97 protein-coding genes, 4 tRNA genes, 1 other RNA gene and 1 pseudogene (1 of these 103 only partly in view) are annotated in these 115,343 nt (G+C 60.5%); 74 read left to right on the forward strand and 29 right to left on the reverse strand.

Annotated elements, in window-relative coordinates; genetic code table 11:
* Positions 1-306 precede the first annotated feature (306 nt).
* The 6 genes from ACJ8HA_RS15620 to dppF all read left to right on the forward strand — a co-directional run bounded on the left by ACJ8HA_RS15620 (position 307) and on the right by dppF (position 8,293).
* Complete coding sequence (locus ACJ8HA_RS15620) at positions 307-1,998, forward strand: glycosyl hydrolase family 18 protein (protein WP_442515396.1); 1,692 nt, start codon at positions 307-309, stop codon at positions 1,996-1,998.
* Positions 1,999-2,599: 601 nt separating this feature from the next.
* Entirely contained in the window at positions 2,600-4,207 is a 1,608-nt protein-coding gene (gene dppA, locus ACJ8HA_RS15625; protein ID WP_025304836.1) for a dipeptide ABC transporter periplasmic-binding protein DppA, read from the forward strand.
* 170 nt (positions 4,208-4,377) lie between these two features.
* Entirely contained in the window at positions 4,378-5,397 is a 1,020-nt protein-coding gene (gene dppB / locus ACJ8HA_RS15630) for a dipeptide ABC transporter permease DppB (RefSeq protein WP_038630050.1), read from the forward strand.
* Between the two features lie 11 nt (positions 5,398-5,408).
* On the forward strand, positions 5,409-6,311 hold the full coding sequence (dppC, locus tag ACJ8HA_RS15635) for a dipeptide ABC transporter permease DppC (RefSeq protein WP_049295049.1): 903 nt from the start codon (positions 5,409-5,411) through the stop codon (positions 6,309-6,311).
* 15 nt (positions 6,312-6,326) lie between these two features.
* Positions 6,327-7,307 carry a dipeptide ABC transporter ATP-binding protein gene (gene dppD / locus ACJ8HA_RS15640; protein WP_004934132.1) on the forward strand — a complete coding sequence of 327 codons (981 nt, stop codon included), beginning with the start codon at positions 6,327-6,329 and terminating at the stop codon, positions 7,305-7,307.
* Positions 7,304-8,293, forward strand: a complete 990-nt coding sequence (dppF, locus tag ACJ8HA_RS15645; protein WP_015376237.1) for a dipeptide ABC transporter ATP-binding subunit DppF — start codon at positions 7,304-7,306, stop codon at positions 8,291-8,293. Before dppD ends, dppF begins: the two co-directional genes overlap by 4 nt.
* Positions 8,294-8,591: 298 nt before the next feature.
* On the opposite strand, the gene bcsG is transcribed toward dppF, so the two are convergent.
* From bcsG to bcsE, 3 genes and pseudogenes are all read right to left on the reverse strand, one after another.
* Positions 8,592-10,247: a cellulose biosynthesis protein BcsG gene (bcsG, locus tag ACJ8HA_RS15650; RefSeq protein ID WP_060434825.1), complete on the reverse strand. Its 1,656-nt coding sequence runs from the start codon at positions 10,245-10,247 to the stop codon at positions 8,592-8,594.
* Positions 10,244-10,447: a cellulose biosynthesis protein BcsF gene (bcsF, locus tag ACJ8HA_RS15655; RefSeq protein WP_004934139.1), complete on the reverse strand. Its 204-nt coding sequence runs from the start codon at positions 10,445-10,447 to the stop codon at positions 10,244-10,246. The genes bcsG and bcsF overlap by 4 nt, the downstream gene beginning before the upstream one ends.
* Positions 10,434-12,002 (reverse strand): annotated as a pseudogene (bcsE, locus tag ACJ8HA_RS15660) (cellulose biosynthesis protein BcsE). Before bcsE ends, bcsF begins: the two are co-directional and overlap by 14 nt.
* A 189-nt stretch (positions 12,003-12,191) precedes the next feature.
* Between bcsE and bcsR the strand changes: the two are divergent.
* The 9 genes from bcsR to ACJ8HA_RS15705 all read left to right on the forward strand — a co-directional run bounded on the left by bcsR (position 12,192) and on the right by ACJ8HA_RS15705 (position 28,227).
* Complete coding sequence (bcsR, locus tag ACJ8HA_RS15665; RefSeq protein ID WP_043142275.1) at positions 12,192-12,383, forward strand: cellulose biosynthesis protein BcsR; 192 nt, start codon at positions 12,192-12,194, stop codon at positions 12,381-12,383.
* Between the two features lie 3 nt (positions 12,384-12,386).
* Complete coding sequence (gene bcsQ, locus ACJ8HA_RS15670) at positions 12,387-13,127, forward strand: cellulose biosynthesis protein BcsQ (RefSeq protein WP_025304844.1); 741 nt, start codon at positions 12,387-12,389, stop codon at positions 13,125-13,127.
* Positions 13,124-15,727, forward strand: a complete 2,604-nt coding sequence (gene bcsA, locus ACJ8HA_RS15675) for a UDP-forming cellulose synthase catalytic subunit (RefSeq protein ID WP_060434820.1) — start codon at positions 13,124-13,126, stop codon at positions 15,725-15,727. The genes bcsQ and bcsA overlap by 4 nt, the downstream gene beginning before the upstream one ends.
* A 62-nt stretch (positions 15,728-15,789) precedes the next feature.
* The gene (gene bcsB / locus ACJ8HA_RS15680; RefSeq protein ID WP_089181522.1) at positions 15,790-18,096 is read left to right on the forward strand and encodes a cellulose biosynthesis cyclic di-GMP-binding regulatory protein BcsB; all 2,307 of its coding nucleotides are present in this window, start codon (positions 15,790-15,792) and stop codon (positions 18,094-18,096) included.
* Between the two features lie 5 nt (positions 18,097-18,101).
* Positions 18,102-19,214, forward strand: a complete 1,113-nt coding sequence (bcsZ, locus tag ACJ8HA_RS15685) for a cellulose synthase complex periplasmic endoglucanase BcsZ (RefSeq protein ID WP_043142331.1) — start codon at positions 18,102-18,104, stop codon at positions 19,212-19,214.
* Entirely contained in the window at positions 19,196-22,669 is a 3,474-nt protein-coding gene (bcsC, locus tag ACJ8HA_RS15690) for a cellulose synthase complex outer membrane protein BcsC (protein ID WP_346419739.1), read from the forward strand. The genes bcsZ and bcsC overlap by 19 nt, the downstream gene beginning before the upstream one ends.
* A gap of 228 nt (positions 22,670-22,897) precedes the next feature.
* On the forward strand, positions 22,898-24,904 hold the full coding sequence (gene hmsP, locus ACJ8HA_RS15695; protein WP_025304849.1) for a biofilm formation regulator HmsP: 2,007 nt from the start codon (positions 22,898-22,900) through the stop codon (positions 24,902-24,904).
* Between the two features lie 273 nt (positions 24,905-25,177).
* Positions 25,178-26,464, forward strand: coding sequence for a dicarboxylate/amino acid:cation symporter (locus tag ACJ8HA_RS15700; protein WP_016929514.1), 1,287 nt, complete (start codon positions 25,178-25,180; stop codon positions 26,462-26,464).
* Between the two features lie 260 nt (positions 26,465-26,724).
* Complete coding sequence (locus tag ACJ8HA_RS15705; RefSeq protein WP_025304850.1) at positions 26,725-28,227, forward strand: M16 family metallopeptidase; 1,503 nt, start codon at positions 26,725-26,727, stop codon at positions 28,225-28,227.
* A 26-nt stretch (positions 28,228-28,253) separates the two neighbouring features.
* On the opposite strand, the gene ppiC is transcribed toward ACJ8HA_RS15705, so the two are convergent.
* Positions 28,254-28,535, reverse strand: coding sequence for a peptidylprolyl isomerase PpiC (ppiC, locus tag ACJ8HA_RS15710; RefSeq protein ID WP_004934175.1), 282 nt, complete (start codon positions 28,533-28,535; stop codon positions 28,254-28,256).
* A 109-nt stretch (positions 28,536-28,644) separates the two neighbouring features.
* On the opposite strand from ppiC, the gene rep reads away from it, so the two are divergent.
* Positions 28,645-30,669, forward strand: coding sequence for a DNA helicase Rep (gene rep, locus ACJ8HA_RS15715; RefSeq protein ID WP_043142264.1), 2,025 nt, complete (start codon positions 28,645-28,647; stop codon positions 30,667-30,669).
* A gap of 32 nt (positions 30,670-30,701) precedes the next feature.
* Here rep and ppx read toward each other — a convergent pair whose 3' ends face one another.
* Together ppx and rhlB are read right to left on the reverse strand one after the other, a co-directional pair.
* Positions 30,702-32,198 carry an exopolyphosphatase gene (gene ppx / locus ACJ8HA_RS15720; RefSeq protein WP_043142260.1) on the reverse strand — a complete coding sequence of 499 codons (1,497 nt, stop codon included), beginning with the start codon at positions 32,196-32,198 and terminating at the stop codon, positions 30,702-30,704.
* A 5-nt stretch (positions 32,199-32,203) separates the two neighbouring features.
* On the reverse strand, positions 32,204-33,490 hold the full coding sequence (rhlB, locus tag ACJ8HA_RS15725; RefSeq protein ID WP_025304853.1) for an ATP-dependent RNA helicase RhlB: 1,287 nt from the start codon (positions 33,488-33,490) through the stop codon (positions 32,204-32,206).
* A gap of 131 nt (positions 33,491-33,621) precedes the next feature.
* Between rhlB and trxA the strand changes: the two genes are divergently transcribed.
* The 20 genes from trxA to ACJ8HA_RS15825 all read left to right on the forward strand — a co-directional run bounded on the left by trxA (position 33,622) and on the right by ACJ8HA_RS15825 (position 51,393).
* Positions 33,622-33,948: a thioredoxin TrxA gene (gene trxA / locus ACJ8HA_RS15730; RefSeq protein WP_025304854.1), complete on the forward strand. Its 327-nt coding sequence runs from the start codon at positions 33,622-33,624 to the stop codon at positions 33,946-33,948.
* 400 nt (positions 33,949-34,348) lie between these two features.
* Positions 34,349-35,608 (forward strand): transcription termination factor Rho, encoded by a 1,260-nt coding sequence (gene rho, locus ACJ8HA_RS15735; protein ID WP_004934188.1) that lies wholly within the window; start codon positions 34,349-34,351, stop codon positions 35,606-35,608.
* Positions 35,609-35,904: 296 nt separating this feature from the next.
* The gene (gene wecA, locus ACJ8HA_RS15740) at positions 35,905-37,002 is read left to right on the forward strand and encodes a UDP-N-acetylglucosamine--undecaprenyl-phosphate N-acetylglucosaminephosphotransferase (RefSeq protein ID WP_025304855.1); all 1,098 of its coding nucleotides are present in this window, start codon (positions 35,905-35,907) and stop codon (positions 37,000-37,002) included.
* Positions 37,003-37,029: 27 nt separating this feature from the next.
* Entirely contained in the window at positions 37,030-38,082 is a 1,053-nt protein-coding gene (gene wzzE, locus ACJ8HA_RS15745) for an ECA polysaccharide chain length modulation protein (protein ID WP_033631474.1), read from the forward strand.
* Between the two features lie 86 nt (positions 38,083-38,168).
* Entirely contained in the window at positions 38,169-39,299 is a 1,131-nt protein-coding gene (wecB, locus tag ACJ8HA_RS15750; RefSeq protein ID WP_049295053.1) for a non-hydrolyzing UDP-N-acetylglucosamine 2-epimerase, read from the forward strand.
* Entirely contained in the window at positions 39,296-40,558 is a 1,263-nt protein-coding gene (wecC, locus tag ACJ8HA_RS15755; protein ID WP_197813059.1) for a UDP-N-acetyl-D-mannosamine dehydrogenase, read from the forward strand. Before wecB ends, wecC begins: the two co-directional genes overlap by 4 nt.
* Positions 40,555-41,622, forward strand: a complete 1,068-nt coding sequence (gene rffG / locus ACJ8HA_RS15760) for a dTDP-glucose 4,6-dehydratase (RefSeq protein ID WP_197813058.1) — start codon at positions 40,555-40,557, stop codon at positions 41,620-41,622. Before wecC ends, rffG begins: the two co-directional genes overlap by 4 nt.
* Before the next feature lie 49 nt (positions 41,623-41,671).
* Positions 41,672-42,553 carry a glucose-1-phosphate thymidylyltransferase RfbA gene (rfbA, locus tag ACJ8HA_RS15765; RefSeq protein WP_049295055.1) on the forward strand — a complete coding sequence of 294 codons (882 nt, stop codon included), beginning with the start codon at positions 41,672-41,674 and terminating at the stop codon, positions 42,551-42,553.
* Positions 42,531-43,262 carry a dTDP-4-amino-4,6-dideoxy-D-galactose acyltransferase gene (gene rffC, locus ACJ8HA_RS15770; RefSeq protein ID WP_197813057.1) on the forward strand — a complete coding sequence of 244 codons (732 nt, stop codon included), beginning with the start codon at positions 42,531-42,533 and terminating at the stop codon, positions 43,260-43,262. The genes rfbA and rffC overlap by 23 nt, the downstream gene beginning before the upstream one ends.
* Entirely contained in the window at positions 43,249-44,379 is a 1,131-nt protein-coding gene (gene rffA, locus ACJ8HA_RS15775; protein WP_049203642.1) for a dTDP-4-amino-4,6-dideoxygalactose transaminase, read from the forward strand. The genes rffC and rffA overlap by 14 nt, the downstream gene beginning before the upstream one ends.
* Before the next feature lies 1 nt (position 44,380).
* Positions 44,381-45,631 (forward strand): lipid III flippase WzxE, encoded by a 1,251-nt coding sequence (gene wzxE, locus ACJ8HA_RS15780; protein WP_197813056.1) that lies wholly within the window; start codon positions 44,381-44,383, stop codon positions 45,629-45,631.
* Positions 45,628-46,713 carry a TDP-N-acetylfucosamine:lipid II N-acetylfucosaminyltransferase gene (locus ACJ8HA_RS15785; protein ID WP_099816935.1) on the forward strand — a complete coding sequence of 362 codons (1,086 nt, stop codon included), beginning with the start codon at positions 45,628-45,630 and terminating at the stop codon, positions 46,711-46,713. The genes wzxE and ACJ8HA_RS15785 overlap by 4 nt, the downstream gene beginning before the upstream one ends.
* Complete coding sequence (gene wzyE, locus ACJ8HA_RS15790) at positions 46,710-48,077, forward strand: ECA oligosaccharide polymerase (RefSeq protein WP_043142238.1); 1,368 nt, start codon at positions 46,710-46,712, stop codon at positions 48,075-48,077. The genes ACJ8HA_RS15785 and wzyE overlap by 4 nt, the downstream gene beginning before the upstream one ends.
* Before the next feature lie 14 nt (positions 48,078-48,091).
* Entirely contained in the window at positions 48,092-48,832 is a 741-nt protein-coding gene (gene wecG / locus ACJ8HA_RS15795) for a lipopolysaccharide N-acetylmannosaminouronosyltransferase (RefSeq protein WP_025304866.1), read from the forward strand.
* 366 nt (positions 48,833-49,198) lie between these two features.
* On the forward strand, positions 49,199-50,602 hold the full coding sequence (thrP, locus tag ACJ8HA_RS15800) for a bifunctional threonine/serine APC transporter ThrP (RefSeq protein WP_025304867.1): 1,404 nt from the start codon (positions 49,199-49,201) through the stop codon (positions 50,600-50,602).
* Positions 50,603-50,737: 135 nt separating this feature from the next.
* Positions 50,738-50,814, forward strand: a tRNA-Arg gene (locus tag ACJ8HA_RS15805).
* A gap of 63 nt (positions 50,815-50,877) precedes the next feature.
* Positions 50,878-50,953: transfer RNA gene (locus tag ACJ8HA_RS15810), tRNA-His, on the forward strand.
* Positions 50,954-50,994: 41 nt separating this feature from the next.
* Positions 50,995-51,081, forward strand: a tRNA-Leu gene (locus ACJ8HA_RS15815).
* A 74-nt stretch (positions 51,082-51,155) separates the two neighbouring features.
* Positions 51,156-51,232: transfer RNA gene (locus ACJ8HA_RS15820), tRNA-Pro, on the forward strand.
* A gap of 32 nt (positions 51,233-51,264) precedes the next feature.
* Positions 51,265-51,393, forward strand: a non-coding RNA gene (locus ACJ8HA_RS15825) — RtT sRNA.
* Positions 51,394-52,098: 705 nt separating this feature from the next.
* Here ACJ8HA_RS15825 and hemY read toward each other — a convergent pair.
* From hemY to hemC, 4 genes are read right to left on the reverse strand one after another with little or no spacing between them, the layout of a single operon-like run.
* The gene (gene hemY / locus ACJ8HA_RS15830; protein WP_004934228.1) at positions 52,099-53,295 is read right to left on the reverse strand and encodes a protoheme IX biogenesis protein HemY; all 1,197 of its coding nucleotides are present in this window, start codon (positions 53,293-53,295) and stop codon (positions 52,099-52,101) included.
* A gap of 3 nt (positions 53,296-53,298) precedes the next feature.
* Positions 53,299-54,423: a uroporphyrinogen-III C-methyltransferase gene (gene hemX / locus ACJ8HA_RS15835; protein WP_016929498.1), complete on the reverse strand. Its 1,125-nt coding sequence runs from the start codon at positions 54,421-54,423 to the stop codon at positions 53,299-53,301.
* A gap of 22 nt (positions 54,424-54,445) precedes the next feature.
* On the reverse strand, positions 54,446-55,186 hold the full coding sequence (gene hemD, locus ACJ8HA_RS15840) for a uroporphyrinogen-III synthase (RefSeq protein ID WP_025304868.1): 741 nt from the start codon (positions 55,184-55,186) through the stop codon (positions 54,446-54,448).
* Entirely contained in the window at positions 55,183-56,124 is a 942-nt protein-coding gene (gene hemC / locus ACJ8HA_RS15845) for a hydroxymethylbilane synthase (protein WP_041037210.1), read from the reverse strand. Before hemC ends, hemD begins: the two co-directional genes overlap by 4 nt.
* A 316-nt stretch (positions 56,125-56,440) precedes the next feature.
* Here hemC and ACJ8HA_RS15850 point away from each other — a divergent pair, with 316 nt between their 5' ends.
* Positions 56,441-58,993, forward strand: coding sequence for a class I adenylate cyclase (locus tag ACJ8HA_RS15850; RefSeq protein WP_019452546.1), 2,553 nt, complete (start codon positions 56,441-56,443; stop codon positions 58,991-58,993).
* A gap of 36 nt (positions 58,994-59,029) precedes the next feature.
* Here ACJ8HA_RS15850 and cyaY read toward each other — a convergent pair whose 3' ends face one another.
* Complete coding sequence (gene cyaY / locus ACJ8HA_RS15855) at positions 59,030-59,350, reverse strand: iron donor protein CyaY (RefSeq protein ID WP_004934237.1); 321 nt, start codon at positions 59,348-59,350, stop codon at positions 59,030-59,032.
* Positions 59,351-59,428: 78 nt separating this feature from the next.
* Here cyaY and lptM point away from each other — a divergent pair, with 78 nt between their 5' ends.
* The 6 genes from lptM to uvrD all read left to right on the forward strand — a co-directional run bounded on the left by lptM (position 59,429) and on the right by uvrD (position 65,106).
* Positions 59,429-59,635, forward strand: a complete 207-nt coding sequence (gene lptM, locus ACJ8HA_RS15860; protein WP_004934241.1) for an LPS translocon maturation chaperone LptM — start codon at positions 59,429-59,431, stop codon at positions 59,633-59,635.
* Positions 59,636-59,706: 71 nt separating this feature from the next.
* The gene (gene dapF, locus ACJ8HA_RS15865) at positions 59,707-60,531 is read left to right on the forward strand and encodes a diaminopimelate epimerase (RefSeq protein WP_025304871.1); all 825 of its coding nucleotides are present in this window, start codon (positions 59,707-59,709) and stop codon (positions 60,529-60,531) included.
* Positions 60,528-61,241, forward strand: coding sequence for a DUF484 domain-containing protein (locus ACJ8HA_RS15870; RefSeq protein WP_025304872.1), 714 nt, complete (start codon positions 60,528-60,530; stop codon positions 61,239-61,241). The genes dapF and ACJ8HA_RS15870 overlap by 4 nt, the downstream gene beginning before the upstream one ends.
* On the forward strand, positions 61,238-62,149 hold the full coding sequence (xerC, locus tag ACJ8HA_RS15875) for a tyrosine recombinase XerC (protein WP_021504817.1): 912 nt from the start codon (positions 61,238-61,240) through the stop codon (positions 62,147-62,149). Before ACJ8HA_RS15870 ends, xerC begins: the two co-directional genes overlap by 4 nt.
* A complete protein-coding gene (gene yigB / locus ACJ8HA_RS15880; RefSeq protein WP_025304873.1) occupies positions 62,149-62,865 on the forward strand; it encodes a 5-amino-6-(5-phospho-D-ribitylamino)uracil phosphatase YigB in 717 nt (238 codons plus the stop codon). Before xerC ends, yigB begins: the two co-directional genes overlap by 1 nt.
* A gap of 78 nt (positions 62,866-62,943) precedes the next feature.
* Positions 62,944-65,106: a DNA helicase II gene (gene uvrD / locus ACJ8HA_RS15885; RefSeq protein WP_025304874.1), complete on the forward strand. Its 2,163-nt coding sequence runs from the start codon at positions 62,944-62,946 to the stop codon at positions 65,104-65,106.
* Positions 65,107-65,151: 45 nt separating this feature from the next.
* On the opposite strand, the gene ACJ8HA_RS15890 is transcribed toward uvrD, so the two are convergent.
* Positions 65,152-65,625, reverse strand: coding sequence for a WbuC family cupin fold metalloprotein (locus tag ACJ8HA_RS15890; RefSeq protein ID WP_025304875.1), 474 nt, complete (start codon positions 65,623-65,625; stop codon positions 65,152-65,154).
* Between the two features lie 444 nt (positions 65,626-66,069).
* Between ACJ8HA_RS15890 and corA the strand changes: the two genes are divergently transcribed.
* On the forward strand, positions 66,070-67,020 hold the full coding sequence (gene corA, locus ACJ8HA_RS15895; protein ID WP_004934262.1) for a magnesium/cobalt transporter CorA: 951 nt from the start codon (positions 66,070-66,072) through the stop codon (positions 67,018-67,020).
* 16 nt (positions 67,021-67,036) lie between these two features.
* Here corA and rarD read toward each other — a convergent pair whose 3' ends face one another.
* A complete protein-coding gene (gene rarD / locus ACJ8HA_RS15900; protein ID WP_025304876.1) occupies positions 67,037-67,924 on the reverse strand; it encodes an EamA family transporter RarD in 888 nt (295 codons plus the stop codon).
* Between the two features lie 66 nt (positions 67,925-67,990).
* Positions 67,991-68,461 (reverse strand): thioesterase family protein, encoded by a 471-nt coding sequence (locus ACJ8HA_RS15905; protein ID WP_016929489.1) that lies wholly within the window; start codon positions 68,459-68,461, stop codon positions 67,991-67,993.
* A gap of 203 nt (positions 68,462-68,664) precedes the next feature.
* Here ACJ8HA_RS15905 and pldA point away from each other — a divergent pair, with 203 nt between their 5' ends.
* From pldA to rhtC, 3 genes are read left to right on the forward strand one after another with little or no spacing between them, the layout of a single operon-like run.
* Positions 68,665-69,543 carry a phospholipase A gene (pldA, locus tag ACJ8HA_RS15910; protein WP_025304877.1) on the forward strand — a complete coding sequence of 293 codons (879 nt, stop codon included), beginning with the start codon at positions 68,665-68,667 and terminating at the stop codon, positions 69,541-69,543.
* Positions 69,544-69,586: 43 nt separating this feature from the next.
* On the forward strand, positions 69,587-71,422 hold the full coding sequence (gene recQ, locus ACJ8HA_RS15915; protein ID WP_089196406.1) for an ATP-dependent DNA helicase RecQ: 1,836 nt from the start codon (positions 69,587-69,589) through the stop codon (positions 71,420-71,422).
* Positions 71,423-71,434: 12 nt separating this feature from the next.
* On the forward strand, positions 71,435-72,055 hold the full coding sequence (gene rhtC / locus ACJ8HA_RS15920) for a threonine export protein RhtC (protein ID WP_197826787.1): 621 nt from the start codon (positions 71,435-71,437) through the stop codon (positions 72,053-72,055).
* A 48-nt stretch (positions 72,056-72,103) separates the two neighbouring features.
* Here the strand turns inward: rhtC and rhtB are convergent, their stop codons facing one another.
* Positions 72,104-72,724, reverse strand: a complete 621-nt coding sequence (gene rhtB / locus ACJ8HA_RS15925; protein ID WP_060434791.1) for a homoserine/homoserine lactone efflux protein — start codon at positions 72,722-72,724, stop codon at positions 72,104-72,106.
* Positions 72,725-72,871: 147 nt separating this feature from the next.
* Here rhtB and pldB point away from each other — a divergent pair, with 147 nt between their 5' ends.
* Both pldB and yigL read left to right on the forward strand, forming a co-directional pair.
* On the forward strand, positions 72,872-73,915 hold the full coding sequence (gene pldB / locus ACJ8HA_RS15930) for a lysophospholipase L2 (protein ID WP_043142212.1): 1,044 nt from the start codon (positions 72,872-72,874) through the stop codon (positions 73,913-73,915).
* Between the two features lie 4 nt (positions 73,916-73,919).
* Positions 73,920-74,717 carry a sugar/pyridoxal phosphate phosphatase YigL gene (gene yigL, locus ACJ8HA_RS15935; protein ID WP_025304881.1) on the forward strand — a complete coding sequence of 266 codons (798 nt, stop codon included), beginning with the start codon at positions 73,920-73,922 and terminating at the stop codon, positions 74,715-74,717.
* 54 nt (positions 74,718-74,771) lie between these two features.
* Here yigL and glpQ read toward each other — a convergent pair whose 3' ends face one another.
* Complete coding sequence (gene glpQ / locus ACJ8HA_RS15940) at positions 74,772-75,851, reverse strand: glycerophosphodiester phosphodiesterase (protein ID WP_073533177.1); 1,080 nt, start codon at positions 75,849-75,851, stop codon at positions 74,772-74,774.
* Between the two features lie 82 nt (positions 75,852-75,933).
* On the reverse strand, positions 75,934-77,289 hold the full coding sequence (glpT, locus tag ACJ8HA_RS15945; RefSeq protein WP_025304883.1) for a glycerol-3-phosphate transporter: 1,356 nt from the start codon (positions 77,287-77,289) through the stop codon (positions 75,934-75,936).
* A 364-nt stretch (positions 77,290-77,653) separates the two neighbouring features.
* On the opposite strand from glpT, the gene glpA reads away from it, so the two are divergent.
* Genes glpA through glpC form a run of 3 tightly spaced genes read left to right on the forward strand, consistent with a single transcriptional unit; the run spans position 77,654 to position 81,757 of the window.
* On the forward strand, positions 77,654-79,303 hold the full coding sequence (gene glpA / locus ACJ8HA_RS15950; protein ID WP_442515397.1) for an anaerobic glycerol-3-phosphate dehydrogenase subunit A: 1,650 nt from the start codon (positions 77,654-77,656) through the stop codon (positions 79,301-79,303).
* Positions 79,293-80,561, forward strand: a complete 1,269-nt coding sequence (gene glpB / locus ACJ8HA_RS15955) for a glycerol-3-phosphate dehydrogenase subunit GlpB (RefSeq protein WP_197832522.1) — start codon at positions 79,293-79,295, stop codon at positions 80,559-80,561. Before glpA ends, glpB begins: the two co-directional genes overlap by 11 nt.
* On the forward strand, positions 80,558-81,757 hold the full coding sequence (glpC, locus tag ACJ8HA_RS15960) for an anaerobic glycerol-3-phosphate dehydrogenase subunit GlpC (protein ID WP_043142203.1): 1,200 nt from the start codon (positions 80,558-80,560) through the stop codon (positions 81,755-81,757). The genes glpB and glpC overlap by 4 nt, the downstream gene beginning before the upstream one ends.
* A 35-nt stretch (positions 81,758-81,792) precedes the next feature.
* Here glpC and ACJ8HA_RS15965 read toward each other — a convergent pair whose 3' ends face one another.
* From ACJ8HA_RS15965 to ACJ8HA_RS15975, 3 genes are all read right to left on the reverse strand, one after another.
* Positions 81,793-82,356, reverse strand: a complete 564-nt coding sequence (locus ACJ8HA_RS15965) for a DcrB family lipoprotein (protein WP_442515398.1) — start codon at positions 82,354-82,356, stop codon at positions 81,793-81,795.
* Between the two features lie 80 nt (positions 82,357-82,436).
* Positions 82,437-82,871 (reverse strand): GNAT family N-acetyltransferase, encoded by a 435-nt coding sequence (locus ACJ8HA_RS15970; RefSeq protein WP_043142199.1) that lies wholly within the window; start codon positions 82,869-82,871, stop codon positions 82,437-82,439.
* Between the two features lie 40 nt (positions 82,872-82,911).
* Positions 82,912-83,571, reverse strand: coding sequence for a 7-cyano-7-deazaguanine/7-aminomethyl-7-deazaguanine transporter (locus tag ACJ8HA_RS15975; RefSeq protein WP_197813051.1), 660 nt, complete (start codon positions 83,569-83,571; stop codon positions 82,912-82,914).
* A gap of 219 nt (positions 83,572-83,790) precedes the next feature.
* Between ACJ8HA_RS15975 and tusA the strand changes: the two genes are divergently transcribed.
* Entirely contained in the window at positions 83,791-84,036 is a 246-nt protein-coding gene (gene tusA, locus ACJ8HA_RS15980; protein WP_025304890.1) for a sulfurtransferase TusA, read from the forward strand.
* A gap of 80 nt (positions 84,037-84,116) precedes the next feature.
* Here tusA and ACJ8HA_RS15985 read toward each other — a convergent pair whose 3' ends face one another.
* The gene (locus ACJ8HA_RS15985; RefSeq protein WP_193402743.1) at positions 84,117-86,435 is read right to left on the reverse strand and encodes a zinc/cadmium/mercury/lead-transporting ATPase; all 2,319 of its coding nucleotides are present in this window, start codon (positions 86,433-86,435) and stop codon (positions 84,117-84,119) included.
* A gap of 682 nt (positions 86,436-87,117) precedes the next feature.
* Here ACJ8HA_RS15985 and ACJ8HA_RS15990 point away from each other — a divergent pair.
* Together ACJ8HA_RS15990 and ACJ8HA_RS15995 are read left to right on the forward strand one after the other, a co-directional pair.
* Positions 87,118-88,581, forward strand: coding sequence for a serralysin family metalloprotease (locus ACJ8HA_RS15990; protein WP_025304892.1), 1,464 nt, complete (start codon positions 87,118-87,120; stop codon positions 88,579-88,581).
* 54 nt (positions 88,582-88,635) lie between these two features.
* A complete protein-coding gene (locus ACJ8HA_RS15995) occupies positions 88,636-89,013 on the forward strand; it encodes an AprI/Inh family metalloprotease inhibitor (protein WP_025304893.1) in 378 nt (125 codons plus the stop codon).
* Positions 89,014-89,053: 40 nt separating this feature from the next.
* Here the strand turns inward: ACJ8HA_RS15995 and ACJ8HA_RS16000 are convergent, their stop codons facing one another.
* A complete protein-coding gene (locus ACJ8HA_RS16000; protein WP_025304894.1) occupies positions 89,054-89,680 on the reverse strand; it encodes a lysoplasmalogenase in 627 nt (208 codons plus the stop codon).
* A gap of 159 nt (positions 89,681-89,839) precedes the next feature.
* Here ACJ8HA_RS16000 and ACJ8HA_RS16005 point away from each other — a divergent pair, with 159 nt between their 5' ends.
* Positions 89,840-90,196 (forward strand): DUF2500 domain-containing protein, encoded by a 357-nt coding sequence (locus ACJ8HA_RS16005; protein WP_025304895.1) that lies wholly within the window; start codon positions 89,840-89,842, stop codon positions 90,194-90,196.
* A gap of 3 nt (positions 90,197-90,199) precedes the next feature.
* On the opposite strand, the gene ACJ8HA_RS16010 is transcribed toward ACJ8HA_RS16005, so the two are convergent.
* Positions 90,200-90,472, reverse strand: a complete 273-nt coding sequence (locus ACJ8HA_RS16010) for a DUF1145 family protein (protein ID WP_004934327.1) — start codon at positions 90,470-90,472, stop codon at positions 90,200-90,202.
* The gene (gene rsmD / locus ACJ8HA_RS16015; RefSeq protein WP_042783457.1) at positions 90,462-91,082 is read right to left on the reverse strand and encodes a 16S rRNA (guanine(966)-N(2))-methyltransferase; all 621 of its coding nucleotides are present in this window, start codon (positions 91,080-91,082) and stop codon (positions 90,462-90,464) included. The genes ACJ8HA_RS16010 and rsmD overlap by 11 nt, the downstream gene beginning before the upstream one ends.
* A gap of 242 nt (positions 91,083-91,324) precedes the next feature.
* Between rsmD and ftsY the strand changes: the two genes are divergently transcribed.
* The 4 genes from ftsY to rpoH all read left to right on the forward strand — a co-directional run bounded on the left by ftsY (position 91,325) and on the right by rpoH (position 95,754).
* A complete protein-coding gene (gene ftsY, locus ACJ8HA_RS16020; protein ID WP_421117570.1) occupies positions 91,325-92,959 on the forward strand; it encodes a signal recognition particle-docking protein FtsY in 1,635 nt (544 codons plus the stop codon).
* 5 nt (positions 92,960-92,964) lie between these two features.
* Positions 92,965-93,636, forward strand: coding sequence for a cell division ATP-binding protein FtsE (gene ftsE, locus ACJ8HA_RS16025; RefSeq protein ID WP_004934337.1), 672 nt, complete (start codon positions 92,965-92,967; stop codon positions 93,634-93,636).
* Entirely contained in the window at positions 93,626-94,579 is a 954-nt protein-coding gene (gene ftsX / locus ACJ8HA_RS16030; RefSeq protein ID WP_025304898.1) for a permease-like cell division protein FtsX, read from the forward strand. Before ftsE ends, ftsX begins: the two co-directional genes overlap by 11 nt.
* Before the next feature lie 317 nt (positions 94,580-94,896).
* A complete protein-coding gene (gene rpoH, locus ACJ8HA_RS16035; RefSeq protein ID WP_004934345.1) occupies positions 94,897-95,754 on the forward strand; it encodes an RNA polymerase sigma factor RpoH in 858 nt (285 codons plus the stop codon).
* A gap of 64 nt (positions 95,755-95,818) precedes the next feature.
* Here rpoH and ACJ8HA_RS16040 read toward each other — a convergent pair whose 3' ends face one another.
* The 3 genes from ACJ8HA_RS16040 to panM are packed head-to-tail and all read right to left on the reverse strand — an operon-like array spanning position 95,819 to position 99,481.
* Positions 95,819-97,831: a hypothetical protein gene (locus ACJ8HA_RS16040; RefSeq protein ID WP_405050767.1), complete on the reverse strand. Its 2,013-nt coding sequence runs from the start codon at positions 97,829-97,831 to the stop codon at positions 95,819-95,821.
* Between the two features lie 43 nt (positions 97,832-97,874).
* On the reverse strand, positions 97,875-99,092 hold the full coding sequence (locus ACJ8HA_RS16045) for a DUF3142 domain-containing protein (RefSeq protein ID WP_442515399.1): 1,218 nt from the start codon (positions 99,090-99,092) through the stop codon (positions 97,875-97,877).
* Entirely contained in the window at positions 99,089-99,481 is a 393-nt protein-coding gene (panM, locus tag ACJ8HA_RS16050; protein WP_025304901.1) for an aspartate 1-decarboxylase autocleavage activator PanM, read from the reverse strand. The genes ACJ8HA_RS16045 and panM overlap by 4 nt, the downstream gene beginning before the upstream one ends.
* A 405-nt stretch (positions 99,482-99,886) precedes the next feature.
* Between panM and ACJ8HA_RS16055 the strand changes: the two genes are divergently transcribed.
* The 12 genes from ACJ8HA_RS16055 to ACJ8HA_RS16110 all read left to right on the forward strand — a co-directional run bounded on the left by ACJ8HA_RS16055 (position 99,887) and on the right by ACJ8HA_RS16110 (position 112,173).
* Positions 99,887-101,002 (forward strand): branched-chain amino acid ABC transporter substrate-binding protein, encoded by a 1,116-nt coding sequence (locus ACJ8HA_RS16055; protein WP_025304902.1) that lies wholly within the window; start codon positions 99,887-99,889, stop codon positions 101,000-101,002.
* Positions 101,003-101,119: 117 nt separating this feature from the next.
* Entirely contained in the window at positions 101,120-102,046 is a 927-nt protein-coding gene (gene livH / locus ACJ8HA_RS16060) for a high-affinity branched-chain amino acid ABC transporter permease LivH (protein WP_015376290.1), read from the forward strand.
* The gene (locus ACJ8HA_RS16065) at positions 102,043-103,326 is read left to right on the forward strand and encodes a high-affinity branched-chain amino acid ABC transporter permease LivM (protein ID WP_025304903.1); all 1,284 of its coding nucleotides are present in this window, start codon (positions 102,043-102,045) and stop codon (positions 103,324-103,326) included. The genes livH and ACJ8HA_RS16065 overlap by 4 nt, the downstream gene beginning before the upstream one ends.
* On the forward strand, positions 103,323-104,093 hold the full coding sequence (gene livG / locus ACJ8HA_RS16070; RefSeq protein ID WP_025304904.1) for a high-affinity branched-chain amino acid ABC transporter ATP-binding protein LivG: 771 nt from the start codon (positions 103,323-103,325) through the stop codon (positions 104,091-104,093). The genes ACJ8HA_RS16065 and livG overlap by 4 nt, the downstream gene beginning before the upstream one ends.
* Position 104,094: 1 nt before the next feature.
* Complete coding sequence (gene livF, locus ACJ8HA_RS16075; protein ID WP_025304905.1) at positions 104,095-104,796, forward strand: high-affinity branched-chain amino acid ABC transporter ATP-binding protein LivF; 702 nt, start codon at positions 104,095-104,097, stop codon at positions 104,794-104,796.
* A 44-nt stretch (positions 104,797-104,840) separates the two neighbouring features.
* Positions 104,841-106,028: an aminotransferase-like domain-containing protein gene (locus ACJ8HA_RS16080; RefSeq protein ID WP_025304906.1), complete on the forward strand. Its 1,188-nt coding sequence runs from the start codon at positions 104,841-104,843 to the stop codon at positions 106,026-106,028.
* Positions 106,029-106,215: 187 nt separating this feature from the next.
* Positions 106,216-107,535: a sn-glycerol-3-phosphate ABC transporter substrate-binding protein UgpB gene (gene ugpB, locus ACJ8HA_RS16085; RefSeq protein ID WP_049209367.1), complete on the forward strand. Its 1,320-nt coding sequence runs from the start codon at positions 106,216-106,218 to the stop codon at positions 107,533-107,535.
* Between the two features lie 78 nt (positions 107,536-107,613).
* The gene (gene ugpA, locus ACJ8HA_RS16090) at positions 107,614-108,501 is read left to right on the forward strand and encodes a sn-glycerol-3-phosphate ABC transporter permease UgpA (RefSeq protein WP_015376293.1); all 888 of its coding nucleotides are present in this window, start codon (positions 107,614-107,616) and stop codon (positions 108,499-108,501) included.
* Positions 108,498-109,343: a sn-glycerol-3-phosphate ABC transporter permease UgpE gene (gene ugpE, locus ACJ8HA_RS16095; RefSeq protein ID WP_197819696.1), complete on the forward strand. Its 846-nt coding sequence runs from the start codon at positions 108,498-108,500 to the stop codon at positions 109,341-109,343. The genes ugpA and ugpE overlap by 4 nt, the downstream gene beginning before the upstream one ends.
* A gap of 5 nt (positions 109,344-109,348) precedes the next feature.
* Positions 109,349-110,419, forward strand: a complete 1,071-nt coding sequence (locus ACJ8HA_RS16100; RefSeq protein WP_043137521.1) for a sn-glycerol-3-phosphate import ATP-binding protein UgpC — start codon at positions 109,349-109,351, stop codon at positions 110,417-110,419.
* Entirely contained in the window at positions 110,419-111,156 is a 738-nt protein-coding gene (gene ugpQ / locus ACJ8HA_RS16105) for a glycerophosphodiester phosphodiesterase (protein ID WP_025304910.1), read from the forward strand. Before ACJ8HA_RS16100 ends, ugpQ begins: the two co-directional genes overlap by 1 nt.
* A gap of 60 nt (positions 111,157-111,216) precedes the next feature.
* Complete coding sequence (locus ACJ8HA_RS16110) at positions 111,217-112,173, forward strand: AEC family transporter (RefSeq protein WP_025304911.1); 957 nt, start codon at positions 111,217-111,219, stop codon at positions 112,171-112,173.
* Here the strand turns inward: ACJ8HA_RS16110 and ACJ8HA_RS16115 are convergent.
* Positions 112,154-112,483: a hypothetical protein gene (locus tag ACJ8HA_RS16115; RefSeq protein ID WP_025304912.1), complete on the reverse strand. Its 330-nt coding sequence runs from the start codon at positions 112,481-112,483 to the stop codon at positions 112,154-112,156. The two genes, ACJ8HA_RS16110 and ACJ8HA_RS16115, sit on opposite strands and share 20 nt — an antisense overlap.
* Before the next feature lie 151 nt (positions 112,484-112,634).
* Here ACJ8HA_RS16115 and ACJ8HA_RS16120 point away from each other — a divergent pair, with 151 nt between their 5' ends.
* On the forward strand, positions 112,635-113,495 hold the full coding sequence (locus ACJ8HA_RS16120) for a carboxylate/amino acid/amine transporter (protein ID WP_025304913.1): 861 nt from the start codon (positions 112,635-112,637) through the stop codon (positions 113,493-113,495).
* A 15-nt stretch (positions 113,496-113,510) separates the two neighbouring features.
* On the opposite strand, the gene metR is transcribed toward ACJ8HA_RS16120, so the two are convergent.
* Positions 113,511-114,455 (reverse strand): HTH-type transcriptional regulator MetR, encoded by a 945-nt coding sequence (gene metR / locus ACJ8HA_RS16125; protein WP_016929455.1) that lies wholly within the window; start codon positions 114,453-114,455, stop codon positions 113,511-113,513.
* A 90-nt stretch (positions 114,456-114,545) separates the two neighbouring features.
* Here metR and metE point away from each other — a divergent pair, with 90 nt between their 5' ends.
* Positions 114,546-115,343: the 5' end (the start) of a 5-methyltetrahydropteroyltriglutamate--homocysteine S-methyltransferase gene (gene metE, locus ACJ8HA_RS16130; RefSeq protein ID WP_080352504.1), read on the forward strand. The gene runs 1,491 nt beyond the window's last position; 798 of the gene's 2,289 nt are visible here — the first part of the coding sequence; the start codon lies at positions 114,546-114,548; the stop codon falls past the right edge of the window.

Genomic DNA, 115,343 nt, shown 5'->3' on the forward strand with positions numbered 1-115,343 from the left:
GAAATATATTTATCCTTTACGCTTAATTAATTCACATTCCTTATTCCCATTAGGTTCTTATTTTCATGTTTAAATAAATTCATGCTTGCCAAATAAAACCCGATTGATAGCGCTCTTGTTTTCACGTTTTTTTTACCTATAGTCTAAATGGACAACGCGGGAACTCTTATTCCCGTCGCGTGGGAAATGCCGTGATTATTTATTAACGTTAATCTTCGTGGATTATTGCGGAATTTTTTCGCTTCGGCAATGCGTAGCGACGATTAACTCTTTTATGTTTATCCTCTCGGAATAAAGGAATCAGTTATGCGCAAATTTAATAAACCGCTGTTGGCGCTGTTGATCGGCAGCACGCTGTGTTCCGCGGCGCAGGCCGCCGCGCCGGGCAAGCCGACCATCGCCTGGGGCAACACCAAGTTCGCCATTGTCGAAGTCGATCAGGCGGCCACCGCTTATAATAATCTGGTGAAGGTAAAAAATGCCGCCGACGTTTCTGTCTCCTGGAATTTATGGAATGGCGACACCGGCACGACGGCAAAAATTTTATTAAATGGCAAAGAGGCGTGGAGCGGCCCTTCAACCGGTTCTTCCGGTACGGCGAATTTTAAAGTGAATAAAGGCGGCCGTTATCAAATGCAGGTGGCACTGTGTAATGCCGACGGCTGCACCGCCAGCGACGCCACCGAAATTGTGATGGCCGACACCGACGGCAGCCATTTGGCGCCGTTGAAAGAGCCGCTGCTGGAAAAGAATAAACCGTATAAACAGAACTCCGGCAAAGTGGTCGGTTCTTATTTCGTCGAGTGGGGCGTTTACGGGCGCAATTTCACCGTCGACAAGATCCCGGCGCAAAACCTGACCCACCTGCTGTACGGCTTTATCCCGATCTGCGGCGGCAATGGCATCAACGACAGCCTGAAAGAGATCGAAGGCAGTTTCCAGGCCTTGCAGCGCTCCTGTCAGGGCCGCGAGGACTTCAAAGTCTCGATCCACGATCCGTTCGCCGCGCTGCAAAAAGCGCAGAAGGGCGTGACCGCCTGGGATGACCCCTACAAGGGCAACTTCGGCCAGCTGATGGCGCTGAAGCAGGCGCATCCTGACCTGAAAATTCTGCCGTCGATCGGCGGCTGGACGCTGTCCGACCCGTTCTTCTTCATGGGCGACAAGGTGAAGCGCGATCGCTTCGTCGGTTCGGTAAAAGAGTTCCTGCAGACCTGGAAGTTCTTCGACGGCGTGGATATCGACTGGGAGTTCCCGGGCGGCAAAGGCGCCAACCCTAACCTGGGCAGCCCGCAAGACGGGGAAACCTATGTGCTGCTGATGAAGGAGCTGCGGGCGATGCTGGATCAGCTGTCGGCGGAAACCGGCCGCAAGTATGAGCTGACCTCCGCCATCAGCGCTGGCAAGGACAAGATCGACAAGGTGGCTTACAACGTTGCGCAGAACTCGATGGATCACATCTTCCTGATGAGCTACGACTTCTATGGCGCCTTCGATCTGAAGAACCTGGGGCATCAGACCGCGCTGAATGCGCCGGCCTGGAAACCGGATACCGCCTACACCACGGTGAACGGCGTGAATGCGCTGCTGACGCAGGGCGTCAAGCCGGGCAAGATCGTCGTCGGCACCGCCATGTATGGCCGCGGCTGGACCGGGGTGAACGGCTACCAGAACAACATTCCGTTCACCGGTACCGCCACCGGGCCGGTTAAAGGCACCTGGGAGAATGGCATCGTGGACTACCGCCAAATCGCCAGCCAGTTCATGAGCGGCGAGTGGCAGTATACCTACGACGCCACGGCGGAAGCGCCTTACGTGTTCAAACCTTCCACCGGCGATCTGATCACCTTCGACGATGCCCGCTCGGTGCAGGCCAAAGGCCAGTACGTGTTGGATAAGCAGTTGGGCGGCCTGTTCTCCTGGGAGATCGACGCGGACAACGGCGATATTCTCAACAGCATGAACGCCAGCCTGGGCAATAGCGCCGGCGTTCAATAATCGGTTGCAGTGCGTTGCCGGGGGATATCCTTTCGCCCCCGGCTTTTTCGCAGCCGAAAGTTTTTTTACGCCGCACAGATTGTGGGCCTGCCCGGTGCAAAACGCGCTCATCGGACTCACCCTTTTGGGTAATCCTTCAGCATTTCCTCCTGTCTTTAACGGCGATCACAAAAATAACCGTTCAGATATTCATCATTCAGCAACAAAGTTTTGGCGTTTTTTAACGGAGTTAAAAACCAGTAACTTTGTTAGGGTCAGACCAATGCGCTAAAAATGGCCGCTTAGCATAAATTTTCATGCTGGAACTGTTAACAAAAGGTTTTTTTTATGTTTGTTTGCTGTTTCTCACAGTCTGCGTAAATCCCCACTGGTTATATTGACGACACCCCAAACAGTTGGCAACTTGATAGCCTCAGGGGTAAGAGCGAGAGTTGTTTGAGTGAATTCCACGCGCTCAGACGTCCCCGCCGCGATGCGTTCCATCCGGCATTCTCTCCTCGTACGCCTTCTGCCTTCGGGCGCCGATCGCACAGGCCACGCAATAAAAAATACAGGTCTGGCGGCAATTACACACATCACATCACACAATGGAGCACTAACGATGACACGTTCCTTGGGTAAATCGGGGATTCTGAAATTCGGTATTGGGCTGATCGCGCTGACCGTGGCGGCCAGCGTACAGGCCAAGACGTTGGTTTACTGTTCTGAAGGTTCCCCGGAAGGGTTCAACCCGCAGCTGTTTACCTCCGGCACCACCTACGACGCCAGCTCGGTACCGATCTACAACCGCCTGGTCGAATTCAAAATCGGCACCACCGAACTGCAGCCGGGCCTGGCTGAGAAGTGGGACGTCAGCGAAGACGGCAAAACCTACACCTTCCACCTGCGCAAAGGCGTGAAGTGGCAGAGCAACAAAGACTTCAAACCGACGCGCGATTTCAACGCCGACGACGTGGTGTTCTCCTTTGAGCGCCAGTTGGATGCGAACAACGCCTACCACAAAGTGTCCGGCGGCAGCTACGAATACTTTGAAGGCATGGACATGCCTAAGCTGATCGCCAAGATTGAAAAAGTGGACGACAACACCGTGCGCTTCGTGCTGAACCGCCCGGAGGCGCCGTTCCTGGCTGACCTGGGCATGGACTTCGCGTCCATCCTGTCCGCCGAATACGCCGACGTGATGATGAAAGCCGGCACGCCGGAGAAAGTCGACCTGAATCCGATCGGCACCGGTCCGTTCCAGCTGCTGCAATACCAGAAAGACTCCAAGATCCTGTACAAGGCATTCGACGGTTTCTGGGGCACCAAGCCGAAGATCGATCGCCTGGTGTTCTCCATCACGCCTGACGCCTCCGTGCGCTACGCCAAACTGCAGAAAAACGAATGTCAGGTGATGCCGTACCCGAACCCGGCCGATATCGCCCGAATGAAGCAAGACAAGTCCATCAACCTGATGGAACAGCCAGGCCTGAACGTGGGTTACCTGTCGTTCAACGTCGAGAAAAAGCCGCTGGATAACCTGAAGGTGCGCCAGGCGTTGACCATGGCGGTCAACAAGCAGGCGATCATCGACGCGGTTTATCAGGGCGCGGGCCAGGCGGCCAAGAACCTGATTCCGCCAACCATGTGGGGCTATAACGACGCGGTGCAGGATTACGCTTACGATCCGGCCAAGGCGAAAGAGTTGCTGAAAGAAGCGGGCATGGCCGACGGTTTCAGCATCGACCTGTGGGCGATGCCGGTACAGCGTCCTTACAACCCGAACGCACGCCGCATGGCGGAAATGATCCAGGCCGACTGGGCCAAGATCGGCGTGAAAGCCAAAATCGTGACCTATGAGTGGGGTGAATACCTCAAGCGCGCCAAAGCGGGCGAGCACCAGACGGTGATGATGGGCTGGACCGGCGACAACGGGGATCCGGATAACTTCTTCGCCACGCTGTTCAGCTGCGCGGCGGCGAAAGACGGCTCCAACTACTCCCGCTGGTGCTACAAGCCGTTTGAAGATCTGATTCAACCGGCGCGCGCCGAATCCAACCACGACAAGCGCATCGAACTGTACAAACAGGCGCAGGTGGTGATGCACGATCAGGCTCCGGCGCTGATTGTCGCACACTCCACCGTGTACGAGCCTGTGCGTAAGGAAGTGAAAGGCTACGTCGTGGATCCGCTCGGTAAGCATCACTTCGAGAATGTCTCTGTAGACTGATTTCGACCGCTTTACCGGAGACGCACGAATGGACTTGCAGGGGCGCAACAGGTTTGCGCCCCTGCTGACCAGTCTCCGGCGTATGGCCGTCGAATCGTTCAAAGGCATGTGAGCGTTAATAAGCCTGGCGGACGATGAGCTGCCGGGCATTGATACAGAGAGTTCGGGATATGTTGCAGTTCATACTCCGACGTTTGGGGTTAGTTATCCCAACGTTTATCGGCATTACATTGCTGACTTTTGCATTCGTCCATATGATCCCCGGCGACCCGGTGACCATCATGGCCGGGGAACGCGGTATCTCCGCCGAGCGCCACGCGCAGCTGATGGCGGAAATGGGGCTGGACAAGCCGCTTTATCAACAATATTTCTCCTACGTGTCCAACGTGCTGCACGGCGATCTGGGCACCTCACTCAAAAGCCGCATCTCCGTCTGGAGCGAGTTCGTTCCGCGCTTTCAGGCTACGCTGGAGCTGGGCTTCTGCGCGATGCTTTTCGCGGTGCTGGTAGGCATCCCGGTCGGGGTGCTGGCGGCGGTCAAACGTGGCTCGGTCTTCGATCATACTGCGGTGGGCATCTCGCTGACCGGCTATTCGATGCCGATTTTCTGGTGGGGCATGATGCTGATCATGCTGGTGTCGGTGCAGCTTAACCTGACGCCGGTGTCGGGGCGCATCAGCGACACGGTATTCCTTGACGACAGCCAGCCGCTGACCGGCTTTATGCTGATAGACACCCTGATCTGGGGCGAGCCGGGCGACTTTATCGACGCGGTGATGCACATGATCCTGCCGGCCATCGTGCTGGGCACCATCCCGCTGGCGGTGATCGTGCGCATGACCCGTTCCTCGATGCTGGAGGTGTTGGGTGAAGACTACATTCGCACCGCCCGCGCCAAGGGCGTGAGCCGTATGCGGGTGATCGTCGTCCACGCGCTGCGCAACGCGCTGCTGCCGGTGGTGACGGTGATCGGGCTGCAAGTCGGCACCATGCTGGCCGGCGCCATTCTGACCGAAACCATCTTCTCCTGGCCGGGGCTGGGCCGCTGGCTGATCGACGCGCTGCAGCGCCGCGATTACCCGGTGGTGCAGGGCGGGGTGTTGCTGGTCGCCTGTATGATCATTCTGGTTAACCTGCTGGTAGACGTGCTCTACGGCGTGGTCAACCCGCGTATTCGCCACAAGAAATAAGGGGCGCTCTCATGTCTCAAATCACTGAGTCTGCAGTTAAAGGTGCGCCGAAGCCAATGACCCCGTTTCAGGAGTTCTGGCACTATTTCAAGCGCAATAAAGGGGCCGTGATCGGCCTGGTGTATATCGTTCTGATGCTGGTGATCGCGCTCGGCGCCGGCGTGCTGGCGCCGCATGCGCCGGCGGACCAGTTCCGCGATGCTCTGCTCAAGCCGCCGGTGTGGCAAGAGGGCGGCAGCTGGCAATATATCCTCGGCACCGACGACGTGGGCCGCGACGTCCTGTCGCGCCTGATGTACGGTGCACGGCTGTCGCTGTTGGTCGGCTGCCTGGTGGTAGTGCTGTCGCTGATCATGGGCGTGATATTCGGCCTGCTGGCCGGTTACTTCGGCGGCGTGGTAGACGCGATTATCATGCGCGTCGTCGACATCATGCTGGCTCTGCCGAGCCTGCTGCTGGCACTGGTACTGGTGGCGGTATTCGGGCCGTCGATCGTTAACGCTTCGCTGGCGCTGACCTTCGTCGCCCTGCCGCACTATGTACGTTTGACGCGCGCGGCGGTGCTGGTGGAGGTCAACCGCGACTACGTCACCGCATCGCGGGTGGCGGGCGCCGGCGCACTGCGCCAGATGTTCGTCAATATTCTGCCTAACTGCCTGGCGCCTTTGATCGTGCAGGCTTCTCTCGGTTTCTCGAACGCCATTCTGGACATGGCCGCGCTCGGCTTTCTGGGCATGGGCGCGCAGCCGCCGACGCCGGAGTGGGGCACCATGCTCTCCGACGTGCTGCAGTTCGCGCAAAGTGCCTGGTGGGTGGTGACCTTCCCCGGCGTGGCGATCCTGCTGACGGTGCTGGCATTCAACCTGATGGGGGACGGTTTGCGTGACGCTCTCGACCCCAAACTCAAGCAGTAACAGAGGACGAGAGAGATGGCGTTATTGAATGTAGACAAGCTTTCGGTGCACTTCGGTGACGAAGGCACCCCGTTCCGCGCGGTAGACCGCATCAGTTACAGCGTGGAGCAAGGTCAGGTGGTCGGCATCGTCGGTGAATCCGGCTCCGGCAAATCCGTCAGTTCGCTGGCGATCATGGGCCTGATCGATTTCCCCGGCAAGGTGATGGCCGACAAGCTGGAGTTCAACGGCCAGGATCTGCGCAAGATCTCCGAAAAAGAGCGCCGCCAGCTGGTGGGCTCCGAAGTGGCGATGATCTTCCAGGATCCGATGACCAGCCTGAACCCGTGCTATACCGTCGGTTATCAGATCATGGAGGCGCTGAAGGTGCATCAGGGCGGCAATCGCCGCACTCGCCGCCAGCGTGCTATCGACCTGCTGACCCAGGTGGGCATTCCGGATCCGGCTTCGCGGCTGGACGTATACCCGCACCAGCTTTCCGGCGGCATGAGCCAGCGCGTAATGATCGCCATGGCCATCGCCTGTCGGCCGAAGCTGCTGATCGCCGATGAGCCGACGACCGCGCTCGACGTGACCATCCAGGCGCAGATCATCGAGCTGTTGCTGGACCTGCAGCAGCGCGAAAACATGGCGCTGCTGCTGATCACCCACGATCTGGCGCTGGTGGCGGAAGCCGCGCATCACATCATCGTGATGTACGCCGGCCAGGTGGTGGAATCCGGCAAGGCGGCGGAGATTTTCCGCGCGCCGCGCCACCCGTACACCCAGGCACTGCTGCGCGCGCTGCCGGAGTTTGCCGCCGACAAGGCGCGGTTGGCTTCGCTGCCGGGCGTGGTGCCGGGCAAATACGATCGCCCGACCGGCTGCCTGCTCAATCCGCGTTGTCCGTACGCCAACGAGCGCTGCCGTAACGAGGAGCCGGAACTGCGCAGCATTCCCGGCCGTCAGGTTAAATGTCACACACCGCTGGATGATGCGGGGAGGCCGACCGTATGAGCCAGAATCAACCTTTACTGCAGGCGATTGACCTGAAGAAGCATTACCCGGTGAAAAAGGGTCTGTTCGCGCCGGAGCGGCTGGTCAAGGCGCTCGACGGTGTGTCCTTCACCCTGGAGCGCGGCAAAACGCTGGCGGTGGTCGGCGAATCGGGCTGCGGCAAATCGACGCTCGGCCGCCTGCTGACGATGATCGAAGTGCCGACCGGCGGCGAGCTGTACTACCAGGGGCAGGATCTGCTGAAGCCGGACGTCTCGGCCGAGAAACTGCGACGCCAGAAGATCCAAATCGTGTTCCAGAATCCTTACGGATCGCTCAACCCGCGCAAGAAGGTCGGGCAGATCCTCGAGGAGCCGCTGTTGATCAACACGTCGCTCAGCGCCGCCGAACGGCGGGAAAAAGCGCTGGAGATGATGGCGAAGGTCGGCCTGAAGACCGAACATTATGACCGCTACCCGCACATGTTCTCCGGCGGCCAGCGCCAGCGTATCGCCATTGCCCGCGGGCTGATGCTGAATCCGGACGTGGTGATCGCCGATGAACCGGTGTCGGCATTGGACGTGTCGGTGCGCGCGCAGGTGCTGAACCTGATGATGGATCTGCAGCAGGAGCTGGGGCTGTCCTATGTGTTTATCTCGCACGATCTGTCGGTGGTGGAACACATCGCCGACGAGGTGATGGTGATGTACCTCGGTCGCTGCGTGGAAAAGGGCAGCAAAGAGGCGATCTTCAACAACCCGCGTCATCCGTACACTCAGGCGCTGCTGTCGGCGACGCCGCGGTTAAACCCGGATATGCGCCGCGAGCGCATCAAATTGACCGGCGAGCTGCCCAGCCCGATGAATCCGCCGCCGGGCTGTGCGTTCAATGCCCGCTGCCGCCGCGCTTTTGGCACCTGCGTACAGCTGCAGCCGCAGCTCAAACAGTACGGTGAGCAGATGGTGGCCTGCTTTGCGGTCGATCAGGACGAACATCCGGGGGCGTAAGGCGTCGAACGTCATCGCTTAAATTCACGCCGGCATCACGCCGGCGTTTTTTATTACTCAATCAAAGGGTTAGTCAGTAAACGATCGCGACAACCCATTTTTTAAATTATTCCCTTAACGTCATTCTGACAAATCGTTATTTTTTTAAGAATCTTCGCATGAAAATAATAATCGAATAATAGAATTCAATGGTTTGTTGTTAATAACATTCTGTCGGTCGAGCTGTTTCGCCATTTCTATTATAAAACCCTAATAAAAAAGCACGCCGGCGGCGTGCTTTAGGTTGATGAGATCGCGCTTATTGCGGATAAGGCACCCAGTCGCCGCCGTTCAGGCGAATGTAAGGCTTGCCCTGATATTGCATCACGATAGCGTTGTCGTTTTCGGAGATGACCGGGGTCTGCGGCAGCCCCTGCGTCAGTGTCTGCCAATCGACGCTGGATTCGCTGAAGACCTTGCCGTCCACCAGGCGCGACACCAGTTCAGACAGCGCCAGATAGCTGCTCGGCGTTTTGATCTGCAGCGGACTGCCCTGATGCGGCGCCTTCATGCCCACCAGTTTGATGCCGACCGGCGTATGGGTGATGTTCGGGCTGGGGATATCGCGCAGGCCGGACATCTGCATCTTGTCACCCACTAACGCCGCCCCGTGTTCCGGCACGATCACCACCACCACTTTGCGGCCGGATTTTTCCAGCTGATCGAGGAAGGTGTTCAGCTGATCGAACAGCTTCTGCGCGCGTGGCTGATAGTCGGCGCTCTTGTTGGCGCCGACGAAGCGGTTGCCGTCGTGCAGCGGGATGACGTTGAAGAAGGTAGCGGTGCGGCCGTCGCCGCCTTTTTGCTGCTGATCCAGCCAGCGGGTCAGCAATTCGAGATCGTTATAAATCGGCTCTCCGTCGAACGACGTCAGCTCGTTGCCGATGCCGGCCTGCGACATTAACGGCGCCTGCATGTCGCCCTGTTCACGCAGCTCTTTCAGGTAGTTGCCGAATACCCCGGAGTGATCGAGCATCAGCTGTTCCTTGAAGCCGAGTTTTGTCAGGTTGTCGAACAGGTAACACTGCTGGTTCACCGGCTGGTACAAATCATGATGCGAAAGCTGGCCGCAGCTGGCGCGCAGCAACCGTATCGAGGCCGGGCCGCTGTAGGCGGTGGCCGAATTGAAGCTGTCGAACATGATATCCATCTTCGACCACAGCGGATGATTCTGTAGGTTGACCGCGTCCATATCGGCCCAGGCCAGCGAACAGATGTTGATCACCAGCAGATCGAACGGCTGGGCGTCGGCGGGCAAGGTGGTCGGGAACGCGGTGGCGCGGCCTTTTTCCCGGTCGTAGAACTGGTTCAGGTAGGCCGTCAGGTTGGCGCTGGTCGGCGGCAGGCTGTCCGCCGGCGCAGCGTTCCCCGCCACCGGCGCGGCCGTGGCCGGCGTATTGGCGCTGCCGGCCGAGGCTGTGGAGGTCGCGGGCAGCAGTGAGACCGCCGGCCCGGCAATGTTGACGATATTGAGCCACACCAGCGCCGCCACGGTGAATACGGTGACGCGCACCCATTGCGCGACGAACAGGTAGGCGATAAACAGTACGAAGGCCGCGCCGATCATCTGCCAGTTGATAAAGCGGTTGACCAGTTCCAGCAGATACTGGGCGCTGAAGCCGGCCAGCTGCGACCCCTGGCTGAGAATGCTGTTGATGCCCGGCAGCCAGGTGTCGTGGTAGAACAAGGCGATGCCGATCGGGATGGCGAGGTAGTGGCGCCAGCGATGCAGGCGTTGCGAAGGGATCGGCATCAGCAGAAACGCCATGAACACCAGGTTCGGCAGCGCGTGGAAATTCAGGTAGCCGAACCACAGCAGGGCGAATTTAGCCAGAAAGTAAAGGTTCCAGCCACCCAGCCCACGCCAGTAGCGCCACAGAGCGTTATCGGATTGCGTATTCGAGTTTCGATTCATGGCTGCTTCTTACGTTTAATCTGAGATGAGGAGCCAGTGCGCACCCACAAACCGGCGGATTTCAAATAGCGCGGCGATAACAACAGGTTTTGCCAGTATTGACGCAAATGCGGAAAACGCCGGTGAAAGGCGTAACCCAGCGGAATGAAGATCAGCGCGCACAGCAGGATCAGTTGCACGATATCGTTAAGGTTCAGCATGCGGTTCCTCCTGCGGGTCAAGCGACAGCGTGAAGGCGACCGGCTGCCGCCGTTCCACGGGTTCCTCGGCCACCGCCACGCTGGGGCGCGGCGCGGCGCCGGCGGTACCGGTAGCCGAAATCTGCCAGTGCCCCTGGGCCATGCGTTTGATTTCCGAAACGATATCGACGTCCTAGTGCCACACCACCCGGTTGCTGAAGGCTTCATCCACCGGCAGCCGGAAGATGAACTTCAGCGCGGTATCCAGATCGTTGATGCGGCAGGTGGACAGGAACAGCACCAGCCGCCCCTGCACCACGGTCATCACATCGCCGAACCGCCGCAGGTGGCACAGGGTCATCGCCTGTTCCGCGCGCAGACCGATGGCCGGGCGCAGCGCCACCATCACGCCTTTGCCATCCTCAGGCAGCAGCGTGTTGCCCATCAGCGAAAGCACCGCCTGGCTGAACGCTTCCGGCCGCATATAGCCTTTGAGCTGCAGCGGGCGCAAACCGGCCAGCAACGCATCGATGTCGGCGGGCACATGGCGTGAGAAACGCTGCCCCTGGATGCCCTCGAGCATGGTGAGAAAACGCGACAGCGGCGCGACGTGCGGCACGATCAGATTGGCGCCGCAGGCCAGCAGCAGCCGTTCGTCACTGTAGCGCAGGCTGGCGCTCATCTCGCGCACCGCGATTTTCAGGCCGCTGCCGCGGCTGCGTCGCAGGGTGTGGATCTGGTGCGCCAGGTGATCGATTTGGTCGCTTTGATACAACGCGAAAATCAACGTTGCCGAGAGTCTCAGCATGCCGTGCTGCGCCAGTTCGTCGTTGCTCTCCAACAGCTGCCAGTTGGCGGACAGCGGCGGCGCGCCCTCCAGAATGCTGCGTTCGGCCAGATACTGACCTTCGTCGCTGCGCAAGGCGGTGGGGGAGGGTTGACTATTTTCATCCTCGCCCTGCCAGCCGCCTTGCGCGGCGTACAACGTCAGCAGTTGATTGGCGTTGATGCCGTTTTCGGTGCTCCACCAGTTCACCAGATATTGCGCGCTGTCCTGCTGCCATTGCAGGCTGGATAGGCCGTTCAGGATACGATGCTGTGCGCTGAGCTGCCCTTTAAGCTTATTGATGCCGCCGCCGTGGCTGAGGATCAACAGCGTGCAGCCCTGCCGCCGCAGCCAGGCGGCGAGGGTACGCGTCCACTCGCGCAGCTCTTCGGTGGTGAAGGTTTGCCACAGGCTGGCGTGGGCCAGCAGGATAAGCAAGCGATTCTGCGGCCGCAGGGCGCGCATCAGATCGTCGCTCAGCTGCGTCAGCGCGGCTTTTTTCTCTGGTAATTGATACAGCGGCAGCTTTTGCAAAGCGGGCGAAGCCAGCTCGGCCAGCAGGCTTTCGGGTTTGTCGCCGCTGCAGATCAGGGCGACTTTGTGAGTGGCCGGCTGGGCGGCGATCACCTGGCGACACAGCAACGCGGCGTCGCTTTGCCTGTCGACATTGATCCAATAGAGCCCCGGAGCCTGCATCACCGAGAGCTCTTCCCAAATCTGCCGAATGCCTAGAGAAAAAGAGTGCGCCATAGGATGTGTTCTACTTTCGTTGAAAGCCGACTAAAGGCGTTTATATTTAAAGATAGCCATTTTTACTCTGGCAATAACAAATATCCGACGCTATTCGGCAATATTTGTTGAGAATCATCTTATTGCCTGTCTCTTTTTGTATCGTTGCTATAGTTAATTAACATAGCCTATTTTCGCCAAGGCGGAAGAATGAATAACGCACCTACCCATTTTCGTGCAGCGGCGCCTGGGGAGAGCCAGGATGACCTGCAGGCGCTCAGCCAGGCTTTTTCATTGCCGAAATTAAGCTATGTCGATATTTCGCGGCAGGAGCGGCTAACGCACATGATGACGCGCTGGTCACTGTTGGCCGAATTGGCGCAGACTGTGGGGAGCCATTGATCTATGCCGGTGATCGCGCTGCAAGGGCTGCGGGGTGGGATGGGGACGACGTCGGTCACGGCGGCGCTCGCCTGGGCGTTGCAGCAGCTGGGTGAGTCGGTGTTGGCGATCGATTTCACGCCGGATAATCTGCTGCGCTTGCATTTCAACACGCCGTTCGAACTGGCACGCGGCTGGGCCCGCGCGGAGCAGGACGGCGGCGGTTGGCAGGAAGGCGCGCTGCGTTATTGTGAAAACCTCGATTTTCTGCCGTTTGGCCGCCTGAATGCGGCGGAACGGCTGGAAGTGCAGCGTCAGTGTCAGCAGCTGCCCGAACGCTGGCGCGACAACCTGCGCCAACTGAGCGCCGGCGATCCGCAGCGCTGGATCCTATTGGATGTTCCGATCGGGGACGGCGCTCTGGCGCAGCAGGCGCTGCAGCTAGCCGACAGCGTGTTCATGCTGTTGAACCCCGACGCCAACTGCCAGGTACGGCTCCATCAGCAGACGCTGCCGAACGACTGCCGGTTCCTGGTCAATCACTACTCCTCCGCCAGCCAGCTGCAGCAGGATTTGCATCAGCTGTGGCTGCAAACCCTGAGCGGTCTGTTGCCGGTGGTGATCCACCGCGATGAAGCGCTGGCGGAAGCGCTGGCGGTCAAACAGCCGCTGGGCGAGTACCGCCCCGAGAGTCTGGCGGCGGATGAAGTGCTGACGCTGGCCAACTGGTGCCTGATCAACCTCAAACGGGGTGTTGCGCCATGAGCCGGGTGCTGAGCCTGCTGCTGGTGCCGCCGGTGCGTCAGGCGGTGCAGGCGCGCTACCGCGGCTATCGCCGCAACGGCGCGTCGGCGCTGACCGCGTTTTTTGCCACGTTGCTGGTGGCGCTGGGGTGGATGCTGCTGCGATTCGAGTCACCGGCCTGGCAGCGTGTGCGTACCGGCCGCGCTTACTGGTTCCCGCACCTGTCCGCCGAACGCCCACGCCCGGCGGATGCGCTGCGCTATCTGCTGCAGGGCCTGTGGCTACTGCTGTTCCGCAGCGGCCGCGCGCCAGTGCAGCGTGACTATTTCGCTGGGTGGCGTCGGCTGCAGCAGCGCTACGCCGATTGGCTGCAGGGCCTGCCGCAGCGGCTGAAAAACGCCGGCGTGGAACAGCGTTCGGTAGAGCGCCTCGGCCGCATGAACCGCGGCATGCGACGCGCGCTGTTTATTCTGGTCGGCGTGCTGGCGGCGATCCTCGCCATGCTGTGCATCTCGCAACCGTTCGATCTGTCGGCGCAATTCGTGTTCGTCGTGCTGCTGTGGGGGATCGCGATGGTGGTGCGCCGGGTGCCGGGGCGCTTGCCTGCGCTGATGCTGATCGTGCTGTCGCTGACCGTCTCCTGCCGTTACCTGTGGTGGCGCTATACCGCCACGCTGAACTGGGACGATCCACTTAGCCTGGTGTGCGGCCTGTTGCTGTTGGTGGCGGAAACCTACGCCTGGGTGGTGCTGGTGCTGGGCTATTTCCAGACTATCTGGCCGCTTAATCGCCAGCCGGTGCCGTTGCCCGCTGACAGCGCGACCTGGCCAACCATCGATTTGATGGTGCCGACTTACAATGAGGACCTCGGGGTGGTGAAGCCGACCGTCTATGCGGCGCTGGGCATCGACTGGCCGAAGGAAAAGGTGAATATCTATATCCTTGATGACGGTAATCGCCCCGAATTCCGTGCGTTCGCCGCCGAAGTGGGGGTGAAATACATCGCCAGGCCGACCCACGAACATGCCAAGGCCGGCAACATCAACAACGCGTTGAAGCAGGCCACCGGCGAGTTCGTGGCGATTTTCGACTGCGACCACGTGCCGACGCGCTCTTTCCTGCAGCTGACCATGGGCTGGTTCTTCAAAGACAAAAAGCTGGCGATGCTGCAGACCCCGCACCACTTCTTCTCGCCGGATCCGTTCGAGCGCAACCTGGGGCGTTTCCGCCAGACGCCCAACGAGGGCACCTTGTTCTACGGGCTGGTGCAGGACGGCAACGACATGTGGGACGCCACCTTCTTCTGCGGCTCTTGTGCCATCTTGCGCCGCAGCGCGCTGGACGAGATCGGCGGCATCGCGGTGGAAACCGTCACCGAAGACGCCCACACCTCGCTGCGTTTGCACCGGCGCGGGCATACCTCGGCCTATATCCGCATTCCGCAGGCTGCCGGGCTGGCGACCGAAAGCCTGTCGGCGCACATCGGCCAGCGCATTCGCTGGGCGCGCGGCATGGTGCAGATCTTCCGGCTCGACAACCCGCTGCTGGGCAAGGGGCTGAAACTGGCGCAGCGCCTGTGCTACGCCAACGCCATGCTGCACTTCCTGTCGGGCATTCCGCGGCTGATCTTCCTCACCGCACCGCTGGCGTTTTTGCTGCTGCATGCCTACATCATCTTCGCGCCGGCGCTGGCGATCGCGCTTTATGTGCTGCCACACATGATCCACGCCAGCCTGACCAACTCGCGTATCCAGGGGAAATACCGCCATTCGTTCTGGAGCGAAATCTATGAAACGGTGCTGGCCTGGTATATCGCGCGGCCGACCACGGTGGCGCTGTTCAATCCGCACAAGGGCAAATTCAACGTCACCGCCAAGGGCGGGCTGGTGGAGGAGGAGCACGTAGACTGGGTGATCACCCGACCTTATATGTTCCTGGTGATCCTTAACCTGGCCGGGCTGGCGTTCGGCGCCTGGCGGCTGGCCTATGGCCCGACGGACGAGGTGATGACGGTGATCATCAGCCTGGTGTGGGTGCTGTACAACATGACCATTCTCGGCGGCGCGGTGGCGGTGGCGGTAGAGGCCAAGCAGGTGCGTCAGGCGCACCGCGTGGAGATCGCCATGCCGGCGGCGATCGCGCGTGCCGACGGCCACCTCTACCCCTGCACGCTGCGCGATTACTCCGACGGCGGCGTGGGCATTGAGATGCGAGTGGAAAACGCGTTGAAAGACGGCGACAAAGCCTCGCTGCTGCTCAAGCGTGGCCAGCAGGAGTACAGCTTCCCCTGCGTGGTGACGCGCGCCTTCGGCAACAAGGTGGGGGTGCGTCTGGTCAGTCTCTCTACCCGTGAACACATCGATTTCATTCAGTGCACCTTCGCCCGCGCCGATACCTGGGCGCTGTGGCAGGACGGGTTCCCTGAAGACCGGCCGATCGAAAGCCTGCGCGACGTGCTGGCGCTGGGCTTCCGGGGCTATGTGCGCATGGCGGACTACGCGCCGCCGCTGGTGCGCGGTTTGCTGGTCGGGGTCACGTCGCTGACCGCCTGGGTCGTGTCGTTTATTCCGCGCGGCGTCGGCAGGGATCCGACCTTGGGTCAACAAGAAACAGTGGGTTAGCTGCGAGTTCAACCGCCCGCTCACTCGCCCGGTGAACAGGCTCCAACATTGATGATGATACGATGACGCGAAAAATAACCTGGTTAACTGCTCTGGCCTTAGGCATCAGTACCCTGTCGCAGGCCGAAACCGCCACCGCGCCGACCGTGGCGGCCCAGCCGCCGATCGCCGCGGCGGCCGATACGGCGACCGCGCCACCGCTGGCCACCGCACCGCAGGATCCGAATGCGCCGGTGCGCGACGTATCGCTGTCGTTTGCGCAGATAGCGCCGCCGCCGGGCACCTTTGTTCTGCGCGGCACCCGGCCGGACGGACAGATCGAATTCGGCGTGCGCAGCGATGAGGTGGTCTCGCAGGCGATGCTCGATATGGAGTTTACGCCGTCACCGGCGCTGATCCCGGTGGAGTCGCACGTCAAGGTCTATCTGAACGACGAACTGATGGGCGTAACTACCCTCGCCAAAGAGCAACTGGGCAAGCCCAATCGCATCCAGATGGTGATCGATCCGCGCTATATCACCGATTTTAACCGCGTCCGGCTGGTGTTCGTCGGTCATTATCAGAACATCTGCGAAAACCCGGCCAGCACCTCGCTGTGGCTCGACGTCAGCAAGTCCAGCGCGCTGAAGCTGCGTTTCCAGACGCTGCCGGTGAAAAACGAGCTGTCGCACTTCCCTGAGCCGTTCTTCGACAGCCGTGACAATCGGCCGCTGACGCTGCCGATGGTGTTCGCCGGCCAGCCTGACCTCACCCAGCAGCGCGCGGCGGGTATTCTGGCCTCCTGGTTCGGCAGCAAGGCGCAGTGGCGCGGGCAATCCTTCCCGACGCTGTACAACGCGCTGCCGACGCAGCACGCGGTGGTGTTCGCCACCAACTCGCAGCGCCCGGATTTCCTGCGCGATTATCCGGCGGTCAACGGCCCGACGGTGGAGATGATCAGCCACCCCGACAATCCGTACGTCAAACTGCTGTTGATTCAGGGGCGTGACGACAACGATTTGATCACCGCGGTGAAGGGCATCGCGCAGGGCAACATTCTGTTCCGCGGCCAGAACGTGACGGTGGACAAGGTGGAACAGCTCGCGCCGCGCCAGCCTTACGACGCGCCGAACTGGGTGCGCACCGATCGGCCGATGACCTTCGCCGAGCTGCAGCAATATGCCGAACAGCTGCAAACCAGCGGCATCGAGCCTGGCCCGATTTCGCTGACCATGAACCTGCCGCCGGACCTGTTCCTGATCCGCAGCACCGGCATCGATATGCACCTGAAATACCGCTATACCGCGCCGCGCATTCAGGACGGTTCGCGGCTGAGCGTCAGCCTGAACAACCAGTTCGTGCAGGCGTACTCGCTGGTGCCGGAACACGAACAGGGCGCGCAGCTGCTGCGCCTGCCGTTGACGCAGGGGCTGCTCGACTCCGACAAGAACGTCAATATCCCGGCGCTGCGGCTGGGGGCTACCAACCAGCTGCGTTTTGACTTTGACTACACCACGCTGCTGGCCAGCGGCGCGGAAGGGCGCTGCGAAACCTATTCCTTCACGCAAAACCATGCGGTGATCGACGGTGCGTCTACCATCGATTTCTCCGGCTACCGCCACTTTATGGCGATGCCGGACCTGCGCGCCTTCGCCAACGCCGGCTTCCCATTCAGCCGCCTGGCGGATCTGTCGCAAACGCTGGTGTTGGTGAACCAGAAACCGCAGCCGGCGCAGGTCAGCGCGCTGCTGAACGCGCTGGGTGTGATCGGCGCGCAAACCGGTTATCCGGCGCTGGCCTTCACGCTGAGCGACGACTGGTCGCAGGCCAAGGATCGCGACGACGACATCCTGATGGTCGGCACCATTCCGCCGGCGCTGCGCGACGACAAGAAAATCAGTCTGCTGGTGGACGCGACCCAAAGCTGGGTGAAACAGCCGACGCGGCAGCCGCCGCTGCCGAGTGCGGAAGTGCTGGCAGAGGACACCAAGCCGGACAGCAAGACCACCGTCAGCTCCGAGGGCGCAATGTCGGCGATCATCGGCGTACAGTCGCCGTTCAACGACCAGCGCAGCATCGTGGCGCTGTTGGCGGACAGCCCGCGCGGCTATGAGCTGCTCAACAATGCCCTGCTGGACAGCGGCAAGCGCGCCGCGGTGTTTGGTTCGGTGGCGGTGATCCGCGAATCAGGGGTCAACAGCCTGCGCGTCGGCGATATTTACTATGTCGGCCACCTGCCGTGGTGGGAGCGGCTGTGGTATGCCCTCTCCACCCATCCGGTCCTGCTGGCGGTGATCGCGGTGGTGCTGGTGGTGATCCTGGGGCTGATGCTGTGGCGCGGCCTGAAGGCCTTCAGCCGGCGTCGTCTGGCGCCTGAAGATCGGGATTGACGGCGGTGAGCGCGATGCTGCAACGCCTGTCGCTCGGCATGCTGCTGCTGTGTGCGTTCAGCGCGGCGGCGGTCTGCGAGTGGCCGGGCTGGCAACAGTACAAGCAATTCTACATCAGCCCGCAGGGGCGGGTGATCGATCCGAGCAGTCCGAACAAGATCACCACCTCCGAGGGACAGAGTTACGGCCTGTTCTTCGCTCTGGTGGCCAACGACCGGCCGACCTTCGATCGGCTGTTGGCCTGGACGGAGAACAACCTGGCGGCGGGCGATCTCAGCGCCCGTTTGCCCGCCTGGCTGTGGGGCGAGAGCGACGACAAGCAGTGGAAGGTGCTGGACGCCAACTCGGCGTCAGATGCCGATCTGTGGATCGCTTATAACCTGCTCGAAGCCGGCCGCCTGTGGAAAAGCCGGCGTTATCAAACCCTGGGAACGCTGCTGCTGCAACGCATCGGCCGCGAGGAAGTGGCCGACATCCCCGGCCTGGGCCTGATGTTGCTGCCGGGCAAAGTCGGGTTTGTGGCGGAAGATCGCTGGCGGCTGAACCCCAGCTACCTGCCGCCGCAGCTGCTGGCGCGTTTTGCGGCGCTGAACGGCCCGTGGCGCGCGATGCGCCAGGTCAATCAGCGGCTGTGGCTGGACAGCGCGCCGCACGGCTTCTCACCGGACTGGGTGGTGTGGCGAGTCGGCACCGGCTGGCAGCCGGATACCGTCAAGCCGAACGTCGGCAGCTACGACGCGATTCGGGTCTATCTGTGGGCCGGCATGCTGGCGGACGACGATGAGCATAAGGCGGCGCTGCTCGCACGCTTCCAGCCGATGGCGCAGCTCACCGCCAAACAGGGTGTGCCGCCGGAGAAAACCGATACCGCCAGCGGCAAAACCACCGGTGACGGCCCGGTCGGCTTTTCCGCCTCAATGCTGCCGATGTTGGCGACGCAGGCCGAGGCGCTGGCGACACAGCGGCAACGCATCAGCGAACATCCGCCGGGTGACGACGCTTATTTCAGCGCCTCGCTGACGCTGTTCGGTCAGGGGTGGGATCAACAACGTTATCGCTTTAATCGTCAGGGTGAATTGCAACCCTCGTGGGACGGCCAATGCACAACTTCAAAATAAACTGGCTGAATTTGATTCCGCTGAGCCTGGCGATGCTGCCGCAGGCGCGCGCCGCGGAGGCCGTGGCCCCGGAGCAGTGGCTGCTGGAGCAGGTGCGCATTGGCGAGGCCGGCAACAAGGACGATCTGGTGCGCCAGTCGCTGTACCGGCTCGAGCTGATGGATCCGAATAACCCGGACGTGATCGCCGCGCGCATGCGTTTGGCGCTGCGGCAGGGCAACATGGCGCTGGCGCAACAGCAGTTGGACAAGCTGAAAACTCTCGCGCCGCAGTCCAGCGCCTATCGCCAGGCGCAAATGAACATGCTGCTGACCCAGCCGGAAACCCGGCAAAAGCTGCAGCAGGCCCGCCTGATGGCGACCGCCGGCCGGCTGCCGGAGGCCAAGGCGCAGTACGATGCGCTGTTCCACGGCGAGCCGCCGACGCTCGATCTGGCGGTGGAGTATTGGCGGCTGGTGGCGCGTTTGCCGGGGCAGGAGGCGAAGGCGTTAAAGCAGTTGCAGGCGCTGGACCAGCAATATTCCGGCAACGTGGCGCTGCGCATGTCGCTGGCGCGCATGCTGTTCAGTCAGAATCAGGACGCGCAGGCCTATGAACTGCTGCAGAAGATCGCCGCCGATCCGGCCGGGCGCGGCGATGCCGCCGATCTGTGGCTGGACAAGGTCAAAGCGATGCCGGTCAACGCGCAAAGCGTGGCGGCGCTCAACCGCTTCCTCGGCGTGTTCGATACCGGCGATCAGGCGACCCGCGCCCGTGAAGAGCTGGCCAGACAACAGAAACTGTTGGCCGATCCGGCTTATCAGGCGCGGGTGCGCGGCCTGGCGCAGGTGGATAAAGGTGGCAGCCGGGCGGCCATTCCGGCGTTGCAAAAGGCGCTGACGGCAGCGCCGAACGACGCCGAGGTGCTGGGCGCGCTCGGCCAGGCCTATTCGCGCGCCGGTAACCGCCCGCAGGCGCTGAAGCTGTTTCGCCAGGCGCTGGCCGCCGACAAGAATGGCTACGGCAGCGGCAAATGGCAAAGCCTGATCAAGAGCACCGGCTACTGGCTGGCGATCGACGAGGGCGACAAAGCGCTCAAGGCAGGCAATCTCGCGCTGGCCCGGCAGAAATATCAGCAGGCGCGCCAGCTCGACGACAGCGACGGCGATGCGTTTATCGGCCTGGGCGATGTGGCGGTGGCGAGCAAGGATGACGCCGCGGCGGAAGGGTTTTATCAGCAGGCGCTGCGACGCGATCCCGGCAACGGCAGCGCGCTGCGCGGCCTGGTGAATATCTATCAACGGCAGTCGCCGGAAAACGCGCTGGCCTACCTCAGCGGCCTGCCGCGCAGCCAACAGGCCAAGCTGCGCAGCACCTTCGACGGGCTGCGGCTCGACATGTTGAAACAGCAGGCGGAGACGCTGGCGCAGCAGCAACAGTGGCAACAGGCGGTGGAAATTTATCGCCGCGCCCAGGCGATGGATCCCGACGATGTCTGGCTGACCTATCGCTACGCGCAGGCGCTGCGTCAGGCTGGGCAGCCGCAGCAGGCGGACGCTCTGTTCCGGCAGCTGGCGCAGCGCCAGCACGCCAATCCGCAGCTGACCTACGCCTATGCGCTCTATCTTTCCGGCAGCGATCGCGACCGGCAGGCGCTGGCGCAGCTCAATACGCTGCCGGCGGCGCAGTGGAACGACAACATGCGCGAACTGGCGCAGCGGCTGAAAATGCAGGCGACGATCGCGCATGCCGAAGGGCTGCGGGCGGCCGGTGACGAACCGGCGGCGGAAGCCTATCTGCGCCGGCAGCCGGCGGACACACGCATCGTTTTGCTGCTCGCCGACTGGGCGCTGGCGCGCGGGGAGTATGCGGCGGCGCTGGACGACTATCAGCGGGTGAAACGCCGTGAACCGAACAATCCGGATGCGCAGCTGGGCGAGATCGAAGCCTATGTGGCGCAGGGAGATCTTGACGCGGCGCGCCAGCGGCTGAAAACCGAACCGCAGCCGCAAGACGCTTCGCTCAACAGCCAACGGCGGGTTGCCAACGCCTGGAGTGCGGTCGGCGATGCGCAGCAGGCCGACGCGCTCTTCGGCCGGCTGAAAACGGCGGCGGCTTCAGAACCCGTCGGGCAGACCAAGGCGCTGATCTACCGTGACGCCGCCCGTCTGGAGCGGGCTCAGCAACAGCCTGAGCGGGCGCAGCAGGATTTCCGGCAGGCGATGGTGGCCGGCGGCATCACGCCGACGCTGCCGCAGGATAATGACAGCTACACTTATTTGACGCGCAATAACGCGGGCGACGACTGGCTGAAACGCGGCATCCGCTCCGACGCCGCGGATCTGTATCGACAGCAAGACGTGAACGTCACGCTCGATCACGATTACTGGCGCTCGAGCGGCACCGGCGGCATTTCCGACTTCAACGCGCACGACACCATGCTGCAGGTGGACATGCCGCTGTATGACGGGCGCGCCTTCTTGCGCACTGACACCGTGCAGCTGGATGCCGGCCGCTTCTCGACCGACGGCAGCGGCCACTATTACGAGACCTTCGGCACTTGCAACACGCAAGGGTGCCGCGGCGATGAACACCAGAAAACCACTGGCACCAGCGTGGCGGCCGGCTGGAAAAACGATCGCTGGGCCGCCGATATCGGCACGACGCCGATGGGCTTTGAGGTGGTCGACTGGACCGGCGGCCTGGCCTACAGCGGCGACTGGAACCACATCGGTTGGACGCTGGCGGCCTCGCGGCGGCCGATCTCCAGCTCGCTGCTGGCGTTCGGCGGTGCCAAAGATCCGAACACCGGTACCACCTGGGGTGGCGTGCGCGCCACCGGCGTCAGCCTGAGCGCCAGCTACGATCGCGGCGAGGCGAACGGCGTGTGGGCAGATCTCAGCGCGCACCAGATTACCGGCAAGAATGTGGCGGACAACCAGCGGCAGCGGTTGATGGCCGGTTACTACTACAAGCTGATCAACGAAGACAATCGCCGCCTGAGCGTCGGGCTCAATACCATGCTGTGGCATTACCAGAAGGATTTGAGTGGTTATTCGCTGGGGCAGGGCGGCTATTACAGCCCGCAGCAATATCTGTCTCTGTCGCTGCCGGTCAACTACCGTCAGCGCACCGAGAACTGGTCGTGGGAGCTGGGCGGTTCGGTTTCGCTGTCCCATTCCAAAACCGACAGCCAGCGCCGTTATCCACTGCAGGGGCTGATCCCGGATTCGTTGCCCGATAAGTTCGCCGTCGAGGACGGCAGCTCCTCAAGCGGCGTCGGTTATACCCTGCGGGCAATCGTCGAACGCCGTCTCAGTTCGCACTGGACGCTCGGCGCTGGCATCGACATTCAACAGGCGAAGGACTATACGCCGAGCCACGCGTTGATTTATCTGCGCTATTCCCTGGCCGGCTGGCAGGGGGATCTCGATTTGCCGCCGCAGCCGCTGACGCCTTACGCCGACTTTAAGTAGTCGGAAGGGGAAAGATTCGGAGTGTCGGACGCCGGGGAGTTTTGTTACCCTGTGTCCGGGTCGTGTTTGTTCGCTTTAGGAAAAGACTGAAACCCGCGATTTTCTTGGTTTTGCCTGCGGCATAGCCAGATAAAAACAGCCGATGATCGAGTATACTCAGCCCGGTTCGAGGGGGCGGGTGAGAGTCAGCCCCCTTTTTGTTTTAGCCCGATTTCACGGAGAGCAGGTTTGCGGGTCAGGCGTTCGTTAACGATTAAGCAGATGGCGACAGTGTCCGGCGTGGCGCTGGTCACGATCTGCATCTTTATCGTGATCCAGTTATTCCACTTTGTGCAGCAGCGCAGGGATGACTACGCCCAGCAACTGGAGAATATCGCTCACTCCGTGCGCCAGCCGCTGGCGGAAGCGGTGCTGCGGATGGACGTACCGGAAGCCAAAAGGGTGCTGAACACCCTGTTGCCGGTCGGCATTCTCAGCCGGGCGGATATCGTCTTGCCGAACGAGTTTCAGGCGCTGCACGCCAATTTCCCGCCGGAGCGGCCGGTGCCGACGCTGATCGCCCGGCTGTTTGAACTGCCTATCCAAATTTCCGTGCCGCTCTATTCGCTGGAACGGGTGCCGGCCAACCAGCAGCCGCTGGCCTATCTGGTGCTGCAGGCCGATTCGTTCCGCATGTACCAGTTTATCCTCAGCATTTTGTCGACCATGCTGTCGACCTACCTGCTGCTGGCGCTGATCCTGTCGGTGGCCATCACCTGGTGCATGAACCGGTTGATGGTGCACCCGCTGCGCGCGATGGCCAAAGAGCTGGAGAACATCTCGCAGGACGAAGCGCCCTATCACCAACTGATGCTGCCGGCGCTGCACCAGGACGACGAGCTCGGCCTGCTGGTGCGCAACTACAACCGCAATCAACAGACGTTGGCCAAGGCGCATGCCGACATGAGCCGCCTGAGCACCCGCCACCCGGTGACCGAATTGCCAAATCCGGCGTTGCTGAACGCGTTGCTGGAACAGCATATCGCCTCCAGCCTGCGCCCCGAGCGTTTTAACCTGTTGGTGATCGGCATCGAGACGCTGCATGAAGCGTCTGGCGTGATGAGCCCGGCGATGCGTGAAGCGTTGCTGCTGGCGTTGGCGAAGAAGCTGCGCGGCTGCATCGACGAAAACGGCGTGCTGGCACAGCTGAGCAATACCGAATTCGCCATTCTGGCCAAGGGTATCGAGCGGCCGTTCCACGCCATGCAGCTGGCGCGGCGTATCATGGCGGAGATCAACGCGCCGTTGACGCTGGAAGGTTTGGCGCTGCGGCCCAACGCCAGTATCGGCATCGCGCACTACCTCAATCAGGGGGAGAGTGCGGAACAGCTGCTGCGCAGCGCCACCTCGGCGATGATGTCCGCACACCGCGAAGGAAAAAATCAGATCCTGTTCTTCGAGCCCAGCCTGACGGAACGCACGCAGAAGCGGTTGACCCAGGAGAGCGAGATCTTGCACGGCATCGAGCAGCGGCATTTCACGCTGTTCCTGCAGCCGCAGATCGACATGCAGTCCAACGAGGTGATCGGCGCCGAAGCGCTGCTGCGTTGGCAGCAGTATGACGGCAGCTATACCCTGCCGGCCGACGTTATCCCGCTGGCGGAAGAGCTGGGTGTGATCGTGCCTCTCGGCAACTGGGTGTTGGAAGAGTCCTGCCGCATCCTGGCAGACTGGCAGCAACGCGGCATTGCGCTGCCGCTGGCGGTCAACGTTTCCGGTATTCAGATGCAACATGAGGCGTTTGTTCCGCATCTGAAAAACCTGCTGGCGCAGTATCGGATCGATCCGCGCAAGCTGCTGCTGGAGATCACCGAGACGGTACGCATCGACGATCTCGACCACGCGCTGGCGCTGCTGCGTGAGCTGCACGATCTGGGATTGTCTATCGCGCTAGATGACTTCGGCATGGGCTACTCCAGCCTGGAGTACCTGAACCGGTTGAAATCCCTGCCGATAGATTTGATCAAAATCGACCGCAGCTTCATTCAGGGGCTGCCGGCCGACGATGCGATGGCGCGTATCGTCAGTTCGATCTCCGAAGTGCTGGCGTTACCGGTGATGGCCGAAGGCGTGGAAAACGCCGGGCAGCGCGACTGGCTGCTGCAGCACGGCATTCGCAGCGGGCAAGGATTCCTGTTCGCCCGGCCGCTGCCGCGCGAAGCGTTCGAAGCCGAGTTTTGCCGCGCGGCGCCGTGAGCGCCGCGTGACCTTTCCGGTACTTTTCCCCGTCCGAAAATCGCTATTCTTTATCTACCTCTTTTGCGTTAGTGCAAACAAAGGCTTACGCAATTTTCAGCTTTGCACCTCGACTGACGCGTTTCAGCTCTTAAATTCACATCAACCCTCAGGGGCGGGTGCAACAAATTATTTCCATGTTGTTAAGTGGGTGTTATTTTCCGCGCAAGCAATGAACAGGCTGGATTTTTAGACTGCTGCCTGGTGCGTGTCTTCCCCCCATAGGATGTTCATATGAAAACAACGATCTTTAAGAGCCTCTATTTTCAGGTACTGACGGCGATCACGCTGGGTATCCTGCTTGGCCATTTCTACCCTGACCTCGGCGCCGAGATGAAACCTCTGGGCGATGGCTTCGTCAAACTGATCAAGATGATCATCGCACCGGTGATCTTCTGCACCGTGGTGACCGGCATCGCCGGCATGGAAAGCATGAAGGCGGTGGGCCGCACCGGCGCCATCGCGCTGCTGTATTTTGAAATCGTCAGCACCATCGCGCTGATTATCGGTCTGGTGATCGTCAACCTGGTGCAACCGGGCGCCGGCATGAACGTCGATCCCGGCACGCTGGACGCCAAGGCGGTGGCGGTCTACGCCGAGCAGGCACAGCAGCAGGGCATCATTCCGTTCCTGCTGGACATCATCCCCGGCAGCGTGATCGGCGCGTTCGCCAGCGGCAACATTCTTCAGGTGCTGCTGTTCGCGGTACTGTTCGGCTTCGCCCTGCATCGTCTGGGCGACAAAGGGCAGCTGATCTACAACGTGATCGACAGCTTCTCGCGGGTGATTTTCGGCATCATCAACATGATCATGCGCCTGGCGCCGCTGGGGGCCTTCGGCGCTATGGCGTTTACCATCGGTAAATACGGTGTCGGCACCCTGGTGCAACTCGGCCAACTGATCGTGTGCTTCTATATCACCTGTATCCTGTTCGTGGTGGTGGTGTTGGGCAGCATCGCCCGCGCCAACGGCTTCAGCATCTTCAAATTCGTCAACTACATCAAAGAAGAGCTGCTGATCGTGCTGGGGACCTCGTCGTCCGAATCCGCGCTGCCGCGCATGCTGGATAAAATGGAGAAGCTGGGCTGCAAGAAATCAGTGGTGGGTCTGGTTATTCCGACCGGGTACTCCTTCAACCTGGACGGCACCTCTATCTACCTGACCATGGCCGCGGTGTTTATCGCGCAGGCGACCAATACCCACATGGACATCATGCATCAGATTACCCTGCTGGTGGTGCTGCTGCTTTCCTCCAAAGGGGCGGCGGGTGTCACCGGCAGCGGCTTTATCGTGTTGGCCGCCACCATCTCCGCCGTCGGCCACCTGCCGCTAGCCGGCCTGGCGCTGATCCTCGGCATCGACCGCTTCATGTCGGAAGCCCGTGCGTTGACCAACTTGGTGGGCAACGGGGTGGCGACCGTGGTGGTGGCAAAATGGTGTAACCAGCTGGATGAAAAACAGCTGAAAGACACGCTGAACAACAAAAACACCGGCGCGGACAAAACGCTGCCTTCCGCCTGATATCGGCGGTAAATCACCGGCCGCATCCGCGGCCGGTGAGGTTCTTCCCCTGCCTCGTAACGATTTTTTGCATTAAAAACCCCGCAATCCATTATTTTTCACTCTAATGAGTGACATCCGCAAAGGCGCGCGGTCTAACACGGTGGTACACTTTCTGCTTTCCGCCCCACCGTGAAACTCAGGGCGTATTTTTATGATTCCATTGAATGGAATACACGCATTTGCATAAGAAATTGGATAGTCATTAAGTAGGGGTTCACATGCAGGGCACCAGAATTCATCTTATAGTTGGTGGGTTGCTATTGGCTGCAGCCAGTAGCAGCGTGCAGGCTGAAGCACTACAACCCGACCCTGCCTGGCAGCAGGGGGCGTTGGCCAACGGGTTTTCATGGCAGATTCTCGATACGCCGCAGCGGCCGAGTGACCGCGTTGAACTGCGGTTGATCGTCAATACCGGCTCTTTGGTGGAGTCTTCGCAGCAGACCGGCTTTGCTCATCTGCTGCCGCGGCTGGCGTTGGCGCGTAGCGAAAGCTTCACGGCCCCGCAGCTGCGCGCCCTGTGGCAGCAGAGCGTGGACAACGAGCGGCCGCTGCCGCCGGCTATCATCTCGTATGATTTCACCATGTATAACCTCAGCCTGCCGAACAACCGGCCCGACCTGCTGAAAGAAGCGCTGGCCTGGCTGGCGGATACCACCGGCAAATTGGCGATCGACGAGCATACGGTGCATGCGGTGATGAATTCCAGCATCAATCCGGTCGGCACTTTCCCGCCTAATACCCAAGACGTCTGGTGGCGTTACCGCCTGAAAGGCTCGACGCTGCTGGCGCACGATCCGGCGCAGCCGGCAAAACGGCCGGTCAACCTCGAGCAGCTGAAGAAATTCTACCAACAGTGGTATACCCCGGATGCCATGACGCTGTTCGTGGTCGGCAAGGTTGACAGCCGCAGCCTGGGCGAGCAGATCAACAAGGCGTTCTCGCCGCTGCAAGGCAAACGTGAAACCCCGGCCCCGATGCCGACGCTGACACCGCTGCCGCAGCAGCCGGTGAGCCTGATCAGCGAGCAGGTGAAACAGGATACGCTGTCGATCATGTGGGATTCGCCGTGGCACCCGATTCGCGATTCGCAGAGCCTGCTTCGTTACTGGCGTGGCGATCTCGCCCGCGAGGCGCTGTTCTGGCATCTCCAGCAGACGCTGGAAAAAAGCGAACAGAAGAGCCTGCATCTGGGCTTTGACTGCCGCGTGCAGTATCAACGAGGGCAGTGCGCCATTCATCTGGATACGCCGAACAACAATCTGAACGGCAGCCTGGGCTTTATTGCCCGCGAGCTGGCCAACGTGCGTGACAACGGCCTGTCGAAAGAAGAATTCGATGCGTTGCTGGCGCAGAAAAACGATCAGCTGAGCAAGCTGTTCGCGACCTACGCCCGCACCGACACCGATGTGCTGATGAGCCAGCGTCTGCGCTCGCAACAGAGCGGGGTGGTGGATATCGCGCCGGAGCTGTATCAGAAGCTGCGCCAGGAGTTCCTGTCCAGCCTGACGCTGGAGACGCTGAATCAGGCGCTGAAGCTGCAGCTTTCTCAGGAGGCGACGCTAGTGCTGATGCAGCCGAAGGGCGAGCCGGAAATGAGCATGAAGCAGCTGCAGGAAACCTATGACGGCATCATGATGCCGGCGCCGGCGGTGGTGACGGAAGAAGCCAAGCCGGCCGACGCCGCGGTGGCAGCGCCGGCGACGGACGCCAGCGCGCAGTAATTCGCCGCAGGGGGGCTCAGGCCCCCTCAGTTGCGGTACAGCACCTTGATGATGTGGTAACCGAACTGGGTTTTGACCGGGCCGTAAGGTTTGAGCAGCGGGATGCTGAACACCGCTTTATCGAACGCCGGCACCATCGCGCCTTTGTTGAACTCGCCCAGCGAGCCGCCGTTGCGTTTTGACGGGCAGCTCGAGTATTTGCGCGCCAGCGTGTCGAAGCTGACGCCGCGCTTCAGCTTGGCCAGCAGCTCGTTGGCCAGCTTTTCATTGTCTACCAGAATGTGCAGGGCGCACGCCGTTTTTGCCATGGTATTGCCTTTGTCGATGCGAAAATTGCGCTGATTATACCCGCTAAATCTCGTCGGCGCTTTCTGCTACAATTCCCTTCCACGTTTTACAGCCGAGCAAGCCAGCACCATGCGATTAAACCCCAGCCAACAACAAGCCGTCGAATTCGTTACCGGGCCCTGCCTGGTGTTGGCCGGTGCCGGTTCCGGCAAGACGCGCGTTATCACCAACAAGATAGCCCACCTGATCCACCACTGCGGCTACCAGGCGCGGCACATCGCCGCCGTGACCTTTACCAACAAGGCCGCGCGCGAGATGAAAGAGCGCGTGTCGCAAACCCTGGGGCGCAAAGAGGCGCGCGGGCTGATGATTTCCACCTTCCATACCCTGGGGCTGGAGATCATCAAGCGGGAATACGTGGCGTTGGGGATGAAATCCAACTTCTCGCTGTTCGATGACCAGGATCAGCTGGCGCTGTTGAAAGAGCTGACCGAAAAGTGGCTGGAAAGCGATAAAACGCTGGTGGCGCAGCTGATTTCGACCATCTCCAACTGGAAAAACGACCTGATCGATCCCCAGCGGGCGGCGGAGCTGGCGCGCTCGGAGCGCGACAAGCTGTTCGCCCACTGCTACGGCCTGTACCACGCCCATATGCGGGCGTGCAACGTGCTGGACTTCGACGACCTGATCCTGTTGCCAACGCTGCTGTTGCAACGCAACGAAGAGGTGCGCGAACGCTGGCAGCAGCGCATCCGCTACCTGCTGGTGGATGAATACCAGGATACCAACACCAGCCAGTACGAGCTGGTGAAGCTGTTAGTGGGCAACCGCGCGCGCTTTACCGTGGTGGGTGACGATGACCAGTCGATCTACTCCTGGCGCGGCGCGCGGCCGCAGAACTTGGTGCTGCTGAAGGAGGATTTCCCGGCGCTGCAGGTGATCAAACTGGAGCAAAACTACCGTTCCAGCGAGCGCATTCTGAAGGCGGCCAATATCCTGATCGCCAATAACCCGCACGTGTTTGAAAAACGGCTGTTTTCCGAGCTGGGGTATGGCGAAGAGCTGAAAGTGGTGACCGCCAACAACGAGGAGCACGAAGCCGAGCGGGTGGTGGGGGAGCTGATCGCCCACCACTTCGTGAAAAAGACCAACTACGGCGACTATGCGATCCTGTACCGCGGCAACCACCAGTCGCGGGTGTTTGAAAAGATGCTGATGCAGAACCGCATTCCGTACAAGATTTCCGGCGGCACCTCGTTCTTCTCGCGCCCCGAGATCAAGGATCTGCTGGCCTACCTGCGCGTGCTGACCAACCCGGAGGACGACAGCGCCTTCCTGCGCATCGTCAATACCCCCAAGCGCGAGATCGGCCCGGCGACGCTGCAGAAGCTCGGCGAATGGGCCAACCAGCGCAATAAGAGTTTATTCCACGCCAGTTTCGATCTGGGGCTGAGCCAGCACTTGACCGGGCGCGGGCTGGAATCGTTGCAGCGCTTCACCCATTGGCTGGGCGGCATCGCTCAACAGGCGGAGCGTGAGCCGGTGGCGGCGGTGCGCGATCTGATCCGCGGCGTGGATTATGAAAGCTGGCTGTTTGAAACCTCGACCAGCCCGAAGGCCGCCGAAATGCGGATGAAGAACGTCAACACGCTGTTCGGTTGGATGACGGAGATGCTGGAAGGCAACGATTTGGACGAGCCGATGACGCTGACCCAGGTGGTGACGCGCTTCACCCTGCGCGACATGATGGAGCGCGGCGAAAGCGAAGAAGAACTGGATCAGGTACAGCTGATGACGCTGCACGCCTCCAAGGGGCTGGAGTTCCCTTACGTGTTCCTGGTGGGCATGGAAGAGGGCCTGCTGCCGCACCAGAGCAGCATTGACGAAGACAATGTCGACGAAGAGCGGCGTCTGGCCTATGTGGGGATCACCCGCGCGCAAAAAGAGCTGATCTTCACCCTGTGCCGCGAGCGCCGTCAGTACGGTGAGCTGGTGCGGCCGGAGCCGAGCCGCTTCCTGCTGGAGTTGCCGCAGGACGATTTGGCGTGGGAAACCGAGCGCAAAGTGGTAAGCCCGCAGGAGCGGATGCAGAAAGGGCAGAGCCATCTGGCCAATATCCGCGCCCAGCTGGCCAAGGCCAAAGGCGGGAATTAAAAAGACAGGGCGCTCATCGCGCCCTGGTCATTTCAACGTTGTTCTTCCAACCGCAGCGTCCAGTGGACGTAGCTCTGCCAGTGGCTTTCCTGCTCCAGCGCCTCGGCGCGCAGCGGATGCTGTTCCAGCCACCCCGGCGGCAAAATCACCGTCAGTTCATCGTCCTGATTGGCGCGTAAACGCACCGCCGGCAGCGTGTCGTCGCGGCGGCGGCTGGCGAAGATGATCGCCAGGCGCAAAATGCGGCACAGACGCTGCGCGGTGCGCGGCGGCAGGGCGTTTTGCTGGTTCAACAGCGACAGGTCGAGAGGGTTGCTCTGGTTTTGCAGCAGGGTGGCCAGCAGTTTTTTCTGCGCCGGGGTAAAGCCGGGTAAGTCCAGATGGCGGATCAGGTAGGCGGCGTGTTGCGGCGCCTGCTTGAAATCGACGCTGAGGCCGAGTTCGTGGATCAGGCTGGCGCTGTGCAATAGCTCGCGACATCGTGCGTCTAACTGCCATTCGTTGGCGACCTGCTGCGAGAAATTGGCGGCGAGCTGGCTCACGCGTTCGGCCTGCTCGGTATCGATCAGGTAACGGCGCTGCAGGTTGCGGATGGTGCGGATGCGAATATCCTGCTCCACCGGCAGATGCAGCATGCCGTAAACCAGGCCTTCACGCAGCGCTCCGCCGGCCAGCATCATGCTCTCGATGCCGAGCTCCTGGAAAATGGCCAGCAGAATGGACAAGCCGCTCGGGAAGACCAGCGCGCGCTCCAGCGTCAACCCTTCGATCTCCAACTCTTCCAGCTTGCCGCACTGAATGGCACGCTGTTTCAACTGGCGCAGCTTGGGCAGGGTGATGCGTTCATCCATGCCTTGCGCCACCATGATCTCCTGCAGCGCTTGCACGGTGCCGGAAGCGCCGACGCAGATCTGCCAACCTTGCTGGCGCAGCTGCGGTGCGATCGGCCGCACCATTTCGCGCGCGGCCTGTTCGGCGCGCTCGAAGTTTTCTTGCCCGAGGTTGCGGTCGCTGAAGTAGCGCTCCAGCCAGGTAACGCAGCCCATCGACAGGCTATACAGCTGCGATGCCTGTGCGCCGGTGCCGGTGACCAGTTCGGTGCTGCCGCCGCCGATGTCGACGACCAGCCGCTGATCCGGCCCGCCGGTGGTGTGCGCGACGCCGTGATAAATCAGCCGTGCCTCTTCTTCGCCGCTGATCACCTGCACCGGGCAGCCGAGGATTTGCTCGGCGACCTGCAGGAACTCATCGGCGTTGGACGCCAGGCGCAGCGTGGCGGTGGCGACGACGCGGATCTGCTCGCGCGGAATGTCCTGCAGGCGTTCGGAGAACAGCCGCAGACACTGCCAGCCGCGCTGCATGGCCTCATGCGACAGGTGATTGTGCTGATCCAGCCCGGCCGCCAGGCGCACCTTGCGCTTGATCCGCGCCAGAGTCTGAATGCTGCCGGCCACCTCGCGCACCACCAACATGTGGAAGCTGTTGGAGCCGAGGTCGATGGCAGCATAAAGCGTGCTGGAGCTGAGCATGGCGATCAGCTCGGGCGTTTACGGTTGCTGCGCGGCGCGCCGCCGCGACGAGGCGCGGAGTTGCGACGTGGGCCGTTGCCGCCGCGCGGACGCGACAGGCGCTTCGGCGCCGGCAGATCGGTCAGCAGCGCATCGCTGTTGTACTTGCTCACCGGAATGCTGTGGTCGATATAGGTCTCGATCGCCGGCAGGTTGAGCGCGTACTCTTCACACGCCAGGCTGATGGAGTGGCCGCTGGCGCCTGCTCGGCCGGTACGGCCGATGCGGTGCACGTAGTCTTCGCAGTCGTCAGGCAGATCGTAGTTGAAGACGTGCGTGACGGCGGGAATGTGCAGACCGCGCGCGGCGACGTCGGTGGCGACCAGGATATCCAGGTTGCCCTTGGTGAAATCGTCGAGGATGCGCAGGCGTTTTTTCTGCGCCACGTCACCGGTCAGCAGGCCGACGCGGTGACCGTCGGCGGCCAGATGGCCCCAGATGTCTTCGCAGCGGTGCTTGGTGTTGGCGAAGATGATGGCGCGATCCGGCCACTCTTCTTCGATCAGCGTCTGCAGCAGACGCATTTTTTCTTCGTTGGACGGGTAGAACAGCTCTTCTTTAATGCGGTGGCCGGTTTTCTGTTCCGGTTCCACTTCAACATATTCGGCGTTGTTCATCTGCTCGAAGGCCAATTCGCGTACGCGATAGGACAGGGTAGCGGAGAACAGCATGTTCAGGCGTTGATCGGCCGTAGGCATACGGCGGAACAGCCAACGGATGTCTTTGATAAAGCCAAGATCGTACATGCGATCGGCTTCATCCAGCACGACAACCTGCATCGCGCCGAGATCGACATAGTTCTGCTTAGTGTAATCGATTAAACGGCCGGTGGTGCCAATCAGAATGTCCACGCCGCTTTCCAGCACTTTCAGCTGTTTGTCGTAGCCGTCGCCGCCGTAGGCCAGGCCCAGTTTGAGGCCGGTGCTCTGGGAGAGCGCTTCAGCATCGGAGTGGATTTGCACCGCCAGTTCACGCGTAGGCGCCATGATCAAGGCGCGCGGCTGATTGGTCTGGCGATCCTGTTTCGCCGGGTGAGTCAGCAAATAGTGAAAAGTAGACGCCAAAAACGCCAGCGTCTTTCCGGTACCGGTTTGCGCCTGACCTGCAACGTCACGCCCGGAGAGCGTGAGCGGCAATGCTAACGCCTGGATAGGCGTGCAATTGTGAAACCCTTTTTTCTCAAGGGCTTCAAGGACTAACGGGTGCAGGGCGAAGTCGGAAAACTTCTGTTCGGTCAAGTGTGTTTTGCTCATAGTGTGGTAGAATATCAGCTAACTATTGCTTTACGAAAGCACATCCGTTGAAATAAACGCGGTGCAATAAAATCACCTTGAGTTGGTTAATGCTACACCAACAAGGTAGACATAATCCTGTGGAGTAGAACATGAGCGATAAAATTATTCACCTGACTGACAGCAGCTTCGAAGCCGATGTGCTGAATGCGGAAGGGCCGATCCTGGTCGATTTCTGGGCTGAATGGTGTGGGCCGTGCAAGATGATTGCTCCGATTCTGGATGAGATTGCCGAAGAGTTCGAAGGCAAACTGACCATCACCAAGCTGAATATCGATCAGAACCCGGCTACCGCGCCTAAGTACGGTATCCGTGGCATCCCTACGCTGTTGCTGTTCAAGAACGGTGAAGTGGCCGCGACCAAGGTTGGCGCGTTGTCTAAAGGTCAGCTCAAAGATTTCCTGAACGCGAATCTGTAATCGGGCGGGAAGCCCAGTATCAGGTGCCTGGCGGTGATGTTCAATTCACCGCTAGACGCCTGCCAAGAAGCGTGTTAAGTTTAACCACACTGCATATAGAACTTGCCCGAAGTTTTAAATCTAAAGAGTTTGAATCTAAAGCTATACTCTGTGTCGAACCACTGGCGTTGAAAGTAAACTGAACTCAGCCCGTGTTTTGGCAATCAAACGGTTTTGCAAAAATCATTTTTAAGGTACCTTCGATCTTCAACCGTCAATGCGTGCGCCCGATGTAAGCCATTTCTTACCGCGACGGCTCTGCGCCCGGTGATCGAACGTCCAGTAAACAGGCACGCATCTCGCTGCCATACCATTCACGATACAAGTTCGAGACATACCCCGAGTTTAAGAACCCACCACTATGAATCTTACCGAATTAAAGAATACGCCGGTTTCTGAGCTGATTACTCTCGGCGAAAATATGGGGCTGGAAAACCTTGCCCGCATGCGCAAGCAGGACATTATCTTCTCCATTCTGAAGCAACATGCGAAAAGCGGAGAAGATATCTTCGGCGACGGCGTGCTCGAGATATTGCAGGATGGATTCGGTTTCCTCCGCTCTGGAGACAGTTCCTACCTCGCCGGTCCCGACGACATCTATGTATCCCCTAGCCAAATCCGCCGCTTCAACCTCCGCACAGGTGACACCATTTCCGGTAAGATTCGTCCGCCAAAAGAAGGCGAGCGCTATTTTGCCCTGTTGAAAGTCAACGAAGTCAACTACGACAAGCCGGAAAACGCCCGCAGCAAGATCCTGTTCGAGAACTTGACGCCGCTGCACGCCAATTCCCGTCTGCGGATGGAGCGCGGCAACGGCTCGACCGAAGACCTGACGGCGCGCGTACTGGACCTGGCGGCCCCGATAGGCCGCGGCCAGCGTGGCCTGATCGTGGCACCGCCGAAAGCCGGTAAAACCATGCTGCTGCAGAACATTGCGCAGAGTATCGCTTACAATCACCCAGACTGCGTGCTGATGGTGCTGCTGATCGACGAACGTCCGGAAGAAGTGACCGAGATGCAGCGCCTGGTGAAAGGTGAAGTGATCGCATCGACCTTCGACGAACCGGCTTCGCGCCATGTACAAGTGGCCGAAATGGTAATCGAGAAGGCCAAACGCCTGGTTGAGCACAAGAAAGACGTGATCATTCTGCTTGACTCCATCACCCGTCTGGCGCGTGCCTACAACACCGTGGTACCGGCTTCCGGTAAGGTGCTGACCGGTGGTGTGGACGCCAACGCCCTGCATCGTCCGAAGCGTTTCTTCGGTGCGGCACGTAACGTGGAAGAGGGCGGCAGCCTGACCATCATCGCGACCGCGCTGGTTGATACCGGTTCGAAGATGGACGAAGTGATCTACGAAGAATTTAAAGGTACCGGCAACATGGAATTGCACTTGGCGCGTAAAATCGCCGAGAAACGCGTATTCCCGGCGATCGATTACAACCGCTCCGGTACCCGTAAAGAAGAGCTGCTCACCACCTCTGAAGAGCTGCAAAAAATGTGGATCCTGCGCAAAATCATTCATCCGATGGGTGAGATTGACGCGATGGAGTTCCTCATTAATAAGTTGGCGATGACTAAAACCAACGATGAATTCTTCGATATGATGAAACGCTCATAATTCGTTAAAAAATTCGCTGAACGCCACGCCTAGTCGTGGCGTTTTTCGCTTTTGGCGGATACGATAAGTAGCAGTAATGGAAAAGTAAGTTGTTTCCTCGACTTATTGAGAATTCATCTTGTTTGTCGGTCGGCGTTGCGTCGGTCGGCTTTGCTGCTGTCGTTTTGTCAGCCGATGCGAAGAAAATAGGCATGAATCACCGTTGTCATAGGAAATGACCGAAAGGTGGCGGGGGCCGATGGCACAAGCTATTGCCCGTGGTAAGCTGCCTTATCTTCTACAGAGATCTGTTAACTGTGAACTTACTCACTATGAGTACTGAAATTCTATTTGTTTTCCTGTTTTCTTTGGCTTTTCTCTTTGTTGCCCGCAAGGCGGCAAAACGTATTGGTCTGGTAGATAAACCCAATTATCGCAAACGCCATCAGGGGCTGATTCCTCTGGTCGGCGGTATTTCCGTTTATGCCGGATTGTGCTTCGCATTTTGGATCTCCGAACAGCCTATCGCGCACGCCAAGCTTTACCTCACCTGCGCCGGCATTCTGGTGTTTGTGGGCGCGCTCGACGATCGTTTTGACATCAGCGTTAAGATCCGCGCCCTGGTGCAGGCGTTGGTCGGCATCGCCATGATGGTGTTCGCCGGTCTGTATCTGCGCAGCTTCGGCCATGTGCTGGGCGACTGGGAGATGTTGCTGGGGCCGTTCGGCTATTTGGTGACGCTGTTCGCGGTATGGGCGGCGATCAACGCCTTCAACATGGTCGATGGCATTGATGGCCTGCTGGGTGGGCTGTCATGCGTTTCCTTCGGCGCGCTGGGTCTGTTGCTGTACCTGAGCGGTCACCATGAGATGGCGTTCTGGTGCTTTGCGATGATCGCCACCATCGTTCCCTATATTTTGCTCAACCTCGGCATCCTCGGCCGCCGTTATAAGGTGTTCATGGGGGATGCCGGCAGTACCCTGATCGGCTTTACCGCCATTTGGCTGCTGTTGCAAAGCTCGCAGGGCAAGGCACACTCGATTAACCCGGTGACTGCGCTGTGGATCATCGCTATTCCGCTGATGGACATGATAGCAATCATGTATCGTCGTTTACGCAAGGGGATGAGCCCCTTCTCTCCCGATCGTCAACATATTCACCACCTGATCATGCGCGCCGGCTTTACGCCACGGCAGGCTTTCGTATTGATCACCCTGGCGGCCGCATTGCTGGCGGCGGTGGGCGTGATCGGCGAACGCCTGACTTTTATCCCTGAGTGGGTTATGTTGGCATTATTCTTGCTTGCATTCTTCCTGTACGGTTACTGCATCAAGCGCGCCTGGCGGGTTGCGCGGTACATTAAGCGTATCAAGCGCCGGCTGCGGCGTTCGGGCGATAACAAGCAAGTACCTTAACCAGAGACCAGAGGCTTTTTGGCTGTGATGAATCCAGAAACAACGTCTGACAAGCATACCCCGGCGGTGGATAACGAACTCGATATCCGCGGCCTGTGCTGCACCCTGTGGCGCGGCAAACCGTGGATAATCGGCATTGCGGTGCTGTTCGCGGCGGTCGCGCTGATCGTCTCTTATCTGGTTAAGCAAGAATGGAGCGCGACCGCAATCACCGACAAACCCACGGTGAATGCGCTGGGCGGTTACTACTCCCAGCAACAGTTCCTGCGCAATCTGGATGTGCGCACGTTGCCGGCGACGGCGGGCGATCAGCCGAGCATCGCGGATGAAGCGTACAATGAGTTCATCATGCAACTGGCGGCTTACGATACGCGTCGCGATTTCTGGCTGCAGAGTGATTATTACAAGCAACGTCAGGAAGGGGATGCCCGCGCCGATGCGGCGCTGCTCGACGAGCTGATCAACAACATCCTGTTCACGCCGCGTGACGACAAAAAAGTCCCGAACGACGGCGTGAAGCTGACGGCGGAAACCGCCGCGGACGCCAACCGCCTGCTGCGTCAATACGTGGCTTTCGCCAGCCACCGTGCTGCTCTGCACCTGAACGAAGAGATCCAGGGGGCATGGGCCGCTCGCACCACCTCGATGAAGGCGCAGGTCAAGCGTCAGGAAGCGGTGGCAGAGTCGGTTTACAAGCGCGAGCTGAATACCACGCAGCAGGCGCTGAAAATCGCTGAAAGCCAGGGGATTAGCCGCACGCAAACCGACACTCCGGCCGAGCAACTGCCGGATTCGGATCTGTTCCTGCTGGGCCGGCCAATGCTGCAGGCACGTCTGGAAGGCCTGCAGGCCTCCGGCCCGACCTACGATCTGGATTACGATCAGAACCGCGCGATGCTGGCGACGCTGAACGTTGGCCCGACGTTGGATGAGAAGTTCCAGACCTATCGTTATTTGCGCACGCCGGAAGAGCCGGTAAAACGTGACAGCCCACGCCGGGTATTCTGGCTGATTCTGTGGGGCGCGATGGGCGCTTTGGTTGGCGCGGGTGTTGCCTTGGCGCGTCGGCCGCGTAGTTAAAAAATAATATAATAATCTGATGCAGGGCGCGTGAGCTCCCCATTCGCAGGCGGTGCCTGCGATTAACCGACCAAAAGAGATTCGCTGTGAAAGTGTTGACTGTTTTCGGCACCAGACCTGAAGCCATTAAAATGGCGCCGCTGGTACATGCACTGGCCCAGGATGAGGCCTTTGACGCAAGAGTCTGCGTAACGGCACAGCATCGTGAGATGTTGGATCAGGTATTGCGGTTGTTTGAGATCACGCCGGATTACGACCTGAACATCATGAAACCCGGCCAGGGGCTAACGGAAATCACCTGTCGCATCCTGGAAGGGTTGAAAGGGGTGCTGGAAGACTTCAAACCGGACGTGGTGCTGGTGCACGGCGATACCACCACCACGCTGGCGACCAGCCTGGCGGCGTTCTATCAACGCATCCCCGTTGGGCATGTCGAGGCCGGGCTGCGTACCGGCAATCTGTATTCTCCCTGGCCGGAAGAGGCCAACCGCAAACTGACCGGCCATCTGGCGATGTACCATTTCGCGCCAACCGAGAACTCGCGCCAAAACCTGTTGCGCGAGCTGCTGCCGGACAACCGTATTTTCGTGACCGGCAATACGGTGATCGACGCGCTGTTCTGGGTGCGCGATCGCGTGATGAGCGATGCTGCGCTGCGTGCTGGCCTGGCGCAGCGTTACCCGTTCCTCGATGCCGACAAAAAACTGATTCTGGTCACCGGCCATCGCCGGGAAAGCTTTGGCGGCGGTTTTGAGCGGATTTGCAGCGCGCTGGCGGAGATCGCCCGCAGCCACCCGGAAGTGCAGGTGGTGTACCCGGTGCATCTCAATCCGAATGTCAGCGAGCCGGTGAATCGTATTTTGAAAGGCATCGACAACGTCATGCTGATCGAACCGCAGGATTATTTGCCGTTTGTCTATCTGATGACTCACGCTTACATGATCCTGACCGACTCCGGCGGCATTCAGGAAGAGGCGCCCTCGTTAGGCAAGCCGGTGCTGGTGATGCGCGACACCACCGAGCGCCCTGAGGCGGTAGATGCGGGCACGGTGCGCCTGGTCGGCACCGATGTGGCCAAAATTGTTGAAGCGGTGACCCGGCTGTTGACGGACGAAAGCGAATATCACGCGATGAGTCGGGCGCACAACCCGTACGGTGACGGGCATGCCTGTCAGCGTATCCTCGAAGCTTTAAAGAATCATCAGGTGAAACTATGAGTTTTGACACTATTTCGGTTATCGGCCTGGGTTATATCGGCTTGCCAACGGCGGCGGCGTTTGCCTCCCGCAAGAAAAAAGTGGTGGGTGTAGATGTTAACCAACATGCGGTAGATACCATTAACCGCGGCGCGATCCACATCGTTGAGCCGGATCTGGATAAAGTGGTCAAGGACGCCGTCGACGGCGGGTTCCTGCAGGCGGTGACCAAACCGCTGGCGGCCGATGCGTTCCTGATCGCGGTGCCTACGCCTTTCAAGGGCGACCATGAGCCGGATCTGGCCTATGTCGAGGCGGCGGCGAAATCGCTGGCGCCGGTGCTGAAAAAAGGCGATTTGGTGATCCTTGAGTCCACTTCGCCGGTGGGCGCCACTGAACAGATGGCGGAATGGTTGGCGCAGGCGCGCAGCGATCTCAGCTTCCCGCAGCACGCGGGTGAAGCGGCGGACGTGAATATCGCCTATTGCCCGGAGCGCGTGTTGCCGGGGCAGGTGATGGTGGAGCTGATTCAAAACGATCGCGTGATCGGCGGCATGACGCCGAAGTGCTCGGCGCGCGCCAGCGAGCTGTACAAGATTTTCCTCGAGGGGGAATGCGTGGTCACCAATTCGCGCACCGCCGAGATGTGCAAGCTGACGGAAAACAGCTTCCGCGACGTGAATATCGCCTTTGCCAACGAACTGTCGCTGATTTGCGCCGAGCAGGGGATCAACGTCTGGGAGCTTATCCGCCTGGCAAACCGCCATCCACGGGTGAATATTCTGCAGCCGGGGCCGGGCGTCGGCGGTCACTGCATTGCCGTCGATCCGTGGTTTATCGTGGCGCAGAATCCGCAGCAGGCGCGCCTGATCCACACCGCACGCCTGGTGAACGACGGCAAACCGCTGTGGGTGGTCGACCGTGTGAAAGCGGCGGTGGCCGATTGCCTGGCCGCCACCGACAAGCGCGCGTCCGAGGTGAAAATTGCCTGTTTCGGCCTGGCCTTCAAGCCGAATATCGACGATTTGCGTGAAAGCCCGGCGGTAGAGGTGGTGCACCTGATCGCCGAATGGCACGTCGGCGAAACGCTGGCGGTGGAACCGAACGTCGAACAGTTGCCGAAGTCGCTGGCGGGCCATGTGACGTTGACGCCGATTGCCGAGGCGTTGCAGCAGGCCGATGTGATCGTGATGTTGGTCGATCACCAACAGTTCAAGGCCATCCGGCCGGAAGAGATTAAGCAAAGCTGGATTGTGGATACCAAGGGGGTTTGGCGTTGAAGCGTATCTTAGTCACCGGTGGTGCCGGTTTCATTGGCTCCGCAGTTGTGCGGCACATCATCGAGGCCACCGGCGACAGCGTGGTGGTGGTGGATAAGCTGACTTATGCCGGTAACCTCGAGTCGCTGGCGGTGGTGGCCGAGAGCGAGCGCTATGCTTTTGAGCAGGTCGACATCTGCGATCGCGCCGGGTTGGATCGGGTATTTGCCCAGTATCAACCGGATGTAGTGATGCACCTGGCGGCGGAAAGCCACGTCGATCGTTCTATCGACGGCCCGGCGGCCTTTATCGAGACTAACGTGGTTGGCACTTACACGATGCTGGAAGCGGCGCGCCATTACTGGCAGCCGTTGGCGGCGGAGAAGAAGCTGGCTTTCCGTTTCCATCATATCTCCACCGATGAAGTGTACGGCGACCTGCACGGCACCGACGATCTGTTCACCGAAACCACGCCCTATGCGCCGAGCAGTCCGTATTCCGCCTCCAAGGCGTCGAGCGATCATCTGGTGCGTGCCTGGTTACGCACCTACGGTTTGCCGACCCTCGTGACTAACTGTTCGAATAACTACGGTCCTTATCACTTCCCGGAGAAGTTAATTCCGTTGGTGATCCTGAATGCGGTAGCCGGTAAACCGCTGCCGGTATACGGCAACGGCGCGCAGGTGCGCGACTGGCTGTATGTCGAGGATCACGCGCGTGCGCTCTATCAGGTCGTGACCGAAGGCGTGGTGGGCGAAACTTACAATATTGGTGGCCACAACGAGCGTAAGAATATCGAAGTGGTACAGACCATCTGCGATCTGCTGGAAGAACTGGCGCCAAACAAACCACAGGGCGTGGCGCACTACCGCGATCTCATCATTTACGTGAAGGATCGTCCGGGCCACGACATGCGTTACGCCATCGACGCCGGCAAAATTGATCGTGAGCTGGGCTGGCGGCCGCAGGAAACGTTCGAAAGCGGCATTCGCAAAACCGTGGTTTGGTACCTGAACAACGAGGTATGGTGGCGCCGGGTGCAAGACGGTTCTTATGCCGGCGAGCGTTTGGGGCTGTCCGAGTGAATGTAGCGCAGTGCTGTCTTTATAAGGCACTGCGGATTTGGGAGCAAGTATGAAAGGTATTGTACTGGCTGGGGGTTCCGGGACGCGTCTGCATCCGATTACCCGCGGAGTCTCGAAACAGCTGTTGCCGATTTACGATAAGCCGATGATCTATTACCCGATGTCGGTACTGATGCTGGCGGGGATCCGCGATATTTTGATCATCTCGACCCCGGAAGATCTGCCGTCCTTCGAGCGTTTACTGGGTAACGGCGAACAATTCGGCATCAATCTCAGCTACGCTGCGCAGCCTAAGCCTGAAGGCCTGGCCCAGGCGTTCCTGATCGGCGAGGAGTTTATCAACGGCGATTCTTGCTGCCTGGTGTTGGGCGATAACATCTTCTTCGGCCAATCTTTCAGCCCGAAATTAAAAACCGTCGCGGCCCGCACCGAGGGGGCCACCGTATTCGGTTATCAGGTCATGGATCCTGAACGCTTTGGCGTGGTGGAGTTTGACGATAACTTCCGTGCGTTGTCGATCGAAGAAAAGCCGAAGAAACCGAAATCCGATTGGGCGGTGACCGGTCTGTACTTCTACGATAGCCAAGTGGTGGAGTTTGCCAAGCAGGTGAAGCCTTCCGAGCGCGGCGAGCTGGAAATCACCAGCATCAACCAGATGTATCTGGAGCGCGGTGAACTGACCGTCGAGCTGTTGGGACGTGGTTTCGCCTGGTTGGACACCGGGACTCACGACAGTCTGCTAGAAGCCAGCAGCTTCGTGCAGACGGTCGAGAAACGTCAGGGCTTTAAAATCGCCTGTCTGGAAGAGATCGCCTGGCGCAACGGTTGGCTGGATGATGAGGGCGTCAAACGTGCCGCCCACTCCTTGTCCAAAACGGGCTATGGCAAGTATTTGCTGGATTTACTGCATGTGCGTCCACGCCACTATTGAGCCTTTGGCGTGGGAAAGCGAGTTTTTCGCGCTAGACAGCGCGAAACTCAGCTTTTCCTCCTCAGCCCCGGTTCTGGCTGAGGCCGACTTGGCGGCTTATGCCTTGGTGCAGGCCAAAGTCCCCGCTCAGCACCTTGCGTTGGCGGACGGTCTGGCTGATTTGGGATTTCGCCTGGTTGAGGGCGAGGTCGATCTGGTTCTGGCTCTTGAGCATGATCACGTGGTTGAACCGGGTTTCGTCGCCCAGACGTCCCGCCTGGCGGCAGAAGCCGATATCCCGGCATTGCGCACCGCGGCGGCTCAGGCGTTCACCGTCAGCCGCTTTCGTACCCCCTGGTATCAACCTGATGACAGCGGCCGGTTTTATGCTTTGTGGATCGAAAAGGCCGTTCTGGGTACCTTCGATCATCAGTGCCTGTTGGCGCTGGACGAACAGGGGCGGCCAGAGGGATTTGTCAGCCTGCGTGACATTGGCGGCCAGGAAACGCGCATCGGCCTGTTGGCGGTTTTCCCCGGCGCATCTGGCCGTGGCGTGGGCGCCAGGCTGATGACGGCGGCGCTGGCCGAATGTCGGCGGCAAGGGATGCAGCGCCTACGGGTCGCGACCCAGATAAGCAATATCGCCGCATTACGACTCTATCAACGACAGGGTGCCGTGATTGAAAGCACCGCGTACTGGTTATACAGAGGTAGACATGATTCCATTTAACGCTCCACCGGTTGTTGGCACTGAACTGGAATATATGCAGGCTGCTATGGGCAGCGGTAAGTTGTGCGGCGACGGCGGCTTTACCCGTCGCTGCCAGCAGTGGATGGAACAGCGTTTCGGCAGCGCGAAAGTGTTGTTGACGCCTTCCTGCACCGCGTCGTTGGAAATGGCCGCCATCCTGCTGGATATTCAGCCGGGTGACGAAGTGATCATGCCGAGCTTTACCTTCGTTTCAACCGCCAACGCCTTTGTGCTGCGCGGTGCCAAAGTGGTGTTCGTCGACCTGCGGCCGGACACCATGAACATCGACGAAACCAAAATCGAAGCGGCGATCACCGATAAAACCCGCGCGATTGTGCCAGTGCACTATGCCGGCGTTGCCTGCGAGATGGATACCATCATGGCGCTGGCGAAGAAATATAACCTGTTCGTGGTGGAAGACGCCGCGCAGGGTGTGATGTCGACCTACAAAGGCAAGGCATTGGGCACCATTGGCCATATTGGCTGCTTCAGCTTCCATGAAACCAAAAACTACACCGCCGGCGGCGAAGGCGGCGCGACGTTGGTGAACGATCCGGCCCTGATCGATCGGGCGGAAGTCATCCGCGAGAAAGGCACCAACCGCAGCCAGTTCTTCCGTGGCCAGGTCGATAAATATACCTGGCGCGACATCGGTTCCAGCTATTTGATGTCTGACCTGCAGGCCGCTTACCTGTGGGGCCAGCTGGAAGTGGCGGAACGCATCAACCAGCGCCGTTTGGCACTGTGGCAGAAGTACTACGACAGCTTCCTGTCGTTGGCAAAGGCCGGCCGCATCGAACTGCCGAGCATCCCAGCCGACTGCGTGCATAACGCGCACATGTTCTATATCAAGCTGCGTGATATCGAAGAGCGCACGGCCTTTATCGACTACCTGAAGGAAGCCGAAATCATGGCCGTGTTCCACTATATCCCGCTGCATGACTGCCCGGCCGGCGAACAGTTTGGCCGCTTTGCCGGCGAAGATCGTTACACCACGCAGGAAAGTGCGCGTCTGGTGCGCTTGCCGCTGTTCTACAATATGTCTGATGTCAATCAGCGTACGGTAATCAATACCATCCTGAGCTTCTTTGCCTGATATGTCGTTGGCAAAAGCATCGATATGGACCGCCGGCTCCACGCTGATCAAAATTGGCGTGGGGCTCTTGGTGGTGAAACTGCTGGCGGTAGCGTTTGGCCCCAGCGGCGTGGGGCAGGCGGGTAACTTTCGCCAGTTGATCACCGTGCTGGGCGTGCTGTCCGGCGCGGGTATTTTTAACGGTATAACCAAATACGTTGCGGAGTACCATCAGGATCCGCAGCGTTTGCGCCTGGCGGTCGGTACCGCGTCGAGCATCGTGCTGGGCTTTTCGACCTTGCTGGCGCTGGTGTTTCTGTTCGCCGCCGAACCGATCAGCATCGGGCTGTTCGGGCATGCCGATTACGTCGGCGTGGTGCGCGCCGTCGCTTTCATTCAGATGGGCATCGCCTACGCCAACCTGTTCATGGCGGTGCTGAAAGGCTATCGCGACGCGATGGGCAATGCGCTGGCGGTGATCGGCGGTAGCCTGATCGGCGTGGTGGCATATTACCTGTGCTTCAAGCTGGGCGGCTATGAAGGTGCGCTGGCGGGGCTGGCGCTGGTGCCGGCGTTGGTGGTGCTGCCGGCCGGGCTGATGCTGTGGCGGCGCAAAACGCTGCCGCTGTGCTATTTGGCGCTGCGTTGGGACAAACGGGTGGCCGGTAACCTCGGCAAATTCACCGTCATGGCGTTGATCACCTCGGTGACGCTGCCGGTGGCCTACGTCATGATGCGAAACCTGCTGGCCGCGCATTACGGTTGGGATGAGGTGGGGATCTGGCAAGGCGTCAGCAGCATTTCCGATGCCTATCTGCAGTTTATCACCGCCTCGTTTACCGTCTATCTGCTGCCGACGCTGTCGCGGCTGACGGACAAGGGCGCCATCTCGCGGGAGATCGTGCGCTCGCTGAAATTCGTGCTGCCGGCGGTAGCGGCAGCGAGCTTTACGGTCTGGGTGCTGCGCGATTTCGCTATCTGGCTGCTGTTCTCGGATAAATTCGTCGCCATGCGCGATCTGTTTGCCTGGCAACTGGTGGGCGACGTGCTGAAAGTCGGGGCTTATGTATTCGGCTATCTGGTGATCGCTAAAGCGTCGCTGCGCTTTTATATCCTGACGGAAGTCAGCCAGTTTCTGCTGCTGACGCTGTTCTCGCACTGGCTGATCCCGCAGCACGGCGCGCTGGGGGCGGCTCAGGCCTATATGGCAACCTACATCGTGTATTTCGCGCTCTGTAGCTGCGTGTTTCTTATTTATCGTAGACGAGTATGACCACACTGATTCACGTTCTGGGATCCGATATCCCGCATCATAACCAGACGGTGCTGCGCTTCTTCAACGACGTGCTGGCGCCGCGTTTGCCGGCTGAGCAGACGCGGCATTTTATGGTGGCGGCCAAGGATGTGGCGGCACTGGGGGATTTCCCCGCCCTGAATATTGAGCCTTACGCCGATAAGAAAAGCCTGGCGGCGGCGGTGATCGCCCGCGCCCAGGCCGATCGCGCTGCGCGCTTCTTCCTGCACGGCCAGTTCAATCCGGGGCTGTGGCTGGCGCTGCTGAGCGGCAAGATCAAGGCGCGTCAGATCAGTTGGCATATTTGGGGCGCCGATCTGTACGAAGACGCCACCAGCTGGAAATTCAGGCTGTTTTATCTGCTGCGCCGCATTGCCCAGGGGCGGGTGGGGAATGTATTTGCTACCCGCGGCGACGTGATTCACTACCAGCAGCGCCATGCGCGGGTACCGGCTTCGCTGCTGTACTTCCCGACCCGCATGGATCCGGCGCTGACCGACGTTCACGTCGAGAAAAACCTGGCCGGGCCGATGACGATTCTGGTGGGCAACTCCGGCGATCGCAGCAATCGGCATATCGAAGCACTGCAGGCGATCCATCAGCAGTTCGGCGCCGACGTGCGCGTGATCCTGCCGATGGGCTATCCGGCCAATAACGACGCTTACATCGAGCAGGTGCGTGCCGCCGGATTGCCGCTGTTCGGCGAGAAAAATCTGCAGCTGCTCACGCAGCAGGTGGCGTTTGAAGACTATCTCAACATCCTGCGCGCCTGCGATCTCGGCTATTTCATTTTCAATCGCCAGCAGGGGATAGGCACCCTGTGCCTGCTGATTCAGTTTGGCGTACCTTTCGTGCTCAGCCGGCAAAACCCGTTCTGGCAGGACTTGGCGGAACAGCACCTGCCAGTATTGTTCTACGGCGATTCTCTCGACGAGGCGGTAGTGCGCGAAGCGCAGCGTCAGCTGGCGGCGGTAGATAAACAGGCGATCGCCTTCTTCAATCCGAACTATGTCGACGGCTGGCAGCAAGCTCTGGCGCTGGCGGCGGGAGAGCACTCATGACGTTGGCGCAATTCGGCGGCCTGTTCGTCGTCTACCTGGTCAGCCTGACGTTTATTCTGACGCTGACCTACCAGGAGTTTCGGCGCGTGCGCTTTAACTTCAACGTCTTCTTCTCGCTGCTGTATTTGCTGACGTTTTATTTCGGCTTCCCGCTGACCTGTCTGCTGGTGTTTCAGTTTGACGTCGAGGTGGTGCCGGTGGAGTTTCTGCTGTACGCCTTGCTGTCGGCGACGGCGTTTTACGCCATCTATTACGTCACCTACAAGACCCGGCTGCGCAAGCGCCGCTCTCAGCCGCGTGCGGCGCTGTTCACCATGAACCGGGTGGAAACCCATATGACCTGGGTGCTTCTGGCCCTGGTGGCGATCGGGACCGTGGGTATCTTCTTCATGCAGAACGGCTTCCTGCTGTTCAAGCTCAATTCCTACAGCCAGATCTTCTCCAGCGACGTGTCCGGCGTGGCGCTCAAACGGTTCTTCTACTTCTTCATTCCGGCGATGCTGGTGGTCTATTTCCTGCGGCAGGATCTGCGCGCCTGGTTCTTGTTCCTGGTGGCGACGGTGGCGTTCGGCATTCTGACCTACGTCATCGTCGGCGGCACCCGCGCCAATATCATCATCGCCTTCGCGCTGTTCCTGTTTATCGGCATCGTGCGCGGCTGGATCACGCTGTGGATGTTGGCGGCGGCCGGCATATTCGGCGTGGTCGGCATGTTCTGGCTGGCGTTGAAGCGCTACAGCCTGGACGTCAGCGGCGCGGAAGCGTTTTATACCTTCCTCTATCTGACCCGAGACACCTTCTCGCCGTGGGAAAATCTGGCGCTGCTGCTGCAAAATTACGACAAGATCGATTTCCAGGGCCTGGCGCCGATCCTGCGTGATTTCTACGTCTTTATCCCAACGTGGCTATGGCCGGGCCGGCCGGACGTGGTGCTGAACTCAGCCAACTATTTCACCTGGGAAGTGCTGAACAATCACTCCGGGCTGGCGATTTCCCCGACGCTGATCGGTTCACTGGTGGTGATGGGCGGCGCGCTGTTTATCCCGCTCGGCGCGATTCTGGTGGGCATGATCATCAAGTGGTTCGACTGGCTGTATGAGTTGGGTAAAACCGAACCGAACCGCTATAAGGCGGCCATTCTGCAAGGCTTCTGCTTCGGTGCGGTGTTCAACATAATCGTATTGGCGCGTGAAGGGGTGGACTCATTTGTGTCGCGCGTGGTGTTCTTCTGCATTATTTTCGGCGCCTGTCTGGTGCTGGCGAAGTTGCTGTATTGGCTGTTCGATACCGCCGGGCTCATCAAGGCCAGAGTGACGCGCGCCCGCGCGCTGGCGTCTCCGCCTCGGGCGAACGGTCTTTTGTAAGGGTAATGAGAACGATGGAAACAAAGATTTCGGTGCCGCAGTATGAGCTGCGCGGTTTCAGCCTGTGGGGCTTTCGCGATATGGCGCACTGCATGGACTTTCTGTTCGACGGCGGCCGGGTCAAACAGGGCACGCTGGTGGCCATGAACGCGGAAAAGATCCTGAAGGCGGAAGAGGACCCGGCGCTGCATGCGTTGCTGGATGAGGCGGAGTACAAGTACGCCGACGGCATCAGCATGGTGCGCTCGATTCGCCGCAAATACCCGGCGGCGGACGTTTCGCGCGTTGCGGGCGCCGATCTGTGGGAAGCCTTGATGCAGCGCGCCGGTCGTGAAGGCACGCCGGTCTTCCTGGTCGGCGGCAAGCCGGAGGTGCTGGCGGAAACCGAGCAAAAGCTGCGCAGCCAGTGGAATGTCAACCTGGTGGGTAGCCAGGATGGCTATTTCAAACCGGAGCAACGTGAGGCGCTGTTCGAGCGTATTCGCGCCAGCGGTGCCGCTATCGTGACGGTGGCGATGGGATCGCCGAAGCAGGAGATCCTGATGCGCGACTGCCGCAAGGTGCATCCGCAGGCGCTGTACATGGGCGTGGGCGGCACCTACGACGTCTTTACCGGCCACGTGAAGCGTGCGCCCAAGGTGTGGCAGAACCTCGGTCTGGAGTGGCTCTACCGCCTGCTCAGCCAGCCCAGCCGCATCGGCCGGCAGTTGAAGCTGTTGAAGTTTGTCGGCTACTACTACAGCGGCAAGATGTAACCTCTACATCCGGGGCGGAAAGTGCTGTTCCGCTCCGGTCTGCTGTACCAATAATCTGCTTTTGCACGTTTCTCCCGCATATCTATAACCCCCAGCCCTAAACGCAGCCGCATTTATTCCATAAAGTTTTAAATTGCGGTTTGCTTATAGCGGCGAAATGCGAAACGATACCGCCCGGAAATTATCCCCGGCCGCTGAAGCCTGATGCGACAGCACTGAACGATGTTCTTCTCACGGTAACTTCGCTCCGACTACCCGTTGATGCCAACCCGAACGGCAGGGGATGATTTATTCTTTTAATAATGACAATAACGACCGGCAGCGGCCGGCAGGCAAACACAACCCGAGAAAAATTATTGAGGATTTATGGCACACAAAGAGAAACCGCAAGGGCTACACCGGGGCCTTGAGGCCCGGCACATCGAGCTTATCGCTCTGGGGGGCACCATCGGCGTCGGCCTGTTTATGGGTTCGGCCAGTACGCTGAAATGGGCCGGGCCGTCGGTGCTGCTGGCTTACATCATCGCCGGGCTGTTCGTGTTTTTCATTATGCGTTCGATGGGGGAGATGTTGTTCCTCGAGCCGGTCGCCGGGTCGTTTGCCGTTTACGCGCATAAGTACATGAATCCCTACTTCGGTTACCTGACCGCCTGGGGCTACTGGTTTATGTGGATCGCCGTTGGTATTTCTGAGATCACCGCCATCGGGGTGTATGTGCAGTTCTGGTTCCCGGAAATACCGCAGTGGGTGCCTGCACTGATCGCCGTGGCGATGGTGGCGCTGGCCAACCTGGCGGCGGTGCGCCTGTACGGTGAGCTGGAGTTCTGGTTCGCCATGATCAAGGTCACCACCATCATCGTGATGATTCTGGTGGGGCTGGGGGTGATCTTCTTCGGTTTCGGCAACGGCGGTGAGCCTATCGGTTTCGCCAATCTGACGGCGCACGGCGGTTTCTTTGCCGGTGGCTGGAAAGGCTTCCTGTTTGCGCTGTGCATCGTGGTGGCGTCCTATCAGGGGGTTGAGCTGGTAGGCATCACCGCCGGGGAAGCCAAGAACCCGCAGGTGACGCTGAAACGCGCGATCAACAATATCCTGTGGCGCATCCTGATCTTCTATGTCGGCGCAATCTTCGTCATCGTGACCATCTTCCCGTGGAACGGCATCGGCACCACCGGCAGCCCGTTTGTGCTGACCTTCGCCAAGATCGGCATCGTCGCCGCCGCCGGCATTATCAACTTTGTGGTGCTGACCGCCGCGCTCTCCGGTTGCAACAGCGGCATGTACAGCGGCGGCCGCATGCTGTACGCCCTGGCCAAGAACCGCCAACTGCCGGCGGCGTTGACCAAGCTTTCCGCCAGCGGTGTGCCGGTGAACTGCATCGCCGTCACCATCGCCTGTCTGTTGGTGGGGTCCGCGCTGAACTACATCATCCCGAATCCGGAGCAGGTGTTCGTGTATGTCTACAGCGCCAGCGTGCTGCCGGGCATGGTGCCGTGGTTCGTGGTGCTGATAAGCCAGCTCTATTTCCGCCGTGCCCATAAGGAAGCGATCAAAACCCACAGCTTTAAGTCGATCATGTTCCCGTATGTGAACTATCTGACCATCGCTTTTCTGGTTTGCGTGTTGGTCGGCATGGGAATCAACCCAGATACGCGAATTTCCCTGCTGGTCGGGGCGATTTTCTTAGCCGGCGTCAGCCTGTGCTACTTCGCTTTCGGTATGCATAAGAAACATCATCCGGCTGAAAATCGGGTAGAAACGCGGCAATAAACGGTGAAAAGGGGCTACGGAGTGCGCTTTCCTGCGCAGGAGTGAGCAAAGCGTAATCAAACGCAACATTTCTGCGAAAAAGCACTAGACAGGATTGGCGTAAATCCGTAGTATCCCCTCCCGCAACGGCGCTACGCGCCCGTAGCTCAGCTGGATAGAGCGCTGCCCTCCGGAGGCAGAGGTCTCAGGTTCGAATCCTGTCGGGCGCGCCATTAAGTTTGTGCGCAGGAGCTGCGGTGGTAATATTACCGCGTGAGTAAGAAGAAGTAGTAATGGTGGCTATAGCTCAGTTGGTAGAGCCCTGGATTGTGATTCCAGTTGTCGTGGGTTCGAGTCCCATTAGCCACCCCACTTCCTAACGAAGTGAAGATTTAGCAGTATTTTGTGACAGTGCGAAGGTGGCGGAATTGGTAGACGCGCTAGCTTCAGGTGTTAGTGTTCTTACGGACGTGAGGGTTCAAGTCCCTCTCTTCGCACCACGCAAAATATCTGATAAATATAAGATTTATATGGACAACGGTCTGATAAATCGGGTAGTATGAGCAACACAAATCGGCGAGTAGCGCAGCTTGGTAGCGCAACTGGTTTGGGACCAGTGGGTCGGAGGTTCGAATCCTCTCTCGCCGACCACTTTCAAAGAAACCGACGCAAGTCGGTTTTTTTACGCCTGCAGTTTATGAGGATGAGTACCTCCGCAGGAGGTTCGAGCCTCGCGAAGCGAGACAACGTTGCTTTAGCAACGGCCCGTAGGGCGCGCATCAACGATGCGCGTAATCCTCTCTCGCCGACCACTTTCAAAGAAACCGACGCAAGTCGGTTTTTTTACATCTGCCGTTTATGAGAGCAAGTTTTCTCAGCATGACGAAGCTAATACCGACAAGCCCGTGCAGCAATGCGCGGGTTTTTTGCGTATCGAAGGATGGGCATTTTGTCTCTGCTGGCAAGCGTGTTGGTTTTCAGCGACAACGCCATCCAGCGCTGTCGTCAGGTTGAGACAAATAATTCATTGATTTAAAAAGATAAAGTTGGCTTTGGCTTAAGTCGTCGTTTTGAGGCGACATCCTGATAACGGCCGCTGGCAAGGAATGCCAGGAAGTGGTTTGCAACGCAAAGGATGGAATTAAATAAAAATCAATATTTTCAATATCTTGAATTCTATTTTCTTATGGGGATGGACTCAATATAAAAGTTGGCACGCCAAATGCTATATCTATAGCGTAGATGCTCATTCCACCTCTTATGTTCGCCTTAGGCTTCATAAACCCTGGGAATGACGCAGAGCCGATTTAGGGTGCCTATCGCCCACGAGAACGATGACTAACCCGTCATCACGCTCAGGGCAGAACGTTGAGTGAGGCACCGCCCCTGTTGTCCTAGACCTGATTGCTTCTTTATACACTTGCCATACGGCAAGTGTTTTTTTTTGCGCCACAGAAAAACCCTGAGCAAAAAAAAGCGCGGCATCGGGGCCGCGCTCTTCTCTCTCGGGCAGGGCGTTATTCGCCGCCGTTCTGTTTCAGCGTCAACATCAGCCCCTCACGCCGCATCTGCGCCGCTTCATCCGAACGATGCAGTTTCTCCAGCGTATCGGCCAGCCAGGCGTAATCGTAGGCGTCCGGACGCTGTTTCAGCGCTTCGCGGAAGGCGTCGGCCGCTTGCTGCCACTCGCCGTGCTTCATCAGCAGTTGCCCCAGCGTGCTGTTTAACAGCGGCGTCGCGCCGTGTTGTTTCATCTGCTGACGCAGCGCTTTCTCAAGCTGCTCGGGGTTGCCGGACTTCAGCCGCGGCAGCAACAGCACCAGGCGCTCGTCGTATTGGCGCTTCAGGCTGTCGAGCACAATCTCCTGCGCCAGTTCGTGGTCGTTGCATTCGATCAGGTGTTCCACCATCGCGATTTGCAGCGGCACCTCGTGACGCGTCTTGCGGCTCTGATCTTTCCACCAGCGCTTCAGGCCTTCGCTGCCTTCGTCCGCCATCGCCTGATTCATCAGCCCGATATAAGCCTGTTGCTGCAATGCCTGCAGCTGCTCTTCGCTGTGCAGTTCGATTTTACGCATCGACGGCAGCACTTCCAGCAGCGACGCGTAGGCGCCGGTGCGCAGATAGGCTTGTTCCGCCAGGCGCAGCACTTCCGGATGGCGCGGCGCCTGGTTCAGCAGGCGATCGACGCCGTGGCGCGCGGCGTGGTTCTCGCCCTGCGCCAGCTGGATGCGAACCCGGGTGATATCCACCGGCAGCTGATCGGTGTCGGCGGCTTCGGCGGCGCGTTCCAGATATTGATTGGTACGGAAGTCATCGCCGCGTTGCTGCGCGGCCTCGGCGGCCAGCAGGTAGTTCACCACCGGCTGTTCAGCGTGATCGGCGTTGCGCGTCATCAGCTTCTCAACCTGCTTATAGTCGCCTTCCGCCAGTTTGATCAGCGCGGCTTTGGTTTGCTGGCGCGCGCGGGTGCGCTTGCGGCCGATAAACCAACCGCGCGTGCGGGCGCCGGTACGGAAGATGCGGCGCAGGATCCACTCGATCGCCAGCAGCACCACGAACAGCAGCACCAACATGATCACCAGGCCGGTGACGCTGGTTTCGATATTGTAGTTATCGGTCTGGATCAGCACGTAGCCCTGATGCCCGGCCAACATCGGCCCGAGCACCACGCTGGCGATCACCACCAGGAACAGAAATAGCACGCGTAACATGGCTTAACCCTCCTGGTGAGCGGCAGGGGACTGGGTCATCAGGTTGCGCACCCGGGTCTGCATCACTTTTTCGAGCAGCGGCTGGCTTTTCAGCTGATCCGGCACGTCCATCGAGATCGACTGTTGGCTCAGGTTATCCAGCTCTTCCAGGAAAGCCTTGGTCGCCGGATCGGTGGTGTCGAAATAGGCGCGCACCCAGGTGGAGACGGTTTCCAGCGATTGCTTGTAGGTCTCGTTCTGGTGGCGTGGGATGGCCTGTGCGGCCACCAGCAGGCGCGAACGGATATTTTCGCGCAGGTAGATGTCCTGGTTCGGCGCCAGCAGCGGTTCGGCGCTGGTATCGCGACGGCGGATGGTGATGAAGTCAGCCATGAAATTGCGCCAGCTCTTGGCCAGGTTCTGCCGCCATTCGCCGATCGAGCCGGAGAGCTCGCTGCTGTTTTGATCCATCGGCGCTTCGTCGGTGTCGTTATCGGCCAGGCGCAGGTTATCCACCTGGTTGGACAGCTGATTGACCTTGAGGATGATGCCGTCGTAATCGACCTGGGTCAGCGTAGAAAGCGTGCTGATGTCTTCGGTAATGGCGCGGCGCACGTCGAGCAGGCTAGGATCGTTCATGTCCGCCAGGCTGGCGTCGGCGCTTTTCAGCAACGCGGCGGCGCTGGTCACGTCTTGATCGCTCCACAGCTTGCGGCCGGCCATTTTCACCAGGAAATCGGCCTGCGCCAGCAGCCAGGTTTTGGCGTCGCTGCCGGAGATGGTCGCCACTTTTTCCTGCAGCTCGCTCAGTTGACGCGCCAGATTCGCCTGCTCGCGATCGGCGGCGTCCAGGGTTTTACCCTGCTGCTGCAGCAGGCCTTCCAGCGCATTTCTTTCCTGCTGTTGGCTCTGCTTCACGCCTTCAAGCTGCTGCTGCAGCGCCTGATTGGCGGCGATCAGCTGTTGCGCCTGCTTGTGCGTGTGGTAATAGCCGCCCGCGCCGAGGGCGATGACCAGCACGATAGCGATCGCGCCGAGCACCGGGCCGGTGTTCTTGCCTTTGCGGCTGGCAGCGGCTGGCTGCTGGGAGCTCTCAACCGCGGTGGTTGGCTCTTCAACCGGGGCGGCTGGGGTATTTTGTTCCGTCATAGTGGCACATCCCATAGTCAGATTATTGTAGCGCGCGGATCAGCGCGTCATTATCGGCGTTGTCAGCTACCCGAATCGTACGCCAGCCCAAATCCCGGGCGAGGGTAGCCAGGCGTTCGCTCACTACTACCAGGCGGCAACGCAGCAGCCATGAAGAACGATAGTAATCAGGAACTAAAGTATAGAGCTGTTGTAACATTTCACCGCTGGTCACCACCAGCGTATCCACACCGGCACGCTGCCAGTGGGCGCTTTGCTCGCTGCCGTCGTAGTGCACCGGGCTGCGTTGATAGCATTCATAATAGCTGACGTCGGCGCCGCGCTCGCTCAGCGTTGTGCCCAGCAACTCGCGGCCGCCGTTGCCGCGTAAAATCAGCGCGCGTTTGCCCGCCAGTTTCTGCAGCGCCGGCAGCAGCAGCAGCGTTTCGCTGATCTCGCGCTCGCGCGGGTATTCCACCGGCAAACTGCTGATGCGGTGCAGCGCCAGTCCGGTGGTACGGCCAATGGCGTAATAGGCCAGGTGAGCGGGCCAGCTCAGTCCGGCGCGGCCGATGACCGAATCGGCATAGTTCACCGAATGCTGCGACAGCACGAATACCAGATCGCCGGCGTTCAACTGCTGCAACGCCTGCGGCAGCTGCGGCAGATCGCTGCCGGGGGCGAAGTCGATCAGCGGTGCATGATAGGCAACCCGGCCGAGTGCGCGCAGCCGGCTCACTAACCGCTCTCCCGAAGGCGATGGGCGGGTTACCAGGATCGTCATGCCGGCGGATTTCCCTGATAAACCTCGCGCAGGATCTCGCGCGCGCCGCGCGCCAGCAGCTCTTCCGCCAGCTCAACGCCCATCCGTTCAGCCTCGGCGGCCGGGCCGCGGCGTTCGCCGCGCACCATCTGGCTGCCGTCCGGCGCGCCGACCAGGGCGCGCAGCCACAGGCTGTCGCCATCCAGTTCGGCATAGCTGCCGATCGGCACCTGGCAGCCGCCTTCCAGGCGAGTGTTCATCGCCCGTTCGGCGCGCACGCGGGTTTCGGTAGCCGCATGGTTCAGCGGCGCCAGCAGCGCGCGGGTGACGCTGTCGTCGAGACGGCATTCAATGCCGACTGCACCCTGGCCGACCGCCGGCAGGCACTCTTCGGCGCTCAGCGGGCTGCGGATGCGTTGCTCCAGCCCCAGGCGCTTCAGGCCGGCCACCGCCAGAATAATCGCGTCGTAGTCGCCGTTGTCCAGCTTGGCCAGGCGAGTGCCGACGTTGCCGCGCAGGTCGCGTACGATCAGGTCCGGGCGGCGTTCGCGCAGTTGGCACTGGCGGCGCAGGCTGGAGGTGCCGACCACGCTGCCCTGCGGCAGCTGATCGAGCGAGGCGAAACGATTGGAAACAAAAGCGTCGCGCGGATCTTCGCGTTCGCAAATGGTGGTCAAACCGAGGCCGGCAGGGAAATCGACCGGCACGTCTTTCATCGAGTGCACGGCGATGTCGGCGCGGCCTTCCAGCAGCGCGAGCTCGAGTTCTTTAACAAACAGGCCTTTACCGCCGACTTTCGCCAGCGGCGTATCCAGAATAACGTCGCCGCGCGTCACCATCGGCACCAACTCGACCTGCAGGCCGGGATGGCTGGCCATCAGACGTTGCTGCACATAATGTGCTTGCCAGAGTGCAAGCGGGCTTTGTCGGGTGGCAATTCGAATAATTTTGTCTAACATGCTTGTTACCGTTTTTATATTTCGCCATCCATCCTACCACTGAGAGCCAATACTGTCAGTGCAAGAAGCCGGAGGCGGAAAAAGGACAACGGAATCAAAGGGACGTGTGATGTGCTTTGGGGCAGTTAACACTGCGGGTAAATCGTTTAGGGAAGCGCTACAATAATTGTGAAGCGTTACCTCCTTTACGGTCAATCAGCAAGGTGTTAAATTGATCACGTTTCCAGCAATAAGTCGCCAAATATTCTTCTTACACTAACGGCGCTTATGGAATACGGGTTTTTTTCTAAACACCGGGATAATCAGGCGAGACGTCTTGTACCTCTACATCGAGACATTGAAGCAGAGACTGGATGCGATCAATCAGCTACGCGTCGATCGCGCCCTAGCGGCTATGAAGCCCGCGTTTCAACGGGTATACAGTCTGCTGCCCACCTTACTGCACCACCACCACCCGCTGATGCCGGGTTACCTGAACGGTAACGTTCCCCATGGCATTTGCCTCTACACGCCTGATGAAACTCAACAAGATTACCTGAACGATTTAGAAGACAAATGGGGCAGCCCGTTTGACAAGCCGGCCAGCGGCGAGCTGCCGATCACCGGCGTCTACTCGATGGGCAGCACCTCGTCTATCGGCCAAAGCTGCAGCTCGGATCTCGACATCTGGGTCTGCCACCAGTCCTGGCTGGACAACGAAGAACGCACCCGTTTGCAGCAAAAATGCAGCCTGCTTGAGAAGTGGGCCGCCTCGATGGGGGTGGAGGTCAGCTTCTTCCTGATCGACGAAAACCGCTTCCGCCATAATGAAAGCGGCAGCCTGGGTGGCGAAGACTGCGGCTCGACGCAGCACATCCTGTTGCTCGATGAATTCTATCGCACCGCTGTGCGCCTGGCTGGCAAACGCATCCTGTGGAACATGGTACCGGGCGAAGAAGAAGCGCACTACGATGAATACGTGCTGTCGCTGTACGCGCAGGGTGCGCTGACGCCGAACGAGTGGCTGGATCTCGGTGGCCTGAGTTCGCTGTCGGCGGAAGAGTACTTCGGCGCCAGCCTGTGGCAGCTGTACAAGAGCATCGATTCGCCTTACAAGGCGGTGCTGAAGACCCTGCTGCTGGAAGCCTATTCCTGGGAATACCCCAATACCCAACTGCTGGCGACGGACATCAAACACCGGCTGCATCAGGGTGAGATCGTCAGCTTCGGGCTTGATGCCTACTGCATGATGCTTGAGCGCGTGACCCGCTACCTGACCGACATCAACGACACCACCCGCCTCGATCTGGCCCGCCGCTGTTTTTACCTGAAAGTATGTGAAAAGCTGTCGCTGGCCAAGGCCTGCGTCGGCTGGCGACGCGAGATCCTCAGCCAATTGGTCAGCGAGTGGGGCTGGAGCGAAGAGCGTCTGGCGATGCTGGATAACCGCGCCAACTGGAAAATCGAGCGGGTGCGCGAAGCGCATAACGAACTGCTCGATGCGATGATGCAAAGCTACCGCAACCTGATCCGTTTCGCTCGCCGCAACAACCTCAGCGTCAGCGCCAGCCCGCAGGATATCGGCGTGCTGACCCGCAAACTGTACGCGGCGTTCGAAGCGCTGCCCGGCAAGGTGACGCTGGTGAACCCGCAGATCTCACCGGACCTGTCGGAAAACGATTTAACCTTTATTCACGTGCCGGTTGGCCGCGCCAACCGCACCGGCTGGTACCTGTATAATCAGGCACCGGCTATGGATTCGATCGTCAGCCATCAGCCGCTGGAATATAACCGCTACCTGAACAAGCTGGTGGCCTGGGCCTATTTCAACGGCCTGCTAACGCCGCAGACCCGCCTGCACATCAAGAGCGGCAACCTGTGCGACACCGCCAAGCTGCAGGAGCTGGTGGCCGACGTTTCTCATCACTTCCCGCTGCGCCTGCCGGCGCCGACGCCGAAAGCGCTGTACAGCCCGTGCGAAATTCGCCATCTGGCCATCATCGTCAATCTGGAAAACGATCCGACCGCCGCCTTCCGCAATCAGGTGGTGCACTTCGATTTCCGCAAGCTGGACGTGTTCAGCTTCGGCCAGCAGCAGCAGTGTTTGGTGGGCAGTATCGATCTGCTGTATCGCAACTCCTGGAACGAAGTGCGTACCCTGCATTTCAGCGGCGAGCAGTCGGTGCTGGAAGCGCTGAAGACCATTCTCGGCAAAATGCACCAGGACGCCGCGCCGCCGGAGTCGGTGGAAGTGTTCTGCTACAGCCAGCACCTGCGCGGCCTGATCCGCACCCGTATCCAGCAGCTGGTGTCGGAGTGCATCGAGCTGCGCCTGTCCAGTACCCGGCTGGAACCCGGCCGCTTCAAGGCGGTGCGCGTTGCCGGGCAGACTTGGGGGCTGTTCTTCGAGCGCCTGAGCGTGTCGGTGCAAAAGCTGGAGAATGCGGTGGAGTTTTACGGCGCCATCTCCAACAACAAGCTGCACGGCCTGTCTATCAAGGTGGAAACCGATCAGGTGCATCTGCCGCCGGTGGTGGACGGCTTCGCCAGCGAGGGGATCATCCAGTTCTTCTTCGAAGACACCTCAGACGACAAGGGCTTCAACATCTATATTCTGGATGAGTCGAATCGGGTGGAGGTGTATCACCACTGCGAGGGCAGTAAAGAGGAGCTGGTGCGCGACGTCAGCCGCTTCTACTCCTCGTCGCACGATCGCTTCACCTACGGCTCCAGCTTCATCAACTTCAATCTGCCGCAGTTCTATCAGATCGTGCAACTCGACGGGCGCACGCAGGTGATCCCGTTCCGCAGCAACGTGCTGTCCAGCCTGTGCGTGACGGTGGCCGACGGCGCCGCTCAGCCGCTGAAACAGCAGTTCCAGCTGCATTGACGCCGCAAGGGCTCGGTTGCCGAGCCCTGCTTAGCCTCAGGAAAAATGCAGTTCCTCGCCGGCCTGCGCGCTGGCCGCTTCGCTGAGCAGCTGATAAAACGGCTGCCCGCTGCGATCGCATAGCCAAACGCCGTCGCGGTAGTTGAAGTGATAACCGCCGGCCTTGGTGGCGAGCCACACCTGGTGCAGCGGCTCCTGGCGGTTGATGACGATTTTGGTGCCGTTTTCGAAGCTCAGCGTCATTACGCCGCCATTGGTTTCGTAATCGATATCCGCATCGCCGTCAAAATCGTCCAGTGTCTCTTCAATATTCAGCATCAGCTGGTCGGCCAACTGGTGAAACTCACTGTCGTTCATATTCAATTCCTATTGCTTTTCATGATCCACCTGCGATTATAGAGACCTTGGACGCATGAATTACAGGCATTAATGCAAATGAAAAAACAACTACGCTATGCGCTGATGGCAGTTCTGGTTACCGGCCTCGCCGGCTGCGGTCTGAAAGGCCCGCTTTACTTCCCGCCTGCCGATCCCGCCAGCCAGAAACCGGCCAAGCCGCCGGTGCAAACGGGCGATCAGGTGCAAAAGAACCAGCAGGAGCAGTCTGGCTCTCAGCAAAAACCGTCGATGGTTGACCAGTAAACCCCGGTTTGCGGTAGCGAGCGCCACCGCAACATCAAGACGGATAGCGCGTCCAGATAGCGGAGTATGATATGCAGTTCTCCAAAATGCACGGTCTGGGCAACGACTTTATGGTGGTCGATGCCGTTACACAGAATGTCTATTTTTCACCTGAGCTGATCCGCCGGTTGGCCGATCGGCACCTGGGCGTCGGCTTTGACCAGATGCTGGTGGTAGAACCGCCTTACGATCCCGAACTGGATTTTCACTACCGAATTTTTAACGCCGACGGCAGCGAAGTGGCGCAGTGCGGCAACGGCGCGCGTTGCTTCGCGCGTTTCGTGCGGCTGAAAGGGCTGACCAACAAACGCGACATCCGTGTCAGCACCCAAACCGGGCGCATGGTGCTCAGTGTCACCGACGACGATCTGGTGTGCGTCAACATGGGCGAACCGAATTTCGACCCGCAGGCGGTGCCGTTCCGCGCCACTAAGGCTGAAAAGACCTACATCATGCGCGCGGCGGAACATACCGTGCTGTGCGGCGTGGTGTCGATGGGTAACCCGCATTGTGTTTTGCAGGTGGACGATGTAACAACTGCCAAGGTGGAGCTGCTTGGGCCGGTGCTGGAAGGGCATGAACGCTTCCCGGAACGGGCCAACATCGGCTTTATGCAGGTGGTGAGCCGCGATCACATCAAGCTGCGCGTTTATGAACGCGGCGCTGGTGAAACGCAGGCCTGCGGCAGCGGCGCCTGTGCGGCGGTGGCGGTGGGGATCCAACAGGAATTGCTGTCAGAAGAGGTGCATGTAGAACTGCCGGGCGGCAGCCTGCATATTCGCTGGAAAGGGCCGGGCAACCCGCTGTTTATGACCGGTCCGGCAACCCATGTCTATGACGGATTTATTCATCTATGAAAAGCGTAGAAGAACAGAGCGTCGCCGGCCTGGCGCTGGATGACGACACCGTGATGCAGTACCTGCTGCAGAACCCGGATTTCTTTATTCGCAACGCGCGCCAGGTTGAGCAGATGCGCGTGCCGCACCCGGTGCGCGGCACCGTTTCGCTGGTGGAATGGCACCTGGCCCGCCAGCGCAATCACATCGAACGGTTGGAAGAAGAGATCACGCTGTTGATGGAGCAGGCCAGCGCCAACGAAGGGCTGTTCGCCCGGTTGCTGCACCTGCAGGCCGATTTGGCCACCGCCGACAGCCTGCAGGACATGCTCAACCGGCTGCAGCGCTGGGCGCGCGGCTTCGGTTTGGCCGGTGCCACGGTTCGGCTGTTCGCCGAGCGCTGGAATATCGGCGCGCCTTCCGATTTCACCCACCTGGCGCTGACGCGTTCGGCGTTCGAGCCGTTCCGCATTCAGCGGCTGGGCAGCGAACAACACTACCTCGGCGGCCTGAACGGCCCCGAGCTGCTGCTGCTGTTGCCGCAGGCCAAACAGATCGGCCAGATTGGCTCGGTGGCGCTGTCGATGCTGGGCGACGACGGCGAGCTGGGCATGGTGATCTTCAGCAGCCGCGATACGCAACACTATCAGCAGGGCATGGGCACGGTGATGCTCAATCAACTGGCGCGCATGCTGCCGGCGCTGCTGGAACGCTGGATAGAACGAGCATGACGCCGATTGCGCCCAGCCTGCAGCAGCCGGTGGACGCGTTTCTGCGTTATCTCAAGGTAGAACGGCAACTCAGCCCGCTGACGCAGCTCAGCTATTCACGCCAGCTGGCGGCGCTGATGCGCCTGGCGCAGGAGATCGGCGTCACCGACTGGGCAGCGCTGGACGCCGCCCGGGTGCGCATGCTGGCGGCGCGCAGCAAACGCGCCGGTCTGCAGTCCGCCAGCCTGGCGCTGCGGCTCTCTTCGTTGCGTAGCTTCCTCGATTGGCTGGTCAGCCAGGGCGTGCTGCACGCCAACCCCGCCAAGGGCATCCGCACGCCGCGCAGCGGCCGCCATCTGCCGAAAAATATCGACGTCGATGAAATGAACCAACTGCTGGAGATCGATCTTAACGATCCGCTGGCGGTGCGCGATCGCGCCATGCTGGAGGTGATGTACGGCGCCGGCCTGCGCCTCTCCGAGCTGGTGGGGCTGGATTGCCGCCATGTCGATATGGCCGCCGGCGAGGTGTGGGTGATGGGGAAAGGCAGCAAAGAGCGTAAATTGCCGATCGGGCGCACCGCCGTCACCTGGCTGGAACACTGGCTGGCAATGCGCGATCTGTTTGGGCCGCAGGACGACGCCATGTTCCTGTCCAATCAGGGGCGGCGCATCTCGACGCGCAACGTGCAAAAACGCTTCGCCGAGTGGGGCGTGAAACAGGGCGTTAACAGCCATATTCACCCGCACAAACTGCGCCACTCCTTCGCCACCCATATGCTGGAGTCCAGCGGCGACCTGCGCGCGGTGCAGGAGCTGCTCGGCCACGCCAACCTGACCACCACGCAAATTTATACCCACCTCGACTTTCAACACCTGGCGAACGTGTACGATGCCGCGCATCCGCGTGCCAAACGGGGGAAATCCTGATGCATTTTTATCGCCCGCTGCGCCCGCTGGCGGCGCTGACTTTCGATCTGGACGACACGCTGTATGATAACCGTCCGGTGATCCGGCAAACCGAACAACAATCGGTGGCCTTCCTGCAGAGTTACCACCCCGGCCTGAGCAGCTTTCAGTCGGCGGATTTTCATCGCCTGCGTCAGGAGCTGCGCGAGCAGGAACCGGAGATCTACCATGACGTCACCCAGTGGCGCTGGCGCGCCATTCATCTGGCGCTGAGCCGGCAGGGGCTGCGCGACGCCGAAGCGGCGATCGGGGCCGATGCGGCGATGCAGAACTTCGCGCTGTGGCGCAGCCGCATCGAGGTGCCGGAAGCGACCCACGCCACGCTGAAGGCGTTGGCCGCGCGCTACCCGCTGGTGGCGATCACCAACGGCAACGTCGATCCGTCTCTGTGCGGCCTGGACGGTTATTTCCAGTTCGTGTTGCGCTCCGGGCCGGACGGGCGCGCCAAGCCGTATCAGGACATGTACCACCTGGCCGTTGAGCGGCTGGGCGTGGCGCCCGAGCAGATCCTGCACGTGGGCGACGATCTGACCACCGACGTGGCCGGCGCGCTGCGCGCGGGGCTGCAGGCCTGTTGGATCAACGATCGGCAACGCTGCCTGATGCAGGCCGCCGACAGCCGCTTGCTGCCGCATATTGAGATTTCGCAGTTGGCATCGCTGACAGCATTGTTATAATCCCTGCCAGAACTCTGTATAAATTTCCAGTGAAAAACCCGTCACCGGCGGGTTTTCCCTTAACCATTAGTGGTGCCTATGGACGTCTCCGATCTGCTCGACAGCCTGAATGAAAAACAACGTGAAGCCGTGGCGGCGCCGCGCAGCAACCTGTTGGTTCTGGCCGGAGCGGGCAGCGGCAAGACGCGGGTGCTGGTGCACCGCATCGCCTGGCTGCTGTCGGTGGAGAACTGCTCACCGTATTCGATCATGGCGGTGACCTTCACCAACAAGGCGGCGGCGGAAATGCGCCACCGTATCGAACATCTGATCGGTACCAGCCAGGGCGGCATGTGGATCGGCACCTTCCACGGCTTGGCGCACCGCCTGTTGCGCGCCCACCACCTGGAGGCCAACTTGCCGCAGGATTTCCAGATCCTCGACAGCGACGACCAGCTGCGGTTGCTCAAGCGCATCATCAAGGCGCTGAACGTTGACGAGAAGCAGTGGCCGCCGCGTCAGGCGATGTGGTACATCAACGGCAAGAAAGACGAGGGCCTGCGCCCACAGCACGTTGAGACCTACAACAACCCGGTAGAGGCCACCTGGCTGCGCATCTATCAGGCCTATCAGGAAGCCTGCGATCGCGCCGGGCTGGTGGATTTCGCCGAGCTGCTGCTGCGCGCGCACGAACTGTGGCTGAACAAGCCGCATATCCTCAACCACTACCGCGAGCGTTTCACCAACGTGCTGGTGGACGAATTCCAGGATACCAACAGCATCCAGTACGCCTGGATCCGCCTGCTGGCGGGCGGCAACAGCAACGTGATGATCGTCGGCGACGATGACCAGTCGATCTACGGCTGGCGCGGCGCGCAGGTGGAAAACATCCAGCGCTTCCTGAAGGATTTCCCCGGCGCGGAAACCATCCGCCTGGAGCAGAACTACCGTTCCACCAGCAACATCCTGAAAGCGGCCAACACCCTGATCGCCAACAACGACGGGCGCATGGGCAAAAATCTGTGGACCGAAGGCGGCGAAGGCGAGCCGATTTCCCTCTACTGCGCCTTCAACGAACTCGACGAAGCGCGCTTCGTGGTCAACCGCATCAAGACCTGGCAAGACAACGGCGGCGCGCTGAACGACTGCGCCATCCTGTACCGCAGCAACGCCCAGTCGCGCGTGCTGGAAGAGGCGCTGCTGCAGACGGCGATGCCGTACCGCATCTACGGTGGCCAGCGCTTCTTCGAACGCCAGGAAATCAAGGATGCGCTGGCTTACCTGCGCCTCATTTCCAACCGCAACGACGATGCGGCCTTCGAGCGCGTGGTCAACACCCCGACGCGCGGCATCGGCGATCGCACCCTCGACGTGGTGCGCCAGGCGGCGCGCGATCGCCAGCTGACGCTGTGGCAGGCGACGCGCGAGCTGATGCAGGACAAAGTGTTGGCCGGCCGCGCCGCGTCGGCGCTGCAGCGCTTTATCGAACTGGTGGAGTCGCTGGCGCATGAAACCGCTGACATGCCGCTGCACGTGCAGACCGACCGGGTGATCCGCGACTCCGGGCTGTTCATCATGTATGAGCAGGAAAAGGGCGAAAAGGGGCAGGCGCGTATCGAAAACCTTGAGGAACTGGTGACGGCGACGCGTCAGTTCAGCTATCAGGAAGAAGATCAGGATCTGATGCCGCTGCAGGCGTTCCTGTCGCATGCGGCGCTGGAAGCGGGCGAAGGTCAGGCCGACGCCTATCAGGACGCGGTGCAGCTGATGACCCTGCACTCGGCCAAGGGCTTGGAGTTCCCGCTGGTGTTTATCGTCGGCATGGAAGAAGGCATGTTCCCGAGCCAGATGTCGCTGGATGAAGGCGGCCGTCTGGAGGAGGAGCGCCGTCTGGCCTATGTGGGCGTAACGCGCGCCATGCAGAAACTGACGCTGACCTATGCCGAAACGCGCCGTCTGTACGGCAAAGAGGTTTACCATCGGCCGTCGCGCTTTATCGGCGAACTGCCGGAAGAGTGTGTGGAAGAAGTGCGCCTGCGCGCCAGCGTATCGCGCCCGGTCAATCACCGCCGCATGGGCACGCCGATCAGCGAGAACGATACCGGCTACAAGCTGGGCCAGCGCGTGCGCCATCCCAAGTTTGGCGAAGGCACCATCGTCAATCTGGAAGGCAGCGGCGAGCACAGCCGGTTACAGATCGCTTTCCCGGGCGAGGGCATCAAGTGGCTGGTGGCGGCCTACGCTCGCCTGGAAACGGTATAAAGAGCGGGGAGAGTTGCAGGGGCAGGCCCCTGCAATCGTTCATTATCAGTGAGGGTAGCGATCGCCGACCTGCGCGGTGGCATACCAGCGCATCACCGCTTCGGTGCCTTCGCCGCCTTCCTGCGGTGCCCATTGCATGCAGTCCTCTTCGGTCAGCGCCTGATACGGGCCCTGCTTCACTTCGAACACCACGCCGCCGGCATCGACCGACAGCACCGCATGCCAGGTAAAGGCCGGCATCTCCAGCACTTTGGTTTCTTCGCCGAGCAGGGTGCGCTGCATGACGACGCCGTCATCGTTGAACTGCAACACGACAAAACGACCGCGCAGCGGCGTCAGCAGCTCCCAGGTTTGCGGGTGGCGGTGCGGGCGGATATAGGTGCCGGGCTCCATGGCGATCGCCAGGCGTTGCACCGGGTCGCTCAGCTCTTCGTGTAAGGTGCGGTGCGCGCGCAGGCGGGGCACGCTGGCGGCCTGTTCGCTCATCGCGGTCAGTTCATGGGCGGTAATCTGTTTCATCGTTTAAATCCGCATGCTTGTCGTACCATTAGGGTGATGTCATCTTAGCAACATTCTTGATGGCGGTAAGCGATCGTCGCGACTTTTTCAGTACGGTTTAAGCGTCATTTCTGCCATTGATCATCGTGATGATTTGTTGCGCAATTATCCCGCCTAACGTGTTGACAGGCTTTTTCTTCTCGGCGTAACATGCGCGCACTATTATCATTGAGGACAGACGCCTTGGACACACCCAGTAGATACTGGCTCACTGACCTGCGCCGCAGGTATAACTTCTAAGGCTCTCCGTTTTTGCTGATAGCCTTCGTGGTTGTCGGCGACCCCGCAAAGCGTCGCTATGAGTCAGATCTCTTCATGGTCTGAAACAATCGGTGATACGCATCCCCTCTGTTTCTGTGCTTCAACGCGTTGTCCGCACCCGTTACCTTCACGGAGTTTTGGCACATGCTGAGCGCTTTTAAATTAGATAACCGCCGCTTGTCCCGTCTGGAACTGGACGACTCGGATGATCTCACGTCATCGCTGTGGGTTGATCTGGTCGAGCCGGAAGAGGGCGAGCGTGAGCGCGTGCAGAATGAGCTGGGACAAAGCCTGGCGACGCGTCCCGAACTGGACGATATCGAAGCCTCCGCCCGTTTCTTCGAAGACGAAGACGGTCTGCATATCCACTCCTTCTTCTACTTCGAAGATGCGGAAGATCACGCCGGCAACTCCACGGTGGCCTTCACCATCCGCGACGGCCGCCTGTATACCCTGCGCGAGCGTGAACTGCCGGCGTTTCGCCTGTACCGCATGCGCGCCCGCAACCAGACCATGCTCGAAGGCAACGCCTACGAACTGCTGCTGGATTTGTTCGAAACCAAGATTGAACAGCTGGCGGACGAGATAGAGAACATCTACAGCGATCTGGAACAGCTCAGCCGGGTGATCATGGAAGGGCATCAGGGCGACGAATACGACGCCGCGCTGTCGACGCTGGCGGAGCTGGAAGATATCGGCTGGAAGGTACGTTTGTGTCTGATGGATACCCAGCGCGCGCTCAACTTCCTGGTGCGCAAGGCGCGTTTGCCGACCGGCCAGTTGGAGCAGGCGCGTGAAGTGCTGCGCGACATCGAATCCCTGCTGCCGCACAACGAATCGCTGTTCCAGAAGGTGAACTTCCTGATGCAGGCGGCGATGGGCTTCATCAATATCGAACAGAACCGCATCATCAAGATCTTCTCGGTGGTGTCGGTGGTATTCCTGCCGCCTACGCTGGTGGCCTCCAGCTACGGCATGAACTTCGAATTCATGCCGGAACTGAAATGGTCGTTCGGCTACCCGGGCGCCATCACGCTGATGATCCTGGCCGGCCTGGCCCCTTACCTGTACTTCAAGCGCAAAAACTGGCTGTAACCCGGCGGCGCCGGGCTTAGCGCAGCTTGCGTTGGGTGTAGAGCGCGTCGAGGGTGAACAGGATCAGCGCCGCCCAGATAAAGCCGAAGGTCACCAGCTTGTCCTGGCCGATGGTCTCACCGTAGAAGGTGACCGCCAGCAGGAACATCAGCGTCGGGCCGAGATACTGGAAGAAACCGAGCGTCGACAGGCGCAGCCGGGTAGCCGCCGCGGTGAAGCACAGCAGCGGTACGGTGGTGACGATGCCGGCGGCGACCAGCAGCAGGTTCAGCGACCACGGGTTGGCGCTCAGGTGGCTGGTGGGGCTGTCGGCGAACAGGAACAGATAGGCGGCCGCCACCGGCAGCAGCCATAGCGTCTCAATCAGCATGCCGGTCTGGGCGTCGATGGCGATTTTCTTGCGCAGCAGGCCGTAGAAAGCGAAGCTGAACGCCAGCCCCAGACCGATGATCGGCAACGAGCCGAACTGCCAGAGCTGCACCAGCACCCCGGTGAACGCCAGCGCCACCGCCACCCACTGCATGCGACGAAAGCGCTCGCCGAGAAACAGCATCCCCAGCAGCACGTTAACCAGCGGGTTGATGAAGTAGCCCAGGCTGGCTTCCAGCATATGGTGATTGTTCACCGCCCAGATGAACAGCAGCCAGTTGCCGCCGATCAACAGCGCGGTGACCGCCAGCAGCAGCAGTCGTTTGCGGTTTTGGCAGGCGGCGCGCACTTTAGGCCAGTTGCGGCCCAGCGTGATCAGCGCCAGCATGAAGAAAAACGACCAGATGATCCGGTGGGTGAGGATCTCATCCGCGGACACTTGCTGGATCAGTTTGAAATAGGCCGGGGCGATGCCCCACATAAAATAGGCGGCCAGGGCGAAGAAAATGCCCTGACGCGTTTGCTTTGCGTCCATGACGTCACTCTGGTGGGGAACTTAAGATGCGGTGAGTGTACTGAAGACGCTCACCGCACACAATCATCAGCCGACCAGATAGGTGGCGGTGGCGGTCGCGATATGCAGGCCGTCGTGGTTATGCAGTTCTACGCGCGCGACGGCGACTTTGTTGCCGCTGCGCAGCACGCTGGCGGAGGCGACGAAGTGCTCGCCGCGGCCGGGGCGCAGGTAGTCGACGCGCAGGTCGATGGTGCCCATGCGCGACAGTTTGGCGGCGATCTCTTCTTCGATCAGCGGCTCCAGGCGCGTCAGCACGCCGCCGGCGCAAGCCAGCCCGGCGGCGACGTCGAGTACCGCGGCAATCACGCCGCCGTGCAGAATTTCCTGTGCGGCGTTGCCCACCAGCTTGCGCTGGTTGGTGAAGCTCAGCTCGACGTAGTCATCGTCGAAGCGGCGCAGCTCCAGGCCAAGCTCGCGGTTGAACGGCATGTGGTAGACAAAGATTTCGCCGATCTTGCGGCGGGCGGCTTCCAGGGTCAGTGGTGTGGTCGACATAGCGGGTTTCCATTTTTCTTTTGCGTTTTAAGGGAGCTAACTGGTCAGTCCAGGTTAATGAGATGTTGATTTTATGCTTAACCTTTGTTGCTTTCCAGACTATTCCAATAAAACCGGCCTGCGCTGCGGTAAAACGCCCTTTGTGTGTAAAATGGCCTGATTTTTTCCGGGCTTGCCCTTTTTCGTTGGAGTGAGGAGAGGTTATGCGCATTTTGTCAGGGATCGTTTCCGCCACGCTGCTGATGCCGGCGCTGGCATTGGCTGAGGAAGCCAAAGAGCAGCAGATTCACGATAAGCCGGCGGTGCGCGGCAGCATTATCGCCAACCTGCTGCAGGAGCACGAGAATCCGTTCACGCTGTATCCTTACGATCCCAATTATCTGCTGTACACCGACACCAGCGATATCAACAAAGAGGCCATCAAGACGTACAACTGGGGCGACAAGGCGCGCAAGGACGAGGTGAAATACCAACTTAGCCTGGCGTTTCCGCTGTGGCGGGGCATTGCCGGCGACAACTCGGTGCTCGGCGCGTCTTATACTCAGCGCTCCTGGTGGCAATTGTCCAACCGCGGCGAGTCTTCGCCGTTCCGCGAAACCAACTACGAGCCGCAGCTGTTCGTGGGGTGGGCGACCGATTACCGTTTTGCCGGTTGGACGCTGCGCGATGTTGAAATCGGCGTTAACCATCAGTCTAACGGCCGCTCGGATCCGACGTCGCGCAGCTGGAATCGCGGCTATGCGCGGCTGATGGCGCAAAACGGCAACTGGCAGGTGGATCTCAAGCCCTGGTTCCGCTTCTCGGAGAGCTCGAGCAACGACGACAACCCGGACATCACCAAATACATGGGATACTACCGGTTGAAGGTCGGTTACGCCTGGGGCGACAGCGTGTTCAGCGTCGACAGCCACTATAACTGGAACAGCGGCTACGGCGGCGCGGAGCTGGGCTGGAGCTATCCGATCACCCGCAACGTGCGTTTCTATACCCAGGTATTCAGCGGCTACGGCGAATCGCTGATCGACTATAACTTCCGGCAGACACGGGTGGGCGTTGGTGTCATGCTGAACGATATTATGTAATCATACCCGCTGGGTGTGTACCGATGAAAAAATGGGGAAGTGTGTGTCAACCGCAGCAGTGATTAACAGAGAGTTGCTGGCCGAGCAGGTATTGCGCGATACCTTTGGCTACCAGCAATTCCGTCCGGGGCAGCAAACGATTATCAACGCCGCGATCGGCGGGCAGGATTGCCTGGTGGTGATGCCGACCGGCGGCGGCAAGTCGTTGTGCTACCAAATCCCGGCGCTGGTGATGGACGGCCTGACGCTGGTCGTTTCCCCTCTGATCTCGCTGATGAAGGACCAGGTCGACCAACTGTTGGCCTACGGCGTTTCCGCCGCCTGCTATAACTCGACGCAAACCCGCGAGGAGCAGCTGGACGTCATGGCCGGTTGCCGCAACGGTAACATCAAGATGCTGTACATCGCGCCGGAACGGCTGATGATGGAAAGCTTCCTCAACCTGCTCGACCACTGCCCGCCGGCAATGCTGGCGGTGGATGAGGCGCACTGCATCTCGCAGTGGGGCCATGACTTCCGGCCGGAATATCGCGCGCTGGGCCAACTGAAACAGCGCTTCCCGTCGATGCCGGTGATCGCGTTGACTGCCACCGCCGACGAGTCCACCCGCGGCGATATCGTGCGTCTGCTGTCGCTGCAGGATCCGCTGGTGCAGGTCAGTAGCTTCGACCGGCCGAACATCCGCTACACGCTGGTGGAAAAATTCAAACCGCTCGATCAGCTGTGGCGCTTCGTGCAGGATCAGCGCGGCAAGAGCGGCATTATCTATTGCAACAGCCGCGCCAAGGTGGAAGACACCGCTGCGCGCCTGCAAAGCCGCGGGCTGAGCGTCGGTGCCTACCACGCCGGGCTGGACAACGATCGCCGCGCGCAGGTGCAGGAAGCGTTCCAGCGCGACGATCTGCAGGTGGTGGTGGCCACCGTCGCCTTCGGCATGGGCATCAACAAACCCAACGTGCGCTTCGTGGTGCATTTCGACATCCCGCGCAATATCGAATCCTATTATCAGGAGACCGGCCGAGCCGGGCGCGACGGCCTGCCGGCCGAAGCCATCCTGCTGTACGATCCGGCCGACATGGCCTGGCTGCGCCGCTGCCTGGAGGAGAAACCCGCCGGGCAACAGCTGGACATCGAGCGTCACAAGCTGAACGCCATGGGCGCTTTCGCCGAGGCGCAAACCTGCCGTCGCCTGGTGCTGCTCAACTACTTCGGCGAAGGCAAGCACGAGAACTGCGGCAACTGCGACATCTGCCTCGATCCGCCCAAGCGCTACGACGGGCTGGAGGACGCGCGCAAGGCGCTGTCCTGCGTGTACCGCGTCGGCCAGCGCTTTGGCCTCGGGTACATCGTGGAAGTGCTGCGCGGCTCCAACAACCAACGCATTCGTGAATACGGTCACGACAAGCTGCCGGTGTACGGCATCGGCCGCGATCAAACCACCGAACACTGGACCAGCGTGCTGCGTCAGCTGATCCACCTGGGCTTTATCACCCAGAACATCGCCATGCACTCGGCGCTGCAATTGACCGAGGCGGCGCGTCCGGTGTTGCGCGGCGAGGTGGCGCTGCAGCTGGCGGTGCCGCGTATTCAGAGCCTGAAGTCGCGCAGCAGCAGCGCCAACCAGAAATCCTACGGCGGCAATTACGATCGCAAGCTGTTCGCCAAGCTGCGCAAACTGCGCAAATCGATCGCCGACGAAGAAAACATTCCGCCCTACGTGGTGTTCAACGACGCCACGCTGCTGGAAATGGCCGAGCAGATGCCGATCAAGGCCGGCGATCTGCTGAGCGTCAACGGCGTCGGCCAGCGCAAACTGGAGCGTTTCGGCGCGCCCTTTATGGCGATGATCCGCGACCATCTCGACAATGATGAAGACTGAGGGCGATAAATCATGCTGATGCTGTTTCTCACCGTGGCGCTGGTGCATCTGATTGCGCTGATGAGCCCGGGGCCGGACTTCTTTTTCGTGTCGCAAACCGCCGCCAGCCGTTCGCGCCGTGAGGCGATGATGGGCGTGGTCGGCATTTCGCTCGGCATCGTGGTTTGGGCCGGCGTGGCGTTGATGGGGCTGCATCTGATCCTGCAGAAGATGGCCTGGCTGCATCAGGTCATCATGGTCGGCGGCGGCATTTACCTGTGCTGGATGGGGTGGCAACTGCTGCGTTCCGCGCGGGCGCAGCAAGCTACTCCGGCGGCGGAGGCCCAGGTGGCGTTGCCGAAGGCCGGGCGCAGCTTTATTCGCGGCTTCCTGACCAACCTGTCCAACCCGAAAGCGGTGATCTATTTCGGCAGCGTGTTCTCGCTGTTCGTCGGTGACAGCGTCGGCGCCGGCGCGCGCTGGGGGCTGTTCTTGCTGATCGTTGCCGAGACCTTCGTCTGGTTCAGCCTGGTGGCGGTGGTGTTCGCGCTGCCGGCGATGCGCCGCGGCTATCAGCGGTTGGCCAAGTGGATCGACGGGGTGGCGGGCGTGCTGTTCACCGGCTTCGGGTTACACCTGATCTTTACCCGCTGACCGGCGGTGAGATGCCCAAGGCCGAGCAGCGATGCCCGGCCTTTTTTGTCAGGCTTTGCGGGCGGTCGCCAGCAGCCCCGCCACCAAAATGAACAGTGAACCGAACACCCGGTTAAGCAGCTGCATCTGGCGCGGCGTTTTCAGCCAGCCGGCGATGCGCGTCGCCAGGGTGGCGTAACCGATCATCACCAGAATATCCACCACCACGGTGGTGACGCCGAGCACCAGGTACTGCTCGGCCTGCGGTTGATTGGGCAAGATGAACTGCGGGAACAGCGCGGCGAGGAACACGATGCTTTTCGGGTTGGTCAGGTTGACCAGCACCGCGCGGCGGAACAGACGGCGGCGCGGCATGCTGCCCGCCAGCGCATGCAGATCCAGCGCGCCAGCGGCGCGCCATTGCTGGATGCCGAGCCACACCAGGTAGGCGGCGCCCAACCATTTCAGCAGTTCGAACGCCAGCAATGATTGAGAAATCAGCGCGCCGAGACCGATGCCCACCAGCACGATGTGCGCGCTCAACCCGACCTGCAGGCCGGCGATTGACGCGGCGGCGCCGCGATAGCCGTGGCTGATGCCGGTGCTCATGGTGTTGATGGCGCCGGATCCAGGGGACAGGCTAAGGATAAGCGTGGTCAGCAGGTAGGTTAACCACCAGTCCAAGGTCATGGTTCTCGGCTCCCTGAAAGTGTCGTTTTGTGCCACAATGCGCCGAGGCGGCGCCGTTTTTTGTCAGAATTGAATCACAATACGCTAGTATGATTTCTTGTGCCAGCGGTCACATTTTCCGCCGGCTCCACAGGGAAAACGCTCTCGATGACCTCGTTCACTCTCAGCTCCGATGACTGGTTAACGCGTGAAACGCAGTTCGCTGCCTTCGCCACCGGGCCGCTGCTGGATTTCTGGCGGCAGCGCGAAGAAGGCGAGTTCAGCGGCGTGGACGGCGTGCCGATCCGCTTTGTGCGTTTCAGTTCCGCGCGGCATCAGCGCGTGGTGGTGGTCAGCCCCGGCCGCATCGAAAGCTACGTGAAATACCCCGAGGTGGCCTACGATCTGTTCCACTGCGGTTACGACGTGGTGATCGTCGATCATCGCGGCCAAGGGCGTTCCGGGCGTTTACTGGCGGATACGCACCGCGGTCATGTGGTAAACTTCGCCGACTACGTGGACGATTTCGAGCAGCTTTGGCAGCGCGAAGTCGAGTCGCGCGGTTACCGGCAGCGCTTCGCGCTGGCGCATTCGATGGGCGGCGCGATCCTGGCGCAGTTCCTGCAACGCCGGCCGCAGGCGTTCGATGCGGCGGCGTTTTGCGCGCCGATGTTCGGCATCCAGCTGCCGATGCCGGGCTGGCTGGCCGACCGCATCCTCGACTGGGCGGAGACCCGTCCGGCGATCCGCGACTACTACGCGGTGGGCACCGGCCAGTGGCGGCCGCTGCCTTATGTGGTCAACGTGTTGACCCACAGCCGCGAACGCTACCGGCGTAGCCTGCGCTATTACGCCGATTACCCCGAGCTGCAGGTGGGCGGACCGACCTACCATTGGGTGCGGGAGAGCATCCGCGCCGGCCGGCAGATTATCGCGCAGGCCGGGGAGATAACAACGCCGCTGTTGCTTTTGCAAGCCGGTGAGGAACGGGTGGTTGACAACCGTTCGCACCAGGCTTTTTGTCAGGCTCTGTCAGACGCGGGGCGCCCTTGCGAAGGGGGGCTTCCGTGGGTTATCAACGGCGCACGCCATGAGATCCTGTTCGAGCGGGACGCGATGCGCGCCGAAGCACTGAACGCAATCCTGCGCTTCTTTGCTCAACACTTAGGTGGCGCGCTGCCGCCGACAACTCCATCAGAGGTTAGAACATAACGCTATGTATCACGTCGTCGCTTCCGATTTAGATGGCACGCTGCTGTCTCCCGACCATACCCTGTCGCCGTACGCCAAAGAAACGCTGAAGTTGCTGACCCAGCGCGGCGTGCATTTCGTGTTCGCCACCGGCCGCCACCACATCGACGTGGCGCAGATCCGCGACAGTCTGGAGATCAGCGCCTTTATGATCACCTCCAACGGCGCGCGGGTGCACAACACGGCCGGCGAGCTGATCTTCAGCCACAACCTGGACGAGGATATCGCCCGCGATCTGTACGGCATGCTGCACGACGATCCGGAGATAACCACCAACGTCTACCGTAACGATGACTGGTTCATCAACCGCGAAAGCCCGGAGCAGGAAGAGTTCTTCCAGGAGTCGGTATTCAAATATCAGCTGTTTGAGCCGGGCCTGCTGGAAACCGACGGCGTCTGCAAGGTTTACTTTACCTGTGAAGATCATGAGCGGTTGCTGCAGGTGGAAGACGCCATCAACGCGCGCTGGGGCGATCGGGTCAACGTCAGCTTCTCGTTCCCGACCTGTCTGGAAGTGATGGCGGGCGGCGTGTCGAAAGGGCATGCGCTGGAAGAAGTGGCCAAGATCATCGGCTATACGCTGCAAGAGTGCATCGCCTTCGGCGACGGTATGAACGATCTGGAGATGCTGTCGATGGCCGGCAAGGGCTGCATCATGCGCGACGCGCATCAGCGCCTGAAGGATATGCTGCCGGAGCTGGAAGTGATCGGCTCCAATGTCGATAACGCGGTGCCGCACTACCTGCGCAAGATGTTCCTCTGAAATAACCAGGCCGTTTCTCTGAAATAACAAGGGCGCCTTGCGGCGCCCTTGGCATTACTTGTGCTGGCCCTGCTTCTGCAGGAACTGCACGCCCTTGTCCGGGAAGTCGGTGAACACGCCGTCGACGCCGGCCTGGTTGTAAATCACGTCATACAGCTGGTTTACGTCGGTCACGTACTTCGGCAGCGCATCGGCGCGGATGGTGAACGGATGCACCGCCAGCTTGCTGGCATGCGCTTCTTTCACCATGTCGGTCAGCACGATGTGGCCCGGCTTGGATTGATCCGCCACCACCAGCATGTGGTAGTCCGGCCCGATACCGTCGGCATACTGAGCGATTTTCTTCATCGCGCCCGGTTTGAACATCCAGTCGTAGTCGTATTCTACCCACTTGCCGTCGGCTTTCTGCTCGTAGGTTTCCTGCCAGTCGTTATAGGCGATCAGCTGCACCAGCTTCAGATCCATGCCCAGCTTCGGCTCCAGCTCGTTCTTGATGCGCTTGAGCTCGTTGGCGTCGAAGCACTGCAGGTAGACGTTGTCGTTCTTGCCGGTGTAGCCGTACTGCTTGAGCACCGCCAGCACTTTGCTGGAGATGTCTTTGCCTTCCTGCTTGTGGAACCAAGGCGCTTTGATTTCAGGATAGATGCCGATGTTTTTGCCGGTCGAATGGTTCAGACCCTGCACGAACTCGATCTCTTCCTGGAAGGTGTGTACGCGGAAGTCGGATTTGCCCATCGGGAAGCGGCCTGGGTAGCCCTGTACCTTCTTGCCGTTTTCGATGTCAAAGCCTTCGGTAAACTTCAGCGATTTGATCTCCGCCAGCGTAAAGTCGATGGCGTAATAACGGCCGTCTTTACGCGCGCGGTCCGGGAAGCGTTCGGCGACGTCGGTGACGCGATCGAGGTAATGGTCGTGCAGCACCACCAGCTCGTTGTCTTTGGTCATCACCAGATCTTGTTCGAGGTAATCGGCGCCCTGCGCGTAGGCCATTGCCTTCGCCGGCAGAGTGTGTTCCGGCAGGTAGCCGCTGGCGCCGCGGTGGGCGATCACCACTTTGTCCGCCGCCTGGGCGGCGCTGACCATTGAGGTGGCGAGAATGATCCCTGTCAGCAGGGCTTTGACTTGAGTCCGCATTCCGTTTTCTCCGTGTTGTTGGGGGCAGGGTAGTAAAAAGGCCGCAGGGCGGCCTTTAAATCATGCAAAAGTCGTGTGACGGTTAGCCGCGCTTGCCGGCAGCGATTTCCGCGTGGTGTTTCTTCTCGTTCAGCATGGTCAGCAGCAGCAGGATAACCGCCAGCACGCCGCCGCCGATCATCACCATGAAGCCGCCGTCCCAACCGAAGAAGTCTACGGTGTAACCGACGATGGCGCTGGCCGCAACCGAGCCGCCCAGGTAGCCGAACAGGCCGGTGAAGCCCGCGGCGGTGCCGGCGGCTTTCTTCGGCGCCAGCTCCAGCGCGTGCAGGCCGATCAGCATCACCGGGCCGTAGATCAGGAAGCCGATGACCAGCATACAGATCATGTCCACGGTCGGGTTACCGGCCGGGTTCATCCAGAACACCACGGTGGCGATGGTCACCAGCGTCATGAAGAACACGCCGGTGGCGCCGCGGTTGCCTTTGAACACTTTGTCCGACATCCAGCCGCACAGCAGGGTGCCCGGGATACCGGCGTATTCATACAGGAAGTAGGCCCAGGAAGACTTGTCCAGCGCGAAGTGCTTCACTTCTTTCAGGTAGGTCGGTGACCAGTCCAGAATGCCGTAACGCAGCAGGTAGACGAACACGTTGGCGACAGCGATGTACCACAACAGCTTGTTCGGCAGGATGTACTGCATGAAGATCTGCTTGGCGGTCAGCTCTTCTTCGTCTTTTTCGCTGTAGTCGTCCGGGTAGTCGTTTTTGTACTCTTCAATCGGCGGCAGGCCGCAGGATTGCGGGGTATCGCGCATCAGGGCGAAGGCGATCAGGGCCACCAGGATGGCGCCGAAGGCCGGCATGTACAGCGCCGCGTGCCAGTCGTTGAACCAGGCCATGCCCAGCAGGAACAGCAGCGGCGGCAGGCCGCCACCCACGTTGTGGGCGCAGTTCCAGATGGAGACGATGCCACCGCGTTCTTTCTGCGACCACCAGTGCACCATGGTGCGGCCGCACGGCGGCCAACCCATGCCCTGGAACCAGCCGCACAGGAACAGCAGAACGAACATCACCGCGATGCTGGAAGTTGCCCACGGTACGAAGCCCATGAACAACATCACCGCCGCCGCCAGGATCAGGCCGGCAGGCAGGAACACCCGCGGGTTGGAACGGTCAGAGACCGAACCCATGATGAATTTGGAGAAGCCGTAGGCGATAGAGATGCCCGACAGCGCGAAGCCGAGGTCGCCGCGGCTGAAGCCTTGTTCGATCAGGTAAGGCATGGCCAGGGTGAAGTTCTTACGCACCAGATAGTAGGCGGCGTAACCGAAGAAGATCCCCAGGAAAATTTGCCAGCGCAGCTTACGGTAGAGCGGATCTACCTTATCGCTCGGCACACGGGCGATGTGTGCGGCTGGCTTAAAAATACTCAACATGAGCGCCTCCGATGGCTTTATCTGTTATCACATCAATATGACCTTTTACGTTCATTTGATGATTGAGCGGATATCGAATGTGGTGTTTTTGTGTTCCATAACGAGCGCCATTGTCATCAAATACGCCTGGTGTCGCTGTGACGAATGGCGCAATTGTTACACTTTCATGAAACCACGGCGGATTTTGAGCGATTCGTTAACGTTATGAAATAGAAAAACGTCCAAAAATCGTGATTATGATCACATTGATGGTTTTTTGTGGTCATTTTTATTTCGTTTTATGTTCGTTATTGTTCCTTATCAAACAAAGACCCCAATAACCGTGGCTCAATAGGCTCATAACTACCGATCCTGAGGGAGCGACATGAGCAGCTATTTTGACGGCGGCGAAACGGATGTGATCATCATCGGCGGCGGCGCCACCGGCGCAGGCATTGCCCGCGACTGTGCGCGGCGCGGCCTGCGATGCATTTTGCTGGAGCGCCACGACATCGCCACCGGCGCCACCGGCCGCAACCACGGTTTATTGCACAGCGGCGCGCGCTATGCGGTGACCGACGGCGAGTCGGCGCGCGAGTGCATCGAAGAAAACCGCATCCTGAAACGCATCGCGCATCACTGTATCGAGCGCACCGACGGGCTGTTCATCACCTTGCCGCAAGACTCGCTGGACTATCAGCAGCAGTTTATCGCGGCCTGTCGCCAGGCCGATATCGACGCCGAAGCGATCGACCCGCAGCTGGCGCTGCGGCTGGAGCCGGCGGCTAACCCGGCGCTGATCGGCGCGGTGCGCGTACCGGACGGCACCGTCGATCCCTTCCGGCTGACCGCCGCCAACATGTTGGACGCGCGCGAGCACGGTGCGCAGATCCTGACCTACCACCAGGTGGTGGGATTGTTGCGCAGCGGCGATCGGGTAACGGGCGTGCGCGTTTACGACCATCAGAATCAGCGGCGCTATGAGCTGCACGCGTCTGTGGTGGTCAACGCCGCCGGTATCTGGGGCCAGCAGATCGCCGAATATGCCGATTTACGCATTCGCATGTTCCCGGCCAAGGGAACGCTGCTGATCCTCGGCCATCGCATCAACAACATGGTGATCAACCGCTGCCGCAAACCGGCGGACGCCGACATCCTGGTGCCGGGCGACACCATCTCGCTGATCGGCACCACCTCGACCCATATCGACTACGACCAAATTGACAACATGCTGGTGACCCCGCAGGAGGTGGACATTCTGATCCGCGAGGGGGCGCTGTTGGCGCCCACCCTGGCGCAGACCCGTATTCTGCGCGCCTATGCCGGGGTGCGGCCGCTGGTCGCCAGCGACGACGATCCCAGCGGGCGCAACGTCAGCCGCGGCATCGTGCTGCTCGATCACGCCGCCCGCGACGGGCTGGAAGGGTTTATCACCATCACCGGCGGCAAGCTGATGACCTACCGCCTGATGGCGGAGTGGGCCACCGACAAGGTGTGCGAAAAGCTTGGCGTAAACCGTCCGTGCACCACCGCGCAGGACGCGTTGCCCGGATCCCGCCAGTCGGCGGAGGAAACGGTGCGCAGCGTGGTTTCACTGCCCGCCAGCATCCGTGGTTCGGCGATTTACCGCCACGGCGATCGCGCCAGCCAGGTGCCGGCGGCCGATCGGCTCGACACCAGCCTGGTGTGCGAATGCGAGGCGGTGACCGCCGGGGAAGTGCGTTATGCGGTCAATTCGCTGACCGTCAATAACCTGGTGGATCTGCGCCGCCGCACCCGCGTCGGCATGGGCACCTGCCAGGGCGAACTCTGCGCCTGCCGCGCCGCCGGGCTGCTGACGCGCTTTAACGTCAGCACGCCGCAGCAATCCATCGCGCAGCTGTCGCAGTTCCTCAACGAACGCTGGAAAGGCGTACGGCCGATCGCCTGGGGCGATGCGCTGCGCGAGAGCGAATTTACCAGCTGGGTTTACCAGGGATTATGCGGGCTTGAAGCCCAGGCCGACCAGGAGCAGGAGGCAGATGATGCGATTTGACGTCGTGGTGATTGGCGGCGGTCTGGCGGGCCTGAGCTGCGCCATTGCCGTGGCCGAACAGGGCAAGCGCTGCGCGGTGGTCAGTTCTGGCCAGAGCGCGCTCTACTTCTCCTCCGGCTCGCTCGACCTGTTGGCGAGATTGCCGGACGGCACGCCGGTCGAGATGCCGCTGGCGGCGTTGCCGCAGCTGGCGCAGCAGGCGCCGCAGCATCCGTATGCCCTGATCGGGCCCGGCCGGGTGGCGGCGCTGTCCGCTGCCGCACAGCGGCTGCTGGCGCGCTGCGGGTTGAACCTGCAGGGGGAGGGAACCAATAACCATCTGCGCATTACGCCGCTGGGCACGCGCCGCGCCACCTGGCTCAGCCCGCAGGCGATCCCGACGCTGCCGCTGACCGGCCAACTGCCGTGGCGGCGCATCGCGGTGATCGGCATCGAAGGGTTCCTCGACTTCCAGCCGCAGATGGCCGCCGATTCCCTGAGCCGCGAGCTCGGCGTGCAGACGGACGTGGCCTATCTGCACATGCCGGCGCTGGACAGATTGCGCAATAACCCCAGTGAGTTCCGCGCGGTGAACATCGCCCGGGTACTGGATTTGATGGAAAGCCTGCCGCCGATGGCCGAAGAGCTGCGGCGGCTGGCGGGCGAGGCCGAGGCGCTCTTCCTGCCGGCCTGTCTGGGCCTGGAGGACGATGCGTCGCTGGCGGTGTTGCAGGATGCGGTCGGCAAACCGATCCGACTGCTGCCGACGTTGCCGCCTTCGGTGCCCGGCATGCGCTTGCATCAGGCGCTGCGGCGGCGTTTTCAGCAGCTGGGCGGCATTTTCATGCCCGGCGACAGCGTGCTGCGCGCCGAGAGCGAGGCCGGCCGCATCATCGGTTTGTACACCCGCAACCACGGCGATATTCCGCTGCGAGCGCAGCAGGTGGTGCTGGCCAGCGGCAGCTTCTTCAGCAATGGGCTGGTGGCCGATTTCGACCGGGTGCGTGAGCCGATCTTTGGGCTGGACGTACACAGCCGGGCGGATCGCGCCGACTGGAGCCGACGCGAGCTGTTCGCGCCGCAGCCTTACCTGCAGTTCGGCGTGCGTACCGACGGCAGGCTGCGGGCGATGAAGCAGGGAGTGCCGTTCGACAACCTGTACGCCATCGGCGCGGTCGCCGGTGGCTACGATCCGCTGCAGCAGGGCTGCGGCGCCGGCGTGTCATTGATCGGCGCGCTGCACGTCGCGCAGCAGATCGCCGCGGAGGAGAACGTATGAGCCTGCATCGGGACCACAGCTTTGAAAGCTGCATCAAATGCACCGTCTGCACCACTTACTGCCCGGTCGCCAAAGTGAACCCGCTCTACCCGGGGCCGAAACAGGCGGGGCCGGACGGCGAGCGGCTGCGGCTGAAAGACCCGGCGCTGTACGACGAAGCGCTGAAATACTGCACCAACTGCAAACGTTGTGAAGTGGCCTGCCCGTCCGACGTCAAAATCGGCGACATTATTCAACGCGCCCGCGCCGACTTCGCCCAGAGCAAGCCGACGCTGCGCGATGCCATACTCAGCCATACCGATATCATGGGATCGCTGTCGACGCCGTTTGCGCCGATCGTCAACGCCGCCACCGGGTTGAAACCGGTGCGCAAGCTGCTGGACAAGGCGCTGAAGATCGATCACCGTCGTGAGCTGCCGAAATATTCCTTCGGCACCTTCCGCCGCTGGTACCGGCAACAGGCGCAGGCTCAGCAGCGTTACGCTGAGCAGGTGGCATTCTTCCACGGTTGCTTCGTCAACTATAACCACCCGCAGCTGGGCAAGGATTTGGTCCGGGTGTTCAACGCGCTGGATATCGGCGTGCAGCTGCTGAAACGCGAGAAATGCTGCGGCGTGCCGCTGATCGCCAACGGGTTTATCGAGCAGGCTAAAAAGCAGGCCAGGGTCAATGCCGAATCGCTGCAGGAAACGGTGCTGGAGCGCGGCATTCCGGTGGTGGCGACCTCATCGAGCTGCACCTTCACCCTGCGTGACGAATACCCTCATCTGCTGGACGTAGACACCACTGCGGTGCGCGATCGGGTGGAGCTGGCGACGCGCTATCTCTATCGCCTGATCAATCAGGGGCGCAGCCTGCCGCTCAAGCGCACGCCGCTGCGGGTGGCTTATCACACGCCTTGCCATATGGAGAAGATGGGCTGGACCGCCTACACCCTGGAGCTGCTGCGGCAGATACCGGGGCTGGAGCTGGTGGTACTGGATTCGCAGTGCTGCGGCATCGCCGGCACCTACGGGTTCAAATCGGAGAACTACGCCACGTCGCAAGGCATTGGCGCGCCGCTGTTCCGGCAGATAGAAGAGAGCGGGGTGGATCTGGTGGTGACCGACTGCGAAACCTGCAAATGGCAGATAGAAATGTCCACCAGCAAGCGCTGCGAACATCCGATCACCCTGCTGGCGCAGGCGCTGGTATAAAAACGAAAGGGCCGGCAAACCGGCCCTCTGTGGGATTACTGCTTCAGCTTCAGAGTGGAGATGATGCCTTCGGCTTCGGTCTGCGCCTGCTGCTGATTGTCTGCCGGCAGCGTTACCTGGATGGTCAGCATGTTGTTGTTCAGCGAACCTATCAGGACGGAAGAATAAGCCTTTTCACCGCCGCTGGTGATGATGCTGTCCAGCTGACGCAGCGGCACGCCGTTGACGTCGAGCGCCTTGTTGGTGATCACCTGCAGGTTGGCGTCACGCGCGCGCTGGGTATTCTCCAGGCGCTTGGCCAGGGTCTCCAGGCTGTCGGCGGTCTTGTCGCCCAAGATGACGATCACCGCGCGCTGGCCGGTGCTGTCTGCGTAAACATGCATGTTGTTGGCCTGGTTGCCCAACTTGCCGCTCTGATCCGCCATGCCGACCGGCAGGGTGAACGCCAGTTTACCGTCCAGCAGGCTTACCTGCTGCCCGGCCAGCGCGCTGGCCGCCGCGCCGTCTGGCGCTGCCTTGGTGTCTTTGGTGTTGCCGTCGCAGGCCGCGAGGCCAAGCGCCAGCAGGCTGATACCCATCAATTTCGCTACTTTACGCATCGGGCTTCCTTCTTCCTTTCCGGTAGGGATTCACTGTCGTATCGCAACCTATTCCAGGTTGAAATGCAAGGCAGATGTTGTCACAAGTTTTTTTCCAGTAATAGCCGATAATCAGCCACTTCGCCTTTCTTTTCCAGTTGAACAATCTGATAGTGGTGGGTGAGCAGCATCGTCAGCATGGCGCGGAACCGGTTACGGGTTTTGACCGTCAGTTGGCGATAGCCCTGCGCCCGAGCCCAGCGTTCCTGTTCGGCCAACAAGGCCTGCGCCACGCCGTGGCGACGGAATGCCGGCAGCACGCCACCCAGCCAGCTGTAAAACACCGTTTCCTGCCGTTGATAACCGAGTTTGAAACCGGCCGGCTGCCCGTCTATCTCGGCGATCAACAGGCTGGCGGGGGCGGTGCCGATGCGCTGCTGCAGATCGGCCAGGCTATGCAGGCCGCCGAATTCGGGGATGCGTTGATAAAGGCGGTGGATTTCTTCGAGCGTGGCGGTGCGGACGATTGGGGTCATGAGCGGCCTCCAAGGATAAGGCCGCCCAGAATAGCATGGCTCAGCTCGGCTGCAGGCTGCCGCTGCGCGCCGCGATGCGTTTGAGCAACATGTTCAGCAACACGCCGTACATCGGCAAGAAGAACAGCAGGCAGATCATCACCTTGAAGCTGTAATCCACCAGCGCAATCTCCACCCAGTTGTTGGCCATGAAGGGATCGCTGCTCTTGTAGAAGGCGATGAAGAAGAACGCCAGCGTATCGCTGATGTTGCCGAGGAACATCGCCGCCGCCGGCGCCACCCACCAGGCGCTGCGTTGGCGCAGACGGTTAAAGACGTGTACGTCGAGGATCTGGCCGAGCACATAGGCCATAAAGCTGGCCACGGCGATGCGCGCCACGAACAGGTTAAAACTGCTCAGCGCCGCGAAGCCCTGCCATTCTCCCTGATAGGTGACGGTGGAGACCACATAAGAGATGAACAGCGCCGGCACCATCACCGCCAGGATAATACGTCGCGCCAGCGGCGCGCCGAAGATGCGCACGGTCAGATCGGTCGCCAGGAAGATAAACGGGAAGGTAAAGGCGCCCCAGGTGGTATGGAAGCCTAAAACGGTGATCGGCAGCTGCACCAGGTAGTTGCTGGAGGTAATGATGGCGATATGAAACAGCGAAAGCCAGACCAACGCCGTGAAGCGCTGCTGTGCGGTAAACGAATACATGTTGTAGCCTTTTTAGCAGTGGGGTGAGGGAACCCAGTGTGTCTTGTCAAAACAGCAAAAAACGCTGCGCGGCGGCATGATACGCGTTTGCGCAACCAATGCAATGGTTAAATTTAACGCAAACGTTAACGCATCTTGCGCAGAAAAACTACCGGCGTAAACTAGGCGCTAATGAGATGCGGCGAGCGTTCGCCGATCGTTTTGAACGAGAAAAATTGCATGACTGACTTATTTGCCCAGGCAGACCAGACGCTCGACGCGCTGGGGCTGCGTTGCCCAGAACCGGTGATGATGGTGCGTAAAACCGTGCGCCATATGGACAACGGCGAAACGCTGCTGATTATTGCCGACGATCCGGCTACCACCCGCGATATCCCGGGGTTCTGCCGCTTTATGGAGCATACGCTGGTGGCGCAGGAGACCGAGCAGGCGCCATACCGTTATCTGCTGCGTAAAGGCGTATAACGGCGGCGCGGCCGAGTTAAAAGTTCCTTCCCCCAAATGACAACGGGCGCGGTATGCCGCGCCCGTGTTTGTTTCAGAGCTTAGCTGCGCTTTCTCAACAGCCGCAGCGCGTTGGCGGTGACCAGCGCGGTGGCGCCGGAGTCGGCCAGCACCGCCAGCCACAGCCCGGTTAACCCCAGCAGGCTGGTGATCAGAAAGACCCCTTTCAACCCCAACGCGATGGTGATGTTTTGCCGGATATTGGCGTGGGTGGCGCGCGAGATGCGGATCATTTCCGCGACGCCCACCAGTCGGTTGTGGGTCAGGGCGGCGTCGGCGGTCTCCAGCGCCACGTCGGTGCCGCTGCCCATGGCGATGCCGATGTTGGAGGCCTTCATCGCCGGGGCGTCGTTGATGCCGTCGCCGATCATCGCCGTCGGGCGCAGTTCGCTCAGTTCGGTGACCGCGCTGACCTTATCTTCCGGCAACAGACCGGCACGATAGTCGAGGCCCAGCTCGCCGGCGATCGCCGCGGCGGCGCGCGGGTTATCCCCGGTCAGCATCACGCCGCGAATACCCAACGCGTTCAGTTCGGCTATCGCCTGTTTGGCGTCGCTGCGTAGCGTATCACGCAGCGCCAGCAAGCCGATGGGCGCGCCGTCTTCCAGCACCACCACCGCCGTTTTACCGGCGTTTTCCAGCTTGTCTACCTGGCTCTGCCATTGTGTGGCGAGCAGGCCCGGCGCCAGCTTGCCCGGCGCACTGATCAGCACGGTCTTGCCGTCCACGATCCCTTCCACACCGACGCCGGCCAGCGCGCGGCGCGCCTGCGCCAGCGGCAGCTCAGCCCCGCTTGCGGCGGCGCGGTTGATGATCGCTTGCGCCAGCGGGTGATGTGAACCGGCCTCTACCGCGGCGGCAAGCTGCAACAGCCGTTGTTCGGTCAGCGCGCCGATGGGCAGCACGTCGGTGACCGTCGGCTTGCCTTCGGTCAGGGTGCCGGTTTTATCGAAGGCGATGGTTTGAATCTGGCCCAGTTGCTCCAGCGCCGCGCCGCCTTTAATCAGCGCGCCGCGCCGCGTGGCGGCCGCCAGCCCGGATGTGATGGCCGCCGGCGTCGAGATCACCAGCGCGCATGGACAGCCGATCAGCAGCAGCGTCAGGCCGCGATAGATCCAGGTCTCCCACGGCTGCGAGAACAGCAGTGGCGGTACCAGGATCACCGCGACGGCCAGCAGCATGATGGCTGGGGTGTAATAGCGGCTGAAGCGATCGAGGAAGCGTTCGATCGGCGCGCGGCGTTCTTCGGCCTCTTCAATCAGCTGCAAAATGCGGTCGATGGCATTTTTGCCGGGCTCGGAAATCACCTTCATCTGTGCCGCCTGATCGACGGACAGGCTGCCGGCGGCCACTTTTTCCCCTTGTTGACGCTCGACCGGCACCGATTCGCCGGTCAGGGCGCTTTCGTCAAAGCTGGCGAACGGATTGAGCAGCTCGGCGTCGGCCGGCAGGCGCCCGCCGGGCGCGATTTCAATCACATCGCCAGGGCGCAGGCTGGCGACCGGCACGCGTTTGCGTTCCGTGCCTTGCAGCAGCAGCGCATCTTCCGGCACCAGCTCCATCAGCGCCTTCACCCCGCGACGCGCACGGTTGGCGGCGTAGGATTCCAGCAGCTCGCCGACCATAAACAGCAGCAGCACCATCGCCGCCTCGGCGGTGGCGCCAATAAACAGCGCGCCGATGGCCGCCACGCTCATCAACGTTTCGATGGCGAACGGCGTGCCGGAGCGAATCAGACGTAGCGCCTTGGCGGCGACCGGCGCCAACCCGACCAGCGTGGTGGCGATAAAGGCGATGCGACCCAGCTCCGGGTTAATCCGATCCAGCACCCAGCTGACCACCATCAGGGTAGTTAACAACAGCAGCGGCGCAAATTCGCCGAAGCGCGAGGCTTTTGGCGCGGCATCTTTGGCGGTCTGAGTGCCGAGCAGGGTAAAACCGGCCTGGGCGACCGCGTCCTGGATCCGCAGGCTGAGATCGGACTGTGCGTCGACCACCAGTTTTTCAGTGGCGAACAATACGCGTGCGCTGTCAACGCCGGGGAGCGCGGTGACGGCATTTTCGATTTTCTTGGCGCAGCTGGGGCAGTCCATACCGGTGACTTTCCAGCTGAAACGTTGGCTGCCGGAAGGGGGAGCGGCGGCCAGCCTGTCGCTTTCCTCGTCCGGATCGTCGGGCGCGGTGGCGCAGCAGCCGCTATCGCCATGATCGTGATGATGGTGGGCGTGTTCGGCCTGTACGGCTGCGCTTTTCGGCTCGCTGCTGCAGCCATGCTGCGTTTTGCTGTGGCTGTGGTTGCAGCCGCACCCGCCTTCGGCGTGGTGATGTTCCTGATGATTATGGTTTTGCTGATTGTGCATAACGTCCCCCTTCGGGCTGTTAAACGGGTTTGCTCAGCTGACTCTACACCCTGGAGTCCACTCCAGAGTCAAGCGCCGGATGAGAATTATTGCTAACGGCGTTCGGGCGTAGAAAAGGGGGATTCATTCAATAATGAATAATGCGAATTTAAATATATCGGCTTTTCTTATCCCCTATTTGGGCGAAAAGGCTCGCTGCCGTTAGTTTAAATAAGAAAATAATATTCCTATAGAAACTAAAAAATCGCCTGACCTAATAATAAAGAGTTATTAATCTATAACGCTTTAGCAAAATTTACCTTTTCCCCTGAGTAAAGCCAGCATGATTCGCTTGACTCTGCAGGCCGCGTTGCTATTGAAGTTTGGTGCCAACTTATCCTCATCAAGTTTCGTTTGCTTTGTAAAGAAGCCTAAAAAGCAGCATAACAAACTTTCGTTGCGATAATAAATGGTTGATTATTTTATGTGCAGTTTTACGGTCCTGCCTATAATTGGAATCGATTACCATTTTTAATGGTGATCTTATTTGCTGATATATATGCATTAATTCTACCTAACACACTGCCGGTAACGGCGCATAAGCCCCTTCCAGCAAGCTTGAGGTTCATTAACCGTGGCTTACGGGGAGGTTATGTCTATCTGTCTGATTGATATCAATCAGGTAATGAGTGGAATCGAACCAATGCAATCTACTAAAAAGGCAATTGAAATTACTGAATCCAGCCTCGCGGCCGCCACAACCGGTTACGATGCTGTAGACGACCTGCTGCATTATCATGAGCGGGGTAACGGGATTCAGATTAATGGCAAGGATTCATTTTCTAACGAGCAAGCTGGGCTGTTTATTACCCGCGAGAACCAAACCTGGAACGGTTACAAGGTATTTGGCCAGCCGATCAAATTAACCTTCTCCTTCCCGGATTATAAGTTCTCTTCCACTAACGTCGCCGGCGACACCGGGCTGAGCAAGTTCAGCGCGGAACAGCAGCAGCAGGCTAAGCTGTCGCTGCAGTCCTGGGCCGACGTCGCCAATATCACCTTCACCGAAGTGGCGGCCGGACAAAAGGCCAATATCACCTTCGGCAACTACAGCCAGGATCGCCCCGGCCACTATGATTACGGCACCCAGGCCTACGCCTTCCTGCCGAACACCATTTGGCAGGGCCAGGATCTGGGGGGCCAGACCTGGTACAACGTCAATCAGTCCAACGTCAAGCATCCGGCGACCGAAGACTACGGCCGCCAGACGTTCACCCATGAAATTGGCCATGCACTGGGTCTGAGCCATCCGGGCGATTACAACGCCGGTGAAGGCAACCCGACCTACCGCGACGTCACTTACGCGGAAGATACTCGTCAGTTCAGCCTGATGAGCTACTGGAGTGAAACCAATACCGGTGGCGACAACGGCGGTCATTACGCCGCGGCTCCGCTGCTGGATGACATTGCCGCCATTCAGCACCTGTATGGCGCCAACCTGTCGACCCGCACCGGCGACACCGTGTACGGCTTTAACTCCAACACCGGTCGTGACTTCCTCAGCACCACCAGCAACTCGCAAAAAGTGATCTTTGCGGCCTGGGATGCGGGCGGCAACGATACCTTCGACTTCTCCGGTTACACCGCTAACCAACGCATCAACCTGAACGAGAAGTCGTTCTCCGACGTGGGCGGCCTGAAGGGCAACGTGTCGATCGCCGCCGGTGTGACCATTGAGAACGCCATTGGCGGTTCCGGCAACGACGTGATCGTCGGCAACGCGGCCAATAACGTGCTGAAAGGCGGCGCGGGTAACGACGTGCTGTTCGGCGGCGGCGGGGCGGATGAGCTGTGGGGTGGTGCCGGTAAAGACATCTTTGTGTTCTCTGCCGCCAGCGATTCCGCACCGGGCGCTTCAGACTGGATCCGCGACTTCCAGAAAGGGATCGACAAGATTGATCTGTCGTTCTTCAACAAAGAGGCGCAGAGCAGCGACTTCATTCACTTCGTCGATCACTTCAGCGGCGCGGCCGGTGAAGCGCTGCTGAGCTACAACGCGTCCAACAACGTGACCGATTTGTCGGTGAACATCGGGGGGCATCAGGCGCCGGACTTCCTGGTGAAAATCGTCGGTCAGGTAGACGTCGCCACTGACTTTATCGTGTAACGCAGCAACGGAGCGCCCGGCGCAGTCTCGGCCGGGCGTGATGTGGGAGCCGGTATGAAAGGTACTTTAACGCGCGCCGCCCTGGCGGCGGGAGGCATGATGGTGACGAGTGCGGTGATGGCCGGCAGTCTGGCGCTGCCGACCGCGCAGTCGCTGGCGGGGCAATGGCAGGTAGCCGACAGCGAAAGGCAATGCCAAATCGAGTTTCTGGCCAATGAGCAAAGCGAGACCAACGGCTACCAGCTGGTGGATCGGCAGCGTTGTCTGCAAAGCGTATTTGCGGCCGAGGTGGTGGGCTGGCGCCCGGCGCCGGACGGCATCGCCCTGCTGCAGGCGGATGGCAGCACGCTGGCGTTCTTCTCGCGCGACGGCGATCTGTACCGCAATCAGCTGGGTGCGGGTGATGCCCTGACGTTGAAAGCGCTGGCTTGATGAAGAAACGGGTTCGGCGCGCCGAACCCGCGGCAGGTCTCTACAGGTAGAGCGAACGCACGATCAGGAAGTGGCCGGAAAAGTAACAGAAAGCCACGATGGCGTCCGCCGCGCGGAAGGTGAAGCGGTAGCGGTTGAGCAGCCAAACCACGTTGGCCAGCAGCAGCAGCGAGGTGCCGGCCAGCAGCGAGAAGCCGAAATCGGTGCTGCGCAGGAAATATTGTTCGCCTGCCAGCCAGACCATCAGCAGCGTCATCGCCACGTAGGTGACGATTGGCCAGCGCATCTCTTCCAGCCGGGTCCAAAGGGTGGCCAGCAGCAATGCACCGATCGCCAGCAGCGCCAGCGGCAGCGGCCAGAACAGACTGAACGTCATCTGGCTGGCGAAACTCAGGGTGTACAGCAAGTGGGACAGGAAAAAGGCGCCGATGGCGTACAGCACCCGCTCGCGCGGCAGCAGGAGCAGCGCATCGCCGATCAGCGTCGCCAGCAGGCCGAGTACGATCAGATAACCCGCCGCGCTGAGCACCGGCGCCTGCCAGGCAAGCAGCAACAGCAGCAACAGCGTGACGGGTTTGAACACCCAACGCTGCCAGCGCGGCCCGCGGTAAGAGGCGTCGACGAACAGCCAACCGGAAAAGAATACGGCAAGGAACGGCCAACTCATTGATGTCATCCTTATGTAGGAGGGAGCCGCAACCACCGGCTCCAAACTGTCACCCATGTCACTTCTTATTTCAGTGTAGGTAGCCTGCCGACGATCGACAATGCTTTCTTGAGAATGCTATGTTTACGCCGATTTGGCCGTGAAGGAAATGGGAAACCGATGAGTAAGCCACCGTTATTTTTTGTCGCCGTCATTGCGTTGATCGCCGTGCTGGCCACGCAACGCTACTTCAAACAGCGCCAGCAGGAGGCGGAAAACGATCGTGCGCCGATGCGCAGTCTGCAGGTGACGGTGAGCGACAAGCGGAGCTTCCCGGTCGCCAAGACCCGTGCGCCGCAGCGCGAGCCGTTGGTCAACGAGCCGATGTATTACGAGGTGGTGTTCAGCCCGAACCAGGGCGGTGAAGACATTACGCTGCGGCTGAAGCAATGGCAGTACAACCCGATAGAAAAAGGCGCGCACGGCACGTTAAACATGCAGGGCACGCGCTTCGTCTCGTTCACCGTTCAGCCGTAGCGGTCACTTTTTCTTGATGGGCGGCTGTTTCTTTTGCCAGGCCAGCAGCTCAAACACGCCAAAGATAAAGATCTTGGCCTCTTGCCAGTAGCTGATCGGCTGATCCTTCGGCTGGGTGGATTTCAACAGCACCAGCTGCAGGCCGTGCATCACCACCATAAAAAACAGCGCCACGTCGATGAAATACTTCAGCGGCTTGGGAAACGGATGGAACAGGTTAGAGAGCAGGAAGCCCCATACGCACAGCATCAGCAGGCGGCCCAGATTAATCAGCATGGTCGGTTTTCTCTTGCGAACGAAGATAAAGGCGATAAGCCACCTGACCGGCGACCTTCTCCCGGTGCAACTGCCAGCTGGCAGGCACGTCCGCCGCGGCGCTTTCCGCCTCGGCTTCTACATAGATCCATGCCTCGTCGGCCAGCCAGCCACGCTGCTCCAGCAACAAGACGGTCTCCGCCAGCAGGCCTTTGCGAAACGGCGGATCGAGGAACACCACGTCAAACGGTTGACCGTCGCCCGCCAGCCAGCTCAGCGCGTTGGTGTTGATAACCACCCCTTTGCCCTGCAGCAGCGCCAGATTTTTTTCCAGTTGCTGAGCCACCGGCCGTTCGAATTCCAGCAGCGTGGCGCTGCCGGCATAGCGCGATAGCGCTTCCAGCCCTAGTGCGCCACTGCCGGCGAAGCAGTCCAGGCAGCGCGCGCCCTGAATCACCGGCGCCAGCCAGTTGAACAGGGTTTCACGCACCCGATCGGTGGTGGGGCGCAGCCCCGGGCTGTTTGGCACCGGGAGTTTGCGGCCGCGCCATTGGCCGCCGATGATGCGGATCTGTCCGGCTGCGGCCTGGGGCGGCTTTTTGGCCGCGGCCCGTGGCGAGAGTCTTGTCATAAGCGTTGTTTGATTTCTTTTGCGGCGCGGGGCCGCAGAGGTTAACGAAAAGTTGTCCCTATTCTACCGGTGACGGGCGTCGGGGGGAACGGTAAAACGTTGTTGTCTGATTTCACACCGGAAAGCATGCCGGATGCGTGTTGCTGCGCGAGGGAAAGTGATAGACTCGGCGGATTATTGTCAGCATATATCCTTCAGGTATGTAGGGTAAGCGAGCCTTCGGTACGGAGTAGAGTCATAACATGGCAAAAGATAAGAAACGTGGGTTTTTCTCCTGGCTGGGCTTTGGCCAGAAGGAAAAGGAAGAAGAGCAACAGCAACCTGAGCAGCCGGTAGAGCAGGCGGAACCTCAGGCCGCGGAGACGCCGGCTGAACCTGCCGCCGCCAAGCTGGATGACAAGCTCCCCGCCCAGGAATCTGAACCTGCCGCCTCCGTCGACACCCCGGGGGAGTGGGATAACGGTCAGGCCGGCGAGCAAATCGCGGAAAACCTGCCGGCGGCGGCTGAACATCCGGCGGCGCCGCAAGCGTTGGCTGAAGAGATCGTCAGCGTCACCGAGCAAGTGGTGGCGCAGCAGCAACCGGTGGTTGAACCTGAGCCGGTCGTCCAACCTGAGCCGGTCGTCGAACCTGAGCCGGTCGTCGAGCCTGAGCCGGTCGTCGAACCTGAGCCGGTCGTCGAGCCTGAGCCGGTCGTCGAGCCTGAGCCGGTCGTCGAGCCTGAGCCGGTCGTCGAACCTGAGCCAGTGGTTGAACCCGAGCCAGTGGTTGAACCCGAGCCAGTGGTTGAGCCCGAGCCAGTGGTTGAGCCCGAGCCGGTGGTTGAACCCGAGCCAATCGTCGAACCTGAGCCGGTCGTTGAACCCGAGCCAATCGTCGAACCTGAACCGGAGCCGGAAGAAGCGCCGCTTGAACCTGTGGTGCCCGCCGCTGCGCAAGAGCAGGAACGCCCGACCAAAGAAGGCTTCTTCGCTCGCCTGAAACGCAGCCTGCAGAAGACCAAGCAAAATCTCGGTTCCGGCTTTATGGGGCTGTTCCGCGGTAAAAAGATCGACGACGACCTGTTCGACGAGCTGGAAGAACAGCTACTGATCGCCGACGTCGGCGTGGAGACCACGCGCAAGATCATCACCTCCCTGACTCAGCACGCCAGCCGTAAGCAGCTGAAAGACGCTGAAGCGCTGTACGGCAAGCTGAAGGAGGAAATGTCCGAAATTCTGGCCAAGGTCGATCAGCCGCTGGATGTCAGCGGGAAAACCCCGTATGTCATCCTGATGGTCGGCGTGAACGGCGTGGGTAAAACCACCACCATCGGCAAGCTGGCGCGTCAGTTCCAGGCGGAAGGCAAGTCGGTGATGCTGGCGGCGGGGGATACCTTCCGCGCCGCCGCGGTGGAGCAGCTGCAGGTGTGGGGCGAACGCAACCGCATTCCGGTGGTGGCGCAGCATACCGGCGCGGATTCCGCTTCGGTGATCTTCGATGCGGTGCAGGCCGCCAAGGCGCGCGGCATCGATGTGTTGATCGCCGATACCGCCGGCCGTCTGCAGAATAAATCGCACCTGATGGAAGAGCTGAAGAAGATCGTCCGCGTCATGAAAAAACTGGACGACCAGGCCCCCCATGAGGTTATGCTGACGCTCGATGCCAGCACCGGCCAGAATGCGGTCAGTCAGGCGAAATTATTTAATGAGGCCGTGGGCTTAACCGGCATCACGCTGACTAAACTGGACGGTACCGCCAAGGGCGGGGTGATCTTCGCCATCGCCGATCAGTTCGGTATCCCGATCCGCTATATCGGCGTCGGGGAAGGCATCGAAGATTTGCGGCCGTTTAAGGCTGACGATTTTATTGAGGCACTTTTTGCCCGAGAGGATTAATACGGATGATTCGCTTTGAACAGGTCAGTAAAGCTTATCTGGGCGGACGGCAAGCGCTGCAGGGGGTTGATTTCCATCTGCGCCCGGCGGAAATGGCGTTTCTGACCGGCCATTCCGGCGCGGGGAAAAGTACCCTGCTGAAACTGATTTGCGGTATCGAACGGCCCAGCGCCGGCCACATCTGGTTTGGCGGGCACGACATCAGCCGTTTGAAAAACCGCGAGGTGCCGTTCCTGCGTCGGCAGATCGGCATGATCTTCCAGGATCACCACCTGCTGCTGGATCGCACGGTGTATGACAACGTGGCGATGCCGCTGATCATCGCCGGCGCCAGCACCGAAGATATCCGCCGCCGCGTTTCCGCCGCGTTGGACAAAGTCGGTTTGCTGGATAAAGCGAAAAACTTCCCGATTCAGCTGTCCGGCGGTGAGCAGCAGCGCGTGGGCATCGCCCGTGCGGTGGTGAACAAGCCGGCGGTGCTGCTGGCGGATGAACCGACCGGTAACCTGGATGATGCGCTGTCGGAAGGCATTCTGCGCCTGTTTGAAGAATTCAACCGCGTCGGCGTGACCGTACTGATGGCGACGCACGACACCGGGCTTATCGCCCGTCGCAATTACCGCATCCTGACGCTGAGCCAGGGCCGCATGCAGGGGGGCGCTCACCATGGCCAATAACGCAAAAACCGCCAAGAGCAAGGCGCTGCGCGGCGGCTGGCGCGAACAGTGGCGTTATGCCTGGATGAACGCCATCAAAGACATGCTGCGCCAGCCGTTGGCGACGCTGCTGACGGTGATGGTGATCGCCATTTCCCTGACGCTGCCGAGCGTGTGCTACATCGTGTGGAAAAACGTCAGCACCGCGGCCAGCCAGTGGTACCCGACGCCGCAACTGACGGTCTACCTGGATAAATCGCTCGATGACGACGCGGCGCTGAAAGTGCTCGACGCCATCAAGGCGGAAGCCGGCGTGGAGAAGGTGAACTACCTGTCGCGTGAAGAAGCGCGCGGCGAGTTCCGTAACTGGTCGGGCTTTGGCGGCGCGCTGGACATGCTGGAAGAGAACCCGTTGCCGGCGGTGGCGATCGTCACGCCGAAGATGAGCTTCCAGAGTTCGGACACCCTCAACACCCTGCGCGATCGCGTAGCGGCGGTGCAGGGCGTGGAAGAAGTGCGTATGGATGACAGCTGGTTTGCCCGCCTGGCGGCGCTGACCGGGCTGGCGGGCCAGATCGCGGCGATCATCGGCGTGCTGATGATCGTGGCAGTGTTCCTGGTGATCGGCAACAGCGTGCGTCTGAGCATCTTCAGCCGTCGCGACACCATCAACGTGATGAAGCTGATCGGCGCCACCGACGGCTTTATTCTGCGGCCGTTCCTCAACGGCGGGGCGATGCTGGGCTTTGCCGGTGCGCTGCTGTCGCTGGTGCTCTCCGGCGCGCTGGTGTGGCAGCTGGAGTCGGTGGTCGTCGGGGTCGCCAAGGTATTCGGCACCACCTTCACCCTGCACGGGCTGGGCTGGGATGAGGCGCTGTTGCTGCTGATCATCTCCGCGATGATCGGCTGGATCGCCGCCTGGCTGGCGACGGTGCAACATTTACGCCGATTTACACCACAGTAAGATTTTTTTGGTATACTCTTCTCCTGCTGCTTTTGATCGCGTTGCGGGAGAAGAGTGACCTCAAGCGAAGTCAGCACCACCCCTCTCTTCTTAGCGCACAAATTCCCTATCGGCCTTCACCCTCGTCACGTATTGTCAGCGACAATGCTTGCAAAAAAGGGTGAACTTTTAGGGCGGAGTACGGTCAAAAATTGCAGCAAATGTTAAGGTGCCCGGCGTGTGGAACCGCTTTTGCTTCAGCAACTGCCGTAGAATCAATCATTTCCCCGCTGTAATAATCACCTGCATGATTTTGTATTCTCATAGAGAGGGTTTGAATGACCAAAGAAATGCAAACTTTAGCCTTAGTACCCCAAGGTAGCTTGGAAGCCTATATCCGGGCAGCCAACGCCTATCCGATGCTGACGGCAGAGGAAGAGCGGGAGCTGGCTGAACGGCTGCATTATCAGGGCGATCTGGATGCCGCTAAGCAGCTCATCCTGTCTCACCTGCGCTTTGTCGCTCATATTGCCCGCAACTATTCAGGCTATGGTCTGCCGCAGGCGGATCTGATTCAGGAAGGCAATATCGGCCTGATGAAAGCCGTTCGCCGCTTCAACCCTGAAGTCGGCGTGCGTCTGGTTTCCTTTGCGGTGCATTGGATTAAGGCGGAAATCCACGAGTACGTATTGCGCAACTGGCGCATCGTGAAAGTGGCGACCACCAAAGCGCAGCGCAAGCTGTTCTTTAACCTGCGCAAAACCAAACAGCGTTTGGGCTGGTTCAACCAGGACGAAGTGGAACTGGTGGCCCGCGAGCTGGGCGTAACCAGCAAAGACGTGCGCGAGATGGAATCTCGCATGGCGGCGCAGGACATGACGTTCGATCCGACTCCGGACGACGAGGCCCGCGATGGCCAGTCGATGGCGCCGGTGCTGTACCTGCAGGACAAAAGCTCGGACTTCGCCGAAGGCATCGAGGAAGATAACTGGGAAAGCAACGCCGCAGACAAACTGGCCTATGCGCTGGAAGGTCTGGACGAGCGCAGCCAGCATATCATCCGCGCCCGTTGGCTGGATGATGACAACAAATCGACGCTGCAGGAGCTGGCCGATCAGTACGGCGTTTCCGCCGAACGCGTGCGTCAGCTGGAAAAGAACGCCATGAAGAAACTCAAAATGGCGATCGAAGCCTGAGTCGATGCGAGATTCAATAAAAAAAGCCCGGCAAGCCGGGCTTTTTAGTGCCTGAAATTCGGCGTTATGGCGCCACGGCGGTGAAGTCCGGCGCCGGGCAGTCGTAGCCGAATTTCGCCGCCCACGGATAACGGGTGCCGGTGTTGATATAGCGCTGATAAAGCGCACGGCCGGATTTGGCATCACGCTTGATAACCCAGCTGGCAGCGTTACATAGCACGGCGGCATAGGCCTGGCTCTTCGGCGGCAGCAGATCGGCCGCCTGTTGCGCCAGCCCCACTGCTTGCCAGCGATAGTGCAGGAAACGGTTGTCTTCCTCCGGTAGCGCCGCCTTGGCGCGCGCCGCTTCTGCGCTGTCGATCCAGCTTTTATGCTTCAGCTCGCGAGTATCGAACGCATCCCCCAGATAGGAATAGCCGGCGCCATAGATGGCGTAATCCGGCGTCATCTCATACCCGGTAAACTCCAGCCCCTGGGCGCGCAGCAGGTTGGCGGCGCGATAGTAAGCCTGCGCGCGCGTCAGCGGCGCGGCGGATTTGTCCTTGGCGGCCTTCAGTTCGTCGGCGAACTGCTGCGCCGCTTGCCGGTAGTTGGGGATATCGAAATAGGCCAGCGCTTCCGGCGCTCGTCCGGCGCGCATCAGCCGCCGCGCCAGCAGTTCGCGCAGCTGCACTTCCGGCGTGATCTGCTGGCCGCCGTAGTCGTCCGGATTAACCGGCTTGAGCGGCGTCGTCGGCGCCGGGGCGTGCTTATCGACAAAACCTTTCAACTCATCGACGGTCAGCACCCGCTCCGCCACGTCGGCCACGTCGGCCCAGTAGAGCGCTTTGCCGCGATACAGCAGGTCCATCGCCTGCAGATAGTCGCCGCGGTTCAGCGCCAGGATGGCCTGTTCGCCGGCCACCCGGCACTCGGGCACGATGGTTTCTGCGACGAAGTCGGCGTTGCGTTGTTCACCCCAGCTTTCGTCGGTGGGGAACGCGCTTGCCGCCTTGGCGTAGGCGGCAGTGGCGGCTTTCACGTCGCCGTCGCGCAGCGCCATTTTCGCGCGCAGCCACCACGCCAGGCCGCTGTCGCCGGCGTTTTTCAGCAGGCTCGCCGCCATCGGGTACTGCCCCGAACGGTAAGCCAACGCCGCCAGCCGATCGCTGCCGGCGAAGCCGCTTTTCACTGAGCCGTCCAGCAGCGTCAGGATCTGGCTGATGATCTGGGCGGAGCGGCCGTTGCCGTCGGTATCTGCCATTTGCAGGTTGCCGCTGCGCGCGAACAGCTCAATGGTCACCAACTGCTGGATCAACGGATCGCCGATAATCTGTTTCAGCGTGTCCAAATGGTCGGGGTTGACCAGGAGGCTGGAGACGTACTGCAGCGACTGCCCGCCGCTCGGATCGCCCTGCGCCGCCTGTTGCGCATAGAGGTGGGCGGCGGGGGCGACGTCACCCAGCCACAGGTGGATGCGCGCCTGCTGCCCAAGGCTGCTCAGCGCCAACTGATCGGGATCGGCGGCGCCGCTTTTCACCCGGTCGATCACCTGCTGGAATGCCGTCAGCGCCTGTTCAAGTTCGGCTTTAGGCGGATGCTCGGCGGCGGGAACCGCTTCACCGGATTCATTCACCGGTGTACCGTGGTCAGCCATCAGGACGCGGCCAAGCGAATACTGCGCCCGCAGTCCCCAGTCGCTCTGCTCGGCGGCCGGTAGCTTCAGCACCTGCTGGAAATAGTCTGTGGCGCGCGGATCGTGGCTGGCGAAAGCGACGGCGCCCAGTTGATAGAGACGCGCGGCGTTGGACAACCCCTGCGTATTGACGGCGTCAGCCTCTTCCACCGTTTTGGCGGCGCGCATTTTACCGATCGCGATCGTTTCCGGCGATTGCGGCATCGGTTTCGGCGGCATCGGCGGCGGCGGGGCTTGCCAGTGCGGCAACTGTTTATCCATCGGCACCAGCCGGCCGGCTTCGAAGGCGAAATTGCCCTCCGGCATATACAGTAGGGTACCGTTGCGGTCGATCAGCAGCCGGTTAGGAAAATCCGGGCCGCAGGCATAGCCGCTCAGCGGCAGTGCGGCGCCGATCAGCATGGCCAGCGGAAGAAGGCGGCGGGTGTTCCGTGCCGCGCGCGAATCAAGGTGTGACAAGGGGGCCTCCTGGCGTCAGTTGTTGGCAGCGCAGCCAACCCAACGGCCGGGATTGCCCGGCGCGCAGTTGGTCGCTGCTGATGCGAATAAAGCGTTGCTGTTGCGGTGCGGATTCCAGCCGGTAGTGGCCGACCGCGTCCGCCGCCAGGCAGTCGTCGGCGCGGATGACCACCTCTTGCGGCAGCGGGGCATCTACCGGCCCGTTGTTATGAATTATCAGGTCATACAGCCCGTTTTGCTGTGGCTGAGGCCTAAATTTTACCTGCCAGTCGACGTTCAGCGGCCGGCGCTCGATCACCGCTCGCAGCGTGGCGAGCGACCAGGCGCGCCGATCGTCCGCCAGCGGCAAGCGGAACCAGATAATGCCGCGCAGCCGGGGCGGCGTTTGCTGCGCCAGCGTTTGCAGAAAATCGGCGATCTGCTGCGGCGCGACCGTCAGCTCACGGCCGTTGCCCGCCACGCGCAGCGAGGATTCGCTCTCCACCTGCGCGCCCTGCGCATCAAACCCCAGCAGCGCCATGCCATAAGCCGGCAGCGCGACGCGAAACGGCTTCGGTGTGACGGCAGCGTACTGCCGCACCCAGCGCAGCGCCAGCGGGCCGTCAAACAGCCCCTGCTGCGGCGAGAGCACCGCGTGCACCTGCAGGACGGAACTGTCGGCCTGTTGCAGTACGCCGGGCAGGTTGGATGAGCCGATCCAGGCCGGCAGGGCGGTGATGCCGAGTTGCAAAGCGGCGGGCAGCCGTTGGCGCAGCCGCTGCAGAAAGCGTTGGTAGTCCGGCAGGCGGGCGGTGGCGGCATCATGATCGATCTCGATGCCGGTGACGGGCAGCCCGGCCGCCTGCCAGCGCTGGGTGAGCGCCAGCAGGCGCTGGATAATGGCCTCTTGATCCAGCTGCGGCAGTTGGCCGTCGAGGCGGGCTACCAGCCAGAGTGGGTGGCCGTCCTGCTTCAGCAGGCTGAGATCGGCCGGGATTTCCCGCCAGCCTTCACGCGGATGCACCTGCAGCGCCAGCACCCGCAGCCCGGTAAACAGATCGCGGCTGTGCGCCAGCGCATCGGCGTGCTGCGGCGTCCAAACCCGCTGCCAGACATAAACCTGCTGATCCCAGCCTGAGGCCTGGCGCAGCGCCTGCTGGCGCCCGGCGAACCAGGCCGCCAACCCCAGCGCAATCAAAACCAGCGCCGCCAGCCGGCGCTTCATTTTTGCCAGAGATCGCCTTGCGGTGCGAAGCCGCAGGCGCGCATGAAGTTATCGACTTCCCCACGTTCACGCGGCGCCAGGCCGGCGGTCGACAGCTGCCACTGGGCGACCTGCGGCAGCTGACGCTGTGCATCCTGCACCAGATAAAGACCGACGCCGCGGCGGCGCGTCACTTCGCGTACCAGCAGATCCTGTAGTTCGGCGCGGTCGTCCTGCAGCGCAATTTTCACCGCACCCAGCAGACGCTCGTTGAAGCGGGCGGCAAACAGCGCCTTGTCGTCGCTCAGCCAGCCTTGCCACTGTTCCGGCTGCTGGTGCGGCCAAATTTTACCGAGGTCGATAAGGTCTTGCGGGGACAGCGCGGTTAGGCGCTCGATGGTCAGTTTCATGCAGAATTTCCGCGCAGCTAAATGATGTCGACAGTGTAATAGATCTTGTGCAGAGCGTTGTGTAAGTTTTTCTGTACGATTACTGTGCAATATGTTTTTTGCACGGGGCATTTTCCGAGTAAATAGTTAGTAAACGGATTGTTAACCAGCACAACGCACTACGCCTAAAGGTAAAGAGCGCAGATTTAATTCGAATTTTATCCTGTTTACACCGCTTGTTTCTGCCAGATGAAGTTGATTTGCAGAAGAAAATTCCTGTTTAATGGCATGAAAAATAAAGTCTTATTAGAAAATAATGCCGACAAAACGCCTAAATCATTATTACTTATAACAAAAGCGGTCAATAACGATCGGGCGCAGGCAAACACAACAGGTACGTTCACAACGACAGATGGGGATTTGCGGATGAAATTAACAACAGGTAAGGCACTGCTGGCGGGTTGTATTGCGATGGCCATGAGCCAGGCGGCCATGGCGAAAGACATCAAGGTGGCGATCGTCGGGGCAATGTCCGGCCCGGTCGCGCAGTATGGCGACATGGAGTTTACCGGCGCGCGCCAGGCGATTGCCGACATTAACGCCAAGGGCGGCATCAAGGGCGACAAGCTGGTCGGCGTGGAATACGACGACGCCTGCGACCCGAAACAGGCAGTTGCGGTCGCCAACAAGGTGATCAACGACGGCATTCGCTACGTGATCGGCCACCTGTGCTCCTCATCCACCCAGCCGGCGTCCGATATCTATGAAGACGAAGGCGTGATCATGATTACCCCGGCGGCCACCAACGCGGATCTGACTACCCGCGGCTACAAGATGATCCTGCGCACCACCGGCCTGGATTCGGATCAGGGCCCGACCGCCGCCAAATACATCCTCAGCGACATCAAGCCGAAGCGCATCGCCGTGGTGCACGACAAGCAGCAATACGGCGAAGGCCTGGCGCGCTCGGTGCGCGACAGCCTGAAAAAACAGGGCACCGAAGTGGCGATGTTCGAAGGCATCACCGCCGGCGACAAAGACTTCTCCACCTTGGTGGCGCGCCTGAAGAAAGAAAATATCGACTTCGTGTACTTCGGCGGTTACTACCCGGAAATGGGGCAGATCCTGCGTCAGGCCAAGCAGGCCGGGTTGACCACTCGCTTCATGGGGCCGGAAGGCGTGGGCAACTCCTCGCTGTCCAACATCGCCGGCGCCGCCTCGGAAGGCATGCTGGTGACGCTGCCGAAACGCTACGATCAGGTGCCTGCCAACCAGCCGATCGTCGATGCGCTGAAAGCCAAGAAGCTGGATCCGACTGGCCCGTTCGTCTGGACCACCTATGCTGCGCTGCAGTCGCTGACCACCGGCATGGAGCGCAGCGGCAGCCAGGAGCCGGCGGACATCGTCAAGGATCTGAAAACCGGCAAGCCGGTGGAGACCGTGATGGGGCCGCTGACCTGGGATGACAAGGGCGATCTGAAAGGCTTCGAGTTCGGCGTGTTCGAATGGCATGCCAACGGCACGTCCACACCGATCAAATAAGCCATAATGATTAGGGTGGGGCGCAGCCCGCTGCGCCCGGCGGGTCGGCTTGCCGGCCCCGTCTCCCTTTACCCGCCGGTTCTCCGCCGGCGGGTTTCGCAGCCAAGGGTTCAGAGTATGTCAGAGCAACTCCTCTATTTTCTGCAGCAGATGTTCAACGGCTTAACGTTGGGCAGCACCTATGCATTGATCGCCATCGGTTACACCATGGTTTACGGCATCATCGGCATGATCAACTTCGCCCACGGCGAGGTGTACATGATCGGCAGCTATGTCTCCTTTATCGTTATCGCCGCCCTGATGATGCTCGGCATCGACGTCGGTTGGCTGCTGATCGGCGCCGCGTTCCTGGTCTCGATCGTTATCGCCAGTGCCTACGGCTGGAGCATCGAACGGGTGGCCTACAAGCCGGTGCGCAACTCCAAGCGCCTGATTGCGCTGATCTCGGCCATCGGCATGTCGATATTCCTGCAAAACTACGTCAGCCTGACGCAGGGCTCACGCGATCTGGCGCTGCCTAGCCTAGTGACCGGCCAGTGGGTGCTGGGAGAAAGCAACGGCTTCGCCGCCACCATCAGCACCATGCAGCTGACCATCTGGCTCGTGACCTTCCTGGCGATGCTGGCGCTGACGCTGTTTATCCGCTATTCACGCATGGGCCGCGCCTGCCGCGCCTGTGCGGAAGATCTGAAGATGGCCAGCCTGCTGGGCATCAACACCGACCGGGTGATCTCGCTGACCTTCGTTATCGGTGCGGTGATGGCGGCGGTGGCCGGGGTGTTGCTCGGCCAGTTCTACGGCGTCATCAACCCTTACATCGGGTTTATGGCCGGTATGAAAGCCTTCACCGCCGCGGTTCTGGGCGGCATCGGCAGCATTCCCGGTGCGATGATTGGCGGCCTGGTACTGGGCGTGGCGGAAGCGCTGACCTCTGCCTACCTGAGCACCGAATACAAAGACGTGGTGTCGTTCGCGCTGCTGATCGTGGTGCTGCTGATCATGCCGACCGGCATCCTCGGGCGTCCGGAGGTTGAGAAAGTATGAAACTCAATCTGCTCAATGCGCTGATCGCCACGGCGGTGCTGTTCGTGATGGCGTCGTTCCTGATGGGCATGCAGCTCAGCCTGGACGGCACCAAGCTGGTGGTGCACGGCGCGGCGGAAGTGCGCTGGATGTGGATCGGCATCGGCTGCGTCATCGTCTTTTTCTTCCAGCTGTTGCGCCCGCTGCTGCAGCAGGGATTGAAAAAAGTCTCCGGCCCGGCGTTCGTGCTGCCGAGCTTCGACGGCACCACGCCGCGGCAAAAGCTGCTGGCGGCTTTGCTCATCGTCGCGGCGGTCGCCTGGCCGTTCCTGGTCTCGCGCGGCACGGTGGATATCGCCACCCTGACGCTGATCTACGTGATGCTGGGCCTCGGCCTCAACGTGGTGGTGGGCTTGTCCGGTCTGCTGGTGCTCGGCTACGGCGGTTTCTACGCCATCGGCGCCTACACCTACGCGCTGCTGAATCACTATTACGGCCTCGGCTTTTGGGAGAGCCTGCCGCTGGCGGGTATCGTCACCGCCGCCTTCGGCTTCCTGCTCGGTTTCCCGGTGCTGCGGCTGCGCGGCGACTATCTGGCAATCGTGACGCTCGGCTTCGGTGAGATCGTGCGCATCCTGCTGCTGAACAATACCGAGATCACCGGCGGGCCGAACGGCATCAGCCAGATCCCGAAACCGACCTTCTTCGGCCTGGAGTTCAACCGCAGCCTGCGCGACGGCGGCTGGGATACCTTCCATAACTTCTTCGGCCTGAAATACGATCCGAGCGATCGCATCGTATTCCTGTACCTGGTGGCGCTGCTGCTGGTGGTGCTGACGCTGTTCGTCATCAACCGCCTGCTGCGCATGCCGCTCGGGCGCGCCTGGGAAGCGCTGCGCGAAGACGAGATCGCCTGCCGCTCGCTGGGCCTCAGCCCGACGCGCATCAAGCTGACCGCCTTTACCATCAGCGCCGCTTTCGCCGGGTTTGCCGGCACGCTGTTTGCCGCGCGCCAGGGGTTCGTCAGCCCGGAATCCTTCACCTTCGTCGAGTCGGCCTTCGTGTTGGCGATCGTCGTACTGGGGGGTATGGGCTCGCAGTTCGCGGTCATTCTGGCGGCAATCCTGCTGGTGGTGTCGCGCGAGCTGATGCGCGATCTGAATGAGTACAGCATGTTGCTGCTGGGTGCGCTGATGGTGCTGATGATGATTTGGCGGCCGCAGGGGCTGTTGCCGATGAAACGGCCGCAGTTGAAGCTGCAGGCGGCGGACATTCACGCGGGCAAGGGGGAACAGGCATGAGCGTTCAACCTTTACTGCAGGTAGAGGGCCTGTCGATGCGTTTCGGCGGGCTACTGGCGGTCAACAACGTGGCGTTGACGCTGAACGAAGGCGAAATCGTGTCGCTGATCGGCCCCAACGGCGCCGGTAAAACCACGGTATTCAACTGCCTGACCGGTTTTTACCGCCCGACCGGCGGCACCATCAAATTGCGCGATCGCCACCTGGAAGGGTTGGCGGGGCAGGCCATCGCCCGTATGGGCGTGGTGCGCACCTTCCAGCACGTGCGGCTGTTCCGTGAAATGACGGTGATCGAGAACCTGCTGGTGGCGCAGCATCAGCACCTGAAAAGCGGCGTGTTCGCCGGCCTATTGAAAACCCCGGCTTTCCGCCGTGCCGAAGCCGAGGCGCTGGCGCGCGCGGCGGAGTGGCTGGAGCGCGTCGGCCTGCTGGAGATGGCCAACCGTTCGGCGGGCAACCTGGCCTACGGGCAGCAGCGGCGGCTGGAGATCGCCCGCTGCATGGTGACCCGGCCGGAGCTGCTGATGCTGGATGAACCGGCCGCCGGCCTCAACCCGAAAGAGACCGACGAGCTGGATCACCTGATCGTCGAGCTGCGCGATCGGCATAAGGTCTCGGTGTTGCTGATCGAGCACGACATGAAGCTGGTGATGGGCATTTCCGACCGCATTTACGTGGTGAATCAGGGCACGCCGCTGGCGCAGGGCACACCGGCGGAGATCCGCAACAACCCGGACGTGATCCGGGCTTATTTGGGCGAAGAATAATATGTTGTCATTCAATCAGGTATCCGCCCATTACGGCAAAATTCAGGCGCTGCATCAGGTCAGTCTCACGATAAGTCAGGGCGAAATTGTGACGTTAATCGGCGCCAACGGCGCCGGTAAAACCACGCTGCTCGGCACCTTGTGCGGCGAACCGCGCGCCAGCGAAGGCAGCATCGTCTTTCAGGACCAGGACATCACCCAGTGGCAAACCTCGCGCATCATGCGCGAAGCGGTGGCGATCGTGCCGGAAGGGCGGCGCGTCTTCTCGCGCATGACGGTGGAAGAAAACCTGGCGATGGGCGGCTTCTTCGCCGATCGCCAGCAGTATCAACAGCGCATTGAACGGGTGTTCACGTTGTTCCCACGCCTGCTGGAGCGCCGAAGCCAGCGTGCCGGCACCATGTCCGGCGGCGAACAGCAGATGTTGGCCATCGGCCGCGCGCTGATGAGTCAGCCGAAGCTGCTGCTGCTCGACGAGCCCTCGCTGGGGCTGGCGCCGATCATTATCCAGCAGATTTTCGACATCATTCAGCAACTGCGGGAAGAGGGCATGACCATCTTCCTGGTGGAGCAAAACGCCAATCAGGCGCTGAAATTGGCGGACCGCGGTTATGTGCTGGAAAACGGCCGCGTGGTGTTGGAAGATACGGGGGCTGCATTGTTAGCCAACGAAGCAGTGAGGTCGGCGTATCTGGGCGGTTAATCCGCCCCCCTACGAATTAAAATAATCAGGTACGAGAAGAAGAAATGAAGACAGAAGGGTTACTCGCGCAGCGCATCGTTAACGTAAAAAGTTCGGCCATCCGTGAATTGCTTAAGCACAGCAAGATGGAACACGTCATTTCGCTGGCGGGCGGCATCCCCTCTGATGCGCTGTTCGATTTCGAAGGATTGAGCATCGCCACCCAGCAGGCGATCACCGAACAGCCGAAAAGCGCATTCCAGTATGGCCTGACCGAGGGCAGCCCGCTGCTGCGTGAGCGCATTTGCGCGCTGTGCGCCGAGCGCGGCGTCACCGCTGGCGCGGAAGAGGTAATGGTCACCGCCGGCTCACAGCAGGCACTGGATTTGGTGATGCGCGCCATCGTCAATCCCGGCGACGTGTTCGTGGTGGAGCGCCCGACCTACCTGGCGGCGCTGCAAACGCTGGAGCTGGCGGAGGCCAACATCATGTCGGTCTCGTCCGACAGCGACGGCATGGTGGTGGAAGAGCTGGCCGAGCTGCTGAAAACCCAGCGCATCAAGGGCGTGTACGTGGTGCCGAACTTCGGCAACCCCAGCGGCATCACCCTCAGCGCCGCGCGCCGTGAACTGCTGGTGAAGCTGGCTGCTGAACATAACTTCCTGATCATCGAAGACGATCCGTACGGCGAATTGCGTTTCACCGAAGAGCGCCACCCAACGCTGCATCAGGTGTCACAGCAGGTGCTGGGCAACACTGACCACATCATCTATACCTCGACCTTCTCCAAGATCCTGGCGCCGGGCCTGCGCTTGGGCTGGGCGATCCTGCCGCCGTTCCTGCTGCACAAAGTGGCGATCATCAAACAGGCGGCGGATCTGCACGCCAGCGCGTTGTCGCAGAGCATCGTCGAATGCTATCTCGGCCTGGATCGCCTGCCGGCGCAGATCGACAAGATCCGCGCCGCTTACAAGCAAAAGGGCGAGATCCTGGCCGGTTTGGTGGAGCAGGAGCTGGGCGACTACATCACCTTCGATAAGCCGAAGGGCGGCATGTTCCTGTGGGCGCGCTTCCGCCAGCCGTTCAACGCCACCGAATGGCTGAACACGACCTTGCAGCAGGGTGTGGTGTTCGTGCCGGGGGAATACTTCTTCTCCGACAACCCGGATCGTTCAACCTTCCGCCTGTCGTTCGCCACCGCCACCGAGCAGCAGATGCAAGAAGCGGTGGCGCGCCTGCGCCGTTCGCTGTAATCCTCGCGGCGGCGGAGCCCATGCCCGCCGCCGACATCAAACCGCCATCTTCACTTCACCTTGCCGTCATGTGGCTGTCATATAACGGTTATTTTTCTGTCATCCGCGCATGGCATGTTAGCTTCCGAACAAAAAACTGATTCTTTTCGCTCACGCGCTTTTACACCAGCTTTTTCAGGAGTTAGGCATGCTCACCTACGCTATTCGCAAAACCACGCTGTGCGTCGCGTTGACCCTGGCGGTCAGCACTCAGGCGCTGGCGGCGACAGAAATCCCGTTCTGGCATTCAATGGAAGGTGAACTGGGTAAGGAAGTGGATTCCCTGGCGGATCGCTTCAATCAGTCGCACAGCGACGTCAAGATTGTGCCGGTTTATAAAGGCAACTACGAACAGAGCCTGGCGGCGGGCATCGCTGCTTACCGCTCCGGCAAGGCGCCGGCGATCCTGCAGGTTTACGAGGTGGGCACCGCCACCATGATGGCCAGCAAAGCCATCAAACCGGTCTATGAAGTGTTTAAAGAGGCCGGCATCAACTTCGACGAGTCGGTGTTCGTGCCGACGGTGGCCGGCTATTACACCGACAACAAGAGCGGACATCTGCTGTCGCAGCCGTTCAACAGCTCCACGCCGGTGCTGTACTACAACAAAGATGCCTTCAAAAAGGCCGGCCTGAACCCGGATCAGCCGCCGAAAACCTGGCAGGAGCTGGCGGCGGATACCGCCAAGCTGCGTGAGGCCGGCATGAAGTGCGGCTACGCCAGCGGCTGGCAGGGTTGGATCCAGCTGGAGAACTTCAGCGCCTGGCACGGCGTGCCGTTCGCCAGTGAAAACAACGGTTTCGGCGGCACCAACGCCAAGCTGGAGTTCAACCAACCGCTGCAGGTCAAGCACATCGCGCTGCTGGAGGCGATGAACAAGAAGGGCGACTTTACCTACTTTGGCCGCAAAGACGAATCCACCGAGAAGTTCTATAACGGCGACTGCGCCATCACCACCGCCTCTTCCGGTTCGCTGGCGGACATCAAGCACTACGCCAAATTCAACTACGGCGTCGGCATGATGCCGTACGACGCCGACGCGAAAAATGCGCCGCAGAACGCCATCATCGGCGGGGCCAGCCTGTGGGTGATGAACGGCAAAGATGCCGCCACCTACAAGGGCGTGGCCGAGTTCCTGCAGTACCTGGCGCAGCCGGAAATTGCCGCCGAATGGCACCAGAAGACCGGCTATCTGCCGATCACCACCGCGGCTTACGATCTGACCAAGCAGCAGGGCTTCTACGACAAGAACCCGGGTGCCGACGTCGCCACTCGCCAGATGCTGAACAAGCCGCCGTTGCCGTTCACCAAGGGCCTGCGCCTGGGCAACATGCCACAGATCCGCAGCGTGGTGGATGAGGAGCTGGAAGGCGTGTGGACCGGCAAGAAAACGCCACAGCAGGCGTTGGACGCCGCCGTACAGCGCGGTGACGTGCTGCTGCGCCGCTTCGAAGCATCGACCAAGTAACCCTGCGTCGCGAGCCCGACAGACCGGGCTCGCATCTTCACGCCGATCCTTCCTTACCCGATCAATGGTTTAACTGCTATGTCATCTTCCCGTCCCGGTTTCGGCTGCAGCTGGTTGCCCTATGCGTTGGTGCTGCCGCAGCTGCTGATTACCGCCGTCTTCTTTTTATGGCCCGCCGGCGAAGCGCTGTGGTATTCGGTGCAGAGCCTCGATCCGTTCGGCCTATCCAGCCAGTTTGTCGGGCTGGATAACTTTAAACAGCTGTTCCAGGATCCTTACTACCTCGACTCGTTCTACACCACGCTGATCTTCAGCTTCCTGGTGGCGGGCATCGGGCTGGCGGTTTCGCTGTTCTTCGCCGCGCTGGTGGACTACGTGCTGCGCGGCAGCCGCCTCTATCGCACGCTGATGATCCTGCCCTACGCGGTGGCGCCGGCGGTGGCGGCGGTATTGTGGATCTTTCTGTTCAACCCCGGCCTGGGGTTGATCACCCATTTCCTCAACGGGCTGGGCTATAACTGGAACCATGCGCAAAACAGCGGCCAGGCGATGTTCCTGGTGGTGCTGGCCTCGGTATGGCAGCAGATAAGCTATAACTTCCTGTTTTTCCTCGCGGCGCTGCAGTCTATCCCGCGTTCGCTGGTGGAAGCGGCAGCCATCGATGGCGCCGGCCCGGTGCGGCGCTTCTTCCATCTGGTGCTGCCGCTGATCGCGCCGGTGAGCTTCTTCCTGCTGGTGGTCAATCTGGTGTACGCCTTCTTCGATACCTTCCCGGTGATCGACGCTGCCACCGGCGGCGGGCCGGTGCAGTCCACCACCACGTTGATCTACAAGATCTACCGCGAAGGCTTCGCCGGGCTGGATCTCTCCAGCTCCGCCGCACAGTCGGTGATCCTGATGCTGTTGGTGATCGGCCTGACGGTGATCCAGTTCCGCTTCGTTGAACGTAAGGTGCGCTATCAATGATTGAGAATCGACGCGGGCTGGACATCTTCAGCCATGTGATGCTGGTTATCGGCGTGCTGGTGGTGCTGTTCCCGCTGTACGTGGCCTTTGTCGCCGCCACGCTGGATGACAAACAGGTGTTTCAGGTGCCGATGACGTTGGTGCCCGGCGGCCACCTGTGGGAGAACATTCGCAATATCTGGCAGGGCGGCGTGGGCAACCTCAAGGTGCCGTTCTCGCTGCTGCTGCTCAACAGCGTGATCATGGCGTTGGCGATCACCTGCGGCAAAATCGCGGTGTCGGTACTGTCGGCTTACGCCATCGTGTATTTCCGTTTCCCGCTGCGCAGCCTGTTTTTCTGGCTGATTTTCCTCACCCTGATGTTGCCGGTGGAAGTGCGCATTTTCCCGACGGTGGAGGTGATCTCCAACCTCAACCTGCTGGACAGCTATACCGGCCTGACGCTGCCGCTGATGGCCTCGGCCACCGCTACCTTCCTGCTGCGCCAGTTCTTCATGACGCTGCCGGATGAGCTGCTGGAGGCGGCGCGCATCGACGGCGCCGGGCCGATGCGTTTCTTCTGGGACATCGTGCTGCCGCTGTCGAAAACCAATCTGGCGGCGCTGTTTGTCATCACCTTTATCTACGGTTGGAACCAATATCTGTGGCCGATCCTGATCACCAGCGACGCTTCGATGGGCACCGCGGTGGCGGGCATCAAGAGCATGATCTCCACTTCCGGCGCGCCGACCCAGTGGAACCAGGTGATGGCGACGATGATTCTAACTTTATTGCCACCGCTGGCGGTGGTGCTTCTGATGCAGCGCTGGTTTGTGCGCGGTCTGGTTGATAGCGAGAAATAACGACGATGGCAGGATTAAAACTACAGGCGGTCACCAAGTCTTACGACGGTAAAACGCCGGTGATCAAACAGATCGACCTCGACGTGGCGGACGGTGAATTTATTGTGATGGTCGGCCCGTCCGGCTGCGGCAAATCTACGCTGCTGCGTATGGTGGCCGGGCTGGAGCGCACTACCAGCGGCGATATCTATATCGATACCCGGCGCGTGACCGATCTGGAGCCCAAGGATCGCGGCATCGCGATGGTGTTCCAGAACTACGCGCTCTATCCGCACATGAGCGTGTACGACAACATGGCTTACGGCCTCAAGATCCGCGGTTTCGGCAAGGAGCATATCCGCCAGCGGGTGGAGGAAGCGGCGCGCATCCTGGAGCTGGAGCCGCTGCTCAAGCGCAAACCGCGCGAACTTTCCGGCGGCCAGCGCCAGCGGGTGGCGATGGGGCGCGCCATCGTGCGCGAACCGGCGGTATTCCTGTTCGATGAGCCGCTGTCCAACCTGGACGCCAAGCTGCGGGTGCAGATGCGCCTGGAGCTGCAACAGCTGCACCGCCGTCTGAAAACCACCAGCCTGTACGTGACTCACGACCAGGTGGAGGCGATGACTCTGGCGCAGCGGGTGATCGTGATGAATAAGGGCGTGGCAGAGCAGATCGGCACCCCGAGTGAAGTGTACCAACGGCCGGCTTCGCTGTTCGTCGCCGGCTTTATCGGCTCGCCGGCGATGAACCTGCTGCCCGGCACCCTGAGCGCCGACGGCGGCCAGCTGCTGTTGGCGGACGGCATGACGCTGCCGTTGCCGGCGGCCAAGCCGCAGTGGGCGGGGCGGCCGTTGACGCTGGGTATTCGGCCGGAGCATATTCAATTGGTGGCGCAAGGCCAGGGCGTGCCGCTGCAGCTGCAGACGCTGGAACTGCTGGGAGCCGACAATCTGGCGCACGGCCAGTGGGGCGGTCACGGGGTGATCGCGCGGCTGTCGCATGAAACCTTGCCGACGGCGGGCAGTACGCTATATTTGCAGCTGCCTGCTCAGGCGCTGCACTTCTTTGACACCCACAGCGGATTACGGATGGATTGATGACAAGACCCTGGCCTTACCCTCATATTGTTGCCCACCGCGGCGGCGGTTCTCTGGCGCCGGAAAATACCCTGGCGGCGATCGACGTCGGCGCGCGCCACGGCCACAAGATGATCGAGTTCGACGCCAAGCTGGCGCAGGACGGGCAAATTTTCCTGCTGCACGACGACACGCTGGATCGCACCAGCAACGGTTGGGGCGTGGCGGGCGAGCTGCCGTGGGACAAACTGGTGCAGCTGGACGCCGGCAACTGGTACAGCTCGGCCTTCAAGGGCGAGCGGTTGCCGCTGCTGTCGGAGGTGGCGGAACGCTGCCGGGAACACGGCCTGATGGCCAATATCGAGATCAAACCGACCACCGGCAGCGACGATGAAACCGGCCGGGTGGTGGCGCTGGCGGCGCGGTTGCTGTGGCAAGGGCAGACCGATCCGCTGCTTTCTTCCTTCTCGGTAGAAGCGCTGGCGGCGGCGCAGCGCACCGTGCCGGATTTGCCGCGTGGCCTGCTGCTGGAGGCCTGGGACGACAACTGGCGCGAGCTGACGGAGCGTCTGGACTGCGTCTCGCTGCATATCGACCACAAAGCGCTGACCGCCGAGCGGGTGAAAGCGTTGAAAGACGCCGGGCTGCGTATTTTGGTGTATACCGTCAACCAACCGGATCGCGCGCGCCTGCTGCTCGACTGGGGCGTTGACTGCATTTGCACCGACCGGATAGATTTGATTGGCCCGGCTTTTTAATCCGGCGCCGATGAATCCCGCGACGACAAGCCTTGCCGCCGCACCACCGGAAGGAATGCGATGCCTGGCTTTATCCTGTCACTGTGGCACCAGATCGTGCTGTCTTTACCGCTGTTCGTCCTGATCGCATTGGGTTATGGGCTGATTCGCTGGGGGAAATGGCCCTCCAGCATCACCGATGGCCTGACGCGCTTCGTGTTTTCCCTCGCCTTGCCCGCCATGCTGTTTCGCATGATGTGCGACTTCTCGCAGCGCCCGGCGGTCGACGCCCGGCTGCTGATCGCGTTCTTTGGCAGCTGCCTGATCGTATTTGTGCTTGGCCGCCTGGTCGCCCGGCACCTCTTCCGGTTGGATGGCGTCGCCGGATCGGTGTTTGCGTTAGGCGGTATTTTCTCCAATAACGTGATGCTCGGTTTACCTATCGCCAGCGTAATGCTGGGGCAGGCGGCGATCCCGTCGGTGGCGCTGGTGCTGGTGTTCAACGGCCTGATCCTGTGGACGCTGGTGACGGTGTCGATCGAATGGGCGCGCAACGGCTCGCCGACGCTGAGCGGCTTCGCCAAAACCGCCCGCAGCGTGCTGACCAACCCGCTGATCGTCGGCATTTTGTCCGGCACGCTGTTTAGCCTGACCGGCTTGCCGCTGCCGGACTTCGTCGATCGACCGGTCAGCATGCTCGGCCAGGTGGCGGCGCCGCTGTCGCTGGTGGTGCTTGGCATGGGGCTTGCCGAGTACCGCATCAGCGAAGGCTGGCAGCTGAGCAGCGCCATCTGCGTGCTGAAGTTGCTGGTGCAGCCGCTAGTGATTTGGCTGCTGGCCTGGATGATGGATCTGCCGCCGATGGAAACCCGCGTTGTTGTGCTACTTGGATCGATGGCGGTGGGGGTGAACGTCTACCTGATGTCGCGCCAGTTCAATACGCTCACCGGCCCGGCCGCCACCAGCCTGGTGATGTCCACCGTGCTGGCGGCGATCACCACGCCGCTGATCCTCACCGTTATGGGCGTGCGGGCGTAGCCGGCATCGGCGCCTGCGGCACCGCCGGTGCGGTGCGATTGAACGGATCGCGCGGCTGGTTGCCGTTAGGCAGCAACTGCCCGCCGTTCGGCGTGGTTTGCATCAGCTGTTGCCGCTGATTGTCGAACTGTCGCTGCTGCTGCAGGCGGCGTTGATCCATCTGCCGGTTGTTCAACAAGCGCTGTTGCTGCGCTTGCTGGTTGTTTTGGTTGAGTAACTGCTGCTGTGAGCGCAGGTCGGTTACGCCGTTGGCCGCCGCCGCCAACCCAGGCAGCAACAGCAGAGCGAACAGAATGTGAGACGTTTTCATGATGGTTACCTCGCCTTTTTATTAAGCCTAACCCAGCGGTGAAATTTTGCCGGTAGTTTGTCTTTTGTTCAGATGTAAACTGCCTTTCATCCCCTTAGGCGTCCATCTTCCGTTACAATCGCCCTTTCGGTCTTTTTAGGGTGAACCCATCGTGCTGCTTTTGGTTATAACCACCATTCTGTGGGCATTTTCTTTCAGCCTGATTGGCGAGTACCTGGCGGGCCACGTCGACAGCGGATTCTCGGCGCTGGTGCGCATCGGGCTGGCGGCGCTGGTGTTTCTGCCGTTTCTGCGTTGGCGCAACATCAAACTCAAGGTGATCCTGCTATATATGCTGGTGGGGGCCTTCCAGCTGGGCATCATGTACCTGTTCAGCTTCCGCGCCTATCTCTACCTGACGGTACCCGAATTCCTGCTGTTCACCGTGTTGACGCCGTTGTATATCACGTTGATCTACGACTTGCTGAGCGGCCGACGCCTGCGTTGGGGCTACGTCTTCAGCGCGCTGCTGGCGGTGCTGGGCGCGGCGATCATTCGCTATCACCAACTGAGTGAACACTTCTGGTGGGGGCTGCTGTTGGTGCAGGCGGCGAATATCAGCTTCGCCATCGGCATGGTCGGCTATAAGCGCCTGATGGAAGTGCACCCCTTGCCGCAGCACACCGCCTTTTCCTGGTTCTACCTGGGGGCGGCGGTGGTGGCGGTGGTGGCCTGGTTCCTGTGGGGTAACCCGCAGCAGCTGCCAACCACCAACCTGCAGTGGGGCGTGTTGATCTGGCTGGGCGTGGTGGCGTCGGGACTGGGTTACTTCATGTGGAACTATGGCGCGACGCAGGTCGATGCCGGCACGCTCGGCATCATGAACAACATGCATGTGCCGGCCGGGCTGCTGGTCAACCTGGCCATCTGGCAGCAGCAGCCGCACTGGCCGAGCTTTATCATCGGCGGGGCGGTGATCGTCGCTTCACTGTGGGTGCATCGACGCTGGGTGGCGCCGAAGCAGCTCGGCTAAACGGGGGCCGGCAGTTTATACGCCGGCCGCCAACGCTTTGGCGCCGGTCGCGCCAGGGCGTGCGGCGTCGCGCACGAACGGCAGATGATCGCAGGCGTGCTGGCGGGCCGAGCGGATAAAGGCTTCGGTCACCGCCTGGCGCTGTTCACCGTCGCGTACGGCGGCGTACAGGCGGCTCCACAGGCCGTCACCCAGGGTTTTGGTCACCACCAGCCCCTGCCGTTCGAAACTCTCCACCACCCAGTGCGGCAGCGCCGCAATCCCCATCCGCGCCGATACCATCTGGATCAGCAGCAGCGTGTTATCGACGTTCTTCAATGCCGGGTTGACGCCCGCCGGCTGCAGGAAATGCCGCCAGATATCCAGCCGTTGGCGCTGCACCGGGTAAATCAACAGTGTTTCATCGCTCAAGTCTTCCGGCTCGATATGCGGCTTGCCGGCGAGCGGATGATCCGGCGCCAGCACCAGACGCACCTCGAAATCGAACATCGGCGAATAGTGCAGGCCGCTGCGCGGCAGAATATCCGACGTCATCACCAGATCCAGCTCGCCTTGTTGCAGGGCCGGCTGCGGATCGAAAGTGACGCCGGAGGTGAAGTCCATCACCACCTGCGGGAAACGCTGGCGGAAGTTGTCCAGCGCCGGCGTCAGCCACTGAATGCAGCTGTGGCATTCGATGGCGATGCGCAGCGTGGTCTGATGCGGCTCGTGGCAGGCCTGCAGCGCCTGTTGGATCTGCGGGAGGACCTGCTCCGCCAGCTGCAGCAGGATCTCGCCCTGGGCGGTGAAGCGCAAGGGCTGGCTCTTGCGCACGAACAGCTTGAAGCCCAGACGTTGTTCAAGATCGCTGAACTGGTGCGACAGGGCAGACTGCGTCTGGTGAAGTTGGGCCGCCGCCCCCGCCAGCGAACCGCTGTTGCGCAGGGCCTGCAGCGTCCGTAAATGTTTCAGTTCGATCATGAGAGTCCTTCACATTGACAGTGAATAAATTGCGCTTGTGGTTAATACAGTACCTGCTGATTATGGATGTGTAAACATCTGGACGGCTAAATGGGGAATATGACGATGGCAATTTTGAATCACACACTGGGTTTTCCTCGCGTTGGGCTACGACGTGAGCTGAAAAAAGCTCAGGAAAGCTACTGGGCAGGCAACTCAACGCAGGAAGAGCTGTTGGCGGTTGGCCGCGAGCTGCGCGCTCGTCATTGGCAACAGCAACAGCAGGCCGGGGTGGATTTGGTGCCGGTCGGCGATTTCGCCTGGTACGATCATGTGTTGACCACCAGCCTGCTGCTGGGCAACGTGCCGGCGCGCCATCAGAATGCGAATGGCTCGATCGACCTGGACACGCTGTTCCGCATCGGCCGTGGCCGCGCACCGACCGGCGAGCCGGCGGCCGCGGCGGAAATGACCAAATGGTTTAACACCAACTATCACTACATGGTGCCCGAATTCCAGCAAGGCCAGCAGTTCAAACTGGGCTGGACTCAGCTGTTGGACGAAGTGGATGAAGCGCTGGCGCTCGGCCATCGCATCAAGCCGGTGCTGCTTGGCCCGGTGACTTACCTGTGGTTAGGGAAAGTGAAGGGCGAGCCGTTCGACCGCCTGTCGCTGCTGAAAGAGATCCTGCCGGTTTACCAGCAGGTGCTGGCCGAGCTGGCGAAGCGCGGCGTCGAGTGGGTGCAAATTGACGAGCCTGCGCTGGTGCTGGAGCTGCCACAAGCCTGGCTGGACGCGTTCAAACCGGCTTACGACGCGCTGCAGGGGCAGGTGAAGCTGCTGTTGACCACGTATTTCGACAGCGTAGGCCACAACCTCGATACCGTCCGCACGCTGCCGGTGCAGGGG

It is taken from the genome of Serratia sp. CY33802 (assembly GCF_052169095.1).
GTDB lineage: Bacteria > Pseudomonadota > Gammaproteobacteria > Enterobacterales > Enterobacteriaceae > Serratia > Serratia bockelmannii.

Excerpts from the sequence above, each read along its gene's own strand:
- ACJ8HA_RS15620 (WP_442515396.1), top strand. The coding sequence starts at position 307 with ATGCGCAAATTTAATAAACCGCTGTTGGCGCTGTTGATCGGCAGCACG.
- dppA (WP_025304836.1), top strand. The coding sequence starts at position 2,600 with ATGACACGTTCCTTGGGTAAATCGGGGATTCTGAAATTCGGTATTGGG.
- dppB (WP_038630050.1), top strand. The coding sequence starts at position 4,378 with ATGTTGCAGTTCATACTCCGACGTTTGGGGTTAGTTATCCCAACGTTT.
- dppC (WP_049295049.1), top strand. The coding sequence starts at position 5,409 with ATGTCTCAAATCACTGAGTCTGCAGTTAAAGGTGCGCCGAAGCCAATG.
- dppD (WP_004934132.1), top strand. The coding sequence starts at position 6,327 with ATGGCGTTATTGAATGTAGACAAGCTTTCGGTGCACTTCGGTGACGAA.
- dppF (WP_015376237.1), top strand. The coding sequence starts at position 7,304 with ATGAGCCAGAATCAACCTTTACTGCAGGCGATTGACCTGAAGAAGCAT.
- bcsG (WP_060434825.1), bottom strand. The coding sequence starts at position 10,247 with ATGAATCGAAACTCGAATACGCAATCCGATAACGCTCTGTGGCGCTAC.
- bcsF (WP_004934139.1), bottom strand. The coding sequence starts at position 10,447 with ATGCTGAACCTTAACGATATCGTGCAACTGATCCTGCTGTGCGCGCTG.
- bcsR (WP_043142275.1), top strand. The coding sequence starts at position 12,192 with ATGAATAACGCACCTACCCATTTTCGTGCAGCGGCGCCTGGGGAGAGC.
- bcsQ (WP_025304844.1), top strand. The coding sequence starts at position 12,387 with ATGCCGGTGATCGCGCTGCAAGGGCTGCGGGGTGGGATGGGGACGACG.
- bcsA (WP_060434820.1), top strand. The coding sequence starts at position 13,124 with ATGAGCCGGGTGCTGAGCCTGCTGCTGGTGCCGCCGGTGCGTCAGGCG.
- bcsB (WP_089181522.1), top strand. The coding sequence starts at position 15,790 with ATGACGCGAAAAATAACCTGGTTAACTGCTCTGGCCTTAGGCATCAGT.
- bcsC (WP_346419739.1), top strand. The coding sequence starts at position 19,196 with ATGCACAACTTCAAAATAAACTGGCTGAATTTGATTCCGCTGAGCCTG.
- ACJ8HA_RS15700 (WP_016929514.1), top strand. The coding sequence starts at position 25,178 with ATGAAAACAACGATCTTTAAGAGCCTCTATTTTCAGGTACTGACGGCG.
- ACJ8HA_RS15705 (WP_025304850.1), top strand. The coding sequence starts at position 26,725 with ATGCAGGGCACCAGAATTCATCTTATAGTTGGTGGGTTGCTATTGGCT.
- ppiC (WP_004934175.1), bottom strand. The coding sequence starts at position 28,535 with ATGGCAAAAACGGCGTGCGCCCTGCACATTCTGGTAGACAATGAAAAG.
- rep (WP_043142264.1), top strand. The coding sequence starts at position 28,645 with ATGCGATTAAACCCCAGCCAACAACAAGCCGTCGAATTCGTTACCGGG.
- ppx (WP_043142260.1), bottom strand. The coding sequence starts at position 32,198 with ATGCTCAGCTCCAGCACGCTTTATGCTGCCATCGACCTCGGCTCCAAC.
- rhlB (WP_025304853.1), bottom strand. The coding sequence starts at position 33,490 with ATGAGCAAAACACACTTGACCGAACAGAAGTTTTCCGACTTCGCCCTG.
- trxA (WP_025304854.1), top strand. The coding sequence starts at position 33,622 with ATGAGCGATAAAATTATTCACCTGACTGACAGCAGCTTCGAAGCCGAT.
- rho (WP_004934188.1), top strand. The coding sequence starts at position 34,349 with ATGAATCTTACCGAATTAAAGAATACGCCGGTTTCTGAGCTGATTACT.
- wzzE (WP_033631474.1), top strand. The coding sequence starts at position 37,030 with ATGAATCCAGAAACAACGTCTGACAAGCATACCCCGGCGGTGGATAAC.
- wecC (WP_197813059.1), top strand. The coding sequence starts at position 39,296 with ATGAGTTTTGACACTATTTCGGTTATCGGCCTGGGTTATATCGGCTTG.
- rfbA (WP_049295055.1), top strand. The coding sequence starts at position 41,672 with ATGAAAGGTATTGTACTGGCTGGGGGTTCCGGGACGCGTCTGCATCCG.
- rffC (WP_197813057.1), top strand. The coding sequence starts at position 42,531 with ATGTGCGTCCACGCCACTATTGAGCCTTTGGCGTGGGAAAGCGAGTTT.
- rffA (WP_049203642.1), top strand. The coding sequence starts at position 43,249 with ATGATTCCATTTAACGCTCCACCGGTTGTTGGCACTGAACTGGAATAT.
- wzxE (WP_197813056.1), top strand. The coding sequence starts at position 44,381 with ATGTCGTTGGCAAAAGCATCGATATGGACCGCCGGCTCCACGCTGATC.
- ACJ8HA_RS15785 (WP_099816935.1), top strand. The coding sequence starts at position 45,628 with ATGACCACACTGATTCACGTTCTGGGATCCGATATCCCGCATCATAAC.
- wzyE (WP_043142238.1), top strand. The coding sequence starts at position 46,710 with ATGACGTTGGCGCAATTCGGCGGCCTGTTCGTCGTCTACCTGGTCAGC.
- wecG (WP_025304866.1), top strand. The coding sequence starts at position 48,092 with ATGGAAACAAAGATTTCGGTGCCGCAGTATGAGCTGCGCGGTTTCAGC.
- thrP (WP_025304867.1), top strand. The coding sequence starts at position 49,199 with ATGGCACACAAAGAGAAACCGCAAGGGCTACACCGGGGCCTTGAGGCC.
- hemY (WP_004934228.1), bottom strand. The coding sequence starts at position 53,295 with ATGTTACGCGTGCTATTTCTGTTCCTGGTGGTGATCGCCAGCGTGGTG.
- hemX (WP_016929498.1), bottom strand. The coding sequence starts at position 54,423 with ATGACGGAACAAAATACCCCAGCCGCCCCGGTTGAAGAGCCAACCACC.
- hemD (WP_025304868.1), bottom strand. The coding sequence starts at position 55,186 with ATGACGATCCTGGTAACCCGCCCATCGCCTTCGGGAGAGCGGTTAGTG.
- hemC (WP_041037210.1), bottom strand. The coding sequence starts at position 56,124 with ATGTTAGACAAAATTATTCGAATTGCCACCCGACAAAGCCCGCTTGCA.
- cyaY (WP_004934237.1), bottom strand. The coding sequence starts at position 59,350 with ATGAACGACAGTGAGTTTCACCAGTTGGCCGACCAGCTGATGCTGAAT.
- lptM (WP_004934241.1), top strand. The coding sequence starts at position 59,429 with ATGAAAAAACAACTACGCTATGCGCTGATGGCAGTTCTGGTTACCGGC.
- dapF (WP_025304871.1), top strand. The coding sequence starts at position 59,707 with ATGCAGTTCTCCAAAATGCACGGTCTGGGCAACGACTTTATGGTGGTC.
- ACJ8HA_RS15870 (WP_025304872.1), top strand. The coding sequence starts at position 60,528 with ATGAAAAGCGTAGAAGAACAGAGCGTCGCCGGCCTGGCGCTGGATGAC.
- xerC (WP_021504817.1), top strand. The coding sequence starts at position 61,238 with ATGACGCCGATTGCGCCCAGCCTGCAGCAGCCGGTGGACGCGTTTCTG.
- yigB (WP_025304873.1), top strand. The coding sequence starts at position 62,149 with ATGCATTTTTATCGCCCGCTGCGCCCGCTGGCGGCGCTGACTTTCGAT.
- uvrD (WP_025304874.1), top strand. The coding sequence starts at position 62,944 with ATGGACGTCTCCGATCTGCTCGACAGCCTGAATGAAAAACAACGTGAA.
- ACJ8HA_RS15890 (WP_025304875.1), bottom strand. The coding sequence starts at position 65,625 with ATGAAACAGATTACCGCCCATGAACTGACCGCGATGAGCGAACAGGCC.
- corA (WP_004934262.1), top strand. The coding sequence starts at position 66,070 with ATGCTGAGCGCTTTTAAATTAGATAACCGCCGCTTGTCCCGTCTGGAA.
- rarD (WP_025304876.1), bottom strand. The coding sequence starts at position 67,924 with ATGGACGCAAAGCAAACGCGTCAGGGCATTTTCTTCGCCCTGGCCGCC.
- ACJ8HA_RS15905 (WP_016929489.1), bottom strand. The coding sequence starts at position 68,461 with ATGTCGACCACACCACTGACCCTGGAAGCCGCCCGCCGCAAGATCGGC.
- pldA (WP_025304877.1), top strand. The coding sequence starts at position 68,665 with ATGCGCATTTTGTCAGGGATCGTTTCCGCCACGCTGCTGATGCCGGCG.
- rhtC (WP_197826787.1), top strand. The coding sequence starts at position 71,435 with ATGCTGATGCTGTTTCTCACCGTGGCGCTGGTGCATCTGATTGCGCTG.
- rhtB (WP_060434791.1), bottom strand. The coding sequence starts at position 72,724 with ATGACCTTGGACTGGTGGTTAACCTACCTGCTGACCACGCTTATCCTT.
- pldB (WP_043142212.1), top strand. The coding sequence starts at position 72,872 with ATGACCTCGTTCACTCTCAGCTCCGATGACTGGTTAACGCGTGAAACG.
- yigL (WP_025304881.1), top strand. The coding sequence starts at position 73,920 with ATGTATCACGTCGTCGCTTCCGATTTAGATGGCACGCTGCTGTCTCCC.
- glpQ (WP_073533177.1), bottom strand. The coding sequence starts at position 75,851 with ATGCGGACTCAAGTCAAAGCCCTGCTGACAGGGATCATTCTCGCCACC.
- glpT (WP_025304883.1), bottom strand. The coding sequence starts at position 77,289 with ATGTTGAGTATTTTTAAGCCAGCCGCACACATCGCCCGTGTGCCGAGC.
- glpA (WP_442515397.1), top strand. The coding sequence starts at position 77,654 with ATGAGCAGCTATTTTGACGGCGGCGAAACGGATGTGATCATCATCGGC.
- glpB (WP_197832522.1), top strand. The coding sequence starts at position 79,293 with ATGCGATTTGACGTCGTGGTGATTGGCGGCGGTCTGGCGGGCCTGAGC.
- glpC (WP_043142203.1), top strand. The coding sequence starts at position 80,558 with ATGAGCCTGCATCGGGACCACAGCTTTGAAAGCTGCATCAAATGCACC.
- ACJ8HA_RS15965 (WP_442515398.1), bottom strand. The coding sequence starts at position 82,356 with ATGCGTAAAGTAGCGAAATTGATGGGTATCAGCCTGCTGGCGCTTGGC.
- ACJ8HA_RS15970 (WP_043142199.1), bottom strand. The coding sequence starts at position 82,871 with ATGACCCCAATCGTCCGCACCGCCACGCTCGAAGAAATCCACCGCCTT.
- ACJ8HA_RS15975 (WP_197813051.1), bottom strand. The coding sequence starts at position 83,571 with ATGTATTCGTTTACCGCACAGCAGCGCTTCACGGCGTTGGTCTGGCTT.
- tusA (WP_025304890.1), top strand. The coding sequence starts at position 83,791 with ATGACTGACTTATTTGCCCAGGCAGACCAGACGCTCGACGCGCTGGGG.
- ACJ8HA_RS15985 (WP_193402743.1), bottom strand. The coding sequence starts at position 86,435 with ATGCACAATCAGCAAAACCATAATCATCAGGAACATCACCACGCCGAA.
- ACJ8HA_RS15990 (WP_025304892.1), top strand. The coding sequence starts at position 87,118 with ATGCAATCTACTAAAAAGGCAATTGAAATTACTGAATCCAGCCTCGCG.
- ACJ8HA_RS15995 (WP_025304893.1), top strand. The coding sequence starts at position 88,636 with ATGAAAGGTACTTTAACGCGCGCCGCCCTGGCGGCGGGAGGCATGATG.
- ACJ8HA_RS16000 (WP_025304894.1), bottom strand. The coding sequence starts at position 89,680 with ATGAGTTGGCCGTTCCTTGCCGTATTCTTTTCCGGTTGGCTGTTCGTC.
- ACJ8HA_RS16005 (WP_025304895.1), top strand. The coding sequence starts at position 89,840 with ATGAGTAAGCCACCGTTATTTTTTGTCGCCGTCATTGCGTTGATCGCC.
- ACJ8HA_RS16010 (WP_004934327.1), bottom strand. The coding sequence starts at position 90,472 with ATGCTGATTAATCTGGGCCGCCTGCTGATGCTGTGCGTATGGGGCTTC.
- rsmD (WP_042783457.1), bottom strand. The coding sequence starts at position 91,082 with ATGACAAGACTCTCGCCACGGGCCGCGGCCAAAAAGCCGCCCCAGGCC.
- ftsY (WP_421117570.1), top strand. The coding sequence starts at position 91,325 with ATGGCAAAAGATAAGAAACGTGGGTTTTTCTCCTGGCTGGGCTTTGGC.
- ftsE (WP_004934337.1), top strand. The coding sequence starts at position 92,965 with ATGATTCGCTTTGAACAGGTCAGTAAAGCTTATCTGGGCGGACGGCAA.
- ftsX (WP_025304898.1), top strand. The coding sequence starts at position 93,626 with ATGGCCAATAACGCAAAAACCGCCAAGAGCAAGGCGCTGCGCGGCGGC.
- rpoH (WP_004934345.1), top strand. The coding sequence starts at position 94,897 with ATGACCAAAGAAATGCAAACTTTAGCCTTAGTACCCCAAGGTAGCTTG.
- ACJ8HA_RS16040 (WP_405050767.1), bottom strand. The coding sequence starts at position 97,831 with ATGCTGATCGGCGCCGCACTGCCGCTGAGCGGCTATGCCTGCGGCCCG.
- ACJ8HA_RS16045 (WP_442515399.1), bottom strand. The coding sequence starts at position 99,092 with ATGAAGCGCCGGCTGGCGGCGCTGGTTTTGATTGCGCTGGGGTTGGCG.
- panM (WP_025304901.1), bottom strand. The coding sequence starts at position 99,481 with ATGAAACTGACCATCGAGCGCCTAACCGCGCTGTCCCCGCAAGACCTT.
- ACJ8HA_RS16055 (WP_025304902.1), top strand. The coding sequence starts at position 99,887 with ATGAAATTAACAACAGGTAAGGCACTGCTGGCGGGTTGTATTGCGATG.
- livH (WP_015376290.1), top strand. The coding sequence starts at position 101,120 with ATGTCAGAGCAACTCCTCTATTTTCTGCAGCAGATGTTCAACGGCTTA.
- ACJ8HA_RS16065 (WP_025304903.1), top strand. The coding sequence starts at position 102,043 with ATGAAACTCAATCTGCTCAATGCGCTGATCGCCACGGCGGTGCTGTTC.
- livG (WP_025304904.1), top strand. The coding sequence starts at position 103,323 with ATGAGCGTTCAACCTTTACTGCAGGTAGAGGGCCTGTCGATGCGTTTC.
- livF (WP_025304905.1), top strand. The coding sequence starts at position 104,095 with ATGTTGTCATTCAATCAGGTATCCGCCCATTACGGCAAAATTCAGGCG.
- ACJ8HA_RS16080 (WP_025304906.1), top strand. The coding sequence starts at position 104,841 with ATGAAGACAGAAGGGTTACTCGCGCAGCGCATCGTTAACGTAAAAAGT.
- ugpB (WP_049209367.1), top strand. The coding sequence starts at position 106,216 with ATGCTCACCTACGCTATTCGCAAAACCACGCTGTGCGTCGCGTTGACC.
- ugpA (WP_015376293.1), top strand. The coding sequence starts at position 107,614 with ATGTCATCTTCCCGTCCCGGTTTCGGCTGCAGCTGGTTGCCCTATGCG.
- ugpE (WP_197819696.1), top strand. The coding sequence starts at position 108,498 with ATGATTGAGAATCGACGCGGGCTGGACATCTTCAGCCATGTGATGCTG.
- ACJ8HA_RS16100 (WP_043137521.1), top strand. The coding sequence starts at position 109,349 with ATGGCAGGATTAAAACTACAGGCGGTCACCAAGTCTTACGACGGTAAA.
- ugpQ (WP_025304910.1), top strand. The coding sequence starts at position 110,419 with ATGACAAGACCCTGGCCTTACCCTCATATTGTTGCCCACCGCGGCGGC.
- ACJ8HA_RS16110 (WP_025304911.1), top strand. The coding sequence starts at position 111,217 with ATGCCTGGCTTTATCCTGTCACTGTGGCACCAGATCGTGCTGTCTTTA.
- ACJ8HA_RS16115 (WP_025304912.1), bottom strand. The coding sequence starts at position 112,483 with ATGAAAACGTCTCACATTCTGTTCGCTCTGCTGTTGCTGCCTGGGTTG.
- metR (WP_016929455.1), bottom strand. The coding sequence starts at position 114,455 with ATGATCGAACTGAAACATTTACGGACGCTGCAGGCCCTGCGCAACAGC.